General features: G+C 38.1%; 105 protein-coding genes, 3 rRNA genes, 1 other RNA gene and 1 riboswitch (1 of these 110 only partly in view). Of the genes, 43 read left to right on the forward strand and 66 right to left on the reverse strand.

Going from position 1 to position 115,343, the window contains the following annotated elements:
* Positions 1–80 precede the first annotated feature (80 nt).
* The 6 genes from AC6H0J_RS08035 to gmk form a co-directional block, all read right to left on the reverse strand.
* Positions 81–1,620 (reverse strand): 16S ribosomal RNA (locus tag AC6H0J_RS08035).
* A 328-nt stretch (positions 1,621–1,948) separates the two neighbouring features.
* Complete coding sequence (gene murI, locus AC6H0J_RS08040; protein ID WP_497513453.1) at positions 1,949–2,758, reverse strand: glutamate racemase; 810 nt, start codon at positions 2,756–2,758, stop codon at positions 1,949–1,951.
* A gap of 29 nt (positions 2,759–2,787) precedes the next feature.
* Positions 2,788–4,869, reverse strand: coding sequence for an ATP-dependent DNA helicase RecG (gene recG, locus AC6H0J_RS08045; protein ID WP_046953506.1), 2,082 nt, complete (start codon positions 4,867–4,869; stop codon positions 2,788–2,790).
* The gene (gene spoT / locus AC6H0J_RS08050) at positions 4,866–6,980 is read right to left on the reverse strand and encodes a bifunctional GTP diphosphokinase/guanosine-3',5'-bis pyrophosphate 3'-pyrophosphohydrolase (protein WP_497513455.1); all 2,115 of its coding nucleotides are present in this window, start codon (positions 6,978–6,980) and stop codon (positions 4,866–4,868) included. The genes recG and spoT overlap by 4 nt, the downstream gene beginning before the upstream one ends.
* 72 nt (positions 6,981–7,052) lie before the next feature.
* Positions 7,053–7,319 (reverse strand): DNA-directed RNA polymerase subunit omega, encoded by a 267-nt coding sequence (gene rpoZ / locus AC6H0J_RS08055; protein ID WP_046953508.1) that lies wholly within the window; start codon positions 7,317–7,319, stop codon positions 7,053–7,055.
* A 62-nt stretch (positions 7,320–7,381) separates the two neighbouring features.
* Positions 7,382–8,008, reverse strand: a complete 627-nt coding sequence (gene gmk, locus AC6H0J_RS08060; protein ID WP_118817441.1) for a guanylate kinase — start codon at positions 8,006–8,008, stop codon at positions 7,382–7,384.
* Between the two features lie 250 nt (positions 8,009–8,258).
* On the opposite strand from gmk, the gene gap reads away from it, so the two are divergent.
* Together gap and AC6H0J_RS08070 are read left to right on the forward strand one after the other, a co-directional pair.
* On the forward strand, positions 8,259–9,278 hold the full coding sequence (gap, locus tag AC6H0J_RS08065; RefSeq protein ID WP_005634934.1) for a type I glyceraldehyde-3-phosphate dehydrogenase: 1,020 nt from the start codon (positions 8,259–8,261) through the stop codon (positions 9,276–9,278).
* Between the two features lie 192 nt (positions 9,279–9,470).
* Positions 9,471–11,279, forward strand: a complete 1,809-nt coding sequence (locus AC6H0J_RS08070; protein ID WP_118817440.1) for an AMP-dependent synthetase/ligase — start codon at positions 9,471–9,473, stop codon at positions 11,277–11,279.
* 37 nt (positions 11,280–11,316) lie between these two features.
* Here AC6H0J_RS08070 and AC6H0J_RS08075 read toward each other — a convergent pair whose 3' ends face one another.
* Genes AC6H0J_RS08075 through AC6H0J_RS08085 form a run of 3 tightly spaced genes read right to left on the reverse strand, consistent with a single transcriptional unit; the run spans position 11,317 to position 13,669 of the window.
* Entirely contained in the window at positions 11,317–12,102 is a 786-nt protein-coding gene (locus tag AC6H0J_RS08075; protein WP_192885348.1) for a Cof-type HAD-IIB family hydrolase, read from the reverse strand.
* Between the two features lie 18 nt (positions 12,103–12,120).
* The gene (gene ybeY / locus AC6H0J_RS08080) at positions 12,121–12,585 is read right to left on the reverse strand and encodes an rRNA maturation RNase YbeY (protein ID WP_046953512.1); all 465 of its coding nucleotides are present in this window, start codon (positions 12,583–12,585) and stop codon (positions 12,121–12,123) included.
* A 1-nt stretch (position 12,586) separates the two neighbouring features.
* Positions 12,587–13,669 carry a PhoH family protein gene (locus AC6H0J_RS08085; RefSeq protein ID WP_118817438.1) on the reverse strand — a complete coding sequence of 361 codons (1,083 nt, stop codon included), beginning with the start codon at positions 13,667–13,669 and terminating at the stop codon, positions 12,587–12,589.
* A 362-nt stretch (positions 13,670–14,031) separates the two neighbouring features.
* Between AC6H0J_RS08085 and AC6H0J_RS08090 the strand changes: the two genes are divergently transcribed.
* The 3 genes from AC6H0J_RS08090 to fbpC all read left to right on the forward strand — a co-directional run bounded on the left by AC6H0J_RS08090 (position 14,032) and on the right by fbpC (position 17,678).
* A complete protein-coding gene (locus AC6H0J_RS08090) occupies positions 14,032–15,030 on the forward strand; it encodes an iron ABC transporter substrate-binding protein (protein ID WP_118817437.1) in 999 nt (332 codons plus the stop codon).
* A 70-nt stretch (positions 15,031–15,100) separates the two neighbouring features.
* Positions 15,101–16,621, forward strand: a complete 1,521-nt coding sequence (locus AC6H0J_RS08095) for an ABC transporter permease (protein WP_118817436.1) — start codon at positions 15,101–15,103, stop codon at positions 16,619–16,621.
* Entirely contained in the window at positions 16,608–17,678 is a 1,071-nt protein-coding gene (fbpC, locus tag AC6H0J_RS08100; protein ID WP_192885347.1) for a Fe(3+) ABC transporter ATP-binding protein FbpC, read from the forward strand. Before AC6H0J_RS08095 ends, fbpC begins: the two co-directional genes overlap by 14 nt.
* Positions 17,679–17,713: 35 nt before the next feature.
* On the opposite strand, the gene AC6H0J_RS08105 is transcribed toward fbpC, so the two are convergent.
* The 5 genes from AC6H0J_RS08105 to AC6H0J_RS08125 form a co-directional block, all read right to left on the reverse strand.
* The gene (locus tag AC6H0J_RS08105) at positions 17,714–18,394 is read right to left on the reverse strand and encodes a M15 family metallopeptidase (protein WP_118817435.1); all 681 of its coding nucleotides are present in this window, start codon (positions 18,392–18,394) and stop codon (positions 17,714–17,716) included.
* Between the two features lies 1 nt (position 18,395).
* Positions 18,396–19,529 carry a succinyl-diaminopimelate desuccinylase gene (dapE, locus tag AC6H0J_RS08110; RefSeq protein WP_118817434.1) on the reverse strand — a complete coding sequence of 378 codons (1,134 nt, stop codon included), beginning with the start codon at positions 19,527–19,529 and terminating at the stop codon, positions 18,396–18,398.
* 27 nt (positions 19,530–19,556) lie between these two features.
* Positions 19,557–19,901 carry an ArsC family reductase gene (locus AC6H0J_RS08115; protein WP_005625764.1) on the reverse strand — a complete coding sequence of 115 codons (345 nt, stop codon included), beginning with the start codon at positions 19,899–19,901 and terminating at the stop codon, positions 19,557–19,559.
* A gap of 78 nt (positions 19,902–19,979) precedes the next feature.
* The gene (gene htpG / locus AC6H0J_RS08120; protein WP_497513460.1) at positions 19,980–21,860 is read right to left on the reverse strand and encodes a molecular chaperone HtpG; all 1,881 of its coding nucleotides are present in this window, start codon (positions 21,858–21,860) and stop codon (positions 19,980–19,982) included.
* A gap of 121 nt (positions 21,861–21,981) precedes the next feature.
* On the reverse strand, positions 21,982–23,043 hold the full coding sequence (locus AC6H0J_RS08125) for an ABC transporter substrate-binding protein (protein WP_005625758.1): 1,062 nt from the start codon (positions 23,041–23,043) through the stop codon (positions 21,982–21,984).
* Between the two features lie 52 nt (positions 23,044–23,095).
* Positions 23,096–23,185, reverse strand: a riboswitch (TPP riboswitch).
* 120 nt (positions 23,186–23,305) lie between these two features.
* Here AC6H0J_RS08125 and uvrD point away from each other — a divergent pair.
* From uvrD to AC6H0J_RS08150, 5 genes are all read left to right on the forward strand, one after another.
* Positions 23,306–25,486, forward strand: a complete 2,181-nt coding sequence (gene uvrD / locus AC6H0J_RS08130; RefSeq protein WP_005625757.1) for a DNA helicase II — start codon at positions 23,306–23,308, stop codon at positions 25,484–25,486.
* 88 nt (positions 25,487–25,574) lie between these two features.
* Positions 25,575–26,576, forward strand: coding sequence for an ABC transporter permease subunit (locus AC6H0J_RS08135; RefSeq protein WP_005625756.1), 1,002 nt, complete (start codon positions 25,575–25,577; stop codon positions 26,574–26,576).
* Positions 26,577–26,590: 14 nt separating this feature from the next.
* Complete coding sequence (locus AC6H0J_RS08140) at positions 26,591–27,478, forward strand: ABC transporter permease subunit (protein WP_497513463.1); 888 nt, start codon at positions 26,591–26,593, stop codon at positions 27,476–27,478.
* Between the two features lie 9 nt (positions 27,479–27,487).
* Positions 27,488–28,480: a dipeptide ABC transporter ATP-binding protein gene (gene dppD, locus AC6H0J_RS08145; RefSeq protein WP_497513464.1), complete on the forward strand. Its 993-nt coding sequence runs from the start codon at positions 27,488–27,490 to the stop codon at positions 28,478–28,480.
* A 2-nt stretch (positions 28,481–28,482) separates the two neighbouring features.
* Complete coding sequence (locus AC6H0J_RS08150) at positions 28,483–29,466, forward strand: peptide ABC transporter ATP-binding protein (protein ID WP_497513466.1); 984 nt, start codon at positions 28,483–28,485, stop codon at positions 29,464–29,466.
* 28 nt (positions 29,467–29,494) lie between these two features.
* On the opposite strand, the gene AC6H0J_RS08155 is transcribed toward AC6H0J_RS08150, so the two are convergent.
* Positions 29,495–30,301 (reverse strand): DNA ligase, encoded by an 807-nt coding sequence (locus AC6H0J_RS08155; RefSeq protein WP_497513468.1) that lies wholly within the window; start codon positions 30,299–30,301, stop codon positions 29,495–29,497.
* Between the two features lie 207 nt (positions 30,302–30,508).
* Between AC6H0J_RS08155 and lpcA the strand changes: the two genes are divergently transcribed.
* The 5 genes from lpcA to artM all read left to right on the forward strand — a co-directional run bounded on the left by lpcA (position 30,509) and on the right by artM (position 34,039).
* Entirely contained in the window at positions 30,509–31,093 is a 585-nt protein-coding gene (lpcA, locus tag AC6H0J_RS08160) for a D-sedoheptulose 7-phosphate isomerase (RefSeq protein ID WP_497513470.1), read from the forward strand.
* A 125-nt stretch (positions 31,094–31,218) separates the two neighbouring features.
* Positions 31,219–31,950 carry an arginine ABC transporter ATP-binding protein ArtP gene (artP, locus tag AC6H0J_RS08165; protein WP_005625747.1) on the forward strand — a complete coding sequence of 244 codons (732 nt, stop codon included), beginning with the start codon at positions 31,219–31,221 and terminating at the stop codon, positions 31,948–31,950.
* Positions 31,951–31,967: 17 nt separating this feature from the next.
* On the forward strand, positions 31,968–32,687 hold the full coding sequence (locus tag AC6H0J_RS08170) for a lysine/arginine/ornithine ABC transporter substrate-binding protein (RefSeq protein ID WP_140581494.1): 720 nt from the start codon (positions 31,968–31,970) through the stop codon (positions 32,685–32,687).
* A gap of 3 nt (positions 32,688–32,690) precedes the next feature.
* Positions 32,691–33,356 (forward strand): arginine ABC transporter permease ArtQ, encoded by a 666-nt coding sequence (artQ, locus tag AC6H0J_RS08175; protein WP_497513472.1) that lies wholly within the window; start codon positions 32,691–32,693, stop codon positions 33,354–33,356.
* Complete coding sequence (artM, locus tag AC6H0J_RS08180; protein WP_497513474.1) at positions 33,356–34,039, forward strand: arginine ABC transporter permease ArtM; 684 nt, start codon at positions 33,356–33,358, stop codon at positions 34,037–34,039. The genes artQ and artM overlap by 1 nt, the downstream gene beginning before the upstream one ends.
* Positions 34,040–34,270: 231 nt before the next feature.
* On the opposite strand, the gene AC6H0J_RS08185 is transcribed toward artM, so the two are convergent.
* The 4 genes from AC6H0J_RS08185 to AC6H0J_RS08200 form a co-directional block, all read right to left on the reverse strand.
* Positions 34,271–34,783, reverse strand: coding sequence for an opacity family porin (locus AC6H0J_RS08185; RefSeq protein WP_223892996.1), 513 nt, complete (start codon positions 34,781–34,783; stop codon positions 34,271–34,273).
* Between the two features lie 50 nt (positions 34,784–34,833).
* The gene (locus AC6H0J_RS08190) at positions 34,834–35,349 is read right to left on the reverse strand and encodes a SprT family zinc-dependent metalloprotease (RefSeq protein ID WP_118843259.1); all 516 of its coding nucleotides are present in this window, start codon (positions 35,347–35,349) and stop codon (positions 34,834–34,836) included.
* 64 nt (positions 35,350–35,413) lie between these two features.
* Complete coding sequence (gene metK, locus AC6H0J_RS08195) at positions 35,414–36,568, reverse strand: methionine adenosyltransferase (protein ID WP_118843258.1); 1,155 nt, start codon at positions 36,566–36,568, stop codon at positions 35,414–35,416.
* Between the two features lie 83 nt (positions 36,569–36,651).
* A complete protein-coding gene (locus AC6H0J_RS08200) occupies positions 36,652–37,233 on the reverse strand; it encodes an anthranilate synthase component II (protein WP_032825562.1) in 582 nt (193 codons plus the stop codon).
* 41 nt (positions 37,234–37,274) lie between these two features.
* Here AC6H0J_RS08200 and AC6H0J_RS08205 point away from each other — a divergent pair, with 41 nt between their 5' ends.
* Entirely contained in the window at positions 37,275–38,261 is a 987-nt protein-coding gene (locus tag AC6H0J_RS08205; protein WP_497513477.1) for an aminodeoxychorismate synthase component I, read from the forward strand.
* Positions 38,261–38,827, forward strand: coding sequence for an aminotransferase class IV family protein (locus AC6H0J_RS08210; protein WP_497513479.1), 567 nt, complete (start codon positions 38,261–38,263; stop codon positions 38,825–38,827). Before AC6H0J_RS08205 ends, AC6H0J_RS08210 begins: the two co-directional genes overlap by 1 nt.
* A gap of 39 nt (positions 38,828–38,866) precedes the next feature.
* Here the strand turns inward: AC6H0J_RS08210 and AC6H0J_RS08215 are convergent, their stop codons facing one another.
* Positions 38,867–39,211, reverse strand: a complete 345-nt coding sequence (locus tag AC6H0J_RS08215; RefSeq protein WP_005630430.1) for a DUF496 family protein — start codon at positions 39,209–39,211, stop codon at positions 38,867–38,869.
* Between the two features lie 185 nt (positions 39,212–39,396).
* On the opposite strand from AC6H0J_RS08215, the gene serC reads away from it, so the two are divergent.
* Positions 39,397–40,485 carry a 3-phosphoserine/phosphohydroxythreonine transaminase gene (serC, locus tag AC6H0J_RS08220; RefSeq protein WP_497513482.1) on the forward strand — a complete coding sequence of 363 codons (1,089 nt, stop codon included), beginning with the start codon at positions 39,397–39,399 and terminating at the stop codon, positions 40,483–40,485.
* A gap of 89 nt (positions 40,486–40,574) precedes the next feature.
* Positions 40,575–41,675 carry a histidinol-phosphate transaminase gene (hisC, locus tag AC6H0J_RS08225; protein WP_497513483.1) on the forward strand — a complete coding sequence of 367 codons (1,101 nt, stop codon included), beginning with the start codon at positions 40,575–40,577 and terminating at the stop codon, positions 41,673–41,675.
* A gap of 75 nt (positions 41,676–41,750) precedes the next feature.
* On the opposite strand, the gene grxD is transcribed toward hisC, so the two are convergent.
* The gene (gene grxD / locus AC6H0J_RS08230; RefSeq protein ID WP_005627223.1) at positions 41,751–42,074 is read right to left on the reverse strand and encodes a Grx4 family monothiol glutaredoxin; all 324 of its coding nucleotides are present in this window, start codon (positions 42,072–42,074) and stop codon (positions 41,751–41,753) included.
* 150 nt (positions 42,075–42,224) lie between these two features.
* Positions 42,225–43,304, reverse strand: coding sequence for a porin OmpA (gene ompA / locus AC6H0J_RS08235; protein ID WP_497513485.1), 1,080 nt, complete (start codon positions 43,302–43,304; stop codon positions 42,225–42,227).
* Between the two features lie 376 nt (positions 43,305–43,680).
* Between ompA and ydiJ the strand changes: the two genes are divergently transcribed.
* The 7 genes from ydiJ to cydC all read left to right on the forward strand — a co-directional run bounded on the left by ydiJ (position 43,681) and on the right by cydC (position 53,717).
* Positions 43,681–46,764, forward strand: coding sequence for a D-2-hydroxyglutarate dehydrogenase YdiJ (ydiJ, locus tag AC6H0J_RS08240; RefSeq protein WP_497513487.1), 3,084 nt, complete (start codon positions 43,681–43,683; stop codon positions 46,762–46,764).
* Positions 46,765–46,777: 13 nt separating this feature from the next.
* On the forward strand, positions 46,778–47,194 hold the full coding sequence (locus tag AC6H0J_RS08245; protein WP_071163225.1) for a hotdog fold thioesterase: 417 nt from the start codon (positions 46,778–46,780) through the stop codon (positions 47,192–47,194).
* The gene (hemH, locus tag AC6H0J_RS08250; RefSeq protein ID WP_497513489.1) at positions 47,191–48,162 is read left to right on the forward strand and encodes a ferrochelatase; all 972 of its coding nucleotides are present in this window, start codon (positions 47,191–47,193) and stop codon (positions 48,160–48,162) included. Before AC6H0J_RS08245 ends, hemH begins: the two co-directional genes overlap by 4 nt.
* Positions 48,163–48,240: 78 nt before the next feature.
* Positions 48,241–49,098 carry a co-chaperone YbbN gene (locus AC6H0J_RS08255; RefSeq protein ID WP_046953528.1) on the forward strand — a complete coding sequence of 286 codons (858 nt, stop codon included), beginning with the start codon at positions 48,241–48,243 and terminating at the stop codon, positions 49,096–49,098.
* A gap of 109 nt (positions 49,099–49,207) precedes the next feature.
* A complete protein-coding gene (trxB, locus tag AC6H0J_RS08260) occupies positions 49,208–50,164 on the forward strand; it encodes a thioredoxin-disulfide reductase (protein ID WP_005646388.1) in 957 nt (318 codons plus the stop codon).
* A gap of 62 nt (positions 50,165–50,226) precedes the next feature.
* A complete protein-coding gene (gene cydD / locus AC6H0J_RS08265; protein WP_046953529.1) occupies positions 50,227–51,987 on the forward strand; it encodes a heme ABC transporter permease/ATP-binding protein CydD in 1,761 nt (586 codons plus the stop codon).
* A complete protein-coding gene (gene cydC, locus AC6H0J_RS08270; RefSeq protein WP_046953530.1) occupies positions 51,987–53,717 on the forward strand; it encodes a heme ABC transporter ATP-binding protein/permease CydC in 1,731 nt (576 codons plus the stop codon). Before cydD ends, cydC begins: the two co-directional genes overlap by 1 nt.
* A gap of 19 nt (positions 53,718–53,736) precedes the next feature.
* Here cydC and ffs read toward each other — a convergent pair.
* An RNA gene (gene ffs, locus AC6H0J_RS08275) (signal recognition particle sRNA small type) lies at positions 53,737–53,835 on the reverse strand.
* Positions 53,836–53,963: 128 nt separating this feature from the next.
* Here ffs and nrdG point away from each other — a divergent pair.
* Complete coding sequence (nrdG, locus tag AC6H0J_RS08280) at positions 53,964–54,431, forward strand: anaerobic ribonucleoside-triphosphate reductase-activating protein (protein WP_046953531.1); 468 nt, start codon at positions 53,964–53,966, stop codon at positions 54,429–54,431.
* 56 nt (positions 54,432–54,487) lie between these two features.
* Here nrdG and hpt read toward each other — a convergent pair whose 3' ends face one another.
* Together hpt and pmbA are read right to left on the reverse strand one after the other, a co-directional pair.
* Entirely contained in the window at positions 54,488–55,027 is a 540-nt protein-coding gene (hpt, locus tag AC6H0J_RS08285; RefSeq protein ID WP_050847226.1) for a hypoxanthine phosphoribosyltransferase, read from the reverse strand.
* 212 nt (positions 55,028–55,239) lie between these two features.
* Positions 55,240–56,595 (reverse strand): metalloprotease PmbA, encoded by a 1,356-nt coding sequence (gene pmbA / locus AC6H0J_RS08290; protein WP_497513493.1) that lies wholly within the window; start codon positions 56,593–56,595, stop codon positions 55,240–55,242.
* 88 nt (positions 56,596–56,683) lie between these two features.
* Between pmbA and yjgA the strand changes: the two genes are divergently transcribed.
* Genes yjgA through rapZ form a run of 6 tightly spaced genes read left to right on the forward strand, consistent with a single transcriptional unit; the run spans position 56,684 to position 60,475 of the window.
* The gene (yjgA, locus tag AC6H0J_RS08295; RefSeq protein ID WP_497513495.1) at positions 56,684–57,220 is read left to right on the forward strand and encodes a ribosome biogenesis factor YjgA; all 537 of its coding nucleotides are present in this window, start codon (positions 56,684–56,686) and stop codon (positions 57,218–57,220) included.
* Positions 57,221–57,268: 48 nt separating this feature from the next.
* Positions 57,269–57,877, forward strand: coding sequence for an LPS export ABC transporter periplasmic protein LptC (gene lptC / locus AC6H0J_RS08300; protein WP_497513497.1), 609 nt, complete (start codon positions 57,269–57,271; stop codon positions 57,875–57,877).
* Complete coding sequence (gene lptA / locus AC6H0J_RS08305) at positions 57,858–58,376, forward strand: lipopolysaccharide transport periplasmic protein LptA (protein WP_046940025.1); 519 nt, start codon at positions 57,858–57,860, stop codon at positions 58,374–58,376. Before lptC ends, lptA begins: the two co-directional genes overlap by 20 nt.
* Positions 58,377–58,379: 3 nt before the next feature.
* Complete coding sequence (lptB, locus tag AC6H0J_RS08310; protein WP_497513498.1) at positions 58,380–59,105, forward strand: LPS export ABC transporter ATP-binding protein; 726 nt, start codon at positions 58,380–58,382, stop codon at positions 59,103–59,105.
* Positions 59,106–59,107: 2 nt separating this feature from the next.
* A complete protein-coding gene (gene ptsN / locus AC6H0J_RS08315) occupies positions 59,108–59,602 on the forward strand; it encodes a PTS IIA-like nitrogen regulatory protein PtsN (RefSeq protein ID WP_046953537.1) in 495 nt (164 codons plus the stop codon).
* A gap of 15 nt (positions 59,603–59,617) precedes the next feature.
* On the forward strand, positions 59,618–60,475 hold the full coding sequence (rapZ, locus tag AC6H0J_RS08320; protein WP_005637682.1) for an RNase adapter RapZ: 858 nt from the start codon (positions 59,618–59,620) through the stop codon (positions 60,473–60,475).
* A 39-nt stretch (positions 60,476–60,514) separates the two neighbouring features.
* Here rapZ and AC6H0J_RS08325 read toward each other — a convergent pair whose 3' ends face one another.
* From AC6H0J_RS08325 to AC6H0J_RS08410, 18 genes are all read right to left on the reverse strand, one after another.
* The gene (locus AC6H0J_RS08325) at positions 60,515–61,672 is read right to left on the reverse strand and encodes a chorismate mutase (RefSeq protein ID WP_046953538.1); all 1,158 of its coding nucleotides are present in this window, start codon (positions 61,670–61,672) and stop codon (positions 60,515–60,517) included.
* Between the two features lie 124 nt (positions 61,673–61,796).
* Positions 61,797–62,714, reverse strand: a complete 918-nt coding sequence (gene lpxC / locus AC6H0J_RS08330; protein ID WP_005630366.1) for a UDP-3-O-acyl-N-acetylglucosamine deacetylase — start codon at positions 62,712–62,714, stop codon at positions 61,797–61,799.
* A 43-nt stretch (positions 62,715–62,757) separates the two neighbouring features.
* Positions 62,758–64,020 (reverse strand): cell division protein FtsZ, encoded by a 1,263-nt coding sequence (ftsZ, locus tag AC6H0J_RS08335; RefSeq protein ID WP_005637676.1) that lies wholly within the window; start codon positions 64,018–64,020, stop codon positions 62,758–62,760.
* An 81-nt stretch (positions 64,021–64,101) separates the two neighbouring features.
* The gene (gene ftsA, locus AC6H0J_RS08340) at positions 64,102–65,379 is read right to left on the reverse strand and encodes a cell division protein FtsA (protein WP_005646429.1); all 1,278 of its coding nucleotides are present in this window, start codon (positions 65,377–65,379) and stop codon (positions 64,102–64,104) included.
* Positions 65,380–65,394: 15 nt separating this feature from the next.
* Complete coding sequence (locus tag AC6H0J_RS08345) at positions 65,395–66,159, reverse strand: cell division protein FtsQ/DivIB (RefSeq protein ID WP_046953579.1); 765 nt, start codon at positions 66,157–66,159, stop codon at positions 65,395–65,397.
* The gene (locus AC6H0J_RS08350) at positions 66,159–67,079 is read right to left on the reverse strand and encodes a D-alanine--D-alanine ligase (RefSeq protein WP_118817418.1); all 921 of its coding nucleotides are present in this window, start codon (positions 67,077–67,079) and stop codon (positions 66,159–66,161) included. Before AC6H0J_RS08350 ends, AC6H0J_RS08345 begins: the two co-directional genes overlap by 1 nt.
* Positions 67,080–67,164: 85 nt before the next feature.
* The gene (gene murC, locus AC6H0J_RS08355) at positions 67,165–68,592 is read right to left on the reverse strand and encodes a UDP-N-acetylmuramate--L-alanine ligase (protein WP_046953577.1); all 1,428 of its coding nucleotides are present in this window, start codon (positions 68,590–68,592) and stop codon (positions 67,165–67,167) included.
* 97 nt (positions 68,593–68,689) lie between these two features.
* The gene (gene murG / locus AC6H0J_RS08360) at positions 68,690–69,745 is read right to left on the reverse strand and encodes an undecaprenyldiphospho-muramoylpentapeptide beta-N-acetylglucosaminyltransferase (protein ID WP_046953576.1); all 1,056 of its coding nucleotides are present in this window, start codon (positions 69,743–69,745) and stop codon (positions 68,690–68,692) included.
* Positions 69,746–69,756: 11 nt separating this feature from the next.
* Positions 69,757–70,941 carry a putative lipid II flippase FtsW gene (ftsW, locus tag AC6H0J_RS08365; RefSeq protein WP_046953575.1) on the reverse strand — a complete coding sequence of 395 codons (1,185 nt, stop codon included), beginning with the start codon at positions 70,939–70,941 and terminating at the stop codon, positions 69,757–69,759.
* Between the two features lie 22 nt (positions 70,942–70,963).
* Complete coding sequence (gene murD, locus AC6H0J_RS08370) at positions 70,964–72,277, reverse strand: UDP-N-acetylmuramoyl-L-alanine--D-glutamate ligase (RefSeq protein ID WP_497513503.1); 1,314 nt, start codon at positions 72,275–72,277, stop codon at positions 70,964–70,966.
* Positions 72,278–72,399: 122 nt separating this feature from the next.
* Positions 72,400–73,482: a phospho-N-acetylmuramoyl-pentapeptide-transferase gene (mraY, locus tag AC6H0J_RS08375; RefSeq protein ID WP_005628287.1), complete on the reverse strand. Its 1,083-nt coding sequence runs from the start codon at positions 73,480–73,482 to the stop codon at positions 72,400–72,402.
* Entirely contained in the window at positions 73,476–74,849 is a 1,374-nt protein-coding gene (gene murF / locus AC6H0J_RS08380) for a UDP-N-acetylmuramoyl-tripeptide--D-alanyl-D-alanine ligase (protein ID WP_046953573.1), read from the reverse strand. The genes mraY and murF overlap by 7 nt, the downstream gene beginning before the upstream one ends.
* Before the next feature lie 13 nt (positions 74,850–74,862).
* Positions 74,863–76,329 (reverse strand): UDP-N-acetylmuramoyl-L-alanyl-D-glutamate--2,6-diaminopimelate ligase, encoded by a 1,467-nt coding sequence (murE, locus tag AC6H0J_RS08385; RefSeq protein ID WP_046953572.1) that lies wholly within the window; start codon positions 76,327–76,329, stop codon positions 74,863–74,865.
* Between the two features lie 9 nt (positions 76,330–76,338).
* Positions 76,339–78,171, reverse strand: a complete 1,833-nt coding sequence (locus tag AC6H0J_RS08390; RefSeq protein ID WP_118817415.1) for a penicillin-binding transpeptidase domain-containing protein — start codon at positions 78,169–78,171, stop codon at positions 76,339–76,341.
* Between the two features lie 12 nt (positions 78,172–78,183).
* The gene (gene ftsL / locus AC6H0J_RS08395; RefSeq protein ID WP_046953570.1) at positions 78,184–78,507 is read right to left on the reverse strand and encodes a cell division protein FtsL; all 324 of its coding nucleotides are present in this window, start codon (positions 78,505–78,507) and stop codon (positions 78,184–78,186) included.
* A gap of 2 nt (positions 78,508–78,509) precedes the next feature.
* Entirely contained in the window at positions 78,510–79,475 is a 966-nt protein-coding gene (gene rsmH / locus AC6H0J_RS08400) for a 16S rRNA (cytosine(1402)-N(4))-methyltransferase RsmH (protein ID WP_046953569.1), read from the reverse strand.
* 37 nt (positions 79,476–79,512) lie between these two features.
* Entirely contained in the window at positions 79,513–79,968 is a 456-nt protein-coding gene (gene mraZ / locus AC6H0J_RS08405) for a division/cell wall cluster transcriptional repressor MraZ (RefSeq protein ID WP_005628276.1), read from the reverse strand.
* A 203-nt stretch (positions 79,969–80,171) separates the two neighbouring features.
* Entirely contained in the window at positions 80,172–81,758 is a 1,587-nt protein-coding gene (locus tag AC6H0J_RS08410; protein WP_118817414.1) for a carbon starvation CstA family protein, read from the reverse strand.
* 198 nt (positions 81,759–81,956) lie between these two features.
* Between AC6H0J_RS08410 and AC6H0J_RS08415 the strand changes: the two genes are divergently transcribed.
* Positions 81,957–82,190 carry a zinc ribbon domain-containing protein gene (locus AC6H0J_RS08415; RefSeq protein ID WP_118817413.1) on the forward strand — a complete coding sequence of 78 codons (234 nt, stop codon included), beginning with the start codon at positions 81,957–81,959 and terminating at the stop codon, positions 82,188–82,190.
* 37 nt (positions 82,191–82,227) lie between these two features.
* Here AC6H0J_RS08415 and fdhD read toward each other — a convergent pair whose 3' ends face one another.
* On the reverse strand, positions 82,228–83,040 hold the full coding sequence (fdhD, locus tag AC6H0J_RS08420) for a formate dehydrogenase accessory sulfurtransferase FdhD (RefSeq protein ID WP_118817412.1): 813 nt from the start codon (positions 83,038–83,040) through the stop codon (positions 82,228–82,230).
* Positions 83,041–83,315: 275 nt separating this feature from the next.
* Between fdhD and fdnG the strand changes: the two genes are divergently transcribed.
* The 4 genes from fdnG to fdhE all read left to right on the forward strand — a co-directional run bounded on the left by fdnG (position 83,316) and on the right by fdhE (position 89,024).
* Positions 83,316–86,399, forward strand: a complete 3,084-nt coding sequence (gene fdnG / locus AC6H0J_RS08425) for a formate dehydrogenase-N subunit alpha (RefSeq protein ID WP_151238350.1) — start codon at positions 83,316–83,318, stop codon at positions 86,397–86,399.
* A 1-nt stretch (position 86,400) separates the two neighbouring features.
* A complete protein-coding gene (gene fdxH / locus AC6H0J_RS08430) occupies positions 86,401–87,333 on the forward strand; it encodes a formate dehydrogenase subunit beta (protein WP_118817411.1) in 933 nt (310 codons plus the stop codon).
* Positions 87,326–88,042, forward strand: coding sequence for a formate dehydrogenase subunit gamma (locus tag AC6H0J_RS08435; RefSeq protein WP_005628717.1), 717 nt, complete (start codon positions 87,326–87,328; stop codon positions 88,040–88,042). Before fdxH ends, AC6H0J_RS08435 begins: the two co-directional genes overlap by 8 nt.
* A 73-nt stretch (positions 88,043–88,115) precedes the next feature.
* Positions 88,116–89,024: a formate dehydrogenase accessory protein FdhE gene (gene fdhE, locus AC6H0J_RS08440; protein WP_118817410.1), complete on the forward strand. Its 909-nt coding sequence runs from the start codon at positions 88,116–88,118 to the stop codon at positions 89,022–89,024.
* Between the two features lie 45 nt (positions 89,025–89,069).
* Here the strand turns inward: fdhE and rimI are convergent, their stop codons facing one another.
* The 3 genes from rimI to AC6H0J_RS08455 are packed head-to-tail and all read right to left on the reverse strand — an operon-like array spanning position 89,070 to position 90,506.
* Positions 89,070–89,510: a ribosomal protein S18-alanine N-acetyltransferase gene (gene rimI, locus AC6H0J_RS08445; protein ID WP_118817409.1), complete on the reverse strand. Its 441-nt coding sequence runs from the start codon at positions 89,508–89,510 to the stop codon at positions 89,070–89,072.
* Positions 89,511–89,512: 2 nt separating this feature from the next.
* Positions 89,513–89,917: a DNA polymerase III subunit psi gene (holD, locus tag AC6H0J_RS08450; protein ID WP_118817408.1), complete on the reverse strand. Its 405-nt coding sequence runs from the start codon at positions 89,915–89,917 to the stop codon at positions 89,513–89,515.
* A gap of 1 nt (position 89,918) precedes the next feature.
* On the reverse strand, positions 89,919–90,506 hold the full coding sequence (locus AC6H0J_RS08455; RefSeq protein WP_118817407.1) for a YdgH/BhsA/McbA family protein: 588 nt from the start codon (positions 90,504–90,506) through the stop codon (positions 89,919–89,921).
* A gap of 94 nt (positions 90,507–90,600) precedes the next feature.
* Here AC6H0J_RS08455 and rsmC point away from each other — a divergent pair, with 94 nt between their 5' ends.
* Positions 90,601–91,593: a 16S rRNA (guanine(1207)-N(2))-methyltransferase RsmC gene (gene rsmC, locus AC6H0J_RS08460; RefSeq protein ID WP_118817406.1), complete on the forward strand. Its 993-nt coding sequence runs from the start codon at positions 90,601–90,603 to the stop codon at positions 91,591–91,593.
* A 66-nt stretch (positions 91,594–91,659) separates the two neighbouring features.
* On the opposite strand, the gene era is transcribed toward rsmC, so the two are convergent.
* The 5 genes from era to grcA form a co-directional block, all read right to left on the reverse strand.
* Positions 91,660–92,568: a GTPase Era gene (era, locus tag AC6H0J_RS08465; protein WP_118817405.1), complete on the reverse strand. Its 909-nt coding sequence runs from the start codon at positions 92,566–92,568 to the stop codon at positions 91,660–91,662.
* Complete coding sequence (rnc, locus tag AC6H0J_RS08470) at positions 92,565–93,248, reverse strand: ribonuclease III (protein ID WP_497513511.1); 684 nt, start codon at positions 93,246–93,248, stop codon at positions 92,565–92,567. The genes era and rnc overlap by 4 nt, the downstream gene beginning before the upstream one ends.
* Position 93,249: 1 nt before the next feature.
* Entirely contained in the window at positions 93,250–94,299 is a 1,050-nt protein-coding gene (lepB, locus tag AC6H0J_RS08475; RefSeq protein ID WP_118817404.1) for a signal peptidase I, read from the reverse strand.
* Positions 94,300–94,307: 8 nt separating this feature from the next.
* Positions 94,308–96,104: a translation elongation factor 4 gene (gene lepA, locus AC6H0J_RS08480; protein ID WP_118817403.1), complete on the reverse strand. Its 1,797-nt coding sequence runs from the start codon at positions 96,102–96,104 to the stop codon at positions 94,308–94,310.
* A 168-nt stretch (positions 96,105–96,272) separates the two neighbouring features.
* On the reverse strand, positions 96,273–96,656 hold the full coding sequence (gene grcA, locus AC6H0J_RS08485; protein WP_005628746.1) for an autonomous glycyl radical cofactor GrcA: 384 nt from the start codon (positions 96,654–96,656) through the stop codon (positions 96,273–96,275).
* Positions 96,657–96,923: 267 nt separating this feature from the next.
* Here grcA and ung point away from each other — a divergent pair, with 267 nt between their 5' ends.
* A complete protein-coding gene (gene ung / locus AC6H0J_RS08490; RefSeq protein WP_005628749.1) occupies positions 96,924–97,583 on the forward strand; it encodes a uracil-DNA glycosylase in 660 nt (219 codons plus the stop codon).
* 71 nt (positions 97,584–97,654) lie between these two features.
* On the opposite strand, the gene miaB is transcribed toward ung, so the two are convergent.
* The 10 genes from miaB to rsfS all read right to left on the reverse strand — a co-directional run bounded on the left by miaB (position 97,655) and on the right by rsfS (position 107,307).
* A complete protein-coding gene (gene miaB / locus AC6H0J_RS08495; RefSeq protein WP_005628752.1) occupies positions 97,655–99,079 on the reverse strand; it encodes a tRNA (N6-isopentenyl adenosine(37)-C2)-methylthiotransferase MiaB in 1,425 nt (474 codons plus the stop codon).
* A gap of 170 nt (positions 99,080–99,249) precedes the next feature.
* Positions 99,250–100,212 (reverse strand): lipoyl synthase, encoded by a 963-nt coding sequence (gene lipA / locus AC6H0J_RS08500; RefSeq protein WP_005628755.1) that lies wholly within the window; start codon positions 100,210–100,212, stop codon positions 99,250–99,252.
* 51 nt (positions 100,213–100,263) lie between these two features.
* Positions 100,264–100,902, reverse strand: coding sequence for a lipoyl(octanoyl) transferase LipB (gene lipB / locus AC6H0J_RS08505; RefSeq protein ID WP_005628757.1), 639 nt, complete (start codon positions 100,900–100,902; stop codon positions 100,264–100,266).
* Between the two features lies 1 nt (position 100,903).
* Entirely contained in the window at positions 100,904–101,182 is a 279-nt protein-coding gene (gene ybeD / locus AC6H0J_RS08510) for a DUF493 family protein YbeD (protein ID WP_006995721.1), read from the reverse strand.
* Between the two features lie 103 nt (positions 101,183–101,285).
* Positions 101,286–102,467 (reverse strand): D-alanyl-D-alanine carboxypeptidase family protein, encoded by a 1,182-nt coding sequence (locus AC6H0J_RS08515; protein ID WP_005628763.1) that lies wholly within the window; start codon positions 102,465–102,467, stop codon positions 101,286–101,288.
* Positions 102,468–102,482: 15 nt separating this feature from the next.
* Positions 102,483–103,343 (reverse strand): septal ring lytic transglycosylase RlpA family protein, encoded by an 861-nt coding sequence (locus tag AC6H0J_RS08520; RefSeq protein WP_497513515.1) that lies wholly within the window; start codon positions 103,341–103,343, stop codon positions 102,483–102,485.
* A 52-nt stretch (positions 103,344–103,395) separates the two neighbouring features.
* Entirely contained in the window at positions 103,396–104,511 is a 1,116-nt protein-coding gene (gene rodA / locus AC6H0J_RS08525) for a rod shape-determining protein RodA (RefSeq protein WP_005628767.1), read from the reverse strand.
* Positions 104,501–106,456 carry a penicillin-binding protein 2 gene (mrdA, locus tag AC6H0J_RS08530; protein WP_005628768.1) on the reverse strand — a complete coding sequence of 652 codons (1,956 nt, stop codon included), beginning with the start codon at positions 106,454–106,456 and terminating at the stop codon, positions 104,501–104,503. The genes rodA and mrdA overlap by 11 nt, the downstream gene beginning before the upstream one ends.
* Before the next feature lie 21 nt (positions 106,457–106,477).
* Complete coding sequence (gene rlmH / locus AC6H0J_RS08535) at positions 106,478–106,945, reverse strand: 23S rRNA (pseudouridine(1915)-N(3))-methyltransferase RlmH (protein ID WP_005649848.1); 468 nt, start codon at positions 106,943–106,945, stop codon at positions 106,478–106,480.
* 53 nt (positions 106,946–106,998) lie between these two features.
* A complete protein-coding gene (rsfS, locus tag AC6H0J_RS08540) occupies positions 106,999–107,307 on the reverse strand; it encodes a ribosome silencing factor (RefSeq protein WP_005628770.1) in 309 nt (102 codons plus the stop codon).
* A gap of 283 nt (positions 107,308–107,590) precedes the next feature.
* Here rsfS and AC6H0J_RS08545 point away from each other — a divergent pair, with 283 nt between their 5' ends.
* The gene (locus AC6H0J_RS08545; protein ID WP_497513518.1) at positions 107,591–109,393 is read left to right on the forward strand and encodes an ATP-binding protein; all 1,803 of its coding nucleotides are present in this window, start codon (positions 107,591–107,593) and stop codon (positions 109,391–109,393) included.
* A 100-nt stretch (positions 109,394–109,493) separates the two neighbouring features.
* Here the strand turns inward: AC6H0J_RS08545 and prlC are convergent, their stop codons facing one another.
* Positions 109,494–111,536, reverse strand: coding sequence for an oligopeptidase A (prlC, locus tag AC6H0J_RS08550; protein WP_032825572.1), 2,043 nt, complete (start codon positions 111,534–111,536; stop codon positions 109,494–109,496).
* 122 nt (positions 111,537–111,658) lie between these two features.
* Between prlC and AC6H0J_RS08555 the strand changes: the two genes are divergently transcribed.
* Both AC6H0J_RS08555 and AC6H0J_RS08560 read left to right on the forward strand, forming a co-directional pair.
* Complete coding sequence (locus tag AC6H0J_RS08555; RefSeq protein ID WP_005627297.1) at positions 111,659–112,021, forward strand: YbaN family protein; 363 nt, start codon at positions 111,659–111,661, stop codon at positions 112,019–112,021.
* Positions 112,014–113,555, forward strand: coding sequence for a peptide ABC transporter substrate-binding protein (locus AC6H0J_RS08560; RefSeq protein WP_046953550.1), 1,542 nt, complete (start codon positions 112,014–112,016; stop codon positions 113,553–113,555). The genes AC6H0J_RS08555 and AC6H0J_RS08560 overlap by 8 nt, the downstream gene beginning before the upstream one ends.
* Before the next feature lie 447 nt (positions 113,556–114,002).
* Here the strand turns inward: AC6H0J_RS08560 and AC6H0J_RS08565 are convergent, their stop codons facing one another.
* From AC6H0J_RS08565 to AC6H0J_RS08575, 3 genes are all read right to left on the reverse strand, one after another.
* A complete protein-coding gene (locus AC6H0J_RS08565) occupies positions 114,003–114,593 on the reverse strand; it encodes a uracil-DNA glycosylase family protein (RefSeq protein WP_046953549.1) in 591 nt (196 codons plus the stop codon).
* Between the two features lie 264 nt (positions 114,594–114,857).
* Positions 114,858–114,973, reverse strand: a 5S ribosomal RNA gene (rrf, locus tag AC6H0J_RS08570).
* Positions 114,974–115,091: 118 nt separating this feature from the next.
* Positions 115,092–115,343 (reverse strand): 23S ribosomal RNA (locus AC6H0J_RS08575) (it continues 2,647 nt past the right edge of the window).

Below are 115,343 nucleotides of genomic sequence, written 5' to 3' on the forward strand. Positions count from 1 at the left end.
ACGTTGCTTTCGCTTCGTTTCAAATCTTGTCTACAACAATCAGCCAATCTGTGTGAGCACTCGCTGTCTCTCGTCTTTGGTAAGGAGGTGATCCAACCGCAGGTTCCCCTACGGTTACCTTGTTACGACTTCACCCCAGTCATGAATCATACCGTGGTAAACGCCCTCCAAAAGGTTAAGCTATCTACTTCTGGTACAACCCACTCCCATGGTGTGACGGGCGGTGTGTACAAGGCCCGGGAACGTATTCACCGCGACATTCTGATTCGCGATTACTAGCGATTCCGACTTCATGGAGTCGAGTTGCAGACTCCAATCCGGACTTAGACGTACTTTCTGAGATTCGCTCCACCTCGCAGTTTCGCCACCCTCTGTATACGCCATTGTAGCACGTGTGTAGCCCTACTCGTAAGGGCCATGATGACTTGACGTCATCCCCACCTTCCTCCAGTTTATCACTGGCAGTCTCCTTTGAGTTCCCGACCAAATCGCTGGCAACAAAGGATAAGGGTTGCGCTCGTTGCGGGACTTAACCCAACATTTCACAACACGAGCTGACGACAGCCATGCAGCACCTGTCTCATGGTTCCCGAAGGCACTCCCGTATCTCTACAGGATTCCATGGATGTCAAGAGTAGGTAAGGTTCTTCGCGTTGCATCGAATTAAACCACATGCTCCACCGCTTGTGCGGGCCCCCGTCAATTCATTTGAGTTTTAACCTTGCGGCCGTACTCCCCAGGCGGTCGATTTATCACGTTAGCTACGGGCACCAAGCTTTAAGCCCAATCCCCAAATCGACAGCGTTTACAGCGTGGACTACCAGGGTATCTAATCCTGTTTGCTCCCCACGCTTTCGCACATGAGCGTCAGTACATTCCCAAGGGGCTGCCTTCGCCTTCGGTATTCCTCCACATCTCTACGCATTTCACCGCTACACGTGGAATTCTACCCCTCCCTAAAGTACTCTAGTTACCCAGTCTGAAATGCAATTCCCAGGTTAAGCCCGGGGCTTTCACACCTCACTTAAATAACCGCCTGCGTGCCCTTTACGCCCAGTTATTCCGATTAACGCTCGCACCCTCCGTATTACCGCGGCTGCTGGCACGGAGTTAGCCGGTGCTTCTTCTGTATTTAACGTCAATGATGTCTACTATTAGCACACATCCCTTCCTCAATACCGAAAGAACTTTACAACCCGAAGGCCTTCTTCATTCACGCGGCATGGCTGCGTCAGGGTTCCCCCCATTGCGCAATATTCCCCACTGCTGCCTCCCGTAGGAGTCTGGACCGTGTCTCAGTTCCAGTGTGGCTGGTCATCCTCTCAGACCAGCTAGAGATCGTCGGCTTGGTAGGCCTTTACCCCACCAACTACCTAATCCCACTTGGGCTCATCTTATGGCATGTGGCCCGAAGGTCCCACACTTTAATCTTTCGATATTACGCGGTATTAGCTACAGTTTCCCGTAGTTATCCCCCTCCATAAGCCAGATTCCCAAGCATTACTCACCCGTCCGCCACTCGTCAGCAAGAAAGCAAGCTTTCTCCTGCTACCGTTCGACTTGCATGTGTTAAGCCTGCCGCCAGCGTTCAATCTGAGCCATGATCAAACTCTTCAATTCAAGTTCAATCGCTCAATACTGCTGACATAAAATGTCACTACTTAAAAAGTATAATGAATTTCTAGTTAGCACCTATTAAGACTTCAAAATTAAAAAATATTTTTAAAACAAGTCAATCAACAAGTGCCCACACAGATTGTCTGATATATTGTTAAAGAGCAAAAAACAACGACGCACGTGTAAACTTAAATACTTCACAACAGTGCGTCGTTGTGTGCGGTGCATTATAGAGATTTTCAAAACCCTTGCAAGTACTTTTTTGTAAAAATATTTAAAAAAATGCTCTTTTAAATAAAGTTAATACAAAAAGGGCTATTTAACATCAATTTTAGTCTGTTTTTATTACATCTAAAGATTCAAATCCCCATAGATGTAAAGCTTTTTTAAATTGAGATTCTTCTGGAAAATGCTCTGTACAAAACATTTGATTATGTTTTTCACCTTGATCTCGTACACATTTACCATCTAATAAATATTTTATCCGCTTAGCGATCGCCGCGCCAGGCTCCATAAAATATTTAATTTGTGGCAAGCACAACTGAATTTCCTCTTTGATGAGTGGAAAATGAGTACAACCTAAAACTAATGTATCTAAATCTGCCATATCTGCCCACGGAGATAACTCATCTTTTAAACTAATTAGATCAACGGAATGACCACGAATTTTTTGCTCCGCAATTTCTACTAATTTTGTGGTTCCCAATCTCTCAACAACACAATCTTGCGCAAATTTATCAATTAAATCATCTACATAATGACGTTTTACCGTACCCTTTGTAGCTAATAAACCAATATGTTTTGTCTTTGTCATTTCTGATGCAGGTTTAATAGCGGGTACAGTCCCAATGATAGGAATATCAAAAGCAGCTCGCAAAGGAGGAAGCACAACTGTACTCGCTGTATTGCAAGCTATCACGATTGCATCTAATGGATAACGTTGATTAATAAGTTGGCAAACCGCTAAAGTGCGGTGAATAATACTTTCTTCTTTGCGTTCTGAATAAGGGAAATAGGCATTATCAAAACAATAGAGATAATGCCAATTGGGTAATAATTTTTTAGCTTCACGATATACGCTAAACCCCCCCACTCCAGAATCAAAAAAGAGAACAGTTGGGCGTTTTTCTTTTTTATCCATTTAAAACTCTTTGAAAATTGACCGCACTTTTAAGCGTTCGAGTAAATCTCTTTATTATTTAACCAACGACGAATCAGACTTTCTGCTAGATCCGGGTATTTTTGGATAAGCGATTTCGCATAAAATTGCACCGTTGGTATCATTTTTCTATCTCGCATTAAATTTGCTATTCGCAATTCAGCAATGCCCGTTTGTTTAGTTCCAAGTACTTCACCAGGCCCGCGAATTTCTAAATCTTTTTCAGAAATAACAAATCCATCTTGGCTATCTCGTAGCACTTGTAAACGTTTTTGCGAAACTTTACCGAGCGGAGGTTTATACATTAGTACACAAAAAGAAGCCGTGCTGCCTCGACCGACACGCCCTCGTAACTGATGAAGTTGCGATAAACCTAAACGCTCTGCATTTTCGATAATCATCAAGCTAGCATTCGGAACATCAACACCTACTTCGATCACTGTCGTTGCCACCAATAAATCCAATTCTGCATTTTTAAAACACATCATGACATCTTGTTTTTCTTGTGGTTTCATCCGCCCGTGCACTAACCCAATATTTAACATAGGTAATGCTTTCGTTAAATCTTCCCAAATCGCTTCAGCAGCTTGAGCTTCTAAAACCTCTGATTCATCAATTAACGTACACACCCAATAAGCTTGGCGTTTTTCATTAACACAAGCGTTTTTTACACGTATCACAATTTCAGCCCGACGTTCTTCAGAAACCACTACGGTTGTTATCGGCGTACGTCCTGGAGGCAATTCATCAATAATTGATGTATCCAAATCGGCATAGACGGTCATTGCCAACGTTCTTGGTATCGGAGTGGCCGTCATAATTAACTGATGGGGATAAAATCCTGCTTTTTCGCCCTTCTCTCGCAACATTAATCGTTGATGCACCCCAAAACGGTGTTGTTCATCAATAATCACTAATGCTAAGTCGGAAAACTCCACTTCTTCTTGGAATAAAGCGTGCGTCCCCACCACCATTTGCACTGCTCCAGTTTTAATTTTTTCAAGCTCTGCTTGTCTTGATTTTCCTTTTACTTTACCGGCTAACCAACCAACTTCAATACCTAAAGGCTCAAACCAACGCCGAAAATTATTTGCGTGCTGTTCTGCAAGAATTTCTGTTGGTGCCATTAAGGCGACTTGTTTGCCATTATCAATTGCATTTAAAGCAGCCAGTGCGGCAACCAATGTTTTTCCCGAGCCCACATCCCCTTGCACTAAGCGCATCATCGGATAATCTTTGATAAGATCTTGTTCTATATCCGACACTACTCGCTTTTGCGCATTAGTGGGTTGAAATGGCAAGGTGGCTAAAAATCGCTGTTTCAAATCTGTTTGATAATGTAGCGGTAAGGCAGAAAATTGCTGCGTTCCTAACCGCACTTTTTGCATAGCTAAATTATGTGCCAACAGCTCTTCAAAGATTAATCGCTGTTGCGCAGGATGCTTACCTTGCTCTAACATTTCTAATGAAATATCTGGCGATGGACGATGCAATAATCTCAATGCCTCTTTTAAGCTATATTGATGTGGATTAAATTCATTAGGCAAAATTTCTGCAATCTGAACTTTGTCGAGCAATGCCAAAGCCTGATCCGTTAATTTTCGTAATGAATTTTGTTTGAGCCCTTCCGTCGTTGAATAAATCGGCGTTAGCGTTTCTTCCAATACAATACGCGCATTATCTCGCACAATTTGATATTCTGGATGATGAATTTCTGGCATGTGACGCCCACGTTTTACCTCTCCAAAGGCCTTTACTCGCACACCTGCTTGAAAACTATTACGCATTCCCGCATTAAAATTGAAAAAACGTAACATAATTTTCGATGTACCATCTGACAAACTCACAGACAGAATCGGGCGACGGCCAAAAGCGACCTCACAAGTTTGTACAATTCCTTCAATGGTAAAATATTGTTCGGGGCGGAGATTAGCGATTGGCGTAATTCGCGTCCGATCTTCATAGCGAATAGGTAAATGAAAGAGTAAATCTTGCAGGTTATGAATGCCGATTTTAGCCAGTTTATTAGAAATGGCCGCACCAACACCAGAGAGGCTGGTCAAAGGTACGGCATCGAGAAGTTCAAGGCTCATAGCTCATTAATATTGCGTTTGACATTAACGACGCCAGTGATGCCTTTAATACGATGAACAATATTGGCAAGGTGTTTGATATCTTTTACACAAACCTGCAAAATCACAAGCAATAAATTGTTCTCTAATTCTTCCGTCCAAATATTTTGAAGACTGCTTTCGCTCGCAGAAATTGCGGTCATTAAACTAAGCAAGGCATTCTGCTCATTCAATATTTCTATTTGTAATTCAGCCTCAAAATTCACCGCACTTTGAACATTATCCCATTTAGCCAACGATTGGCGACCAGCATTTTTCAAACTTGCACAATGTTGATGATGCACTACAACGGTGTTTTCTTGTGTACAACATCCCACAATGGGATCACCTGGGATTGGATGGCAACATTGAGCAAATTGTGTTTTACCCACTTGCATTGGTGCAATAGTGAGTATTTTTGATTCAAATTCAAAATTCTGAGTATTAGCAGATTCTAACGGCACGCCCACAAATTGATGCGCAATGATGAAGGCAGATTGATTGCCTAAACCAATTTCTCGTAATAATTCATCTAAAGAAGAAAGCGATAAAGCATCTAATACAGTTCTAATTTGTTGAATAGAAAAATCACCTAAATTATGAGGCTGTAATGCTGCATTAAGCTCAACTTCACCTAATTTCACTGCATCCTCTTCACAACGCTGTTTGAGATAATGGCGAATCCGTGTTTTCGCACGAGCAGTTACCACGAAATTTAACCATGCGGCTTCAGGATGGGCATTTGGATCGGTGATGATATTGACCGTTTGACCAGACTCAAGGGCTTGTGAAAGCGGATAAGGTTTACGCTCAACACTCACGCCAACACAAGTATTCCCCACATCTGAATGCACAGCATAAGCGAAATCCACGGCCGTTGCGCCCATTGGCAATTCAACAATTCGACCTTTTGGCGTAAAAACATAAATCTCTTTAGGAAAAAATTCTGATTTTACATTCTCAATAAACTCAAACGAATTACCTACACTTTGTTGAATTTCGACCAAACTTTGCAGCCAACGTTGCGCGCGAATTTGTGCGGTTGTACTGTCGTTTTTACCATTTTCTTTATAAACCCAATGAGCAGTAATGCCCATTTCGGCGACTTGTTCCATATCCTCTGTATGGATATGAACTTCTACGGGAACACCTTTCGGCCCAATCATTGAAGTTTGCAAAGATTGATAGCCATTTGCTTTAGGTACCGCGATATAATCCTTTACTCGGCCAGGGCGTGGCTTATAAAGATTATGCATTTGTCCCAAAACGCGATAACAATCATCAACATTTTTCACAATCACACGGAACGCATAAATATCCATAATAGAGTGGAATTCTTGATCCTTTATGCGCATTTTTTGATAGATCTTGTAAAGGTGTTTTTCACGCCCCCACACTCGGGCAAAAATTCCTGCGTTTTCTAACCGCACTTTAATCTCTTGTGAAATACGTTCGATTAAATCTTGTCGATTACTCCGCGCCACATCAATGAGTTTTTTCAACACCTCATAACGATGTGGATGCATTGCTTGAAAAGATAAGTCTTCTAATTCATTTTTGATATGCTCAATACCTAAACGATGAGCAAGCGGACAATAAATTTCAAGCGTTTCTTTCGCAATACGGCGGCGTTTATCTGGTCGTAACGAACCAAGCGTGCGCATATTATGCGTGCGGTCAGCAAGCTTGATTAACACAACACGAATATCACGCGTCATCGCCAAAATCATTTTGCGAAAATTCTCGACTTGTGCTTCTTGGCGAGTACGAAATTTCAACTTATCGAGTTTTGATACACCGTCCACGATTTCAGCCACACTGGCACCGAACTCTTCTTTCAGTTGTTCTTCCGTATAAGGTGTATCTTCAATAACATCGTGCAATAGCGCAGCCATTACCGCTTCGTGATCTAAGTGAAGTTGAGCAATAATGGAGGCTACCGCCACAGGATGGGTAATGTAAGGTTCGCCGCTGGAGCGAAATTGTCCTTCGTGCGCATCTCTTGCAATCACAAACGCACGCTTGATGAGTTCAATTTTATCTGCGGGCAAATACCCTTGAATAATTCGATCTAAATCCGCAAACAGTTCCAAAGGAGACCTACTTATCGTTGAAAGAGAAAGTGCGGTTAAAATATCGTGATTTTTTACCGCACTTTTAAAAGATTATTCTGTAATTAATGCAATAGCTGCTTCTTCCGTTTCTTGCACTTTCGCCATTTCTTGGAATTCTTGTGCATCCATAATATCTTGATTAATCAAACCTTTTTCGATTTCACGCAATGCGATTACTGTTGGTTTGTCATTATCTTCTGGCACTAACGGTGCACTTTGATTAAGTTGTAATTGTCTTGCACGACGAGCAGCCGTTAAAATTAAATCAAAACGGTTACCAATTTTTTCTACCGCATCTTGCACTGTAACACGAGCCATAATTTACTCCGATTTGTCAAAAATTACTCTATTGAAAGGGCGCTATAATACTCAATTTCGCCCTATTTTGCTAGTAGCTGTTGAATTAACATTGCATTTTGTTTTTGTTGATAATCTTTAGTTAAGCGTTCCGATTGCAAAATACTTTGCAAATCTTTTAATGCTTTCTCAAAATCATCATTCACAATGACATAATCATATTCGTCATAATGCGAAATTTCACTTATCGCTTTTGACATTCGTTCAGCGATAACCTCTTCACTATCTTGCCCACGACCAATTAAACGACGCTCTAATTCAGGCAATGAAGGCGGTAAAATAAAAATGCTTTTTACTGAAGGCACTTTTTTACGGATTTGTTGGGTGCCCTGCCAATCAATATCTAAAAATACATCAATGCCTTTTGCTAAATTTTCTTCAATCGCAGGTAAAGAGGTTCCATAATAATTGCCACCAAAAACTTTGGCATATTCTAGAAATAAATCTTGCTCAATGAGTGATTCAAACTCTTCTTTTGATACAAAATAATAGTGTACACCTTCAACTTCACCTGGACGTGGGGCACGTGTCGTATGTGATACAGACACCATTTTTTGAGTTGAGCTATCTAATGCCAATAACGCTGAAATTAATGAAGATTTTCCTGCACCACTTGGTGCAGATAAAATATAAAGATTACCTTGGGACATAGATCATTTAACCTTTTCTAACAATTTCAGTCTATTATGCAGATTTCTCTATAAAAAATCATCAAAAGTGCGGTAATTTTTTACGGTACTTTTTCATTCTAATGATGATTTGATATAGATCACAAAAAAGTGGTAGGGTTTATAGTTTTATAAAAATGCTCGTGCTATACTCTGTGTGCTGTCTTACTGAGTGAGCAGTATTACTCAAAGCAAACAGATTTGTTTAACTTAAATAAAAGGTGAAAATCTTATGGCAATTAAAATTGGTATCAATGGTTTTGGTCGTATCGGCCGTATCGTATTCCGTGCGGCACAACACCGTGATGACATCGAAGTTGTAGGTATTAACGACTTAATCGACGTTGAATACATGGCTTATATGTTGAAATATGATTCAACTCACGGTCGTTTCGACGGTACTGTTGAAGTGAAAGATGGTAACTTAGTGGTTAATGGTAAAACTATCCGTGTAACTGCAGAACGTGATCCAGCAAACTTAAACTGGGGTGCAATCGGTGTTGATATCGCTGTTGAAGCGACAGGTTTATTCTTAACTGATGAAACTGCTCGTAAACACATCACTGCAGGCGCGAAAAAAGTTGTATTAACTGGTCCATCTAAAGATGCAACCCCTATGTTCGTTCGTGGTGTAAACTTCAACGCATACGCAGGTCAAGATATCGTTTCTAACGCATCTTGTACAACAAACTGTTTAGCTCCTTTAGCACGTGTTGTTCATGAAACTTTCGGTATCAAAGATGGTTTAATGACCACTGTTCACGCAACGACTGCAACTCAAAAAACTGTGGATGGCCCATCAGCTAAAGACTGGCGCGGCGGCCGCGGTGCATCACAAAACATCATTCCATCTTCAACAGGTGCAGCGAAAGCAGTAGGTAAAGTATTACCTGCATTAAACGGTAAATTAACTGGTATGGCTTTCCGTGTTCCAACTCCAAACGTATCTGTTGTTGACTTAACTGTTAACCTTGAAAAACCAGCTTCTTACGATGCAATCAAACAAGCAATCAAAGACGCAGCTGAAGGTAAAACTTTCAATGGCGAATTAAAAGGCGTATTAGGTTACACTGAAGATGCGGTTGTTTCTACTGACTTCAACGGCTGTACTTTAACTTCTGTATTTGATGCAGATGCTGGTATCGCATTAACTGATTCTTTCGTTAAATTAGTATCTTGGTACGATAACGAAACTGGTTACTCAAACAAAGTATTAGACTTAGTAGCTCACATTTACAACTACAAAGGCTAATTAAAACTTTGAAAAAATTAACCGCTCTTCGGAGCGGTTTTTTATTATCTAGAATTTAGTTTACGATCTAAAAATGAACAAAGGATCACTAAGAATGATTTAAAACAATCAATATTCTTCTGGCTTTCATTCCTATTTAAGATTATATTAGCGCACAACCGTTCGCTCAATGAAATAAAAAATAGGGTTAATATGAATCTCGATCTCCATTTTGTCCATCGTATTCAACAACAAGCCAAAACTCGTGCAAATATGACCGCACTTCGCTATAAAGAACACAGCTTGTGGAGAGATATCTCTTGGAAAAACTTTCAAGAGCAACTCAATCAACTTTCTCGAGCATTGCTTGCTCACAATATTGACGTACAAGATAAAATCGCCATTTTTGCCCATAATATGGAACGTTGGACAATCGCTGACATTGCGACCTTACAAATTCGAGCAATCACAGTACCTATTTACGCAACCAATACAGCCCAGCAAGCAGAATTTATCCTAAATCACGCCGATGTAAAAATTCTATTTGTCGGCGATCAAGAGCAATACGATCAAGCATTGGAAATTGTTCATCATTGTCCACAATTACAAAAAATCGTGGCAATGAAATCCACCATTCAATTACAACAAGATCCTCTTTCTTGCACTTGGGAAAGTTTTATTGAAACAGGTTCAAACGCCCAACAAGATGAACTAACCCAACGCTTAAACCAAAAACAATTATCGGATTTATTTACGATTATTTATACATCAGGCACAACGGGAGAACCTAAAGGTGTCATGTTAGATTACGCTAATCTCGCTCACCAATTAGAAGCTCATGATCTTTCACTTAATGTGACAGATCAGGATATTTCACTTTCTTTCTTACCGTTCTCTCATATTTTTGAACGGGCATGGGCGGCTTATATTCTTCATAGAGGTGCAATACTTTGCTATTTAGAAGACACCAACCAAGTGCGGTCAGCTTTAACAGAAATTCGCCCAACTTTAATGTGTGCCGTCCCACGTTTTTACGAAAAAATTTATGCCGCCGTATTGGATAAAGTTCAAAAAGCACCAAAACTTCGCCAAATTATGTTCCATTGGGCAATTTCCGTAGGACAAAAACATTTTGATTTACGTGCGAATAACAAAACTATTCCATTCTTATTGAAAAAACAATTTGCTTTAGCGGATAAATTAGTGCTCTCAAAACTTCGCCAATTATTGGGTGGTCGTATAAAAATGATGCCTTGCGGAGGAGCTAAATTAGAACCTGCTATTGGGCTATTTTTCCATGCTATTGGTATCAACATAAAATTAGGCTATGGCATGACAGAAACAACTGCGACCGTTTCTTGCTGGCATGATTGCCAATTTAACCCAAATTCAATCGGCACACTGATGCCAAAAGCGGAAGTGAAAATTGGGGAAAACAATGAAATCCTCGTGCGTGGCGGAATGGTGATGAAAGGCTATTACAAGAAGCCAGAAGAAACGGCTCAAGCCTTCACAGAAGATGGTTTCTTAAAAACTGGCGATGCGGGAGAATTTGACGAAAAAGGTAATTTATTTATTACCGATCGCATTAAAGAATTAATGAAAACCTCAAACGGCAAATATATCGCGCCACAATATATCGAAAGCAAAATTGGTAAAGATAAATTTATCGAACAAATTGCGATTATCGCCGATGCAAAAAAATATGTATCTGCACTTATTGTACCTTGCTTTGATAGTTTGGAAGAATACGCTAAACAGATCAATATTAAATATCATGACCGTTTAGAATTATTAAAAAATTCTGAAATTCTAAAAATGTTTGAGCAACGTATTAATGCGGTGCAAAAAGAATTGGCTCATTTCGAGCAAGTAAAAAAATTCACACTACTTTCTCAAGCATTTAGCATTAAATTGGGTGAAATTACACCAACATTAAAATTACGTAGAAAAGTTATTTTAGAACGTTATCGTAAGCAAATTGAAGATATGTATAATTCAAAAGAATCAAAAAATTTATAACTAAAAGGCTCTCGTTTGAGAGCCTTTTTCTTGCTAATTATTCAGGAAATTTTTCTTCCAAAATTAATGCTAACCCATCTTCATTATTGGTCGCAGTGACTACATTTGCAGCTTGTTTAATTTCATCAGGTGCATTTCCCATTGCCACCCCAAGCCCAACATGTTCTAGCATATCCAGATCATTAAAGTTATCACCAAACGCAATCACCTCATTGGTTTTTACGCCAAAACAATCTTCCAAAAAACGCACCGCACTTCCTTTGGTTGCCCCCTTGTGCATCACCTCTAAAAAGTTAGCATGAGAACGACAAATACTCAGATGTGGAAATTTTTCCTTTAAAATAATTTCAATCTCAATGATTTCTTGTGCTTCCCCAATAATCTGAATTTTATGTGGCGAACGTGTTGCTACTTCATCAAAAGGATGAATCTCAATTTTGGTGACGCTGCGTTCATAAATCACCCATTTATTTTCTACGTCGCGAGCATGGCAATCATTATTTGTATAATAATTCACGCCAAGCAACGGATGATCCGCCAAAACGGCATTAATATCTAAAATATCTTTTGGTTCAATTTGTACGCTATAAATTGGTTCAAGATGTTGATTCAAAATAAGCGCGCCACTAAATGCAACAAGTACATTATTCGTTTCAAGCTGTTTCCAATAAGGCAAAATACCTAAAGGAGAACGCGCCGAAATTGGCACAAAAGGAATGCCATTCGCCGTTAAACGCTTAATTGCTGCAACAGTTCGAGGGGAAATGGTATGTTGAGAGGTTAATAAGGTGCCATCAAAATCACTAAATACCGCTTTATACATCATTACTCCGAATAAAGATTATTTCTCTGCTAGATAAGGATCATCAAAACCTAATCCTTGCATAATTTGGGTTTCTAAACTTTCCATTTCTTCAGCTTCATCGTCTTCAATATGATCATAACCGAGTAAATGTAAGCAACCATGCACGACCATATGCGCCCAATGCGCCATTAATGGTTTCTCTTGTTCTGCAGCTTCTCGCTCCACGACTTGATGGCAAATAACGAGATCCCCTAACAATGGCAACTCCACCTCATCGGGGCATTCAAATGGAAATGAAAGTACGTTAGTCGGGCGATCCTTGCCACGATAAGTTAAATTTAAGTCATGGCTTTCGGATTCATCCACAATACGAACCGTCATTTCAACTTCATCCCCTTCTGGTTGAACAGCAGCTGTTGCCCACTGCACAATCTGTTCTTCTGTTGGCAAACCCTCTATATTTTCTGTGGCAATTTGCAGATCAACGAATATACTTCCCATTTTACTCTCCTAAATTCTTTTCAATTTCTGACCGCTCTTTTTCACGTTCGGCTTTACGAAGCTCCGCTAATTCTTTGCGACGAATTTCATCTTGCACTTCCCATTCTTCGTATGCTTGCACGACTTTAGCCACCACCGGATGACGCACAATATCTTTGCTATCAAAATAGTTAAAACTTAATTCTGGTACTTTTTCCAACACTTCAATAGCATGGCGTAAACCAGATTTTGTGCTACGAGGTAAGTCAATTTGCGTAATATCGCCCGTAATCACAGCTTTAGAATTAAAACCAATACGGGTTAAAAACATTTTCATTTGCTCAACTGTCGTATTTTGGCTTTCATCTAAAATAATAAAACTATCATTAAGTGTACGCCCACGCATATAAGCCAAAGGCGCAATTTCAATAACATTACGTTCCATTAATTTTTGCACACGCTCAAAACCTAACATTTCAAACAAAGCATCATAAAGCGGGCGTAAATAAGGTTCGATTTTCTGACCTAAATCCCCTGGTAAAAAACCTAGCTTTTCGCCAGCTTCCACCGCAGGTCTCGTCAGTAAGACACGACGAATTTCTTGACGTTCTAAGGCTTCAACTGCAGCAGCAACAGCTAAGAATGTTTTCCCCGTTCCTGCTGGGCCAATACCAAAACTAATATCGTGAGTTAAAATATTATGCAAATATTGAACTTGATTTTCGCCTCGAGGTTTAATCACACCTCGTTTAGTTTTAATCGTTGTACTAAAAACATTATTTTCAGCACGGTTCGGTTCAGCTTGAGATAACATTCGGCTTTCTTGTAAAGCCATATGCACATCTTCCAAATCTAACTCTTTCACTTTACCTTTTACAGGCGCAGTTTCTACATATAAATCTTGGATTAATTTCACCGCACTTTTTATCAATTTTGCACGATGAGGTTTTGGCTCCTCTTCCACTGTATCAATATTAAAAGTGAAATTATGACGAGCAATGACAAGATTAAATTCTTTTTCGATAAGTTTTAGATGATCATCAAATGCACCACATAAAGATTGCAAACGTGCGTTATCTTGAGGTTCGAGAGTAAATGAAAGCATGAGGATACTAAGCTGGTGAAAATTGCGGTTATTCTAGCGTAATTACCACTTCATGGGAAATAATCATCACTTTGTTTTCTCCCCCATATCCTCTCTATAATATGCATGCTTAATTATATGACAAGTTGGATATATTATTATGACCTAACATAACCCTTACGACGAACTTAGATTACATCCAACCAGCCACACTATAAACAAAATTCAAAGCAATCAATCTATTGAAGGAGAGCTAACCGCTCTCCTGTTTCTTTGCCAAAAGAAAAATTGAGAATTATTTGCATTTGAATAAGTTTATAAATAGAATAAAGGCTATTCAAACTTAACTAAAACATTCATTCTCATAAAACAAGGAGTTTTCAATGACATTCAAATCTTTCAAAATTGCGACACTCGCTGCTGCACTTACATTCTCAGCAAGTAGCTTTGCCGACATTACCGTTTACAATGGCCAACATAAAGAAGCTGCAAAAGCCGTAGCTGATGCATTTACGCAAGAAACCGGCATCAAAGTCACTTTAAATAGTGCTAAAAGCGAACAGTTAGCTGGTCAACTTAAAGAAGAAGGCGATAAAAGCCCAGCCGATATATTCTATTCAGAACAAACATCTCCATTTGCCGCACTTTCTGAAGCAGGTTTATTAGAACCACTTTCAGCCAATACGATCAAACAAACCTCTCACCAAGGTGTACCAGTGGCGCCTAAAAAAGATTGGATTGCATTAAGTGGTCGTTCTCGTGTTGTGGTTTATGATCACACTAAATTATCTGAAAAAGATATGGAAAAATCAGTGCTTGATTACGCTACACCAAAATGGAAAGATAAAATCGGTTATGTACCAACCTCTGGTGCATTCTTAGAACAAGTTGTAGCTATTGTTAAACTAAAAGGCGAGAAAGTTGCGCTTAATTGGTTAAAAGGCTTAAAAGAAAATGGTAAACTTTACGCGAAAAACAGTGTTGCATTGCAAGCTGTTGAAAATGGCGAAGTACCTGCAGCCTTAATTAATAACTACTACTGGTATGCATTAGCAAAAGAAAAAGGCGCAGAAAACTTAAAAACTCGCTTGTACTTTATTCGTCATAAAGACCCTGGTGCATTAGTCACTTACTCTGGTGCTGCAATCTTAAAATCATCTAAAAATAAAGAAGAAGCGAAAAAATTCGTGGACTTCTTAGCAAGCAAAAAAGGTCAAGAAGCCTTAGTTGCTGTACGTGCAGAATATCCATTACGTACAGATGTGACTTCTCCATTCAATATGGAACCTTATGCTAAATTGCAAGCGCCGGTAGTTTCAGCAACTACTGCTCAAGATAAAGAACAAGCAAATAAATTAATTGAAGAAGCTGGTTTAAAATAAGCCCGCTAACGTCGCAACTGTATTTTCACTAAAAGTGGAGATACAGTTGCCACATATAAAGGACTATCTTTTGACCCGAACGCCCCCACTTTGGCTCACCATCATTATTTTACTTATTGGTTTACCGCTCTTATTACCATTTCTGTATATTCTTTTCCGTGCGATTGAAGTCGGATTAGATCGTAGCCTTGAGCTTCTTATTCGTCCGAGAATGGCGGAATTACTGAGCAATACAATGCTTCTTATGGTCTGTGTGACTATTGGTTCCATTTTTCTCGGTACGCTTTGTGCATTTTTAATTGAACGCTATCATTTTTTCGGCAAATCATTTTTTGAAGTGGCGATGAGTTTGCCACTTTGTATTCCAGCCTTTGTGAGCTGTTTTACTTGGATCAGTCTCACCTTTCGAGTAGAAGGTTTTTGGGGAACAATTGGTATCATGACATTAAGCTCTTTCCCACTCGCTTACTTGCCTATTTCAGCCACACTTAAACGACTTGACCGCTCTCTTGAAGAAGTAAGTCTTTCATTAGGAAAAAGCCAAACTTACACCTTTTGGCACGCTATTTTCCCGCAATTAAAACCAGCAATCGGTAGCAGTTTGTTACTGATAGCATTACATATGCTGGTAGATTTTGGTGCAGTTTCAATTTTAAATTACCAAACATTCACCACAGCTATTTTCCAAGAATATGAAATGTCTTTTAATAATAGCACCGCAGCACTACTTTCCGCTGTATTAATGGCAATTTGTAGCATTATTGTGCTGGGAGAAACATTCTTCCGTGGTAAACAAACGCTTTACAACAGCGGCAAAGGTGTCACTCGTCCTTATCCAGTAAAAACGCTTTCTTTTGGCAAACAATGTTTAACCTTCGGCTTTTTCTCTAGCATATTCATCTTAAGCATTGGCGTGCCTGTGATTATGTTAATTTACTGGCTTATCGTAGGTCATTCACTCGAAAGTGCGGGTGATTTTTCAGAATTTTTATCGGCATTCAGCAGTTCATTTATTATTTCAAGCCTAGGCGCATTGCTTACCGTAATTTGTGCTTTGCCATTGGTTTGGGCAGCTGTACGCTATCGTAGCAAATTAACAATTTGGATCGATCGATTACCTTACCTATTACACGCCGTACCTGGCTTAGTTATCGCATTATCGCTGATCTACTTTACGATCAACTATGCCAACAGCTTATATCAAACCTTTTTAGTTATTATCGTAGCTTACTTTATGCTCTATTTACCAATGGCACAAACCGCACTTAGAGCCTCACTTGAGCAACTATCTGATAATATTGAGAAAGTCGGACAAAGCCTAGGACGAAGTCCATTCTATATTTTCCGGACTTTAACATTACCCGCAATGCTACCAGGCATTGCGGCGGCATTCTCTCTAGTATTTTTGAATTTAATGAAAGAGCTTACTGCAACACTTTTGCTCACGCCAAACGACATCAAAACCCTTTCGATTGCCGTTTGGGAATATACCAGTGATGCGCAATACGCCGCGGCAACGCCTTATGCCTTAATGCTCGTTCTCTTTTCAGGGATTCCTGTGTTTTTATTGAAAAAATATGCATTTAAATAAAATGATAAATAATCCGTTATTATCCGTTAAAAATCTCAATAAATTTTTTAATGAACAACAAGTTCTACACGATATTTCCTTTACCTTGCAACGAGGTGAAATCCTCTTTTTGCTTGGTGCTTCTGGTTGTGGAAAAACAACGTTATTGCGAGCGATCGCAGGATTTGAACAACCCAATACGGGCGAAATTTGGCTAAAAGAGCGGTTAATTTTTGGTGAGAATACGAATGTGTCAACGCAACAGCGTCATCTAGGTTATGTGGTGCAAGAAGGTGTGCTTTTCCCTCACTTAAATGTCTATCGCAACATTGCTTACGGATTAGGGAATGGAAAAGAGAAAACGGATGAGGAGAAAATGCGGATTGAGCAGGCAATGCAACTCACTGGAATTAGTGAACTGGCAGAACGTTTTCCTCACCAACTGTCAGGCGGACAACAACAGCGTGTTGCCCTTGCACGAGCACTAGCGCCGAATCCCGAACTGATTTTATTAGACGAACCTTTTAGTGCCTTAGATGAACATCTTCGCCAGCAAATTCGTCATGATATGCTGAAAGCACTACGTCAAAGCGGTGCATCAGCGATTTTCGTCACCCATGATCGTGATGAAGCATTACGTTATGCAGATAAAATCGCGGTTATCCAACAAGGAAAAATTTTACAAATCGACACGCCTCGTACACTTTATTGGTCGCCTAATCATATTGAAACCGCAAGTTTTATTGGTGACAACATCGTGTTATCGGCGAATCTGATTGATGAAAACACAGTTCAATGCCAATTAGGTAATATTCCTGTAAAAAATAAATCAATCTCGCTGAAAAAAGGTAAGATTTTGCTTCGTCCAGAACAATTCAGCCTGTTTAAAACATCGGAAAATCCAATCGCACTTTTCAAAGGGCAAGTAAAACAAATCGAATTTAAAGGGAAAATTACCACTATTCAAATTGAAATTAATGGCTACGCAATATGGATTGAGAACATCATTTCCCCTGATTTATCTATTGGCGATGAGCTACCAATTTATTTGCATGGAAAAGGGCTTTTTTACGCCTAAGAATAAAGCCTTATCTTCACGATAAGGCTTTATTTTTAAACAATATATTCAGAAAAAATTTGTTCAAGATTTGATATTAAACAGTCTGCGCCTAAAATATTTTCCCCTTTCCATGCCTGTTGCAAAATGTCTGGAGAAAATTGCTGGCTTGCCAATTCAGCTAACGGCAAATAACTGATATGCCAAGGCTCCCTCCCCACTTTCTTATTGGACTGCATATTTATAAAAGGTAAAGCAAAATCAAAGTGCGGTAAATTTTCGGTAAGAAATTCACTCAATTCAAAGAAATAGCCGCCTTTTTCATATTCCCAAGGCTCCAGTTGTAAAGATTGACCTTGTGGCAAAAGATCAGGATCGAAAATATCCACTTCCGTTCCCCAATGATGACGGCTCGCCCCCGGTAATGCAGACCAACGTAAAATCGCCTGACATTTTTGCCAGTCATCTAATTGGTTCAAATCTAATGCCTTTCCTGTGTCATCATGGACTTTTCTCTCGCCCTTAAATTTGCTGTTCCAAATAAGCTGTTGCCGTTCAAAATCACGAAAACTGCTCGCTGGCTGTAAATTAAAGCCATTTTTTGCCGCACTTTTTTGCAGCCCTTGAAATGCGTTCACAGCTTGCGTTTGCAAAAAATGATTTGATGAATGAGTTGCGGGTAAATTGACTAAATGCTCACGGGACTTTCCTGTAAGCATTTCTGGGGTTAATTTCATTTTAGTTATCCAATAAATTCACTAACATTTTTTGATAAATTTCACCGCACTTGCCAAGATCTTCTACACAGACGCATTCATTTACTTTATGAATTGTTGCGTTAAGTGGACCAAATTCCACTACTTCTGCGCCCATCAATGCAATAAAACGACCGTCTGACGTGCCACCACCTGTTTCGGCCTTTGGCGTTATGCCTGTGATTTCCTCAATAGCGGAGGTTATCGAATCTAATAATTTACCCGGTTTTGTTAAAAACGGTTTACCTGATAAATTCCATTCAATACGATATTTCAAATTATGTTTTTCTAGCATTTCAACCACTTTTTGCTTGATGATTTCATCTGTTACTTCTGTGCAATAACGCAAATTGAACTGAATATATAACTCGCCTGGAATCACATTATTACTTCCTGTACCCGCATGAATATTAGCAATTTGTAGGCTTGTGGGAGGGAAAAACTCATTGCCTTCATCCCATTGGTAAGTTGTTAATTCTTGCAAAAATGGGGCTGCTTTATGGATTGGGTTTTCGGCTAAATGCGGATATGCCACATGCCCTTGAATCCCCTGAATATAAAGATTTCCTGTAATTGAACCGCGGCGACCATTTTTGACAACATCGCCTAAGTTTTTAGCACTCGATGGCTCGCCAACCATACAATAAGTAATTTTTTCACCACGTGCCATTAAAGCTTCAACCACACGCACTGTACCATCTTTTGCAGCAGCCTCTTCATCAGATGTAATCAATAATGCAATGGTGCCCTTATGATTAGGATTTGCTTTTACATATTCTTCTGCCGCAACAATCATTGCAGCAAGGGAGCCTTTCATATCCGCCGCACCGCGACCATAAAGCATGCCATCAATAATTTCAGCAGAAAACGGCGAATATGACCATTGATTTTCATCGCCTGTAGGCACAACATCCGTATGTCCCGCAAAAGCAATCACAGGCTCACCCGCTCCGTGCTTTGCCCACAAATTCAGCGTATCATTAAAAGGCATCCATTCAATTTGAAAACCTAACTTTTCTAAACGTTCGGCGATAATTTGCTGACAGCCTTCGTCATTAGGGCTAATAGACGGTCGACGAATTAAATCTCGCGCCAACGAAACCACTTTTTCTTTCATAAAAACTCCTAAGAAAATAACCGTACTTTAAGCAAAAACAGCCTGATATTCCTTTTCATTAAAACCAATTAATGCTTTCCCATCTTGTAAAATAATTGGGCGTTTAATCAAGGTTGGATTTTCCTCCAACACGGAAAGTGCGGTGGTTTTATCAAGGGAATTTTTAACTTGCTCATCCAAATTACGCCAAGTTGTACTACGTTTATTCACCAACATATCCCAGCCAAATTGAGCTTCCGCTTGGGTTAAGAAATTCAAATCTAACCCATCAACACGGTAGTCGTGAAGTTTGTATTCAATATTGTGATCCGCCAGCCATTTCAACGCTTTCTTCACTGTATCGCAATTTTTAATGCCGTAAACTGTAATCATATTTCACCTAAAAAAGAAAAATCCTCAATCTAATCAGATTGAGGATTTTAACCCTTATACTACTTCATCTCAAATGAATTAACCTAACAACTTATTGATACGTTTAATAAACGCAGCTGGATTTTCCAAAGATCCGCGCTCTGCCAACATGGCTTGTTCGAGCAACAATTCCACCCAATCAGCAAATTCAATTTCATCTGCAATATCAGCCACTTTTTTCACTAAATGATGTTCTGGATTAAGTTCAAAGGTGTATTTTACTTCTGGTACAGGTTGTCCTGCGGCTGCAAACAATTTCGCCATTTGGGTCGTCATTTGATCATTATCCGTAGAAACCACCGCTGGTGTATCCGTTAAATTGTGAGTTAAACGCACCGTTTTCACACGTTCACCAAGCAAGTTTTTCACACGCTCAATAAAACTACCAAAGGCTTCATCTTGTTGTTTTTGTGTTTCAGATTCTTTATCTGCTAAATCACCTAAATCCAAATCGGCTTTTGTAATACTTTGTAATTGTTTACCATCGAATTCAGTTAAATAGCTTAACATCCATTCATCAATGCGATCGGAAAGCAATAAAACCTCAATGCCTTTTTTATTGAATAATTCCAAGTGTGGGCTATTTTTCGCTGCAACATAACTATCCGCTGTAATGTAATAGATAGCTTTTTGTCCCTCTTTCATACGTGAGATGTAATCTTCTAAAGACACAGTTTGCTCACTGCTATCATTATGTGTTGAAGCAAAACGTAATAACCTCGCAACAGTTTCTTTGTTAGCAAAATCTTCTGCAGGTCCTTCTTTCAAGACTAAACCAAACTCTTTCCAGAATTGCAGATATTTTTCTGTATCATCTTTTGCTAATTTTTCTAGCATTTGTAATGAACGCTTAGTTAATGCTTTGCGTAATGCCGCAGTAATTTTGTTATCCTGTAAAATTTCACGAGATACATTTAATGGCAAATCATTGCTATCGATTAAACCACGCATAAAACGTAGATAATTCGGCATAAATTGCTCAGCATCATCCATAATAAATACGCGTTGAACATAAAGTTTTAAGCCGTGTTTATGTTCACGATTAAATAAATCCCAAGGTGCTTTAGCTGGCACATAAAGCAAACTAGTATATGCTTGATTTCCTTCCACTTTGTTATGCGCCCAAGTCACAGGATCAGCAAAATCGTGGCTTAAATGTTTGTAAAACTCTTTGTATTCTTCATCAGAAACATCATTTTTAGAACGCGTCCAAAGTGCATCGGATTTATTAATTTTCTCCCATTTTTCACCGCACTCTTTGCCTTCATCATCGTATTCTTTCGTCAGCATTTCCACTGGCAAACCAATATGGTCAGAATATTTACCGATAATTTCACGCAAACGCCATTCGTTTAAAAATTCTTTTTCATCTTCGCGTAAATGTAAAATCACATCTGTGCCACGGGATTTTTTCTCAATATCCGCCACAGAATATTCGCCTTCGCCCGCAGATTCCCAAAGTACCGCTTTATCCGCCTCTTCGCCAGCCGCTCTAGTTTTTACAGTCACTTTATCTGCCACAATAAAAGCAGAATAAAAACCCACACCAAACTGCCCAATAAGCTGGCTGTTTTTTGCTTGATCTTGACCAAGTGCGGTTAAAAATTCTTTTGTTCCTGATTTTGCAATCGTTCCCAAATGATCGATGACTTTCTCGCGAGTCATACCAATGCCGTTATCACTAATCGTGATCGTTCCTTTATCCGCATCAAAGCTAACACGCACACGCAAGTCACCATCACCTTCATATAAAGCAGGGTTGGAAAGTGCTTTAAAGCGTAATTTATCTGCTGCATCAGAAGCATTAGAAATTAATTCACGTAAGAAAATTTCTTTGTTGGAATACAAAGAATGAATCATTAATTGGAGAAGTTGTTTGACTTCAGATTGGAAGCCGCGAGTTTCTTGATTTTGTGACATAATTTTTTCCTTCATAAAGATAAAAATTGAACGTCACAGATATAAGAATAAAAAGAAAGATTTCAAGGGGAAAAGCAAAGTGCGGTGAATTTTCACCGCACTTTTATCAGGCTAATATCAATTACTCTTTTCTTTCCTTCACATTTTCAACCCAGCGTTCTATTAATCGTTTCGCTTCTTGCTCCGAACCAAATTTGATGAAATCAATATCAAGTAATTTAAGTTTTGCCGGCTCTGAAAGATGTGGATGCACTTTGGCATGAATATTTGTTGGCAGTTGGTAAGAATCCGCCTCACGCCAATGAATTTCTTGGGCTTCAGCAGAAAGCACAAAATCGACAAAGTGTTTAGCATTATCTAAATTTCGTCCATTTTTAATGATACTGACTGCCCCTAACGTATAGCCTGTGCCTTCGCAAGGTAAAGCACCAATAACTGGCGCACCTTTATCCTTTTCACGCACATAAGTATGCATAAAACCAATATCAACAGCGGCTGCGCCCGTAGAAATATTAGCCGTTGCTAATCCAGTTTTCGTGTATTGAGCAATGTTTTTGTCAAGTTCTTTCAAATAAGCAAAGGCTTTATCTTCGCCCATAATTTCAATTAAAGTTGTAAGAATAGTGTAGCCAGTACCCGATACTCGAGGATCTGGATATTGAATTAACCCTTTAAATTCTGGTTTTAATAAATCAGCATAACATTGAGGTTTCGCGATATTTTTTTCAGCTAGCAGTTTTTCATTCATCCCAATGCCAAGCTCCATAAGATAAATAATCGACGTAGTATCGCCACGTTGTTCCGTGAGCTTTTTGAATTGAGGCATAATTTCTTTTTGCAGAGGCGAACGATAAATTTCTAACAAACCTGCATCTCGTGCTTGAAAGTGCGGTTCCAATGTACCGCCATACCAAACGTCTGCTTGTGGGTTTTCTTTTTCAGCTTTGATTTTGCCTAATACAGTCCCTGTGCTATTACGCACAAACTGAGTGTCCACATTATATTTTTTGCTAAAAGCGTGAGCGACTTTTTCACAAGTCGTGTTTTGGACGCTGCAATAAAGCACTAATTTGCCTTCTGCTTGAGCAGGCGTTGATAAACTTAATCCTAATAAGCCGCAACCAAGCACGCTGGAAAGTGCGGTCAATTTAAAAGAATTTTTTAAAGAAAAAGAGAGTGTCATGATGCATCCTTACTTATATGAATACAGAAAAAAGTAAGTCAGCCCTTTAAGTAAGAAGGAGAGATTAGTTTCCTACGCCAGTGCTAACTGTTTCAGGTTCACGGGTATTTTCTCAGCGATGTCCGCACCCCGACTAACCTCGAATCAATATAAGTTGTAATACTATTTTTGTAAAGTCGGATAAGTTTATGATTTTCTTGATTGTGATATAAAAAAATTAGACTTATAATTCCTGTAAATTTGAACAGATAAAAATTTCATCATGGATATTTCTGAATTACTTGACGGACTTAACGATAAACAACGCGAAGCCGTAGCAGCCCCTCTTGGTAATCACTTAGTGCTAGCGGGTGCAGGCTCTGGCAAAACGCGTGTATTGACGCACCGTATCGCTTGGTTAATTGCGGTAGAAAATATTTCTGAAGGCAGCATTATGGCGGTGACATTTACTAATAAAGCAGCAGCAGAAATGCGTCATCGTATTCAATCTACCCTTGCCAAACACGCACAACATCAATTATTTGGTATGTGGATTGGCACCTTCCACAGCATTGCCCATCGTTTATTGCGAGCTCATCATTTAGATGTGGGATTGCCACAAGATTTCCAAATTTTGGATTCAGAAGATCAACTTCGTTTAATTAAACGGTTATTAAAATTACATAATTTTGATGAAAAAGCTTTTCCGCCTAAACAGGCTTGTTGGTACATCAATAACAAAAAAGATGAAGGCTTGCGACCAAATGACATTGAAGATTTTAATGATCGTCAAGAGCGTGAATGGATTAAAATTTATAAGATCTATCAAGACACCTGCGATCGCGCAGGATTGGTCGATTTTGCAGAATTATTAATTCGGGCCTATGAATTATTTGAGAAAAAACCATTAATTTTGCAACGTTATCAACAACGTTTTCAGCATATTTTGGTGGATGAGTTTCAAGATACCAATAAAATTCAATATAAATGGATCAAAATTCTCGCGGGAGAAACAGGCAAAGTCATGATCGTGGGCGATGACGATCAATCTATTTATGGTTGGCGTGGCGCACAAATCGAAAATATTCAAAAATTCTTGAAAGATTTTAAAGCCGAAACAATTCGCCTTGAACAAAACTATCGTTCTACCGCCAATATCCTAAACAGCGCAAATGAATTAATTGCAAACAATAGTGATCGTCTTGGTAAAAATTTATGGACAGAGGGTGAAAAAGGCGATCCCGTGGGCATCTATGCTGCGTTTAATGAATTAGACGAAGCAAAATTTGTCGCTTCACAAATTCAGGATTGGGTAGAACATGGCGGAAAACTTGATGATTGCGCTGTACTTTATCGTAGTAATAGCCAATCACGGGTTATTGAAGAAGCCTTAATTCGTTGTCAAATTCCATATCGTATTTATGGCGGTATGCGTTTCTTCGAACGCCAAGAAATTAAAGATGCGTTAGCCTATCTTCGTTTGATTAATAATCGTCAAGATGATGCGGCTTTTGAGCGTGTAATTAATACGCCAACCCGTGGCATTGGCGACCGCACTTTAGATATATTGCGTAACTTAACACGCGAACGCCAAATTACCTTGTGGCAAGCAGTACAAGTCGCGACACAAGAAAATATGTTGGCTGGACGAGCCTCAACAGCATTATTGCGTTTCCAGGAATTAATTAATTCACTACAACTTGATACCGCAGAAATGCCGCTTTTCGCACAAACTGATTTTGTGATTAAACATTCGGGTTTATATGAAATGTATAAACAAGAAAAAGGTGAAAAAGGCGAAGTGCGTATTGAAAACTTGGAAGAATTAGTTACCGCGACCCGTGAATTCATCAAACCTGATGATGCAGAAGATATGACGGAACTCACCGCCTTTTTAACTCACGCCTCTTTAGAAGCGGGTGAAGAACAAGCTTCTCCACATCAATCTTGTGTAGAAATGATGACATTACACTCCGCTAAAGGCCTAGAATTTCCTCGTGTATTTATGGTTGGCGTAGAAGAAGGTTTATTCCCAAGTTACCGTTCTTTTGAAGAACCTGGGCGTTTAGAAGAAGAACGTCGTTTAGCTTACGTCGGTATTACTCGCGCGAAGAAAAAACTGACCATCTCTTATGCGGAAAGCCGTCGATTATATGCCAAAGAAGAACGCCATTTACCATCACGTTTTATAGCCGAATTACCGAGAGAATGTATCCAAGAAATTCGTTTACGAGGAACTGTCACGCGCGCGATGAATCTAGCAAAAGTCGGTTCATTGTCGAATACCTGTGCGGTCGAAAATGAATGGAAAATGGGTCAAAAAGTCAAACATGAAAAATTCGGTTTTGGCACCGTCATTAATGTCGAAGGATCAGATAACAATACTCGCCTACAAATTGCCTTCCAAGCGCAAGGCATTAAATGGCTCATTGCACATTTGGCAAAACTGGAAAAAGTGCGGTAGAATCCAAGAGAGTTTTACTTCTACCGATTAATTTCTTTGAAAAGTGCGGTGAATTTTAACTGCACTTTTTTTGTATTTGAGTGATTGAATGTTTAAATTTTTCTTCAAACGTATCTTAATGGTAATTCCAACTTTTATTGCCATTACTTTTATCACGTTTGCCCTTGTGCATTTTATTCCTGGCGATCCAGTTGAAATAATGATGGGGGAACGTGGCTTAACACCTGAAATACATCAACAAATGATGCATCAATTAGGATTAGATCTTCCTTTGCATGAACAATATTTTCATTATATTGCTAAAGTGCTACAAGGTGATTTTGGGGCGTCATTCCGCACTCAACAACCTGTTCTTACTGAATTTTTTACACTTTTCCCTGCTACAGCTGAATTGGCATTTTTTGCGTTATTTTGGTCGTTATTAGGCGGGGTGATTTTAGGGACGATTGCAGCAGTAAAAAAAGATAGTTGGATTTCTCACACAGTTACTGCTGCATCGCTCACAGGTTATTCTATGCCAATTTTCTGGTGGGGATTGATTTTAATTTTATATGTTTCACCACAACTCGGTTTACCGCAAGGCGGACGTTTAGATAATGAATTTTGGATCGATACACCAACAGGATTTATGCTCATTGACAGCTGGCTTTCTGGTATGCCCGGAGCCTTCGAAAATGCGGTTAAATCCTTAATTCTTCCTGCAATAGTCCTAGGCACAGTTCCTCTCGCTATTATTACTCGTATGACACGCTCTGCGATGTTGGAAGTATTAGGCGAAGATTACATTCGCACGGCAAAGGCAAAAGGCCTAAGTTATACTCGAATCGTCATTGTTCATGCATTGCGTAATGCGTTAATTCCTGTTGTCACTGTGGTAGGATTAATCGTTGGTCAATTGCTTTCCGGTGCCGTACTCACAGAAACCATTTTTTCATGGCCGGGAATTGGAAAATGGATTATTGATGCGATTCAAGCGCGCGATTATCCAGTATTACAGGGTTCTGTACTGATTATTGCGACGATTATTATTGTGGTGAATTTAACCGTCGATTTACTTTACGGCGTGGTCAATCCGCGTATCCGTCATTAATTGTAGGAGAAATTATGTCTGACACGCCTTCAACTTTCGCGCCGAAAACGCCCTTACAAGAATTTTGGTTTTACTTCAAACAAAACCGAGGTGCGCTAATCGGTTTAACCTTTATTGTGATTGTTGCCTTAATCAGCATTTTCGCGCCTTATATTGCGCCTTTTGATCCAACAGAACAAAATCGTACCGCACTTTTACTGCCTCCCGCTTGGTATGAAGGAGGCAATTCTGCCTATCTACTCGGAACAGATGATATTGGGCGAGATATCCTTTCTCGCATCATTTACGGAACGCGAATTTCCGTCTTTGCGGGATTTGTTATCGTATTGCTATCCTGCGCCTTTGGTACTAGTCTTGGCTTGATTTCTGGTTATTATGGTGGCGTGCTAGATACAATTATTATTCGCCTAATTGATATTATGCTCGCGATTCCAAACTTGCTTTTAACGATTGTGGTTGTCTCTATTTTAGAGCCATCACTCGCCAATGCCACTTTAGCGATCGCCGTTGTATCGATTCCTAGCTATGTTCGTTTAACTCGAGCAGCAGTAATGAATGAAAAAAATCGTGATTATGTCACCTCCTCTAAAGTCGCTGGTGCAGGTGTTCTTCGCCTCATGTTTATTGTGATTTTACCAAACTGTTTAGCGCCCTTGATTGTGCAAATGACAATGGGAATTTCCAATGCAATCTTAGAACTCGCAACACTTGGTTTCTTAGGCATTGGTGCAAAACCACCAACACCTGAACTTGGCACAATGCTTTCAGAAGCACGTGGTTTTATGCAAGCAGCAAACTGGTTAGTCACAATTCCTGGCTTAGTTATTTTATCTTTAGTGCTCGCCTTTAACTTAATGGGTGATGGCTTGCGTGATGCACTTGATCCAAAACTTAAACAATAGGAAAACAGAATGGCATTATTAGACGTAAAAGAACTTTCTGTTCACTTTGGCGATAAAAATACGCCATTTAAAGCAGTGGATCGCATCAGCTATCAAGTCGCACAAGGTGAAGTGCTTGGCATTGTGGGAGAATCGGGGTCAGGAAAATCTGTGAGTTCTCTCGCAATTATGGGACTAATTGATCATCCTGGACGTGTATCGGCAGAATCCTTGCAATTTGAAAGCACTGATTTACTCACTTTAGAGAGCAAAGCTAAACGTCAGCTTATTGGTGCTGATGTCGCAATGATTTTCCAAGATCCGATGACAAGCTTGAATCCAGCTTATACTGTAGGTTTCCAAATTATGGAGGCGTTAAAAACTCATGAAGGCGGTACAAAAAAGGCGAGAAAAGACCGCACTTTAGAGCTTTTAAGATTGGTCGGTATCCCGGATCCTGAATCTCGGATTGATGTTTATCCCCATCAGCTGTCTGGCGGAATGAGTCAGCGAGTGATGATTGCGATGGCAATTGCTTGTAGACCTAAATTATTGATTGCTGACGAGCCAACTACTGCGTTAGACGTTACCATTCAAGCTCAAATTATGGAACTCTTACTCGAATTGCAAAAAAAAGAATGCATGTCGCTGATTTTGATTACCCATGATCTTGCGCTTGTTGCCGAAGCTGCAGATCGAATTATCGTAATGTATGCTGGACAAATCGTTGAAGAAGGCACCGCAAAAGATATTTTCCGCGAACCAAAACATCCTTACACGCAAGCCTTATTACGTTCATTGCCTGAATTTGCAGAAGGAAAATCTCGCTTGGAGTCATTGCAAGGTGTAGTACCTGGAAAATACGACCGCCCAACAGGCTGTTTATTAAATCCTCGCTGTCCTTATGCAACCGAATATTGTCGCCAAGTCGAACCTAAATTGCACCATATCGGTTCTCGTAAAGTAAAATGCCATACTCCGCTGAACGAGCAAGGCAATCCCGTTGAATATCAAGGAGCTTAATAATGACGAATGAAGTAAAAGAAAATACGCCATTATTAAATGCGATTGGCTTAAAAAAATATTACCCTGTAAAAAAAGGATTGTTTGCAAAACCACAGCAAGTAAAAGCGTTAGATGGAGTCTCTTTTCAGCTTGAACGAGGTAAAACTTTAGCTGTCGTGGGTGAATCAGGTTGTGGTAAATCAACGCTAGGGCGTTTGCTAACCATGATTGAACAACCAACCGAAGGCGAACTGTATTACAAAGGGCATAATTTTTTAGAAAATGATCCTGAAACAAAGGCGCTACGTCGTAAAAAAATTCAAATTGTTTTCCAAAATCCATATGCGTCATTAAATCCACGCAAAAAAATTGGTTCAATTTTGGAAGAACCATTAATCATCAACACAAAACTTTCTGCCAAAGAACGTCGAGAAAAAGTTTTATCAATGATGAAAAAAGTGGGATTACGCGCTGAATTTTATGACCGTTATCCTCACATGTTCTCAGGCGGACAACGCCAGCGTATTGCCATCGCTCGAGGTTTAATGTTAGATCCTGATGTTGTCGTTGCCGATGAACCTGTTTCTGCATTAGATGTTTCCGTGCGTGCGCAAGTACTGAATTTAATGATGGATTTACAAGATGAATTAGGCTTGTCTTACGTCTTCATTTCGCACGATCTTTCGGTAGTAGAGCATATCGCCGATGAAGTGATGGTGATGTATCTAGGTCGTTGTGTTGAAAAAGGAACAACAGAACAAATTTTCTCTAATCCTCAACATCCTTACACCAAAGCGTTACTTTCAGCGACGCCTCGTTTGTCACCAAACTTGCGCCGTGAACGTATAAAGTTGGCGGGTGAATTGCCAAGCCCGATTAATCCGCCAAAAGGCTGTGCATTTAATCCTCGTTGTTGGAAAGCAACAGAAAAATGCCGTGAAAATCAACCGCACTTGGAGCAACATACTGATGGAAAATTAATCGCTTGTTTCCATATTGATTAAATTCATTTTGTCAGACTGATAAATAGGCTCATTTTTTCTCTCTCCAATAAGTTGCAAATCGAGGTTTTCCATTATTCGTAAGGCCTCGATATTTATAAGTAATCACGGATCCTATCTGAGGCGGATTTTCTCGTTCCTTTAAATTAAAACCCGAACCGATTTTAAATTCTCCCCGATGATTTTTACAAGTTAAAGCGCCCATCACATTTTCAAATTGTCCTTTACCTTTATGGTGTGCAATAACCGTACATTCTTCATCTTGAGTCGTTTTTAATTTTAAAATCCGATGGCTACGTTTTCGTTCGTAAAGTGCATTAGGATCTCGTACAACGACGCCTTCCCCCTTCAAAGACTCGATTTGACTAAGAAACTCATATAAATGCGCTTTATCTCTCACTGGGATTTGTTCAATAATTTCAATGTAAGCTGTTGTATTTTCAAGTAAATACGCTTTCAATTTAGCCAAACGATCAAATAAATTGCCCCCTGCATCAGGCACATCAAAAACATACAATTTAAGTTTTTCCCAACCATCGCCTTTAAAAGACTTTGTGGTTGATGAAATTTCCTCAAAATGATTCCGCTCACTAAATAATTCACCGTCAATCGCAAAAGGCGGAAAATCCTTAATGAAATAGGCGGGCGGAGATAAACGTTGCCCTTGTCGGGTTAATAATTGCTTTCCATCCCAATAACCGCGTACACCATCCAACTTTTCTGACATGACCCAACTTTCTATTGGTTGATTATCGTAGGTATGAAGAAGCATTAAATCTGGGCTAGCCAAAGAGAAAGGACTCACGAAGAAAAGTAACAAAGAGCGGTAAAATTTCATGATATTTTTGTAAATCTGAGAACTGGTCATTTTTCTCAGAATACGTTTATCTGGAATAATCTAAAAACACGCAAATTCACTATTACGATCTAAATCGCAAAAAATCATTACTTCATCGGAAAAAGATGAATTTTTATTTAGGCTAGCGGAGAATGTTTATCTGCTATACAATGCCATCGCGATTTTATTCCCAACAAGGAGCAATCAATGTATTTAGATCAAATCAAAGCAGAACTTGTAGAAGCACAAGATGTGTTAAACAAATTTATTTCTGACGAAAATAATATTAAATTAATTCAAGAAGCAGCATTATTAATTTCCAACAGTTTCAAGCAAGGCGGCAAGGTGCTTTCTTGTGGCAATGGCGGTTCGCACTGTGATGCGATGCATTTTGCAGAAGAATTAACTGGTCGTTACCGTGAAAATCGTCCTGGCTACCCCGCTATTGCGATTTCAGATGTAAGTCATTTAAGCTGTGTAAGTAATGATTTTGGTTATGAATATGTCTTTTCACGCTATGTTGAAGCTGTGGGTCAAAAAGGCGATGTGTTATTCGGTTTATCGACCTCTGGCAATTCAAAAAACATTTTAAACGCCATTGAAGCTGCAAAAGCAAAAGGCATGAAAGTTATTGCGATGACAGGTAAAGACGGCGGAAAAATGGCTGGATTAGCGGATGTTGAAATCCGTGTACCACATTTCCGTTATGCAGATCGTATTCAAGAAATCCATATCAAAGTCATTCATATTTTAATGATGTTAATTGAATTCGAGATGGCTAGAGAAGCGTAAAGTGCGGTTGATTTCAATCAAATTTTTAAAATCCCAAATTTTTTTGGGATTTTTTATTTACGCCACTTGCATAATTATGCATAAAAATGTAATATTTTTTCATCTTAAACAACGAGAAAATTGAAATGACTATTCGTGTTAAAAATCTAAATTTCTTTTACGGTTCATCTCAAGCATTATTTGATATTAATCTTGAAGCTAATGAGGGTGATACCGTTGTATTGCTTGGCCCAAGTGGCGCAGGCAAAAGTACATTAATTCGCACATTAAATTTGTTAGAAGTGCCAAAATCTGGCGAATTAAGCATTGCAAACAATGATTTTAATTTATCCAATGCAATGGCAAATCCCAAAGCCATCCGACAATTACGTCAAGATGTAGGAATGGTATTTCAACAATATCACCTTTGGCCGCACTTAACTGTTATTGAAAACTTAATTGAAGCGCCAATGAAAGTGCGTGGCGTAAGCGAAAATGAAGCTAAAGCAGATGCAATGGAGTTGTTAAAACGTTTACGTTTAGAACAACTAGCAGATCGCTTTCCATTACATTTATCAGGTGGTCAGCAACAACGTGTTGCAATAGCCCGGGCACTGATGATGAAGCCACAAGTTCTACTATTTGATGAACCAACGGCAGCGCTAGATCCAGAAATTACTGCGCAAGTTGTAGATATAATTAAAGAATTACAAGAAACCGGCATTACTCAGGTGATTGTGACCCACGAAGTCAATGTTGCACAAAAAGTGGCAACAAAAGTGGTGTATATGGAACAGGGAAAAATTGTCGAAATAGGCTCGGCAGATTGTTTTGAAAACCCGAAAACCGAACAATTTAAACAATATCTTTCTCACTAGAGAATAAGGATTTTATTATGAAAAAAACATTATTAACTGCAATTTTATTAGGCGCATCTGTAGCAGCAAACGCACAAGAGCTTACTTTTGCAATGGAACCTAGCTATCCACCATTTGAAACTACAAATGAAAAAGGCGAAATTATTGGTTTTGATGTCGATGTGGCGAATGCAATTTGTAAAGAAATCCAAGCAACGTGTAAATTCAAAGGCGAAGCTTTTGATGCACTAATTCCAAATTTAAAAGCAAAACGCTTTGATGCATCTATTTCCGCTATTGATATTACCGATGCGAGAGCAAAACAGGTTTTATTCTCTGATGCATATTACGATAGCACAGCAAGCTATGTAACCCTTAAAGGAAAAGCAACGTTAGAAAGTGCAAAAAATGTTGGTGTTCAAAATGGAACCACATTCCAACAATACACAGTAGCTGAAACTAAGCAATATACAACTAAGGCTTATGCGAGCTTACAAAGCGCAATTTTAGACTTAAAGAGCGGTAGAATTGATATGATTTTTGGTGATACCGCAGTACTTGCAGATATGATTAGCAAAGAACCAGAAATGCAATTTGTTGGCGAAAAAGTAGCAAATAAAAAATATTTTGGTAATGGTTTAGGCATTGCGATGCATAAATCAAATAAAGAATTAGCTGAGCAATTAAACAAAGGTTTAGCTGCAATTAAAGCAAATGGTGAATACCAAAAAATCTATGATAAATGGATGACAAAATAATCTATGAGTTATGATTTTCTTTCTTTAATGCTTACCGCAGCCCTAATGACTTTAGGGCTTGCGGTCTGTTCATTAATCCTAGGGTTATTTTTAAGCCTAATTTTTTCCGTACTTGAGGCAAATCGTTTTGTTGGCAAACCAACTGCAGTATTCATTGCCTTATTGCGTGGCTTACCTGAAATTCTCGTTGTATTACTCGTGTATTTTGGTTCTACTGAATTAGTAGAAATGCTAACAGGAGAATACATTGAATTTGGGGCATTTGGCTGTGGTGTGTTTGCACTTTCTCTCATTTTTGCAGCTTATGCTTCACAAACATTACGAGGTGCAATTCAAGCTATTCCAAAAGGTCAATGGGAGTCTGGTGCAGCGCTAGGCTTAAGCAAAAGCTATACGTTCATTCACATTGTCATGCCACAGGTATGGCGTCATGCCTTACCAGGTTTAAGCAATCAATGGCTTGTATTACTAAAAGATACAGCACTGGTTTCATTAATTGGCGTGGACGATTTGATGCGCCAAGCGGATCTGATTAATACCAATACACATCAACCCTTTACTTGGTACGGTATTGCTGCGTTAATTTATTTAGCGGTGACATTAATTAGCCAAGTTGGTATTCGAAAATTAGAGCTGCGTTTTACTCGTTTTGAAAGGGGCGTGAAATAATGTTTCAAGAATATTTAAGCGTGATCGCACAAGGGATTCCAACGAGTTTATTGCTTACAGTCGTATCGTTGCTGATTGCCTTCTGTTTGGCATTATTTCTCACTTTTTTACTTTCAATGGAAAACAAATGGGTAAAAAGAGCGGTTAATTTATACCTTACTTTATTCACTGGCACGCCACTGTTAGTACAGTTCTTTTTAATTTATGCGGGGCCGGGCCAATTCCAGTGGATTATTGACAGCCCATTATGGTATCTCTTATCCAATGCCTGGTTCTGTGCTGCATTAGCTTTAGCGCTAAACAGTGCAGCCTACTCCACACAATTATTTCATGGTGCAGTGAAAGCCATTCCTAAAGGACAATGGGAAAGTTGTGCCGCATTAGGATTAAACTGCATACAAACTTTAAAAATTTTAATTCCTTATGCCTTAAAACGTGCGTTGCCGTCTTACAGTAACGAAATTATTTTGGTATTTAAAGGCACGGCATTAGCATCCACTATTACAATTATGGATATTATGGGCTATGCTCGCCAACTTTATGGTACAGAATATGATGCACTGACAATTTACGGCATTGCGGGCGGTATCTATTTAATTATTACGGGCATTGCGACTTTATTGCTACGCAAATTAGAGAAAAAAGTATTGGCATTTGAACGTTTTGAAGTAAGCAAAGCATAAAGTGCGGTAAAATCTTTAGTCATTTTTAAATCCCAACCTAGGTTGGGATTTTTTATATTTTAATGTGATAGTTCTCTCAAAAAACTATTGAGAAATAAGATTTCCGAGAATTTTTAACCGCACTTTTGATCAACTATTTTCTACTCCGCCCTAAAACGAATAACGGTGTTCGCCTTAGACGATCACCGTTAAATTAAAGTGTTTAATAAAAAATTTTACATATTCTAAAAATTAGAATCCGTAACCTACACCAACTTTCGCACCATAGTTATTAACTTTGGTATTATCAAAACTACCTAGACGGTTATACTCAACACCGCCATTAGCGTACCAGTTACCATCTAATTTATATTTAGCACCCGCTACAACACCATAGCCAATTTTAGTTTCAGAAGAACTTTTATATACTTGGTTCGCTCTATTATCATATTTGAATTGGTTAGCTGCAACACGAGCACCTACATAAGGTTCAACTTTAGAATTTGTATCAAAATCATATAATACTGATGCACCTAAACCGTGAATTTTCGCGCCATCAACTTTTCCATGATGAGTATAATCACCCGCAACACGCGTATTTCCTAATTTATAACCAACCGCTACACGAGGTTCAATTCGAGTATTATTACTACCGTTTGCTTTAGTTTGAGATAAACCGATATCGCCTTCAGCATAGATATTCGCATTTGCAATAGAAGCAAAGGCAAATGCACCAACAATAACTGCTAATAAAGATTTTTTCATTGGATAACTCCTTTATTTATTGAATGAACTGGAAAAATATATCACAAAAATTATTCTGTTTCATCGACAAAAACTAATTTTCCCTTACATTTTCTACATAAATATTCAATCTTTTCTCTCACTATTCTATTATGGCGGCGAATACTTAGAAAATGTGTTTGACATGCACAATGATATTCAAAGGTTTTCCCTTGCACACTTTTTACATCAAATTGATGACAAGTATCCGCAGGAAGATTAAAAATTTCATTCATTACAAGCTGCCACTCTTTCCCATGAGGTTTTACGCGACCAAACATTTGATACACAATCAAATGCGCAAGCTCATGCGGCACCACTTGTAGAATAAATTCATCTGCATTTTCTAATAACAAAGTGCGGTTAAATTTTATTTCATTTTTTTGTAGGTAGGCCACTCCTGCCTTTATTCCACGTAACTCATAATTTACCTCGGGTATTGTAAATTTTCGCTTAAAATAAGTCTCTGCAAGCTGCAAAGACTGATTCAATTTGCGTTGCACTTGCATTTTTAAATGACGAAATGGAATTTGCTCTATTGATGCCATGATTGAAAAGAAAAAACCGCTAGATAAGCGGCTTTTATATAATTTACTAAATTCAAAAATAAGATTATTTTAATCCTGCTGCAACACGTAATTCTGCTGCACGATCCACTTTTTCCCAAGGGAATTGCTCACGACCGAAATGACCATAAGCTGCCGTTTCACGATAGATTGGTTGAATTAAATCTAACATTTTAATTAAGCCATAAGGACGTAAATCAAAGAATTCACGAACTAATGACACTAATAATTCATTCGCAATTTTTCCAGTTCCAAAGGTTTCGACCATGATAGATGTTGGATCAGCCACACCAATCGCATAAGAAAGTTGGATTTCACAACGATCTGCTAAACCAGCTGCCACAATATTTTTTGCGACATAACGTGCAGCATAAGCTGCTGAACGGTCTACTTTAGAGGGATCTTTTCCTGAAAATGCACCACCACCGTGACGAGCAGCACCACCGTAAGTATCTACGATAATTTTACGACCTGTTAAACCACAATCGCCCATTGGCCCACCAATAACAAAACGACCAGTCGGGTTAATGAAGAATTTTGTTTCTTTAGAAAGCCATTCACTTGGTAATACAGGTTTGATAATTTCTTCCATCACACCTTCATGTAAGTCTTTTTGGCTAACTTCTTCAGAATGTTGAGTAGAAAGCACAACTGCATCCACACCAACAATTTTATTATCTTCATATTTTAACGTGACTTGGCTTTTCGCATCAGGGCGCAACCAAGCTAATTTACCTCTTTTACGCACTTCAGCTTGTTTTTCCATTAAACGATGAGCATAAGTAATGGCTGCTGGCATTAATACATCCGTTTCATTAGTAGCATAACCAAACATAATACCTTGGTCGCCTGCGCCTTGATCTAATGGATTTTCACGATCAACGCCTTGATTAATATCTGCAGATTGTTTACCAATCGCATTAAGCACCGCACAAGAATGACCATCAAAACCCATTTCAGAATGTTCATAACCAATATCACAAATCACTTTACGCGTTAAATTCTCAATATCGACCCATGCTGATGTGGTAATTTCACCACCAACCAATGCCATACCAGTTTTTACGTAGGTCTCACAAGCTACTCGTGCTTTTGGATCTTGTTTTAGGATTTCATCAAGTACCGCATCAGAAATTTGATCGGCAATTTTATCTGGATGCCCTTCAGAGACTGATTCGGATGTAAATAAATAGCTAGACATATTTTCTCTCTTTTTCTTTAAATTTAGATGTATTGACGTATAGACGTCTATAATACGTATTTTTGCTTAATAAGCAAGCGCTATTATTGATTAATCGCAGCAGGAATAGTCAACCAATTACGCAAAATTTGCTCACCGAAGTCTGACATATAAGACTCTGGATGAAACTGAACACCATAAATTGGTAAAGATTTATGCTCCATAGCCATGACCACGCCTTCATCACAAAGTGCGGTAATTTCTAGGCAACTAGGAAAATCTTTTTTCTGTACGCCCCAAGAATGATATAGCCCGATATTAAATTCGCTTGGAAGGCTAAAAAATAATGGAGAATTTGACCGTACTTTTAAAATTCGTTTCTGGCCATGACGGACTTTCTGTAAGTTATACAATGTACCACCAAAAAATTCACATAAGGTTTGATGCCCTAAACACACACCTAAAATAGATTTTTGCTGATAATATTTTTCCAACATAGAAAAAAGTTGTGGATAAACTCGTGGTACATCAGGCCCTGGCGAAATCAATATATGACTATATTTTTCCGCTGTACTTTCCTTTAAATCTTCCACGTTTAAAACATCATAAGGCACATTTAATTTTCGAATTAAATCCACCAAGTTAAAAGTAAAAGAATCGTGATTATTAATGATGAGTAATTTCATAACCGCTCGGCATTCGTTATAATCGAGCAATTTTACGCAAAATGACACAAAGCACAATGCAACATTTTATTGAACAGGCTAATCATTATGGCAAACAACGCACGCCATTTTTCTTTCTCATTGATTTTGAAAAAGAAAAACCATTGATTTGTCCTCTCGAAAATTCTGCACAACAAGGCATTTATTTTGATATTTTAGGGAAAAGAAATTGCACAATTTCTCCACAACCTCTCCCTCTTAATTTTACCAAACATCCAATACCCTTCTCGCATTATCAACAAGGTTTTGAACTTGTTCAAAGTGAATTGCAAAAAGGCAATTCTTATTTATTGAATCTCACCTATCCGACTGAAATTTCAGGAAATATTTCACTTGAACAAATTTTTCATCAAACAAATGCACCTTATAAATTGTGGTTACAAGATCAATTTGTTTGCTTCTCACCAGAATGTTTTGTCAATATTCATGACAACAGCATTTTTACTTATCCCATGAAAGGGACAATTAATGCATCTATGCCCGATGCAGAAAATCAGTTACTCACAAATGAAAAAGAACAACGCGAACATTACACGATTGTTGATTTGATGCGTAATGATTTATCCATGGTCGCAGAAAACATTCGTGTTAAAAAATTTCGTTATATCGATCGCATCAAAACACAAAAAGGCGAAATACTGCAAACCAGTTCTGAAATTTACGGAAAATTGAAAGAAAACTGGCAAAATCAAATTGGGGATATTTTAGCGACCCTCTTGCCTGCTGGGTCTATTAGTGGCGCACCAAAAGAAAAAACCATACAAATTATTCAGCAAGCAGAAAAACAAAAACGCGGTTATTACACAGGAATCTTTGGCATATTTGATGGCAAAACACTACAAAGTGCGGTAGCAATTCGCTTTATTTCTCAAGTAGATGAAAAATTTTATTTTCATAGCGGAGGCGGTATTACCATTCATAGCAATGTGCAAGATGAATATAAAGAATTGTTAGAAAAAGTCTATTTACCGATTGAAGGTGCTGATTAATGTATCCTCTATTTGAAACCCTTTGTATTGAAAACGGGAAAATTCAAAATATCGATTTACACCAAGCACGATATGAACGTAGTTTGCGTGAATATTATGGCAAAAGTGCGGTGAAAATTTTTAATCTTTTTTCACTCATTCAACTGCCAGAGCCCTTACAAAATCAATTAGTTCGCTGTCGCATTGATTACAATGCCGAAACCACACAAATTCAATATTTTGAATACCATCGAAAAATTTACCGCACTTTTCAACCTGTAATTTGTGACGATATCGAATATAGCTTGAAATATTCCGATCGCAGTTTAATTAATACATTGTTTGCTCAACGTGATTCTTGTGATGAAATTATTATTATCAAAAATGGAAAAGTGACAGATTGTTCCATTGGTAATTTAATTTTTCGCCAAGGAAAAAAATGGTACACGCCAGACACGCCATTGCTTTTAGGCACACAACGAGAAAAATTATTACAAGAGGGGAAAATTCAAGAACGCACAATATTCCAAGAAGATATTGTCAATTTTGATGAAATTAAAATCATTAATGCAATGAATAGCTTATAAAAAATAAGCCAACTGATTCAGCCGGCTATTTTATTACAATTATTTTTCAGAGTTTTTCAACAATTCCGCATGCGCTTTTTTCTGACTTTTCATTTTCGCACTGATCTCTCGACGTTGCGTAGAAAGCTCTGCATTGCGAATCGTATAATCATCAACACGACCTTCATAGTCATCACGCATACTTTCAATAATTCCACGCACCTCTTCGATGGTCATATCATCACGAATGTATTGATTTAAGTTATCTAACAATAATACGCGTTTTTGATTGTCACGGATTTTACGATTATTGTCTTCCATGTCGCGCTTAATTTTGTTTTTCGAACGATACATACGCACGTATTCCAACACTTCTTGGAAAGATTGCTTGTTTACAGTTTCCATAATGACTCTCTTTTAGTAAGAAAATTGATAGCGGTAATGTAGCCTCTTTTTGATAATTCGTCAAAAGCTGAAAGTAAATTTTGTGAGTCAGCTCAAAAAAATTTTTTATTTACCGAAAAACCGTTGATTCTCTGCTTTTCTAGTGATAAAACAGATTTAACTATCTACAAAAATAAGGAAACACAATGTCACAAGTCTTTAATTTTAGCGCTGGCCCAGCGATGATTTTTCCAGAAGTGCTACAAAAAGCACAAGGTGAATTGACAAACTGGCTCAATCAAGGAGTGTCCGTAATGGAGGTGAGCCATCGCGGTAAATATTTCATGGAACTTATTGCACAAGCAGAAAAAGATCTACGTGAGGTTTACAATATTCCTGATAACTATCGCGTACTTTTCTTACAAGGCGGTGCTCGCGGTCAATTTGCAGCGATTCCGATGAACTTAATCGGTAAAAAAGGCAAAGCCCTTTATTTAAATAGTGGGCATTGGTCAGCTACAGCGGCAAAAGAAGCAAGAAATTTTACAGAAATTGATGAAATCACTATTGTAGAAAATGGCGAGCAGACTCGAATTACCAATCTTGATTTTAGCCATATCGCTGATCAATATGACTACGTTCATTATTGCCCGAACGAAACCATCAGTGGTGTAGAGATTTTTGATGTACCAAATGTAGGCGATGCCGTATTGGTCGCTGATATGTCTTCAAATATTCTTTCACGCCAAATCGATATCAGTAAATTTGGTGTAATTTATGCCGGTGCGCAAAAAAATCTTGGTCCTGCGGGCATTACATTAGTCATTATTCGTGATGATTTAATCGGTAATGCATGTAAAGAAACCCCATCTATTTGGAATTATGCAACTCAACGTGATGCAGACTCAATGATCAATACACCACCAACATTTGCTTGGTATTTATGTTCCCTCGTATTTAAACATCTTAAAGAAATGGGGGGCTTAGCGGTGATCGCAAAACGTAATGCGCTAAAAGCACAAACCCTTTATGATTATATTGATTCGAGCAAACTTTACCGCAATGTGGTAGCAAAAGAAAACCGCTCAACAATGAATGTCACTTTCATCACTGGCAATCCTGAATTAGATGCAAAATTTGTCGCAGAATCTACTGCTGCGGGCTTACAAGCCTTGAAAGGTCACAAGGTTTTAGGTGGAATGCGAGCATCTATCTACAATGCTATACCACAAGAAGGCGTTGAGGCACTCATTTCATTTATGAAGAAATTTGAAGCTGAAAATCGTCCTCAATAGTTAAAGAATATTTTCAATGGGCGTATTCACTACGCCCAAATTTACTTGAAAATTAATCCTAATCCACACCAATATTTTCAAATAACACTATGCAGTACATAAATATTGCCAATCGTGGCGTAAAATCCTTATCACCTTACCAAGCAGGCAAACCCATTGAAGAATTAGAACGAGAACTTGGCATTTCCAATATCGTTAAACTGGCCTCAAACGAAAACCCATTTGGTTTTCCAGAAAGTGCAAAAAAAGCCATTTTCGAACAATTAGATAAGCTGACTCGTTATCCAGATGCGAATGGCTTTGAACTAAAACAAACTATCGCAAAAAAATTTGGCGTTCAACCAAATCAAATTACGCTCGGAAATGGCTCAAATGATTTATTAGAACTTTTTGCTCACACCTTTGCAACCGAAGGCGATGAAATCATTTATTCACAATATGCCTTTATTGTTTATCCTTTAGTAACTAAAGCGATTAATGCAGTTGCAAAAGAAATTCCAGCTAAAAATTGGGGGCACGATTTACAAGAATTTTTGACCGCACTTTCTGATAAAACAAAGCTAATTTACATTGCTAATCCCAATAATCCAACGGGTAATTTTTTAACGTCGCAAGAAATTGAAGATTTTTTAGCAGAAGTTCCCAAAAATGTAATCGTGGTATTAGATGAAGCCTACACTGAATTTACCAGATCTGAAGAACGAGTGGACTCCTTCCGTTTATTAAAAAAATATTCAAATTTAATTATTTCACGCTCTCTTTCTAAAGCCTATGGCTTAGCAGGTTTACGCATTGGTTATGCGGTATCTAATCCAGAAATCGCAGATTTATTAAATCGAGTTCGACAACCATTTAACTGTAATTCTTTGGCGTTAACCGCTGCTGTTGCCGTAATGAATGACGATGAATTTGTTGAGAAAGTAACTAAAAATAATCGAGTAGAAATGAGACGTTACGAAGAGTTCTGCCAACATCATCAATTAGAATATATTCCTTCCAAAGGAAATTTTATAACGATTGATTTCAAACAACCTGCCGCACCAATTTATGATGCATTATTACATGAAGGCGTAATTGTTCGCCCAATCGCTGGGTATGGCATGCCGAATCATTTGCGCGTAAGTATTGGTTTACCTGAAGAAAATGATCGATTTTTTACCGCACTTTCTAAGGTATTAAAGCTTGCCTAGACTATTTATTCAATAAAAAACAAATTTATTTGTATAAAAAAACCCGCTATAAGCGGGTTTCATTTTTCTCATATCTTAAGCGTGTTTTGCTGCAACTTCAGCTAATAAAGTTTGTAATTCACCAGATTGATACATCTCTAAAATGATATCACAACCACCAATTAATTCTCCCTCCACCCATAATTGCGGAAAAGTTGGCCAGTTTGCATATGCTGGTAATTCAGCACGAATATCTGGATGTTGCAAAATATCTACATAACCAAAAGGTACTTTACAATTCATCAATGCTTCAGATGCACGAGCAGAAAATCCACAAGATGGTAATTTTGGTGAACCTTTCATATAAATAAGAATTGGATTTTCACTAATTTGCTTTTTGATTTTGTCTAAGGTTTCCATAATGTTCCCTATAAATAAATGAGAACCGCATTCTATCATAAGTTAAAACTTGATTGAAATGCTTGGTTTTAGATTCATATAAAACAAAAGGCCTAAACCGAAGTTTAAGCCTTTTGCTGTATTTAATCTTTCGTTAAACGAATACTAAAATTATTTAGTACCGTTAACTGCGATTTCTACACGACGGTCTGGAGCAAGACATGCGATAAGCGCTTTACGACCTTTAACTTGGTCACAAGTTGCACCAGTCACTGGGTTTGCTTTACCATAACCAGTTGCAGAGATTGCATCTGCAGAAACACCTTTAGCTACGAAGTAGTTAGCTACAGTGTCAGCACGACGTTGAGAAAGTTTTAAGTTACCAGCGTCAGAACCGATACGGTCAGTGTAACCAGCAACAGCTACTTTAGCGTTGTTAACTTGTGCGATTTCACCGTAGATACCATCTAAAGCTGCTTGAGCTTGTGGTTTTAAGTTTGCTTTACCGAACGCGAAAGTTACATCAGAGTTTAAGTTGAAAGTTTTGCTTACAACTTCAGGTGCTGCTACAACTGGAGCTGCGCCTTGACCGAAACGGTAAGAAACACCAGCGTTGATAGAACCAATCCATGGAGAATAGTTTACACGATGACCGTCTTCATCATTAAAACGACCCACCTTATTCACCCATTGATATTCTAAACGAGCTGCTAATTCAGGCAAAATAGCATATTCTAAACCAGCTGCAAACACAGGGGAAACATGTAAATTATGTTGTTTACGTTTTCCATCAAAAGTTGCATTTTCTTGAGGATCTGCTGCATATGCTGCTTTAGTAATTTTAATATCAGATCGAACTAAAGCGACACCTGCACGTCCGTAAAAATCTAACCCATTTAAACCTACTAGGCTACCCACATCATAACTACCTTTTAAAGTTAGATGAGCACCATGAGCGGTATGCTTACCTAAAGGTTGAGCATCTGAACGGTATCTAACACGACCAAAATCGTCATAACCTAATTCAACCGCTAAACCTAAGTTATCTTGATTTAAAATTTGATAACCACCGAATACTCCATAAGTGAAAGAATTACGGTGATAACCTGGAGCTTGATCTCTGATACCATTATGGAAAGATGCCTGACCAGCTTTAACACCTGCATAGAAAGTGTTTTCTTGTGGAGCTGCTTGAGCTACTGAAGCTGCTGCTAAACCAGCAACTACTAATGCGATTGCAGTTTTTTTCATTTTGATGTCCTCTATTTAGTCATCGAATAGTAATAAAAAAATGTCCTTGTTTATACTGAACTTTTAATTAAAGTTACATTCTAAACAGTCGCTTAACTAGGGTTTTGAATTTGCCCTACGTTTTACCTTTTGACAAATTCAATTCCTTTGTTTACGCCAAAGGAATGTTCAAAAGTCCGCTTATTATCCTATAAAAATTGAAAAGATCAAATTCTTTTGAACTTTTTGTTTGTTTTTTATCCAAATAACATACTTTTCCTAATTTACTCCATAAAACACTTCTTAAAAACACTTAAAATCTAATTCGACATTGTTCGCACCTTAAGATATTATCGAGAGCATCCAGCTATTTATACCTTTAGATGAGTTAAATGCTATGTTGCCAAGTCTGAATCGCACTCCACAAATTGAACAAGATGTACTTAACTATCTCCACACACTTCAAAAGCAACACTTTGAAGGTGATATCGCTACAAACTATGCAGATAGATTAAGTCTTGCTACGGATAACAGCGTTTACCAACAACTTCCTCAAGCGATTCTTTTTCCAAAAACTGTTGCTGATATAGTACGTATAACAAAATTAGCAAATTTACCTGAATATCAATTAATCACCTTTACTCCTCGTGGTGGAGGCACAGGCACAAATGGACAATCTATCAATAACAATATAATAGTGGATCTTTCTCGTCATATGACTGCCATTTTAGAACTCAATATAAAAGAACATTGGGTTCGAGTACAAGCAGGCGTAGTAAAAGATCAACTTAATCAATTTTTAAAACCACATGGTTTATTCTTTGCGCCAGAGCTATCCACCAGCAATCGAGCGACTTTAGGTGGAATGATTAACACAGATGCCTCGGGGCAAGGCTCATTGCAATATGGTAAAACCTCTAATCACGTTTTGGCATTACGCGCAGTATTAATGAACGGTGAGATTTTAGATACAAGTGCGGTCAATTCTGTTGATGTTTTAGAAAACATCGATGGGCTTGAATTAAGTGATTGTAGCAAAAGACTCCATCAAACAATCGCACAACACTGCAAAGAAAAAAGAGGGGCAATCATTAAAGATTTGCCACAACTTAACCGTTTTTTAACGGGATACGATCTCAAAAATGTATTCAATGAAGATGAAAGTGAATTTAATCTTACGAGAATTCTCACTGGCTCTGAAGGTTCTCTCGCATTTATTTGTGACGCCAAACTCAATCTTCTGCCAATTCCGCAGTACCGCACGCTCATCAATATTAAATATCGTTCTTTTGATGCGGCATTACGCAATGCACCTTTTATGGTGAAAGCCAATGCGCTTTCTGTGGAAACCGTTGATTCCAAAGTCTTAAACCTCGCTAAACAAGATATTATTTGGCACTCTGTGAATGAACTTCTTACAGAAGATGAAAAAGATCCAATTCTTGGTTTAAATATTGTGGAATTTGCTGGTAATAATAAAGAAAAAATAGACCGCCAAGTCACCGCACTTTGTCGATCACTTGATGAAAAAATCGAACACAACCAAGATCACATTATTGGCTATCAAGTCTGTTCTGATTTACCTTCTATTGAACGTATTTATGCAATGCGCAAAAAAGCCGTGGGCTTACTTGGTAATGCAAAAGGTGTAGCCAAACCAATTCCTTTTGTAGAAGATACTTGCGTACCACCAGAAAATCTTGCGGATTACATCAGTGAATTTCGCGCTTTATTAGACAAGCACAATTTACAATATGGCATGTTTGGGCACGTCGATGCGGGCGTATTGCACGTTCGCCCTGCGCTTGATTTATGCGATAAAGAACAAGTGAAATTATTTAAACAAATTTCAGATGAAGTGGCAGAACTTACGATTAAATATGGTGGATTACTTTGGGGAGAACATGGAAAAGGCGTGCGTTCCCATTACGGCGAAAAATTCTTTACGCCAGAACTCTGGCACGAACTTCGTTATATCAAAACCTTATTCGATCCGAACAATCGCTTAAATCCAGGAAAAATCTGTACGCCTTTGGATTCCAAAGATGAACTTTATTCTATTCTTTCGCCGATGCGAGCTGATAACGATCGTCAAATTCCTATCCAAATACGCGATGAATTTAAGGGTGCGATGAACTGTAATGGAAACGGCTTATGTTTCAATTTTGATGAACACAGCATTATGTGCCCATCGATGAAAGTCAGTAAAAACCGTGTATTTTCACCGAAAGGTCGCGCAGCCATGGTTAGAGAATGGCTTCGATTGATGGCAAATGAAAATGTTTCTCCCGCACAATTAGACTTCCGTAAAACAGAAATAAAAGTAACCGCACTTGTGAAAAGACTAAGCAATACGGTTCAAAAATGGCGAGGCGATTATGATTTTTCTCACGAAGTGAAAGCTGCAATGGACACTTGCCTTGCTTGTAAAGCCTGCGCGAGTCAATGCCCGATTAAAATCGATGTACCAAGTTTCCGCGCGAAATTCTTTCATTTTTATCACAGCCGCTACTTACGGCCCGCAAAAGATCACATTGTGGCAAATTTAGAAATCGCTGCGCCTTATATGGCAAAACAAGCAAAATTCTTTAATTATTTTACCAAGCTAAAAGTCACGCAAGCCTTAGTGGAAAAAACGCTAGGCATGACCGATTTGCCCTTGCTTTCTGAACCCAATTTGCAACAACAGCTAGTAGAAATTCATTATCAAGGCAAATCCTTGGAAGAATTGGAGAGCCTAAGTGCGGTAGAAAAAAACGATATTTTATTTATTGTGCAAGATCCTTACACATCTTACTATGATGCGAAAGTGGTACGCGATTTTGTTATGCTTACGCAGAAATTAGGCTTCACCCCAATTTTGTTGCCATTTAAACCAAACGGCAAAGCAATGCACATTAAAGGTTTCTTAAAACGCTTTAGCAAAACAGCACAAAACCAAGCCGAGTTTTTAAATAGAATGGCAAAATTAGGCATTCCGCTTGTAGGCGTTGATCCAGCCATCGTACTGTCTTATCGAGATGAATACAAGGAAGTACTACAAGAAAAACGTGGTGATTTTCACGTTCTCACCGCACATGAATGGTTAAAACAAAGATTACAAAATACGGCATTACAAGATAAACTGAAAAACATCGCCAAAACTGACCGCACTTCCGATTGGTATTTATTCCCGCATTGTACGGAATCTACCTTTACGCCGAACAGTCCAAAAGAATGGCAAGAAATTTTTGGAAGATTTGGACAACAACTTAATGTGGAAAAAGTAGGATGTTGCGGTATGGCAGGTGTATTTGGACATGAAGTGCAAAATCAAAAAATGAGCCGAGAAATCTACGATGTATCGTGGCGTAAAAAACTGCATGGAAAAGATCCGCACTTTTGTTTAGCAACCGGCTATTCTTGTCGCAATCAGGTAAAACGTTATGAACATGTGATGCTAAAACACCCTGTGCAGGCATTATTAGAAATTTTAGCATAATGAAAGGAACATCATGATTTGGCAAAAAAACTTCACGCTCGAAAACTTAAATCAACTTTGCTCCAACAGTGCAGTTAGTCATCTTGGCATTGAAATTTCTGCTTTTGGCGAGGACTGGATTGAAGCGACAATGCCAGTGGATCATCGTACTATGCAGCCGTTCGGCTTATTGCATGGCGGGGTTTCGGTTGCGTTAGCTGAAACAATTGGTTCTCTTGCGGGTTCACTTTGTTTAGAAGAAGGCAAAACTGCGGTTGGATTGGATATTAACGCCAATCATCTTCGCCCTGTTCGTTCAGGTAAAGTGACCGCGAGAGCCACACCAATTAATTTGGGTAGAAATATCCAAGTTTGGCAAATTGACATCCGCACAGAAGAGAATAAACTTTGCTGTGTTTCCAGATTAACCCTTTCCGTAATTAATTTATGACAAAACCAGTGAAAATCGGCGTATTACTTGCCAATCTAGGTACGCCAGATAGCCCGACACCGAAGTCAATTAGCCGTTATTTATGGCAATTTTTAACGGATCCTCGCGTGGTAGATTTACCGCGTTGCAAATGGTATCCACTGCTAAAAGCCATTATTTTGCCATTGCGTTCAAAACGTATCGCTAAAAATTATCAATCGATTTGGACAGAACAAGGCTCGCCTTTACTTGCCATTTCACAACAACAAAAAGACGCATTACAAGCCTATTTAGATAAGCAAAATATCGATACTCAAGTAGAAATTGCCATGACGTACGGCAATCCCTCAATGCAAAGTGCGGTGAAAAACTTGCTTAAAAATCAAGTTGAGCGAATTATTGTTTTGCCTCTTTACCCACAATACTCTAGCTCAACCACGGGCGCAGTATTTGATGCATTCTCTAATGCTCTTAAAGAAGAACGAGGATTAGTGCCTTTTGATTTCATCCATTCTTATCATGTTGATGAAAATTACATTAACGCCTTAGCCGATTCCATAAAAGTGCGGTTAAAACCCGATGAGTTTTTACTATTTTCTTATCACGGTATTCCTCTGCGTTATGAAAAAATGGGCGATTATTATCGTGAACATTGTAAACAAACGACTATTGCAGTTGTTAATAAGCTGGGCTTAACAGAAAACCAATGGGGAATGACGTTTCAATCGCGCTTTGGGCGTGAAGAATGGCTACAGCCTTACACCGATAAATTTTTAGAATCAGCTGCAACACAGAACATTCAAAAAATTGCCGTTATTTGCCCAGGTTTCTCCGTAGATTGTTTAGAAACCATTGAAGAAATTGACAAAGAAAATCGAGAAAATTTCCTAAACAATGGCGGACACTCTTATCAATATATTCCCGCACTTAATGTAGAGCATGCACATATTGAAATGATGGGAAAATTGATCCTAGAAAAACTTGCTTAATAATAGAAATGGTAAAACGTTTCTAAAATCTTCCGCACTTTGCTAAAATCAGCCATTATTTTTTCACAAGGATAAAACATGGCTGATTTTCCTTTAATCGTTGACATCAACGAACAAAATCTTACTGAAATACTGCAACAATCCTTAGAAAAACCACTTGTCATCAATTTTTACGCGCCAACACATAAAGAATCGGCGGATTTTTTGGCACTACTTGAGCAAGTTGCAGAACAATATCAAGGACAATTTATTCTTGGGAAAGTAAATTGTGAAAAAGAGCAAATGATTGCCGCACAATTCCGCATCCAAGCATTGCCAACCACCTATTTGTTTAAAGAAGCACAGGCATTAGATGCATTCCCAGGTGCTCTTGATAAAGCGTCGTTAATCCAACGATTAAGCATTATTTTACCTAAAGAGGAAGATTTAAAATTCCAACAAGCATTAGATTTCTTGCAAGTAGAAAACTATGAGGCTGCATTGCCATTGTTGAAAGACGCATGGGAGCTTTCCGATAAGAAAAATAGTGATGTTGCCCTACTCTACGCTGAAACCTATATTGCAATGAAGAAAACGGAGCCAGCACAGGAAATTTTAAATCAAATTCCATTACAAGATCGCGATAGCCGTTGGCACGGATTACAGGCACAAATTGAGCTACAAATTCAAGCAGCCGATACACCTGAAATCCAGCAATTACAAGCCGATTATGCTAAAAACCCAACAGCTGAAATTGCAATAAAACTTGCTATACAACTTCATCAAGCTGGACGAAATGAAGAAGCGCTGACACTACTTTTCGGTATTTTAAAAACAGATTTAGGGGCACAGAATGGTGAAGTGAAACAACAATTTTTATCCATTTTAAGTGCAATGGGCAATGCTGATCCATTAACAAATAAGTTTCGCCGATTGCTTTATTCACTGCTCTATTAATCGAAAGGTTTATAATTGATAAGCTGTATGGAACAATTTCATGCATAGCAATCATTAGAATAAGCTTGAATTTAATTAATTCTCCTTTTACGAAAAACAAGGATTCTTTATGTCAGATATCAAACACGCAAAACTTTTAATTTTAGGCTCAGGCCCTGCTGGTTATACAGCAGCCATTTATGCGGCACGTGCAAACTTAAAACCTGTATTAGTGACTGGTTTGCAACAAGGTGGCCAACTTACCACCACAGATGAAATCGAAAACTGGCCAGGTGATTTTGAGATGACTACCGGTTCAGGTTTAATGCAACGCATGTTGCAACATGCAGAAAAATTTGAAACAGAAATCGTCTTCGATCATATCAATCGCGTAGATTTATCGTCTCGCCCATTCAAACTTTTTGGCGATGTACAAAATTTCACTTGTGATGCGTTAATTATCGCAACAGGCGCCTCTGCACGCTATATTGGCTTACCTTCAGAAGAAAACTACAAAGGTCGTGGCGTTTCTGCTTGTGCAACCTGTGATGGTTTCTTTTATCGTAATAAGCCAGTTGGTGTGATTGGTGGTGGAAATACTGCGGTAGAAGAAGCGCTTTACTTAGCCAATATCGCAAGTACAGTGCATTTAATCCACCGTCGCGATAGCTTCCGTGCGGAAAAAATCCTTATCGACCGTTTGTACAAAAAAGTGGAAGAAGGAAAAATCGTTCTGCATACTGACCGCACTTTAGATGAAGTGTTGGGTGACAACATGGGCGTAACCGGATTACGTTTAGCCAACACTAAAACTGGGGAGAAAGAAGAACTCAAATTAGATGGCTTATTCGTAGCGATTGGTCACTCGCCAAATACGGAAATTTTCCAAGGGCAACTAGAATTGAATAATGGCTATATCGTTGTAAAATCTGGTCTTGAAGGAAATGCAACTGCCACTTCTGTGGAAGGCGTGTTCGCAGCTGGCGATGTAATGGATCACAATTATCGCCAAGCCATTACCTCTGCCGGAACAGGTTGTATGGCAGCATTGGATGCAGAACGCTATTTAGATGCTCAAGAAGCATAAATTCTCTAACTAATTCCCCTCTTTTTAAAAGAGGGGAACTTTTTCTATATCACGATAAAACTATGAACAAACTTCGCCAAAAATATTTACAAAAATGGCTTCGCGCACAACAGGAACCTATCAAAAAATTAATGCGCGCAAACATTGTCCTAGCTACGCTTTCTGCACTCATTTTAGTCGCGCAAACTTATTTTCTTGCGACTTTGCTTGATAAACTGATTATGCAAAATGTGCCTCGTGATGAACTTATTCCTTATTTTCTCGGGCTAATTATCGGCTTCGGGATGCGTGCTATTATTTTATGGGCACGAGAAAAAATTGGTTTCCAAAGCGGACAATTATTACGCAATCATATTCGTCAAAAAATTCTGGATAAAATACATCTTGTGGGCCCTGCGACAATCAATCAAAAACCAGCTGGAAGTTGGGCAAGCATTATGTTGGAACAAGTAGAAAACTTACATAATTTCTATGCCCGTTTTCTGCCTCAACAAAGCCTTTCCGCTATTGTTCCAGTCGTTATTTTAATTGCTGTATTTCCGTTGAACTGGGCTGCAGGCTTAATCTTAATGATTACCGCACCGCTTGTTCCTCTGTTTATGATCATTGTCGGTATTGCTGCGGCTGACAACAGCCAAAAAAATATGGACACCCTTTCTCGCCTCAGTGCCCAATTTTTAGATCGCTTACGCGGCTTAGAAACCTTGCGTCTTTTTAACCGCACTTCTGAACAAACAGCGCATATTGAAAATGCCACTGAAGATTTCCGTGAAACCACAATGGATGTGCTAAAACTCGCTTTTCTCTCTTCTGCCGTATTGGAATTTTTTACCTCTATTTCCATTGCACTGATGGCGGTCTATTTTGGTTTTAGCTACTTAGGTCAAATTGAATTTGGCACCTATAATGCACCGCTTACACTTTTCACAGGTTTCTTTTGTTTAATTCTTGCACCTGAATTTTATCAACCCTTACGCGATCTTGGCGCTTATTACCACGACCGAGCAGCGGGTATTGGGGCAGCAGATGCCATTGTTGATTTCTTAGAATCCGATTATTTAACCGTTCATCAAAATGAAAAAACAATATCTTTAGAAAGTGCGGTTGAAATTTCTGCCGAAAATTTAGTGGTGCTTTCGACACAGGGTTCAGCGTTAACCAAGCCGTTAAATTTCCAAATCCCAGCAAATCACAATGTTGCACTTGTAGGACAAAGTGGCGCAGGGAAAACCTCGTTAATGAATGTAATTTTGGGCTTTTTACCTTATGAGGGCTCTCTCAAAATTAATGGTCAAGAACTTCGAGAAAGCAATCTAGCTGACTGGCGCATACATATTGCCTGGGTAGGACAAAATCCATTGTTATTACAAGGCACAATTAAAGAAAACTTACTACTTGGCGATATTCAAGCCAACGATGAAGAAATTAATCAAGCATTAATGCGTTCTCAAGCGAAAGAATTTACCGATAAACTTGGACTTCATCACGAAATAAAAGATGGTGGATTAGGCGTTTCTGTGGGTCAAGCGCAACGTCTTGCCATTGCTCGTGCTCTGTTACGCAAAGGCGATTTGCTTCTGCTCGATGAGCCAACCGCAAGCTTAGATGCGCAATCAGAAAATCTTGTTTTACAAGCATTGAATGAAGCAAGCCAGCATCAAACTACACTGATGATTACCCACCGAATTGAAGATTTGAAACAATGTGATCAAATTTTTGTGATGCAACGAGGAGAAATAGTACAGCAAGGTAAATTTGCCGAATTACAACATGAAGGTTTCTTTGCTGAACTACTCGCTCAACGACAACAGGATATCCAATAATGCGCACATTACTTCCGTTTATACGTTTATTTAAATTCGCCAAATTTCCTCTTATTTTAGGCTTGGTGCTGATGATTTTAGGCTTAGGCTCTAGCATGGGCTTGCTTACCGTTTCAGGCTGGTTTTTAGCTGCTACAGCCATTGCAGGACTAGGCACGCTATTTAACTTTTTCTACCCATCAGCCAGCGTGCGAGGTTTAGCTATCGGACGAACCGTCATGCGCTATTTTGAAAAAATAGTGACGCATGATGCAACATTCCGTATTTTGTCCAAATTACGCGTACAAGTATTTGAAAAAATCATTCCTTTAAGCCCAGCAGTATTAAATCGTTATCGCAACAGCGATTTGTTAAATCGTTTAGTGTCCGATGTGGATACACTTGATAGTCTCTATTTACGTTTACTTGCGCCATTTTTCACTGCTGCATTTGTAATCATTGCCATGACGATTGGACTTAGCTTTATCAATATTCCACTCGCTCTTGGTTTAGGCTTATTTTTGTTAATTTTATTAATAATTATCCCAACTGTTTTCTATCGACTAGGACAGCAATTTGGTGAACGCTTAATCCAAGCACGCGCGACCTATCGAACCCAGTTTTTAGAATTTATCCAAGCACAAGCCGAGCTTTTATTATTTAATGCGGAAGATAAATTAAAAGAGAAAATGTCAGCTACAGAAAAAACATGGCAGGAAGATCAAGCCAAAGAAGCAAAATTAAGCGGATTTTCTACCGCACTTGTTCTCTTTCTTAATGGTTTATTAATTTCTGGAATGCTATGGTTTGCAAGTAACGCCGATTTTGGCACAGATGAATATCGCACGGCTTATATTGCACTTTTCACTTTTGCTGCACTTGCAGCCTTTGAGATCATCATGCCATTGGGTGCAGCATTTTTGCATATAGGTCAAGTTATTGCTGCTGCAGATCGAGTAACCGAAATCATTGAGCAAAAACCGCTTGTTGAGTTTAATGGCAACGAGGAATTTGAAACAAAAGTGCGGTTGATTTCTGCGAAGGATTTAAGTTTTTCCTATCCAGGGCAAGAAACGCTTGTATTAAAAAATCTTACATTAGATTTAGAACAACGCCAAAAAATTGCTATTTTAGGCAAAACTGGAAGTGGGAAATCTTCACTCCTTCAACTTTTAGTGCGCAATTATGATGCGAATCAAGGTGAACTTTTATTAGCAGAAAAACCCATTTCAGCATATTCAGAAGAGACATTACGCCGCAAAATTTGTTTTTTAACTCAACGTGTTCACGTATTCAGCGATACACTTCGTCAAAATTTACAATTTGCAAGTACGGATGAAATTTCTGATGAGAAAATGATTGAAGTGCTACATCAAGTTGGCTTAAGCAAATTACTTGAGCAAGAAGGAAAAGGTTTAAATCTTTGGCTTGGTGATGGCGGTCGTCCACTCTCCGGTGGGGAACAACGCCGTTTAGGTTTAGCGCGTATTTTACTCAATAATGCGCCAATTTTATTATTGGATGAACCAACAGAAGGCTTAGATCGCGAAACTGAACGTCAAATTTTACGTTTGATTCTACAACATGCCGAAAATAAAACCCTAATTATGGTCACTCACCGTCTCAGTTCAATTGAACAATTCAATAAAATTTGTGTAATTGATAACGGAAGATTAATCGAAGAAGGCGATTACAATAGCTTAATCACAAAAGAAAATGGGTTCTTTAAAAGATTGATTGAGCGGGTATAAGAAAGGAAGTTGGGCGGAAACCTTCCCAGCTTCTTCTCGGCACACAGTAATTCCGACTTTGGCTGCTTCCTTCCGGACCTGACCGAGTAAACCAGACACCGTTGCGAGAGACCGAGAAGGTTTCCATTGATATCGCAATGCGATTGCGCGCTATTATGCAGAAATTACCGCCGTATTGCAAAGACTAATTCAAAAGTGCGGTGAATTTGGCGAGAATTTAAGCCACATTTTCAGGATTTTAATGAAATGAACTACCTCCAATACTACCCGACCGATGTGATCAATGGCGAAGGTACAAGATGTACACTTTTCGTCAGTGGATGTACGCATGCTTGCAAAGGTTGCTATAACCAAAAAAGTTGGTCATTTTCAGCGGGTGTATTATTTGATGAAGAGATGGAACAACAAATCATCAATGATTTAAAAGACACACGCATTAAACGCCAAGGGTTGACGCTTTCAGGTGGCGATCCACTTCATCCGCGCAACGTAGAAACATTATTGCCATTTGTGCAACGCGTAAAACGAGAATGCCCTGATAAAGACATCTGGGTTTGGACGGGTTATAAACTAGATGAATTAGATAAACAACAACGTGCTATGTTGCCTTATATTGATGTGTTAATTGATGGGAAATTTATTCAAGAACAGGCTGACCCAAGTTTAGTTTGGCGAGGATCAGCAAACCAAATTATTCATCGATTTAAGTTATAAAAAGTGCGGCTAAAAATTCATTTAAAATTTCAACCGCACTTTTCAATAAAATCAAATTATTCTTCTAAAACAACTTTACCGATGTAGCCTAAATTACGATGGCGTTGCGCGTAATCGATACCATACCCTACCACAAATTCATCAGGAATTTCAAAACCAACCCATTCAACAGGCACTTCCACTTCCCGACGAGAAGGTTTATCAAGTAACGTACAAATTGCAAGGCTCGCAGGATCACGCAAATTCAAAATATCACGAACTTTTTCCAACGTATAGCCCGTATCAATAATATCTTCCACAATTAAAACGTGTTTACCTTTTATATCACCATCTAAATCTTTGGTAATACGAACATCGTGATTCGTGGTCATGCCTGTGCCATAACTTGAAGTGGTCATAAATTCAATTTCCACAGGTAAATTTATCTGACGAACGATATCTGCCATAAACATAAAGGAACCACGTAAAAGCCCCACAACAACAAGGCTATCAATCTGTTTTTCTTGATAAAATTTTGTGATTTGAGCACCTAATTCAGCAATACGAGCATGAACATCGTTCTCTGAGATTAAAACGTCAACGTGGTGTTTTTTCATTGTGTTTCCTTATGAAATGACAGGGGATAAAATCGTTTGCTATTTTACAAAAAAAAGGCTGAAGTTTAAACCTTCAGCCTTTTTGAACCCTAACGAATTTACTTTCTACTCTACCTGTTGGAGCAACCTGCAATCGCTTAACAGATGTGTGTATAGTAACAGACATTTAGTTATTGTCAATAAGAATAATTCTCAATTTTAAAAATATTTTTTTAATTTCCTGAAATTTTCATCTTATCTAACAAAATAGAACCAGTTTGAATGTTAGAACGATGCTCTATATCATCCACTACGGCAACCATATTCTTCAACATATCTTGCAATTGCCCCGCAATAGTAATTTCGGCTACTGGATATTGAATTTCTCCATTTTCCACCCAAAAACCCGATGCACCACGCGAATAATCGCCTGTAACGATATTGACACCTTGTCCCATGACATCCGTTACTAATAATCCTGTTCCCATTTGACGTAAAAGTGCGGTCAATCCTCCAGTTAAGTTTGGCTTAACAAGCCAGTTGTGAATTCCACCAGCATGGCCAGTACTTGGCATACCGAGTTTTTTACCACTGTAACTTGTCACTAAATAAGTTTGTAATATCCCACCTTCAACAATTTCACGATCTTGCGTACGAACACCTTCACTATCAAAAGGCGTTGAAGCCAAACGGCGTAATAAATGTGGTCTCTCACTGATATTGAACCAATCTGGTAAGACCTGTTTACCCAAATGTTCGAGCAAGAAACTTGATTTTCTATATAAACTGCCACCACTTATTGCAGCGGCAAAGTGAGAAATAAGACCCGTTGCAACATCATTTAAGAAAATGACAGGCACTTCTCGTGTACTCAATTTTTGAGGATTTAAACGAGAAACGACTTTCTTTGCACAATTTTCTCCAACCCAAATTGGCGATTGGAGTTTGTCAAATTCACGAGAAATTGTATATTCGTAATCATTTTCTAAGGCATCTTCTATGCCACCAATAACCGAACAAGATAAGGAATAACGGCTTGATAAATAACTTTGCAACATGCCATGACTATTTCCATACACTTTCACGCCTGTATGTGAATTAAAACTTGCACCATTACTATTTATAATACGCTCATCCGCCTCTAAAGCCGCCTTTTCAGCCTGAAGTGCAAGCTCTGTTGCTTTATCAACATCCACATCAGCAGCATGATAAAGTTCTAAATCAGGCGCATCAAAAGCCATTAAATCCTTATCTGCAAGGCCTGTGCAATCATCGGGTGAAGTGTATTTTGCAATAGCAAGTGCGGCTTCCACTGCGTTTCGAATAGCGCCTTCACTTAAATCTGATGTTGATGCATTGCCTTTTTGTTGTCCTATATAAACGGAGATCCCCAATGCACCATCATTAGTAAATTCAACATTTTCAATTTCTTGCAAGCGTGTGGATACTGATAATCCGCTCACTTTAGTGACGGCGACTTCTGCAGTCGCGCCTGATTTTGTTGCTAATTCAACAGCAAAGCTAACTGCTTGACGTAATTCTTGTTCTTGAGCTTTCAAAAGTGCGGTTTGATTTTCGGCTATTTTCATTATTTTTTCCCGTTAAAAATTTGTCACATTTTATATTATTTTGAAACTTTGTGCTAAAATACGCGCCAAATTTTAGTTGAGAGAAATTATGGCAAAACGTAAGAAAAAAGAAGCTTTCGATTGGGAAGATGAAGAGCAAGAAGAAATTATTTGGGTAAGTAAAAGCGAAATCAAACGCGATGCTGAAGATTTAAAACAACTTGGTGAAAAGATTGTCAATTTAACCAAAGCTAATCTTGCCAAAATCCCACTTGATGAATCCTTACTTGATGCCATTGAACTTGCACAGCGTTTACAAAAAGAAGCTCGTCGCCGTCAATTACAGTATATCGGCAAATTATTTCGAGGAATTGATGTTGAGCCTATTCGTGAAGCATTAGATAAAATCGAAAATAAACATAACCAACAGCAGGCCATGCTGCACAAAATCGAAAAAGTGCGGGATGAATTAGTAGAAAAAGGTGATGAGGCCCTAACCGATTTATTCAATGATTATCCTGATGTAGATCGTCAACAACTACGTAATCTTATTCGTTCTGCACAAAAAGAACGTGAGCAAAATAAACCATCGAAAGCCTATCGAGAAATTTATCAAATGCTCAAAGTATTGATGTTAGAAGATTAAAAAATATTAAATTTTTATCCGCACTTTTCGAGTAACAAATTTAAAAATATGAATATTCGTTGGAATGTAATTTTGGGTCTTATCGCTCTCGGTTCGCTGGGATGGTTTTATTCTTTAAATAGCGATAAACCTGATTTGTCAAACTTAGTAAAAAAACCAGATAGTCCAGATTATATTGGAAATAAAATGGAAACTACGGTGTTTTCTCCTGAAGGTAAGAAACAATATCTCTCGACCGCAGACAAAGTGAAACATTATACAGTTGATGGCCATACTGAGTTTGAAATGCCTTTGGTGTACTTATTCGATGTCTCTAGATCTAATAATGCTGAAAAATCAAATAATCCAGCAAAATTATTAGAATCACAAAGTTGGAAACTTAGCGCAAAAAAAGCCAAATTAACGAAAGATGAAATGCTTTATTTAGAGGGTGATGTCATTGCTGAAAGTTTAGAATCAACTTCTCGGTTACAGCGAATCGAAACACAAGTTGCTGTGGTTAACTTAAAAAATCAAGATATTTCATCAGATACAATGGTAAAAATAAACGGACAAAATTTTAACTCAACTGGCTTAAAAATGGTTGGCAATCTACGCCAACAACTTGCAACATTAAAAGAACAGGTAAAAACATATTATGAAATTAACAAACAATAAAATTATTTTACTCGCTGCATTAATCATGACCTCTTTCTCTGCTTTCGCGTTGAAAGATGATACGAATCAACCAATAAACATTGTTTCTGATAATCAATCATTAGATATGGAAAAAAGCGTTGTCACTTTTACTGATAACGTTTCAATTACTCAGGGTTCAATTTTAATCAAGGCAAATAAAGTTGTCATTACGCGACCACCTGAAAATTCAGGCAAAAAAGAAACCGTAGAAGCATTTGGTACTCCAGTAACATTCCATCAAAAGCTAGATAATGGTAAGCCAGTGGATGGAAAAGCAAATAAAGTTCACTATGATCTTGGTACTGAATTTTTGACATTAACCGACAATGCTGAATTAAAGCAACTTGATAGTAAGATTAATGGACAACTAATTACCTACGATGTGAAAAAACAGCAACTTAAAGCTAATGGCAATGGAAAATCACGTGTAACCACAGTCCTTATTCCATCGCAATTACAACAAGCTAAAGGGAAGTAATTTATGTCAATTCTGACTGCTGAAAGTTTAGCTAAGAGCTATAAAAGCCGTAAAGTTGTTTCGGATGTAAGTTTAACTGTAAACTCTAATGAAATTGTTGGTTTGCTCGGACCAAACGGTGCTGGGAAAACAACAACCTTCTACATGGTTGTCGGATTAGTTCGCCAAGATCAAGGTAAAATTATTATTGACGGAGAAGACATTAGTTTGCTCCCAATGCATAATCGTGCTCAACGTGGAATCGGTTATTTGCCACAAGAAGCCTCTATTTTTCGCCGTTTGACTGTATACGAAAATCTAATGGCTGTATTAGAAATACGCAAAGATTTAACCTCTCAACAACGTCGAGAAAAAGCTGATGAGTTGATTGAGGAATTTAATATTGGCCATATTCGGGATAGTTTAGGTCAGTCATTATCTGGCGGTGAACGTCGTCGAGTGGAAATTGCACGAGCATTAGCTGCAAATCCTAAGTTTATTCTATTAGATGAGCCATTTGCTGGTGTAGATCCAATTTCTGTGAGCGATATTAAGAAAATTATCACCGACTTACGTAACCGAGGATTAGGTGTTTTGATTACCGATCATAATGTACGTGAAACACTTGATGTATGTGAACGCGCTTATATTGTTGGCGAAGGTAAAATTATCGCAACGGGTACACCAGAACAAGTTATGAACGATGAACACGTTAAACGAGTTTATTTAGGCGAACAATTCAAATTATAAAAATGAAAATAACTGAACTATTAAGCCCTGAGAATATTCGTCAAGGCGTTAGTTTTTCTAGCAAAAAACGATTATTTGAATCTATCGCACATTTTGTAGAAGAAAAACTTCACTGTGATAAAGGTGAACAAGCGTGCTTTGAATCCCTTTTTGAGCGAGAAAAGCTGGGTAACTCAGGGCTAGGCAATGGCATAGCAATGCCTAAGGCGAAAATGCCTCTTGAGGTATGTGACAAAGCAATTGCCATGTTTATGCAATTGGATACCCCAATTAATTATGATTCGCTTGATGGTAAACCTGTAGATTTAATTTTTGCTATACTCATTCCGGAGAATCAGTGCGAAACATACATCCCTATCTTGGCATCATTAATCGAAAAACTTACCGATAAAAATATGTTAAAACAATTACGCTCCGCCAAAAGTGCGGATGAAATTTGGCAAGTTTTTGAGATTTCAGATAGAGCAGAAAGTTCGCCGGAAGAAACGCAAGAATAATTTAAAGGGGGAATTATGGAAATTATCATTATTAGTGGACGTTCTGGCGCAGGAAAATCTGTAGCCTTACGAGCATTAGAAGATGCCGGATATTATTGTGTTGATAATATTCCTCTAGATTTACTTCCTCAATTGACGGATATTCTATCCCAATCCCAATCTTCGGTCGCAATCAGCCTTGATATTCGTAATATTCCTAATTCAGCCAATACTCTTGAACAAACTCTAAATACCTTACAAAAATATCATCAATTAAAGATTATTTTCCTTGAAGCAGATCGTGGCACATTGATTCGTCGTTATAGCGATTCACGCCGTCTGCACCCACTTTCCTTGAAAGATTTATCTCTTGAAGCAGCAATAGATGAAGAATATCGCTACCTTGAGCCATTAATTCAACACGCAAACTTTATTATTGATACCACTCATCTTTCTACTCATACCCTTGCGGAACGCCTACGCGAATTTTTACGAGGAAATAGTGATAAAGAACTAAAAATCGTTGTTGAATCTTTTGGCTTTAAATATGGAATTCCTTTAGATGCTGATTATGTTTTCGATGTACGTTTCTTACCTAACCCACATTGGGATCCAACATTACGCCCAATGACAGGATTAGATGCACCAGTAGCAGAATTTCTAAATAGTCACACGCAAGTGAATGAATTTATCTACCTCACTCGTAACTATATTGATACTTGGTTGCCAATGTTAGAAAAAAACAATCGTAGCTATTTAACCATTGCTATTGGATGTACTGGGGGAAAACACCGCTCCGTTTATATAGCACAGCAGTTAGGCGAATATTTTCAAGCTAAAGGGAAAATAGTCCAAATTCAGCACAAATCTTTAGAACGAAATAAAAAAGCATAAAAAAGTGCGGTCAAAAATAATTTTATTGACCGCACTTTCTTATAAATTAACTGGTTTTACAATCTCGCTAGGATAACAACCTAAAATCTTTAGATAGTTACTACAATTCTTTAACTCTTCCAAAGCTTGCTGAATATCAGGATGATGGATATTCGCTTCTATTTCGAGATAAAACATTTCTTCCCAAGGTTTCCCATAAATTGGACGAGACTCTAATTTCGTCATATTAATTTGATGTTTTTTGAAAACTAAAAGTGCATCAACTAATGAGCCAATTTGCTGTGAAGTTGTCATTAACAATAATGTTTTTGCCGGGATCTGTGGTGAAACCTCACGCTGTTCTTTAGCAACGACAATAAAACGCGTAATGTTGTTCTCTTGATTAGCAATATTAGTTTTTAATACGCTAAGTCCATATAATTTACCACCATCTTCATTCCCTAATGCCGCAATATTCGGCTTATTTAAACTTGCAATAAGTTGCATTGCATGGGAGCTACTTTCACAATACTCAATATGTACTCGATCAAGACTATGTATAAATTGACTACATTGTTGAATCACTTGAGGATGACTATATAAAGTATCGATTTGACTTAATTCAGTCGTGCCATTTACCAAAACACAATGCTGAATTGGGTAAGCTAGCTCGCCTACTAATGATAAGTCAGTATGCTGGAGCAAATCATAGACCTCATTAATAGCGCCTGATGTTGTATTTTCTAAAGGCAATACACCAAAATCTGCTTCACCATTTTGCACTTTTTCAAATACTTGCTCAAAAGACTGACATCCTAGCTCTACAAATTGTTTTTGATAACGAGCAGCATAATTACGTGCAGCTAAATTTGAATAAGACCCTCTCTTACCTAAAAAAGCAATATGTAAATTTTGATTACGTTGTTCATTAAGTTTATTCTGCAAATAGACTTGCTGGGTCAATACTGAATCTTCAATAATTTTTTGGAAAATTGAAGTGATATATTGTGGTTCAAGTTGATAATTCTCATTTTCTGAAAATTGAACTAATTCTTGTAAAAGTTGCTGTTCTCGCTCTACATCACGTAAAGCTTTTTGCGAGATCTCTTTACTTCTCACTACATCGAAAGCTAAACGATGACGCTCAGAAAGCAATTTTAATAAACTACGGTCTATTTGCGTAATTTGTTGACGAATTTCAGATAATTCTAGCTTCATAGCATCCTCTTATAAAAAACGAGAAAAACAAACAGCACTTTTAAGCATTAGCCATTTAAAGTGCGATGAAAATAAAAAAGCTATACTTCTTAGCAGAAATATAGCTTTTTCAAAAATAAAATGATTAGATAAATACTTGAACAGGAGCAACATATCCTTGCGGTACTTGTTCTTTATCTTCGAAAGTTACAAACTCCCACGCTTCTTGATTTGCTAATACAGCACGTAGTAACTTGTTATTTAAACCATGACCAGACTTATAAGCTTTAAAATCACCAATAATGTTATAACCAGCCATATAAAGATCGCCAATTGCATCTAACATTTTATGACGAACAAGTTCATCTTTAAAGCGTAAGCCATCTTCATTTAAAATTCTATAATCATCAAGAACAATAGCATTATCAAGGCTACCACCTAATGCTAAACCTTGAGATTGAAGATATTCTATATCTTTCATGAAACCAAATGTTCTTGCTCGACTAATTTGATGAACAAATGCTTGAGCAGAGAAATCCATGACATAATTACGAACATTTTTGCCAATAGCAGGATGATCAAAATCAATAGTGAAATCTAAACGGAAACCATTGTAAGGTTTAAATTCAGCCCATTTATCACCATCTTCAACTCGAACATATTCTTTAATACGAATAAATTTCTTAGGTGCATTTTGTTCTTCAATTCCAGCATCTAATAACAAATAGATAAATGGACTCGCGCTACCATCCATAATAGGAATCTCAGGCGCATCAACCTCAATAATGATATTATCAATACCAAGACCAGATAATGCTGCATTCAAATGTTCAACGGTAGAAATTCGTACACCTTGCTCATTAATTAATGCAGTACAAAGCATTGTATCACGTACTGAATTAGGATCAGCTGGGAATGCCACAGCTGGATTTAAATCTGTACGATAGTAAACAACACCAGTATTTGGCATAGCAGGACGTAATGTTAAAGTCACTTTCTTACCGCTATGCAAACCAACGCCTGTTACTTTAATACTTTGTTTTAATGTTCTTTGTTTAATCATTCTACTACCTTAATATTCCAGGTATTTCTTAAAACCAATTAAATTAATTCTCTTCACGTTGTGCAGGATTAAAGAAACTATTTTTCTTAAATGCTTCTAAACGATCTGTGATAGGTTTATCCAACGGACGATGATATTCTTCTGCTGGAGTTTTTTGAGTTTCTACAGGCTCACGAGTATGTATATCAGGCACAATATTTACGCGACCTGTACCTTCTGGCTCAACTGGACGAGAAGGACGCAATACTTGAACAGACTCAGTTGGAGCGATTTCGCCTAATCCTGTTGCCACAATAGTCACTCGAATTTCATCACTCATCTCAGGCACTAAACTCGTACCAATAACCACTGTTGCATCTTCTGAAGCAAAGCTACCGACAGTTTCACCAACAATATTAAATTCTTCAAAAGAAAGATCCATACCAGCTGTGATGTTTACCAAAATACCTTTAGCATTAGAAAGATCGATTTTTTCCAATAAATCATTACGCACTGCAATACGAGCGGCTTCTTCTGCTCTACCCTCACCTGCAGCACCAATAGCAGAACCGAAACCAATCATCGCTTGTCCCATTTCAGACATAACTGTTCTTACATCGGCAAAGTCCACATTGATTAGGCCAGGCGATGTAATCATATCCGAAATACCCATAACCGAATTACGTAACACATCGTTTGCTGCAGCAAAAGCATCAATTAATTTAGCATTTTTAGGGAGAACTTTTTGGATTTGTTGATTAGGAATAATTATCATCGAATCAACATACTGAGCTAAATCTTTAATACCAAGCTCTGCAAATTGCATACGCTTTTTGCCTTCAAAAGCAAATGGCTTGGTCACAACAGCAACAGTTAAAATGCCCAATTCTTTAGCAATTTTTGCGACAACAGGCGCTGCACCAGTACCAGTGCCCCCCCCCATACCAGCTGCAATAAAGACCATATCCGCACCTTCAAGCATTTTGCGAATTTCTTCCTGATCATCTTCCGCAGCTTTACGGCCAACATTTGGATTTGCCCCAGCGCCTAAACCTTTGGTAGTTTCTCCACCAATTTGTACGGTTTGTTGAACTTGGCTTTTACGTAATGCTTGAGCATCTGTATTTACAGCGTAAAAAATAATACGACCATGCTCTTCTGAAGTTAATGAGCTTTCACCTAAATAAGTACCACCCATTTCTTGCTTTACCATACTCATAACCATATGGTTTACAGCATTACCGCCACCGCCGCCAACGCCTACGACTTTGATCAGTGCGCCGGATTCATTAAAATTATCGTACTCAGGGTACTCTGGGTATAGCATTGATGTTCTCCGTTAAAGCCAGATAAGCTGGCTCAATATAAAACCTAAATTCTCTCTATTGTAGATGAAAAATCAAAATAATCAAAATTCTGACCGCACTTTATTCACAATTTTTTTAATTCCATTCCAAATTGGTTTTAGTACTCCGTCATCAGATTCATCATTTCCTGAAATCAAATCATCATCACTGTTACTATGGTTATACTGCAACAAACCCACCACCGTTGAATATTGAGGACGATTCACGTAATCTGTCAATCCAGTAATATTCAGCGGGCTACCAATACGTACTTGGCAATTAAATACGTCAGATGCACATTCTTTCAAATCTTCTATTTGGGCCCCACCGCCAGTAATCACTACGCCAGCAATAAGCTCAAACTTCACATGTTTTGTTTCCAACTCAGACTTTAATTTATCTAATTCATCTTTCACAACACCTAGAAGTTCCGTGTAGCGAGCAGATGTAATTAAGGATAAATCACTCTTTGTTAATGAACGAGGTGCTCGCCCACCAATACTTGCAACTTCAATTTTTTTATCACCGTGCAAACGAGCCGGGTAAAATGCACTTGCATAATTAACTTTAATTCGTTCAGCTTCTGCACGCGAAATAGTACAAGCGTGGGCAATATCGTTAGTCACAATATTTCCCGCATAAGGAATAACCTTACTGAAACGTAATGCTCCGTTTGTATAAACCATCACATTCATTGTGCCTGCACCGAAATCTATCAAGCAAACACCAAGATCTTTTTCATCTTCGGTTAATACTGAATGTGTTGCTGCAAAACCAGAAAAAACGACTTTATCCACTTGTAAACCACAGCGCTCAACCGCTTTTTTCAGGTTGTTTTGCCAATCTTGATGACAGGCGATTAAATGTACTTGTGCTTTTAAACGAACACCTTGCAAACCCAATGGATTTTTAATATTCAACTGGCGATCCACCGCATATTCTTGAGGAATCACATGCAATAAGGATAAGCCTTCAGGCAACTTGATGGAGCTCGCTGTATGCAGTGCGGAATCAATTTCATCTTGTGTTACTTCGCCATCTGAAATTGGCACAAAACCACTTTCATTTAAACTTTGAATATGTTCACCAGTAATTGCCAAAGTGACACTCATAATCTGACAATCAGCCATAGATTCAGCGGCTTCAATGGCTCTTTGAATAGAATTTACGACAGCTTCAAGATCGGTGATACTGCCACGATCAATCCCTTTAGATGGGCAACTACCAACACCTAACACATTCACTACACCATCAGGAAATACCTCGCCCACTACGGCAACAACTTTTGACGTACCGACTTCTAATCCTACAATTGTTTTAGCTTCCACACCTTTAACCATTTTCGCACCTAGTTTTTATTTATCAGCCATACCCACAGCAGCACCTGCCGCATATCGTAAATCTACATAATCTATTTTTTTATTTTCTGGAACATCAACTTGCGGATAAATCGTGACAAATCGTTCAAGCTTAGATTTCCATTCTCCACGACCTAACTTTAACACAATGTCATTATCAAGTGTTACTTGCCATGCACCGCGTTCATCAATATTCATGCCTTTTGCAATTAAATTTTTTGATTTAAAATCGGCATAAATCTGATTCCATGCTTCCAATACTTTTAAACTTTGATAATCTGGCCCACCTAAATAAGGCAAAGTATTCTCTTTTAAGCGTTCAATTGGAAGTTGGAATACAACACCATCCTGAGTAACAAATTGGTTCTGATTCCAAAATGCCACTGGTTGATATTCAGTAATCCAAATACTTAAACGATTTGGCCATATTTTTCGCACAATTGAGCTTTTAACCCAAGGTAAAGCTTCTATTTGCGCTTGAATTGGCTCGACATCTTGCCCCCAAAACCCTTTAAGAGAACCCATTTTTAATAAGCTTTCCTTAATATCGGCATCCGTGGTAAAAATCTTTTGTCCAGCCAATGCAAAACCACTAATAGGCTTATCATCCATTTTCTCTAGCAGAGTTTGCCAATTAAAATAGATGCTAAGAGCAAAAAGTATACCAAGCAAAGCCAAGAAAGCCCGAATATGAAAATAATATTTAGGCTTTTGTTCACTAAAACGAATATTCTGTGGAGTTTTCCTTTTCAGAATGTTCATTACACACTTAGCTCCAAGATTTTCACAACAAGCTGTTCAAAAGAAATACCCACGCTTGCGGCAGATTTTGGGAATAAACTATGGCTCGTCATTCCTGGATTCGTATTCACTTCAACTAAACGGAAATTACCTTTCGCATCGCACATAACATCAATACGGCTCCAACCACGACATCCTACTGCATCATAAGCGCGTTTCACTAATATAGCTAACTCTTGCTCGCGCTCAGGCGTTAAACCTGCAGGACAGAAATATTGAGTATTATCAGAAATATATTTCGCATTGTAATCATAGAACTCACCTTCAGGAACAATACGAATAGCTGGAAGTACCTGGCTATCCAATACGGGCACTGTTAATTCATCGCCAGCTAACCATTCTTCAATCAGAATCGTATTATCAAATTTAAGTGCATATTCCACCGCACTTTTTAGCTCATCCACGGCTTTAACTTTAGTTAATCCAACACTAGAGCCTTCCAAAGAAGGTTTCACCATTAATGGTAAGCCTAGTTTTTCCACTACAGCCTGAGCGTCTAATTCAGCAAAGGTTTCTCGGGTTACTACTTCCATATCTGCTACAGGTAATCCAAATGCCTTCCACAACATTTTTGTACGCATTTTATCCATAGTTAATGCTGAAGCCATCACTCCGCAACCAGTGTAAGGTAAACCAATTTGCTCTAATAAACCTTGTATTGTGCCATCTTCACCACCTCGGCCATGCAAAATATTAAACACTCGATGAAAACCATCCTTTTTAAGATTATCTACATTATATTCTTTAGGATCAATAGGATGAGCATCATAACCTTGGTTTAATAAAGCCTCTAATACCGCTTTACCTGAATTGAGAGAAACTTCACGCTCAGCGGATGTTCCGCCTAATAACACTGCAATTTTTTCTTGTTTTAAATTCATTTTATCCTACTTATATATCTTATTATGATGGTCTTTATTAATAAATAAGACCATCTCAAATTTCTAAAATCTATTTATAAAAGTCTTAATTTTTCCAAGATTGAGCTAAGCCACGAGAGATTTTACTTACGCTACCCGCACCTTGCGCCAAAATCAAATCGCCATCTTGAATAATTTGATCAAGAACGTCGCCTAATTGTGATGTGTCAGAAACCAAGATTGGATCGATTTTTCCTAAATTTCTAATGGAGCGACAAAGAGATTTACTATCAGCTCCAACAATCGGCATTTCTCCCGCTGCGTACACATCAAGCATAATTAATGCGTCCACTTGCGAAAGCACTTGTACAAAATCATCAAATAAATCACGAGTACGAGAATAACGATGCGGTTGGAAAATCATAACAATACGTTTATCTCCCCATCCTTCTCGTGCGGCTTTAATCGTTACGTCCACTTCTGTTGGGTGATGACCATAATCATCAACTAAACGAACCTTACCATTTGGACGAATAAACTCACCTAACTGATCAAAGCGACGACCTGCACCTTGGAAATCAGCAAGGGCTTCTAAAATAGCTTCATTGCCAATACCTTCTTCTTTTGCTACAGCAAGTGCAGCCGTTGCATTTAACGCATTATGTTTTCCTGGCACATTTAACAGTACATTAATACGTTCATTATTTGGGCAAATCACTGTGTAATGACCTTGAAAACCTGTTTGTTCATAATCTTCAATGCGATAATCTGCATGTTCACTAAAACCATATGTAATCACTTGGCGACCAACTTTTGGCACAAGTTCCATTAATACTGGATCATCTGCACACATCACGGCTAAACCATAGAAGGGTAAATTATGTAGAAACTTCACATAGGTCGCTTTCATTTTTTCGAAATCACCTTCGTAGGTATCCATATGATCTGGTTCCATATTAGTCACAACAGATACCATTGGCTGCAAATGCAAAAACGAGGCGTCACTTTCATCCGCTTCTACAATTAAATAACGACTTGCGCCTAGATGTGCATTTTTACCTGCTGATTTCACTAAACCACCATTAACGAACGTTGGATCGAGCTTTGCTTGAGTGTAAATCATGGAAATCATAGCGGTTGTTGTCGTCTTCCCATGGGTTCCTGCAACAGCAATACCATGGCGGAAACGCATGATTTCAGCCAACATTTGTGCTCGTTGAATCACTGGAATACGTTTTTGTTTTGCTGCAACTAATTCAGGGTTATCATCTTTTATCGCACTGGATACGACAACAACACTGGCACCTTCAATATGTTCTTCTGCATGGCCAATGTAAATTTTTGCTCCAGCCTGAGCTAAACGTTGAGTTACTAAGCTATCAGCAATATCTGAACCAGAGATTTGATAGCCTTCATTCAATAAAATCTCAGCAATACCACTCATTCCTGCGCCACCAATTCCAATAAAATGAATTTGTTGCACTCGACGCATTTCAGGGATAATTTTTCTAATTTCTTCGTGGGAATGTTTCATTTATTTTTCCTTTTTGACACATTTGGCAAAATATTGGTGCCTATTCTAAAAGTGCGGTTAAAAATCGCAATATTTTTCTTATTCTTTGGAATGTCAGTTAGTTTGAATTTTCTATAATAACCTCAGAAACTCGGTGTGCAGAGAGAGGTGTCGACATTGCTTTCGCTTTCTCAGCCATTTGTAATAAATTTTCACGAGTAAAGTTTTTTAAATAATTCACCAGAATTTCAGGCGTTAAATCTGCCTGTTCTACAATCTTTGCGGCACCCACGTCCGCCAAATATTTCGCATTCAAATATTGTTGACGATCTTTATGTTGGAAAGGTACAAAAATAGCTGCAGTGCCAACTGCCGCAATTTCACATACAGTTAATGCGCCAGAACGGCAAATTATCACATCTGCCCAGGCATAAGCCTCAGCCATATCATCAATAAATTCTGTTATTTTAACTTGTTCTGAATTCTCGCCATAAAGTTTGCTAACGTCTTCTACCGCACCTTTACCTACTTGATGACGAACGTCTAATTTATCTGCAAGCTGGGCGACTACTTTAGGTAAAGTATGGTTAAGCACTCTCGCGCCTTGGCTACCACCGACCACTAAGACACGTAATTTCTCCTCACGCTCCGCAAAACGAACTTCAGGATATGGCATCTTAAATAAATCTTCCCGAACTGGATTACCAACAACTTCAGCATGAGGAAAAGCACTTGGAAATGCTTGCAATACACGAGTTGCAATTTTTGCTAACCATTTATTCGTTAAACCCGCTATCGCATTTTGTTCATGCAAAATTATCGGTACACCACAAAGTTTTGCAGCAAGACCACCAGGACCTGAAACATACCCCCCCATTCCAAGTACAGCATCAGGCTTTTCTTCTTGAATAATTTTTTTTGCCTGCAATATAGCTCGGAAAATAGCAAAAGGAGCGCTTAATAAAGCTTTTATACCTTTACCACGCAAACCCGAAATTTGGATAAATCTAATCGGGATTCCATGTTTTGGTACAAGGTGAGCCTCCATTCGATCTTTCGTACCTAACCAGCAAATATCCCATCCTTGTTTTTGTAAAACTTGAGCAACAGCTATCGCTGGAAAAACATGGCCACCTGTTCCACCAGCCATCACTAATAATTTTTTATTTTTCATCTTCTTTATCTCTAATCATCGCGTAGGCGAGCTTGACCTGCGCGAAGTAAACGGTTTTCGTGATCAATACGTAATAAAATGCCAATAGTCGCTGACATAATAATAATACTCGAACCACCATAACTCACGAGTGGAAAGGTTAAACCTTTAGTCGGCAACATTCCAAGTGCCATACCTAAATTAACAAAGCCTTGGAAGAAAATCCAAAAGCCAATGCCTAAAGCTAAAAATCCTCTAAAACGTTGTTCTAACATTAAAGATTCCTTTCCGATCTTCAACGCACGAAATACAAGCAAGCCGAGCAAAATAACAACAATTAAAATGCCTATAAAGCCAAACTCTTCACCAATAATAGCCATGATAAAGTCAGTATGCGCTTCAGGTAAATAATCTAGTTTTTGAATTGAATTACCTAACCCTTCCCCCGTTATTTCTCCACGACCAAATGCCATAAGAGAGTTCGTTAATTGGAAGCCTGTACCATAAGGGTCTTTAAATGGATCTAAAAAACCGGTGAAACGTTTTAAACGATAAGAAGCAGAGATGATTAACCAAGCGCCAAGAATTACACCTGTTGCACCAAGCAAAATAAATTGGAAAAAGTGCGCGCCGACGATAAATAGCATACCGAAAGTAATAACAAACAGTACAACTGTACTTCCCATATCAGGCTGAACTAAGAGGAACATCCCCATCACGCCCATTACAATAAAGGGTTTTATCGCACTAAATTTTCTACCTCTTACCTCATCATAACGACGAGTAAAATAGCTTGCCAAAAAACAAGTCAGTGCAAGCTTCGCAAATTCAGCTGGCTGAAAATTCAAAATTCCCAATGAAATCCAACGTTTAGCACCATTCACTGATGTACCGATAAATAATACGGCTATCAATAAAGCCACAGCTGCCCAGAAAATATTTACATTCCATTTTTCCAACTTTTCAGTTGGAATATACAACATGGCATAACAAGTCGCTAAAGAAAGAAATACATAAAAAGCATCGCGTTTTGCAAAGTAAAAAGAATCATTAAATAAACGAGAGCTATAAGGAATAGATGCAGATGTTACTGAAACTAAACCAATTAAAAGCAAAATAACAAATAACCAAAATAGCGCACGATCATACAGCAAACCTTGCGGTGTGATGCGTGTCCATTCATCGTAATTTTTTTTGATGTTCTGTAAAAATTCCATCTTATTTTTATTAATGACTAAATTAGGCTAAATATTGAGCTAAACGAGTAAATTCTTCACCGCGCTTTTCAAAAGAGGCAAACTGATCGAGGCTTGCACAAGCTGGCGACAATAATACCATATCTCCGCTTTGCAATGTTGGGCGTAAAAATTCTATCGCTTGTTCCATTGTATCGAACAAATAGCTTTGCGATGAAAGCTTAGCGAGTTGCGCTCCATCTCGACCAAAACAATAACAAATAATATGTGGTTGATTAATTAATTCAGCTAATTCTGAAAAATCAGCTCCTTTTCCATCACCACCTAACAACAAATGTAATTTGCCTTCAACATAAAGGCCTGCTAATGCGGCAACTGTACTCCCCACATTTGTTGCTTTAGAGTCATTAATCCAACGAATGCCATTAGCTTGATGCGCTAATTGAAAACGATGATCTAACCCTTTGAAATGATGAAGTGCGGTACGAATTGAATCTAAATTAATACCGACAGCTTGTGCCAATGCCGTTGCCGACAAAATGTTCATATAATTATGGCGACCGACTAATGTGGCTTCTTCACAAGGCAAAATTACTTCATCTTTTGCCATTAAGTATTGCTTGCCGTTTTCCGTTTTTAGCCAATAATCTGCTGTATTTTCCGCAAAAGAAACGGTTTGTTTCGCTTGATTTTCACCTTCACCAAAAGTCAGCTTATCCTCATTATTCAAAACTCCGACCTCAGTATTGTGATAAATGCGTAATTTTGCTTGGCGATAATCTTCTAAATCCACATAGCGATCCATATGATCTTCTGTCACGTTCAAGACAGTTGCAGCGGCAGCTTTTAAGCTATAAGTCGTTTCAAGTTGAAAACTAGAAAGCTCTAGTACATAAAGTTCACAATCTTCATTCAACAATGACAAAGCTGGAATTCCAATATTGCCACCCATACCAACTTTCACGCCAGCAGCTTTCGCCATTTCATAAACTAAAGTAGTAACAGTACTTTTTCCATTTGAACCTGTAATCCCCACAATTGGCTTTGTCGCCGCGCAGCAGAATAATTCAATATCACCGATTACTTCTACGCCGGCTTTAAGTGCGGTTTGAATTTCAGGTGTTTTTACTGCAAGCCCTGGACTGATAACAATCATATCGCTTTCAAGTAACCATTCTTGATTTAAACTACCAGTATGAAGAGGGATATTTTTAGGAAGTTTATCAACACCAGTAGGATTTTTTCGGGTATCAATCACACGAATATTAGCCTGTTGGGATAAGAGATAATCCACGCAAGAAAGACCTGTTTTGCCAAGCCCGATGATAGTAATATTTTTGTTTTGATAGGCGTTCATTTTCTTTCTTCTTAATTGCTATAAATTTTAAAATTATATTATTGATGGAATATAAATTTCCTTTACTAACGTAAAAAAGGTCGCCCTTTCAAAAACTGAAAGAGCGAACCTAGCTATATTTATTAACGCAACTTCAAGGTGACCAATCCCATCAATACCAACATTAAGGAAATAATCCAAAACCGAATAATCACTCTTGGCTCTGGCCATCCCTTCAATTCAAAATGGTGGTGAATCGGTGCCATTCTAAAAATGCGTTGTTTACGTAACTTATAAGACCCTACTTGCAAAATAACAGAGAGCGCTTCAACAACAAATACCCCGCCCATTATCACAAGTAAAAATTCCTGACGAACTAGAATCGCCACGACACCAAGTGCGCCACCTAATGCAAGAGAACCTACATCACCCATAAAGACTTGCGCGGGATAAGTATTGAACCACAAGAATCCTAACCCTGCACCAACGATGGCGGTACAAAATACAACCACCTCAGAACTATATTTAATGTATGGGATGTGCAAGTATTCTGCGAAATTCACGTTACCCGTCGCCCATGCAATTAACGCAAACGCGCCTGCAACAAGCGCTGTTGGCATAATCGCTAATCCATCCAAACCATCTGTTAAATTCACCGCATTACCCGTTCCAACAATCACAAAGTAAGACAATACGATATAAAACAAACCTAATTGAGGCATAATGTCTTTAAAGAATGGAATCACTAAACGGGTGGCATCGGTGTTGTGGCCAAGCCAATAAAGCCAAAGGATTGCCACTAATGCCACAACAGACATCCAAAAATATTTCCAACGAGCAATTAAACCATCTGTATTTTTACGAGTAATTTTGCGGAAATCATCCACAAAACCAATTGCACCGTATCCAAATAATACAAATAAGCAAACCCAGATATAAGGATTCGCGAGATTTGCCCATAATAACGTACTTACGCCAATAGAGAATAAAATCATCACACCGCCCATAGTGGGGGTGCCTTTTTTGGCAAAGTGACTTTCAGGACCATCATTTCGCACTTCTTGGCCAAATTTTAAGATCTGTAAACGTTTGATCACTTTTGGGCCAATCCAAAGTGAGATAAAAAGTGCGGTTAATAATGCAAGAATTGCACGGACCGTAATATAAGAAATCGCATTAAACGCGGTTTCATAACGAACAAGATATTCAGCAAGCCAGACTAACATTTAATTTTATCCTTTAATGAATAGATTACATCTTCCATTTTCATTGAGCGCGAGCCTTTTCCTAGCACCACGACTTTGTTATTTTGTTGTAATTGAGTTTCAATCAATGGCACAAGAAAATCAACCATTTCCACCTTATCAGTAAAATGCTTACCCGAAACAGCCTCAGAAATAACCGCACTTTCATTGCCATAAGAACAAACTAAATCTAAATTTGCCGAGTTGGCATGTTGTCCTACTTCACGATGAATAGTGAGAGAGTTTTCGCCCAACTCTTTCATATCACCGACACACAAAATACGGAAAGCATCATAACCTTTTAAAACATCAATCGCAGCACATAGAGAATCTTTATTCGCATTATAAGTATCATCTAACAGCAATAAATTAGGCGTGACTTGAATGGGGAATAAACGCCCTTTCACTTGTGAACGTTGTTCTAATCCAGCTTTTACATCTGTAAGAGTGGCACCGACATTCATTGCAAGTGCGGTAGCAGCCAAGGCATTTTTTACATTATGTTCCCCCAGATAAGGCAAGTTAATCTCAATTTCACCTTGTGGGGAAATAAGTGTAAAAGTGGAACCTTGAGCAGTATGATGAATATTTTTTGCGGAATAATCTTTACCGTTGAAATATTGAATTTCATGTTCACCGATTTCTTTTTGCCAAACATTTAAATGATTATGTTCTGCGTTAATAATCGCTACACCATTCAATGTTAAACCGCGATAAATCTCACCTTTAGCTTGTGCTACGCCCTCTAAAGAACCAAAGCCCTCTAAATGCGCCGGCGCAATATTATTAATCAATGCAGCATCAGGTTGAGCTAATTTTGTGGTGTAATCAATTTCACCTTGATGATTTGCACCAAGTTCGATCACAGCGAAACGATGTTTTTCTGTTAAGCGAAGAAGGGTTAAGGGCACACCAATATCGTTATTAAAATTGCCATTGGTAAAAAGTACCGCTTCTGAATCACAAGCTGTATGTTGCAAAATACTCGCCGTCATTTCTTTTACCGTGGTTTTACCAGAAGACCCTGTCATCGCGACAGTACGCGGATTAATTTTCTCGCGTAACCATTTTGCAAGTTCGCCTAAAGCAATTCGAGTATCCTTAACCACAAGTTGTGGAACAGAAATGGATGAATTTTCTTGCTGAACAACCACGGCTACCGCACCTTGTGCTACCGCTTGTTCAAGATATTGGTGAGCATCAAACTTTTCACCTTTCAACGCAAAAAATAAACTATTTGATACTCTTTTTCGAGTATCTGTATTAATTTCTTCAACTTGCACATTTTTATCGCCAATTAATTTAGCTTGAAGAATCTGTGCTAATTGTTCAGTAGAGAGTTTAATCATAATTTAATTGTTATTATTTTAAAAAATCATGGGCAATTTCTTGGTCGGAAAAATGTACAATTTCAGTGCCAATAATCTGATAATTTTCATGACCTTTGCCAGCAATTAAAATCACATCACTTTCAACCGCACTTTCAATCGCAAATTGAATGGCCTGTTCTCGATCAGGAATAATGCCGACTTTATCCATATTTTTAAAGCCAGCGACAATATCTGATTCAATTTGGCTTTGTGATTCTGTTCTAGGATTATCTTTTGTCACGATAACCTTTTCAGCAAACTGCTCTGCAACTTGTGCCATTAATGGACGTTTACCTCTATCACGGTCTCCACCACAGCCAAAAATACACCATAACTCACCTTGGCAATGTTCACGCGCTGCCATCAAGGCTTTTTCTAGTGCGTCAGGTGTATGCGCATAATCTACAATAACTGTTGGTTTATTTGGATATTGAATCATTTCCATTCTTCCACATACTCCTTTCAAAGATTTCGCCGTAGCGAGTAAATTTTCTAATGGATAACCAAATGATAATAACGTGGTCATCACTAATAACAAATTGCTTACATTGAAAGCACCGATTAATGGACTATGCAATACACCATTACCCCAGCTAGATTCAAAAGTAATATCTGCGCCTTTAGCATGATAGTGGATATCTGTTGCCTTCATCCATTGATGTAAGTTTAATTGGAAATCAGCGCTCGTACTTACCGCAATAGCATTGGGCAATTCACTTAACCATTGGCATCCAATCTCATCATCAGCGTTAATCACTTTAATTTGCGTATCTAATTCTGTGAACAAGCGTTTTTTAGCGGAAGCATAATTTTCCATGGTCTGGTGATAATCTAAATGATCACGCGTTAAGTTCGTAAAAATCCCTGCTTTAAAACGCAGCGCCTCAACACGATGTTGTGCCAAACCATGCGATGAAACTTCAATAGAGGCAAAATCTGCGCCAGCTTGCTTAAAACTGAAAAGTGATGATTGAATTTCCACTGCTGAGCCCGTTGTATTTTTAGCTTCTACAACTTGACCTAAAAGGCCATTACCAATGGTTCCCATGACAGCCGCACGATGGCCTAATAATTCCGCCCATTGTGCTAATAATTGAGAAATAGTGGTTTTGCCATTTGTCCCCGTGACACCAACAAGCGTTAATTTTTTTGAAGGCGAATCATAGAAAATATCCGCCAAAGACGAAAGATGACGTGCAAGTTGATAAAACTTAACTACTGGCACATTCCCGATAAACGCTACAGTTAAATGCTCGCTAGATAATTCTGTCTCAGAAACCACCGCACTCGCACCAGAATGAATAGCCGAATCAATAAATTGATTTCCATCGACTTGATGCCCTTTTATCGCCACAAGAAGATCGCCAGCTTTAACTTTACGGCTATCCAACACCATATCATGGAGTTCTATATCATCCTTTAATTCAGGCAAATTAAAAAGTGCGGTGAGTTTTTTCATAATTTTTCCTTAATTCACTTTTTGATTCTTGTGATCACCAACATATACGATACGTTTTGCGCTTTTAGTTGCTGTTTTTTCAACAGGTTCAGCATCTTGTGGAATAGCATTTGCACGCAAAGCATAACCCATAATGCTAGAGAATACTGGCGCAGAAACTGCACCACCATAATATTCACCAGCTTTTGGATCATTAATCAAAATCACCAATGCATAACGAGGGTCACTAATCGGTGCAATACCCGCAGTAAATGCAACATATTTATTTACATAATGTCCATTTTCAATCTTACGTGCTGTACCTGTTTTCACGCCAACACGGTAGCCTTCCACCATTGCGCGTTTATTTTTAATTGCTACTTTCTCTAAAATCCCTACTATATCTTTAGTTATTTTTTCAGAGAAAACGCGTTTTCCAATGACTGGCGGATCGACTTTAGTGATCGACAGAGGGCGATAAACGCCAAAACTACCAAGGGTTGCATATGCTCTAGCGATTTGTAAAGGTGTCGCAGTAATACCATAACCATAAGCAACTGTTGCACGTTCAATATCTGCCCAGCGTTTACGGTTTGCGTTCAAAATCCCAACTTGTTCACCAATCAAGCCTAAATCTGTCGGTTTACTTAAACCTGCATTTTGATAAGTTTCCATCAATGCACTAGGCGGCATACGCAATGCAAGGCGACTCACACCACGGTTACTAGAATTAATTAAAATCTCATCTAAAGTTTGTTGTGCACGAGGTGCAACGTCCACAATTTCTTTACCACTCACTGTGAATGATCCCGTGTTGATGATTTCATCACGGCGCACTACTCCACGTTGAAGTGCTGTTAAAACTACGAAAGGTTTTACAGTAGAACCTGGCTCAAACGTATCGGTGATTGCACGGTTACGCATTAACTCAGATTTCACACCGACACGGTTGTTTGGATTGTAAGATGGTGCAGTAGCCATAGCCAACACTTCACCAGTTCTAACATCAACTAACACCGCAGTACCAGACTCGGCATTATTATCAGACACCGCCTTTTTAATCTCACGATATACCATGGATTGTAATTTTTCATCGATACTTAAGGTGACATCTTGCGCATCATATTTTTTCTCATCCGCAATATGTTCAACGATGTTTCCGCGTTTATCTTTACGGACAGTACGTGAACCATCTTTACCCACAAGCATGGAATTAAAGCTTTTCTCAATGCCCTCAATACCGTTTCCATCAATATCGGTATAACCCACCACATGCGCAGCTTCTTCTACGCGAGGATAAAAACGACGATGCTCAGTTTCTAAATTAATACCTTTAATCTTAAGTTTACGAATATAATCTGCCTTGTTAGATTCTACTTGACGGGCCAAATACAAATAACCAGATTTAGAATTCTTCTCGATTTTTTTCACCAAATCATTTTCGCTCATACCCAATTCTTGTGCCAACGCAGTAACCCTTTCTTTATCAGCAAGTGCATTTTCTTTTAACATGGTTTTCGGATCTGCAACCACAGCATTCATCGGTACACTTACAGATAAAAGCTGACCATTACGATCTAAAATTGAACCACGAACAGATAACACTTCATCCTTACGCAAAGAACGTTTATCAGCCTCTCCAGATAAGGTACTCGAATCAACAGACTGCACATAAGCCGCACGAGCGACTAAAGCACATAAACCGGCCAAAATAAAAAAAGCAGAAACCCAATAACGAACACGCATAAAACATTTTTCAAACACAATTTTCGGTTTGTTATGTTTTACGGCTTCAGGTGCGGCCAATTTTCTAATTGTTTTTTTTGCTTTACCTGATTTACGAGAAGAATTGAACTTAACCATCTTTTCTACCTATTATTCTCTAATTTCAACTTCTTGTTCTGGGGATATTGTTTTCATTTTTAAGGTTCCAACAGCAATAGATTCCACTCTAGTACTGTCTCCTTCTGTTGCTTCTTGCACTTGCAAATTTCGATATTCACTTTCAAGCGCTTGGCGCTGTAAAATCAATTGACCATTTTCAGAAATTAATCGACGTGCCTGATGAGTTACCCAAATCACGCTCATTGATGAAATCAAAATTGCAACCAATAACAACACAATTAATTTATTTGAAGAAAATAGATCTTCAACCAAAATCTGCTGTAACGGATAACGAGGTTTATTATTTTCAGACATCACTAAATTCTCTCCGCCACACGCAATACCGCACTTCTTGAACGAGGATTTGCTTGAATTTCTGCATCACTTGGTTGAATTGCTTTACCAATAGTTTTTAATTTTTGATTACGTTGAATTTGGTCTTCTCGCAATGGCAAACCTTTAGGGATATCCTCGCCTTTACTTTGTTTTTTCATAAAATGTTTCACCATTCTATCTTCTAAAGAATGGAAACTAATAATTGATAAACGCCCTTCTGGCGCTAGCATGTCTAAAGCAGAATTGAGTACACTTTCCAATTCATCTAATTCTGCATTGATGAAAATACGAATAGCTTGGAAACTACGAGTAGCTGGATGTTTATGTTTATCTTTGAAAGGTACCGCTTGTGAAATGAGCTCAGCTAATTGACTAGTTCGCGATAAAAATTCTGTGCCATTTTTAGCCGCACTTTTGTTGTAATCAACAATGGCAGTGGCAATACGTTTAGCAAAACGCTCTTCGCCAAAAGTTTTCAAAACCCAAGTTAAATCCTCAACCGATACTTGTTTTAACCATTCTTCTGCTGATAAACCTTGAGTCGTGTCCATACGCATATCAAGCGGGCCATCTTTCATAAAACTAAATCCACGTTCAGCTTCGTCAAGTTGAGGGGAAGACACACCAAGATCAAGCAAAATGCCGTCAATTTTGCCAACCAAATTTAATTTTTCACAAATTTCAGGAATATGGGAAAAGCTGTTGTGTTCAATCTGAAAACGTGAATCTTGAATTTTTTGAGCTTCAGCAATGGCTCTAGGATCGCGGTCAACGCTAATGAGACGACCATTTGGGGATAATTTAGAAAGGATTAAGCGAGAATGACCACCACGGCCAAAAGTACCGTCAATATAAATTCCATTTTCCTTCAATGCCAAGCCATTCACGGCTTCATGAAGTAAAACTGTGATATGTTCAGGTGAAGAAAAGGAATTTTTGGTATCCATAAATACAATATAAAAGTAAAAAACGGTGAATCATTTTCTATAATGAGAAATCTTTCAAAGCCTCAGACGCAAAGTCTGCACTTGAACCAATTTCCATATCTTCTTCAATTTGGGCATGCCATTCTACAGCACTCCAAATTTCAAATTTATTAAGTTGTCCCACCAACATTAAACCTTTTTCTAATTTTGCATGTTGACGTAATGGTCCACTAAGCAAAATACGGCCCTGAGCATCCATCTCACATTCAGTGGCGTGACCAAGCATTACTCGTTGCAAACGGCGTTGGGTAGGATCAAAGTTAGAAAGTGCGAGAAGTTTTTGTTCGATTTTTTCCCATTCATCAAGGGGATAAAGTAAAAGGCAAGGTTGGCGAATATCTACAGTACAAACCATTTGCCCTTGGTTCTTTTCAAGAATTTCAGAGCGATAGCGGGTTGGGATCGCTACACGTCCCTTAGAATCTAAATTAACCGCTGTTGCACCACGAAACATATTACGCCTTCAAATTAAACTTATTTTGAGAAATTTTTCTAAAAATCTCCACAAAACACCACTTTTCTCCACATCTACGTAAGTTTATAATTTGTTTGTTTAAGTTGCAAGCGATTATCCCTGAAATAACCCTATTTTTTATCAAAATAAAAAGCCGTTTGAGACAATATCTCAAACGGCTTTTTTCAACCAAATTATCTTGATTAATTATTCACATACGCTTCTTCATCACGCTCACCTAATGGCTTAAGCATAGCGAAGAATAACACGATACAAACAATTGTTGTTGCAAAACCAAGATAAACTGAAAGTTGATAATCTAAACCAAAACCGATTTTATTGTAGAACAAGTACGTTGCACATACTGTTGTAATAAACCAAGCCGGAATAGACGCAACCCAGTGGAATTTATGGTAGCGATATAAGTACGCAGCTGCAGTCCATAACATTACCATTGCTGTCATTTGGTTTGCCCAAGTGAAATAACGCCATAACACGCTAAAATCAATGGTTGACACAAAATAGCCCAATACGAATAGTGGTACAGCAATTAATAAACGTTTAGGTAATGAACGTTGGTCGATATGGAAAATTTCCGCTAATTGTAAACGAGCTGCACGGAATGCGGTATCGCCAGAAGTAATAGGTAAAACCACAACTCCTAACACTGCAAAAATACCACCGATAAAACCTAAGAAGTGTAATGAACTGTCATATACAACTTTAGATGGTGAACCTGCTGCAATTGCATCTTGTAATGCTTGTGGGTTTTCATAGAATGCAAGACCAACCATACACCAGATTAACGCGATTACACCTTCAGCAATCATTGCACCGTAAAAGATAAAACGACCTTCTTTTTCATTTTCAGCACAACGCGCCATTAAAGGAGTTTGAGTTGCATGGAAACCAGATAATGCACCACAAGAAATAGTTAAGAACAATAATGGCCAAATTGGAACATCACCCTTCACTTGGAAGTTTTGCGTGAATTTCTCTAAAGTTAAACCTTGACCATCTGCATTGATAGTACGGAAGAACTCAATAGGGTCCACAGCACTAAAGTGTGCAGAAACTAAGCCATACACCATACCCACAGACATAAATAGCAACAATGCGCCAAAGAGCGGATAGATTCGACCAATAATTTTATCGATTGGCAATAAAGTCGCAAGAATATAGTAAGCAAAAATAATAATCGTCCAAATTGCAACAACAGTTGCTTTATCCATTCCCCATACTTTGATACCACCCGCTTCAACTGCATGATGAACAGCCTCAGCATCACCTAATTGTAATGCACCTTGAGATGCGCCCAATAAGTCCATAGTAATCGTACCCATTAATTGAGCTGGGCTTGATACAAACACAACACCTACTAATAATAAAAGTATAAGTGCTAATGTGTTAATAAATACTTTTACAGGGCGACCTAAGAATTTACCAGCTAAATGAGGCATCGTTGCACCACCATGACGGATACTCAACATACCACAGAAATAGTCATGTACTGCACCGGCAAAAATACAACCGATTACAATCCAAAGCATTGCCACTGGTCCGTATAACGCACCAAGAATTGGACCAAAAATAGGACCAGTTCCAGCAATGTTTAATAATTGAATTAACCAAATTTTGGTTTTTGACATTGGCATATAATCCACGCCATCATTTACCCGGTAAGCAGGGGTCTGACGTTGTGGATTAATCACAAATATTTTTTCGATAATTTTTCCATAAACAAAGTAACCAAGAATCAAAATGGCTACACAAAAGAAAAACCATAACATAGAAAGGCTCCTCAAAAGATAAAAGAAAGTATTTAGTAGATGCCCTAAACAAGCTGCGGTATTCTATTTCAAATTATTTAAAATCAAAAATTGAATTTAAGAAATTTTATGGATTTGTGACTTGCATCACATTTGTAAAACCGAAGAATTCTATTAGAATACTAATAAATAAGTAATTTTATAATTATAGAGATAAAGATGGCCTTAACTCGATGCCCTGAATGCAGAAAAAAGATTAGTGAAAATGCAGAAAACTGCCCTAATTGTGGTTTTTCGTTCAAACAAGCAGATTTAGAAATTTATAAACAACAATTAGAAACACGTCGACAGCATAATGCTGAAATCAATCGGAAAAGTACAAAACTTCACATAATTTGGTTTTGCATCTTTGCTATTTTTATCGCGCTAGCTAGTTGGATTACAAATAAATAGAAAAATATCTCGTATGTATATAAAGTTACTTCAGATATCAACTATTAATTCGTTCATATCCACTATAGATATTCCCTTTACCTTCTCTTGCAAAACCAATCAAAGTCAAATTATGTGCTTCAGCCATTTTCACAGCAAGATCAGTTGCCCCAGAAATTGTCACTAACATTTCCACCCCACAAGAAATAGTTTTTTGAACCATTTCATAACTTGCACGACTCGAAGCAACAATAATTCCATTAGGCCTGCCTGATTTTGCATGCCAGCCAAGTAATTTATCAAGTGAAACATGACGCCCCACATCTTCAAAAATAGCAAGCATATTGCCTTCTAAATCAAAAAAACCACAAGCATGAGTCGAACCTGTTTGCTGACCTAATCGTTGATTTTTATGAAGTTCTGACAAACAACCATCTAGTAAATTCAAATCAAACTTAAAAGCGCGGCCTAATTTTGGAAAATTTTTATATACTTGATTAAGCTGCTCCGTGCCACAAATACCACACCCAGTACGCCCAGTTAGAGTACGACGATGCTCTTTTAATGCCACAAATTTTCGGCTAGACAGTTCAATTTGCACTTCAATACCATTGCAAACTTCCACAACATCAATACCGTAAATATCCGAAGGTTTTTCAATAATTCCTTCAGTGAGAGAAAACCCCAAAGCAAACACCTCTAAATCTTTCGGAGAACACATCATAACCGTATGAGAAATACCGTTATAAACTAATGAAACTGGCGTTTCGACAGCTAGAAAATCTTCTTTTGATTGTAAAAGTGCGGTTGAATTTTCTATACTTTTATTTCTTTTAAAAAAGTTAATCGTTTGTTTAATCAGCCAATCCATTCTTTACCTACCCATTACTAAAATGTAAAAAAAATGTTAATATTTTTATAAATTTATGATCTAGATCATAATATTTATACGTTATAATGCCATTTGATTATAGATTTATCGTTAAAAAATCGTTATTCTAGGCGCCCATAAATTGGCTTGTTTTTGAACCAATTTGCGATGTTGAGTAACGTTATTTTAACGAAATCAACCAAATTATCTAGTTACACTAGACGAATTTATTACTATCTAAACATCTCAACAACTTGTTGTTGAAAGGAGTGATTATGCAGATCTCAAGAAGAAAATTCTTTAAGGTCTGTGCAGGTGGTATGGCGGGAACATCGGCTGCGATGTTGGGTTTTGCTCCAGCAAGTGCGTTAGCTGCACCGCGTGAATACAAATTATTACGCGCATTTGAATCTCGTAACACTTGTACATATTGTTCCGTAAGCTGTGGTATGTTGCTTTATAGCACAGGCAAACCTTACGATACGTTAAGCGGCCACACTGGCACCAATACTCGTTCAAAATTATTCCATCTCGAGGGCGATCCTGATCATCCGGTTAGCCGTGGTGCACTCTGTCCTAAAGGTGCTGGCGCCCTTGATTACGTAAATAGCGAAAGCCGCTGTTTATATCCTGAATATCGCGCACCAGGCTCTAATAAATGGGAACGCATTTCTTGGCATGATGCTATTAAGCGTATTGCCCGTTTAATGAAAGATGACCGTGATGCCAACTTCGTTGAAAAAAATGCTGCAGGTAATACTGTAAACCGTTGGACCACCACAGGGATTATGACCGCATCCGCTATCAGTAATGAAGCCGCGTTACTCACCCATAAATGGATTCGAATGTTAGGGATGTTGCCAGTATGTAACCAAGCTAATACTTGACACGGACCAACGGTAGCAAGTCTTGCTCCATCATTTGGTCGCGGTGCCATGACAAATAACTGGGTTGATATCAAAAACGCAAACCTTATTCTTGTTCAAGGTGGTAACCCTGCTGAGGCTCACCCTGTCGGTTTCCGTTGGGCAATTGAAGCGAAGAAAAACGGTGCGAAAATCATCGTAGTTGATCCTCGCTTTAACCGTACTGCATCAGTTGCTGATCTTCACGCCCCAATTCGTTCTGGTTCTGATATTGCGTTCTTAATGGGCGTAATCCGTTACCTATTGGAAACTAATCAGATTCAACACGAATACGTTAAACACTATACCAATGCTTCCTTCTTAATTAATGAAGGCTATAAGTTTGAAGACGGTTTATTCTCTGGCTTTAACGAAGAAAAACGCAATTACGATAAATCAACTTGGAATTACCAATTTGATGAAAACGGCAATGCAAAACGTGATATGACATTACAACACCCTCGTTGTGTCATTAATATCTTAAAAGATCACGTTTCTCGTTATACTCCAGAAATGGTTGAACGCGTTACTGGCGTAAAACAAAAAGTGTTCTTACAAATTTGTGAAGAAATCGGTAAAACTTCTGCGCCAAATAAAACAATGACGCACTTATATGCATTAGGTTTTACAGAGCACACAATCGGTACACAAAATATTCGTTCTATGGCGATGATCCAATTACTTTTAGGTAATATTGGTATGCCTGGTGGCGGTATTAATGCACTTCGTGGACACTCGAACGTTCAAGGTACAACTGATATGGGTCTACTACCAACAATGTTGCCAGGCTATATGCGTTTACCAAACGAAAAAGAAACCTCTTACGAACAATATATGAATGCGATTACGCCGAAAGATATCGTGCCTAATCAAGTCAACTATTATCGTAATACCTCAAAATTCTTCGTAAGTATGATGAAAACCTTCTACGGAGATAAAGCTACAAAAGAAAATGGCTGGGGCTTTGACTTCATCCCTAAAGTTGACCGTGTTTATGACCCTATCACACATGTAAAAATGATGCATGATGGTGAATTAAACGGCTGGATTTTACAAGGTTTCAACGTATTAAACTCTTTACCGAACAAAAACAAAACTGTTGCGGGTATGAGTAAATTAAAATTCTTAGTTGTGCTTGATCCATTACAAACTGAAAGTTCTGAGTTCTGGAAAAACTTTGGTGAATCTAACAATGTAAATCCAGCAGAAATTCAAACCGAGGTATTCCGTTTACCAACAACCTGTTTCGCAGAAGAAGATGGTTCTATTGCCAACTCAGGTCGTTGGGCACAATGGCACTGGAAAGGTTGTGATCAACCTGGCGAAGCGATGCCTGATGTTGAAATTCTTTCCATGATTCGTGAAGAAATGCACGACCTTTATAAAAAAGAAGGTGGTCGAGGTATTGAATCCTTTGAAGCGATGACCTGGAATTATGCTCAACCACATTCACCAACCTCAGTTGAACTAGCCAAAGAGCTTAATGGTTATGCACTTGAGGATCTTTATGATGCGAATAACAATCTCATCTATAAGAAAGGTCAATTATTAAATGGATTTGCTCACTTAAGAGATGACGGTACTACCACATCTGGAAACTGGCTCTATGTTGGTCAATGGACAGAAAAAGGTAACCAAATGGCAAATCGTGATAATTCTGACCCTTCAGGATTAGGTTGTACTGTAGGTTGGGGCTTCTCATGGCCTGCGAACCGTCGTGTTCTTTACAATCGCGCATCATTAGATATCAACGGTAATCCATGGGACAAACACCGCCAATTAATTAAATGGAATGGTAAAAACTGGAACTGGTATGACATTGCTGACTACGGCGCGCAACCACCAGGTTCAGATGCAGGTCCATTTATTATGTCTGCGGAAGGTGTTGGTCGTCTATTTGCGGTTGATAAAATCAATAATGGTCCGGTACCAGAACACTTTGAACCGATTGAAAGCCCAATTGATACGAACCCACTTCATCCAAACGTAGTAACGGATCCAACTATCCGTATCTATAAGGAAGACCGTGAGTTTATTGGCTCAAATAAAGAGTATCCATTTGTGGCTACAACTTATCGTTTAACTGAACACTTCCACAGTTGGACAGCTCAATCTGCTCTAAACATCATCGCTCAACCACAACAGTTTGTGGAAATTGGCGAGAAATTAGCTGCAGAAAAAGGCATCCAAAAAGGTGATATGGTAAAAGTCACTTCAAGACGTGGTTACATCAAAGCGGTTGCCGTTGTGACTAAACGTTTGAAAGATTTAGAAATCGATGGACGCACAGTTCACCATATTGGTATTCCAATTCACTGGAATATGAAATCCTTAAATGGTAAAGGTAACCGTGGTTTCTCAGCAAATACCTTAACACCATCTTGGGGTGAATCAATTACACAAACACCAGAATATAAAACTTTCTTGGTGAACGTAGAAAAGGCGGAGGCATAATATGCGAGCAATGGATGTACAATCTCAAGATATTATTAAAATCTCCGCAACTTCAGGTTTAACGCCTGCACCACAAGCGCGTGATCATAAAGTTGAAGTGGCAAAATTAATCGATGTCAGTACATGTATCGGTTGTAAAGCTTGCCAAGTAGGCTGCTCAGAGTGGAATGACATCCGCTCTGATGTAAATGCGCAGTGTCATGGTATTTACGATAACCCTGTAGATCTAAATGCTAAAGCATGGACTGTGATGCGTTTTAACGAAGTAGAGGAAAACGATCGTTTAGAATGGCTAATCCGTAAAGATGGATGTATGCACTGTGCTGAACCAGGCTGTTTAAAAGCCTGTCCATCACCAGGTGCTATCATTCAATACAAAAACGGTATCGTCGACTTCCAATCTGATAAGTGTATCGGATGTGGTTATTGTATTGCTGGCTGTCCATTCAACATTCCACGTATGAACCCAGATGACAACCGTGTGTACAAATGTACCCTTTGTGTGGACCGTGTTTCTGTAGGTCAAGAGCCTGCATGTGTGAAAACTTGTCCAACTGGTGCGATTCGTTTTGGTTCTAAAGAAGAAATGAAACTCTACGCGGAAAAACGCATAGCTGATTTAAAATCTCGTGGTTATGAAAATGCAGGACTTTACGATCCTCCAGGCGTAGGCGGAACACACGTAATGTATGTGTTACATCACGCTGATAAACCAGAGCTTTACAATGGTCTTCCAAAAGATCCACAAATTGATTTAAGTGTGACCTTATGGAAAGATGTATTGAAACCAGTAGCGGCAGTTGCAATGGGTGGCTTGGCATTAGCTGAAATCGCTCACTACTTAACTGTAGGTCCTAATATTGAAGAAGATGTGGAAGATCATCACCACGAATTTGAAGAAGAAAAATCATCTAAGGGGGAAAACAATGAGTAAAATTGAGATCAACAACGATACTCGAATCGTCCGCCATAGAACACCAGCGCGTATCAGTCACTGGATGTTGGTAATTTGTTTCTTTATGACAATGTTCACTGGTGTTGCGTTTTTCTTCCCTGATTTCGCATGGTTAACAGAAATTTTAGGTACACCACAAATTGCGCGTGCAATTCACCCATTCACTGGGATTTTAATGTTCTTTGCCTTCATCTACTTGGCATTATTGTACTGGGATCACAATATTCCAGAGAAAAACGATATTCGCTGGGCAAAAGGTGTCGTTGAAGTTCTGAAAGGGAATGAACACGCGGTTGCTGATAATGGCAAATATAACCTTGGTCAAAAAATGCTCTTCTGGACATTAAATTTGGCGATGGTAACGTTATTAGTGACTGGCATCATTATGTGGCGTCAATATTTTTCGCACTACTTCTCAATCCCAGTATTGCGTTTCTCGATTCTGCTCCATTCTTTGAGTGCATTTATGTTATTCACTGGTATCTTAGTGCATATGTATATGGCATTCTGGATTAAAGGTTCAATTCGAGGAATCATAGAAGGTTGGGTAACCGTTCGTTGGGCGAAAAAACACCACCCGAAATGGTATCGCGAAGAAATTTTACCTGAGCTTGAAAAAGATTTACTCAACGAGCAATCAGGTAAAAAAGGCAAAACCAAAGTATTATTTAAAGGATTTGGCAAATAAGCTGAAATCTTGAAAAAGAAAAAAGTGCGGTTAAAATTGACCGCACTTTTTATTATGAAAGTGAGAAAAGAACATGAGTATCAAAATCTTATCAGAATCAGAAATCAAACAAGCAGCGAATTCTTTCCAAACACCTGCTGTATTATTTGCCAATCCTAAAAATCTTTACCAACGCAGAGCAAAACGTTTAAGAGACTTAGCACAAAATCACCCACTATCAGATTATTTATTATTTGCTGCAGACATAGTTGAAAGCCAACTTTCCACGTTAGAAAAAAATCCTTTACCGCCACAACAGTTTGAACAGCTAAATGATATCGAGCCACTAAATGCGAAAACCTTTAAAAGAAACAGCATCTGGCGTGAATACTTAACTGAAATTCTTTATGAGATTAAACCAAAGGCTAATGAGCAAGTCGCCTCAACAATTGAATTTCTTGAAAAAGCATCCTCTGCTGAATTAGAAGAAATGGCAAATAAACTATTAGCACAAGAATTTAATTTAGTCAGCAGTGATAAAGCCGTCTTTATTTGGGCCGCACTTTCCCTTTATTGGTTACAAGCAGCTCAACAAATTCCTCATAATAGCCGAGTTGAAAACGCCAAAAATTTACATCACTGCCCTGTTTGTGGTTCTTTACCTGTGGCAAGTATGGTACAAATTGGTACATCACAAGGTTTACGCTACTTACATTGTAATTTATGTGAAAGTGAATGGAATTTAGTACGTGCACAATGCACCAACTGTAATAGTCATGACAAACTTGAAATGTGGTCGTTAGATGAAGAACTTGCACTTGTTCGTGCTGAAACCTGTGGTAGCTGTGAAAGTTACTTGAAAATCATGTTCCAAGAAAAAGATCCTCATGTAGAGCCAGTAGCCGATGATTTGGCTTCTATTTTCTTAGACATTGAAATGGAAGAAAAAGGTTTCGCACGCAGCGGATTAAATCCATTTGTTTTTCCAGCAGAAGAAGCATAAAAAAATATAGCCTAGGATAAACATCCTAGGCTATATCATTCATGTCTATAAATAACAGGCCATTACTACGGCATTTTCTCGTCCACCACTGGGTTTCGGATAATAATTTTTTCGAATATCGACTTCATTAAAACCAATTTTTTCATACAAGAAACGAGCAGGATTAGACTCTCTAACTTCTAGCCATAAGGTCTGTACGCCTTTTTCTTTCAACCTAGCGATTAACTCATTCAACAATAATTTCCCAAATCCATTACCTTGATGAGTCGGTACAATAGCAATATTAAACAAAGTCGCTTCATCCAATACCGTTTGGCAAATAGCAAAACCAATAATCTGATTATTCTCTATTAATTTTAAATTGAGATAACGCTCACCTTGATTGTTTTTTAACGTACCAAATGACCAAGGCACAAGATGTGCTTGCTGCTCGATTTCATACAATCGGTCGAAATCACTGGCTTCAATTTGAGAAATAATAGACATAATTAAGGCTGCTGAATTTGTTGCCACAACTCGAGTTTGGCTTGGTGATTAAATTGAAATTGTTGCCAACTTGGCGAGCGATAAACACACTCAGCCTGCATACAAAATGATAAAGTGCGGTCAATTTTGTCGCTATTTTCTGATAATAACCAGTAACGAATAGGCTGCTTACATTCGATATGCTGGATTTGATCGTAATTCAAACATAAGCAATCTTCTTTTTTAAGATCAAGGCTAAGTAACACATCAGCTAACAAAGGCGAGCCACTTATATTTTCATCAGAAACAGTGATAAAGCGAATATTCTCAGCAACACTAATTCCTACCGAACCTTGTAGCACCTCTGGGCGATATAACGTCCACTGAGAAATACCCATTTCTTGTAAAAGAAGATCGCGTCTATTCATATTAACGAGCAATACTATCAAATGGATAATCGACTAATGCCTTAATAATCGCACGTTCTTCAGCCTGTGTGGGTTCCACTTGATATGAGGTATAACTACGATAAGCAATTATATTTTTATCTTTATGCACTAAAGCAACGTAACGTTTAAATTTATCACTGGCACAAGCATAATAATCATGAATATCTGATTTCACAGCTTGTAACTGACAGGTCTCTTTATTTTTTGCAAAATAACGTTCCGTAATAGCTTTCTCATGAGAAACATCAGTTAAATAGAATGTATCACTTAACACAGCTTTACGTGCCTCACTATTTTTACTTAATGCCAAACTCACAAAACGAGGATCATCACCTTTTACCGCTTGTGTTTGTTTCACATATTTCTCACCATTGAATTCAATTTCGATACCTTTAGCTGAAATACGCTGAAACTGTGCATCTAATTTTTGTAATACTTCAGTTTGAGCAGGCGTTAATACCGGCTTTGATACTTTAGATACCTTTTGAGGCGTACCTTGAACAAGGTCAAGAACTTGACATCCAGATAGTAACGTTGCCATTAAGGTTGCAGAGAGAATTTTTTTCATAAAGGATTTTCCTAAAATAGTTTTAATCAATTTTTATTAATAATTTTGCTAAAATAGCGCGTAATTTTAACTAATAACCCACAGGATTCAAAGCGTGATTTCTCTAGAAAGCCAAGTTTTAGAACGACATCTTTCATTTTTTGATGGAAAATCAGTATTATTTGCTGGCGGTATTTCTGATAATTTTCCTCAAACATTAGCCTCTAAATGCCAATCAATCCAAATTTGGAGTTGCTATTTTGACTATGCAAGAACACAAAATGCGGTCAATTTTTCCGTTGAATTTCAAGGTCAAACTGATTTAATCGTTTATTATTGGAGTAAAAACAAACAAGAAGTCAATTTCCAACTACTTCAACTATTAGCTCAGGCGCCTATTGGCCAAGAAATATTAATTATTGGAGAAAACCGTTGTGGCGTGCGTTCAGTCGAAAAAACATTAGAACCCTATGGTGAAATAGCAAAAATTGACTCTGCTCGTCGTTGTGGGTTATATCATTTTTCACTACAAAACAAACCGCACTTTGAACTTAAAAATTTCTGGAAAACCTACCAACATCCTACGATACAAGACTTAACTATATATAGTTTACCTGGTGTATTTAGTGCAGCGGAATTAGATACGGGCACAGAACTGTTACTTTCAACTATTGATAATAAAATAAAAGGAAAAGTGCTCGATCTTGGCTGTGGGGCGGGAGTAATTGGATCTATGATCAAAAAACGCTCTCCTAACACACAAATTACCATGACTGATATTCATGCGATGGCGTTAGAATCAGCGCGTAAAACACTTTCTGAAAATAAATTACAAGGCGAAGTTTACGCCAGTGATGTCTTTTCTGATATAGAAGGAAAATTTGATTTAATTATTTCGAATCCACCATTCCATGATGGTATTGATACTGCCTATCGAGCTGTGACAGAACTCATCACTCAAGCAAAATGGCACCTCAATCAAGGTGGAGAATTACGCATTGTCGCCAATTCATTTTTGCCTTATCCCGAATTACTTAGACAACATTTCGGTGATTACGAAATTCTTGCTCAAACAGGAAAATTTAAAGTGTATTCAGTGAAAAATTAGAAACAAAAAATCCCCACTACAATAATGGGGATTTTTCTATTTATTGCTTATGGATTTCACCGCACTTTATTCATCCATATATCCTAAACTACGCAGTGCACGTTCATCATCGGCCCAACCAGATTTGACCTTAACCCAAAGTTCGAGGTGAACTTTGTTATCAAATAAACGTTCCATATCAGCACGCGCTTCCATACCAATAGTTTTAATTTTTTGACCGCCCGCACCAATTACCATTTTTTTCTGACCTTCACGTTCAACGAGAATTAAGCCATTTATTTCATAAGTGCCACGTTCATTCACTTTGAACTGTTCAATTTCAACAGTAACAGAATAAGGTAATTCTTCACCCGTAAAACGCATTAATTTTTCACGGATTATTTCCGAGGCCATGAAACGTTGCGAACGGTCTGTGACATAATCTTCTGGAAAATGATGCACACCTTCACGTAAAGATTGGCGTACAATTTTCTCTAACTCATGAACATTATTACCACGCTGTGCAGAAATTGGTACAATGTGAGCAAAATTAAATTTACTGCTAAGTTCTGTAATAAACGGCAATAAATCATCTTTATTTTTAATGTTATCTACTTTGTTAATAGCTAACACAACGGGTGCTTTTACATTGCGTAATTTGTTTAGCACCATCTCATCATCTGCATTCCAGTATGTACCATCTACGACAAAAATAATTAAATCAACATCGCCGATAGCACTACTTGCTGCACGATTCATTAAACGGTTAATCGCACGCTTCTCTTCAATATGAAGTCCCGGAGTATCCACATAGATTTCTTGATATGCCTCTTCAGTTTTAATCCCAACAATACGGTGACGCGTGGTTTGTGCTTTACGCGATGTAATTGAAATTTTTTGTCCTAAAATTTTATTTAAGAGTGTTGATTTACCCACATTTGGGCGACCTACGATAGCAATAAAGCCGCAATAGGTTTTGTCGAATTGTTCGGTCATTTGATGTCCAGTTCTTTTAAAATTTGTTCTGCTGCCGCTTGTTCAGCTTTACGACGGCTAGATCCTTTTGCCACAAAAGTGCGGTCAATTTTATCCGCACTTTTCACTTTGCATTCAACAGTGAAAATTTGGCAATGGGCTTCCCCTTGAATATTGACCACTTCATAAGTTGGCAATGGCAGATGTTTACCTTGTAAATATTCTTGCAAACGAGTTTTCGCATCTTTTTGGTTATCACCTGGTTTGATTTCAGCCAATAATTGTTGATACCAATTTCGAATCACTTGAGTCGTCACGGCTAATCCTTGATCCAAAGACATTGCGCCAATAATCGCTTCTACACAATCGGCAAGAATAGATTCGCGGCGAAAACCACCGCTCTTTAGCTCACCAGAACCAAGAGACATATAATCGCCCAATTCAAATTGACGCGCTAAAATCGCTAAAGTGGGTTCTCTCACCAAAGTAGCACGCATACGGCTCAATTCACCTTCATTACAACGTGGAAACTGATGATAAAGCGCCTCAGCGATAGTGAAATTAAGAATAGAATCTCCTAGAAACTCTAGGCGTTCATTATGTTGAGTCGCCGCACTTCGATGCGTAAGTGCCTGCTTTAAGAGCGCAATATCATTAAAACGATAGCCGATTTTACACTCAAGTCGATCTAAATGATTCATCTTATTTTATTGCTGTAAAGAAACGATCAAAACGGAAACCTGTCGGCCACTCATTCGCTTCTTTTTCTAAGCTCATCCAAATATAAGTGGCTTTACCCACAATATTTTTTTCAGGAACAAAGCCCCAGAAACGGCTATCATCACTGTGATCGCGGTGATCTCCCATCACAAAATACTGTCCTTCTGGCACAAGCCATTCTGCAGTTTGCATACCTTCTTGTGGGAAAAATTCAGGACCTGAATAACGACGATATTCACTAATTAGCACGTTATGTGTTACATCGCCTTTTTCAGTCAATTCTAATTCATTCGGAAAAGCAGGATTTGTTGGATTTTGTGTATATTCAAACGCCTTGGTTTCGCAATCAACCTCACAAGCTTTACCTTCTTTGCCATATACCACTTTTAGCGTTTTTTGTTCCGCATCAAAAATTATGCGATCTCCGCCCTTTCCAATAATACGCTTAATATAATCGACACCAGACATATTATCTTTTGAACTTAACGCTAGATTTTCTGCAAAAGCCGCTCGCGTTGCCCCAAGACCAGTACGAATTAAAGCTTGTTGTGGTGCTTTAAACACAATCACATCGCCACGTTGTGGTTTTTCGCCCTCAATAATGGTGTTTTGGAAAATCGGATCTTTCACACCATAAGCATATTTGTTCACGACCAAAAAGTCACCAACTCGTAAGGTCGATTCCATTGAACCAGATGGAATTTGAAATGGTTCAAATAAAAAAGAGCGTACTAAGAATACGACAGAAAGCACCGGAAAAAGAGATGATAAAAACTCAGAGGCTTCGGAAATCGGTTCAATTTTTGCTTTTTCTTCGTTAGTTAATACTTGACCTGAACGCTGTTCAGCACGTGCAATTTTACGATTACGCTTTGGCGTTACCACAAAATAATGGTAGCACCATAATACGCCTGAAAGTGCGGTCAAAATTAGCAATACAATACTAAATGTGTTTGGTAATTGAAAATAATCTAAAACTTTCCAAACACCAAAACCAACAGCCAGTAAAATCACAAAAAATAAATTTGACATAATTTCCCTTATTTATCTTTTCCTACATGTAAAATTGCTAAAAACGCTTCTTGTGGTACTTCTACGTTACCTAAAGACTTCATACGTTTTTTACCTTCTTTCTGTTTCTGTAAGAGTTTTTTCTTACGGCTCACGTCACCACCATAACATTTTGCCAATACATTCTTACGTAATTGTTTCACCGTAGAACGAGCAATAATATGGTTTCCAATCGCGGCTTGAATAGCAATATCAAATTGCTGACGAGGAATTAACTCACGCATTTTTTCAACCAATTCACGACCACGATATTGTGAATTATCTTTATGAACGATTAAAGCCAAAGCATCTACTCGTTCGCTGTTAATCATAATATCCACGCGAACCATATCTGCAGCTTGGAAACGTTTGAAACCGTAATCTAACGAAGCATAACCACGCGATGTCGATTTTAAACGGTCAAAGAAGTCTAGAACAACTTCGCCCATTGGAATCTCATAAGTCAGCGCAATTTGATTACCGTGATATACCATATTGGTTTGTACGCCACGTTTTTCCACACAAAGTGTAATGACGTTACCTAAATATTCTTGCGGCACTAACATATTGCATTCAGCAATCGGTTCACGGATTTCAGCAATATTATTAAGCGGAGGCAATTTCGATGGGCTATCGACGTAAACAACATCACCATTCGTTAATTGCACTTCGTAAATAACCGTTGGCGCAGTAGTAATGAGATCTAAATCATACTCACGCTCTAGACGCTCTTGAATGATTTCCATGTGTAAAAGACCAAGGAAACCACAGCGGAAACCAAAGCCAAGTGCGGTTGAAGTTTCCGGCTCATAGAAAAGTGAAGCATCATTTAAGCTCAACTTACCCAGTGCATCACGAAATGCTTCATAATCATCTGAACTAACTGGGAAAAGACCTGCATACACTTGCGGTTTTACTTTTTTAAAGCCTGGTAAAACTTCACTTGCTGGATTATGTTGAAGCGTTAAAGTATCCCCAACTGGCGCACCTAAAATATCTTTAATCGCACAAACTACCCAACCAACTTCACCGCATTCTAAAACGGTAGTATCTTCTTGTTTTGGCGTGAAAATCCCTAAACGATCTACATTGTAAGCTTGTCCGGTAGACATCACTTTAATTTTATCGCCTTTACGTAATACCCCATTTTTAATACGCACTAAAGACACCACGCCCAAATAATTATCGAACCAAGAATCAATAATCAATGCTTGTAACGGTGCATCAGGATCACCTTCTGGAGCGGGAATTTTCGCAACAATTTCTTCTAATACATCTTCGATACCCACACCGGTTTTAGCTGAACAACGTACCGCTTCCATCGCATCAATACCCACGATGTCTTCAATTTCTTCTGCAACACGTTCAGGATCCGCGGCTGGTAAGTCAATTTTGTTTAAAATCGGTACTACTTCTAAATCCATTTCAATTGCGGTATAACAGTTTGCCAAGGTTTGAGCTTCTACCCCTTGACCAGCATCAACCACCAACAAAGCCCCTTCACAAGCAGCAAGAGAGCGAGACACCTCATAGGAAAAGTCCACATGTCCTGGTGTATCGATAAAATTTAATTGATAAGTTTCGCCATCTTTGGCTTTATAATTTAAAGTAACACTTTGTGCTTTGATGGTAATTCCGCGCTCACGCTCAAGATCCATTGAATCTAGCACTTGCGCTTCCATTTCACGATCCGAAAGGCCACCACAAGTTTGAATCAAACGGTCAGAAAGCGTCGATTTACCGTGGTCAATATGGGCAATAATAGAAAAGTTGCGAATATTCTTCATAAAAGATAGTTTTTCTCAAAAAATCAATAAATTTAACTGGCGGATTGTACCTGAAAAGTGCGGAAATCGCTAGGGATGAAAGGGAAAAGTGCGGTCAAATTTTTTAACCTTTTAGATAAAACAAAACCCCGAATTACTTCGGGGTTTCTTTTTTCACTCAAACTGAAATTATAGGCTTTCAGTGAAAGTACGAGTAATAACGTCGCGTTGTTGTTCTGGTGTTAAAGAGTTGAAACGTACTGCGTAACCAGAAACACGGATAGTTAATTGTGGATATTTATCTGGATTGTTTACCGCATCTTCTAAAGTTTCACGACGTAATACGTTTACGTTTAAGTGTTGACCACCTTCAACTTTAACAGTTGGCGCTACGTTTACCGGTAATTCACGGTATTCGATTTGACCTAATTCGCTAACTGCAACAACTTGGTCTTCAGCGAATTCGCCTTTTGCACATAAGCAACGCGCTTCATTTTTTTCGCTGTCTAATAACCAGAATGAATTAAGCAAATTGTCATTTGCCGCTTGAGTAATTTGAATACCTTTAATCATAATAGCCTCCTAATTAGCATTGGAATAATCATAAAAACTGTACAAATTTTATCAAATAATTTGAAGATTTCAAATTATTTTGGATTTTTTTTGATAAAGAACAGGTTATCTTTTTAAGACAATTTTACAAACTTGATCTAAATTAAACTTTACTTATTTAAATCACGATCCCCCCAAATAATTTAACATTAATTTAACCTTTAAACTTTTTATTGCCTTAATCTTTTTGTTTATAATAAGAGCAAACTTATTAATAGGATCAAAATAATGAAAACCTGGACAGATGTTATCGGAAAAGAAAAAGAACAACCTTACTTTCAACACGCACTACAACAGGTTCATCTTGCAAGAGCAAGCGGGAAAACGATTTATCCACCACAAGAAGATGTATTTAATGCATTCAAATATACCGCTTTTGAAGATGTAAAGGTGGTGATTTTAGGACAGGATCCTTATCATGGACCAAACCAAGCTCATGGATTGGCTTTTTCAGTAAAACCTAAAGTCGCCATTCCCCCTTCCCTAGTAAATATGTATAAAGAGCTTACACAAGATATTTCGGGATTCCAAATGCCATCACATGGTTATTTAGTCAAATGGGCAGAACAAGGGGTATTGCTGCTCAACACTGTGCTTACCGTAGAACGTGGCATAGCACATTCACATGCTAATTTCGGCTGGGAAACGTTTACGGATCGTGTTATTACAGCGCTTAATGAACATCGTGAAAAACTCGTGTTTTTACTTTGGGGCAGTCTCGCACAAAAAAAAGGGCAAATTATTGACCGCACTCGTCATCTTGTTTTAACGGCTCCACATCCTTCCCCACTTTCAGCTCATCGAGGTTTCTTTGGCTGTCATCATTTTTCCAAAACAAATTCATATTTGGAAAGCCACGGAATAAAACCGATAGATTGGCAAATCTAAAACCATATATCCCTAAAAAAATAACCGCACTTTAATTTCTCAAAGTGCGGTTAAATATTTCAAGATTTCAATTAGCCGTGATAACGCCCTACACCTAATTCATCTTCTTTACGTGTGCGATTCATCACTTCTTGTGGAGATTGCGCAATACGTAATCCCATTTCATCTTCTGTACGCACCACTTCACCGCGTAGAGAATTGGTATAAACATCAGTGATTTTCACATCCACAAATTTACCAATCATCTCCGGAGAACCTTGGAAATTGACAATACGATTCGTTTCAGTACGTCCCGTCAATTCCATAATGTCTTTCTTCGACGGCCCTTCAACTAGCACGCGTTGTTCTGTGCCAAGCATGCGACGGCTAAACTGTGCAGCTTGTTGATTAATACGCTCTTGTAACACATAAAGACGTTGTTTCTTTTCATCTTCCGTTACATCATCTGGCATATCTGCAGCAGGCGTACCTGGTCGGGCTGAGTACACAAAACTGAAGCTCATATCAAAGTTCACTTGTGCAATCAAATTCATAGTTTGCTCAAAATCTTCCGCAGTTTCCCCCGGGAAACCAACAATAAAGTCTGAGCTGATTTGAATATCAGGACGCACAGCACGAAGTTTACGAATAATAGATTTATATTCTAATGCTGTATGACCTCGTTTCATCATCGTTAATACACGGTCAGAACCCGCTTGGACTGGAAGATGCAAGAAACTCACCAATTCAGGCGTATCACGATATACGTCAATAATATCATCCGTAAATTCTATTGGATGACTGGTTGTAAAACGTAAACGGTCAATACCATCGATAGACGCCACGAGACGAAGCAACTCAGCAAAGCTACAAATTTGACCATCATGTGTCGGACCACGATAAGCATTTACATTTTGACCAAGTAGGTTGACCTCACGCACACCTTGATCCGCAAGCTGCGCAATTTCAAATAGCACGTCATCCACAGGACGGCTAACTTCTTCACCACGTGTATAAGGTACAACACAGAAAGTACAGTATTTATTACAGCCTTCCATAATCGAAACAAATGCTGTTGGACCTTCTGCACGAGGTTCAGGTAAGCGGTCAAATTTCTCAATTTCAGGGAAACTTACATCTACAACAGAACTCTTACCACCACGAATTTGGTTAATCATTTCAGGCAGGCGGTGCAAAGTTTGTGGACCAAAAATAATATCTACATAAGGTGCACGATGGCGAATATGTTCCCCTTCTTGAGAGGCCACACAGCCGCCCACACCAATCACTAAATTTGGCTTATTTTTCTTTAACTCTTTCCAACGACCAAGTTGGTGGAACACTTTTTCTTGTGCTTTTTCACGAATAGAACAGGTATTCAATAATAATACGTCTGCTTCTTCAGGAATTTCGGTAAGTTCTAATCCATGAGTACTTAATAAAAGATCTGCCATTTTAGATGAATCGTATTCGTTCATCTGGCAGCCCCAAGTTTTAATATGTAATTTTTGAGTCATTTTCTACAATATCGTCAGGTGTTATAAATAATTAGTCGAATAAAGCGGTCGGCTATTTTACAGGCTTGCAATAATTCTGGCTAGTAAATATTCGGTGAAACAAAACATCAAAAATAAACCGCACTTTTGTGACATGCTAAAAGTGCGGTTTAATTCAGCGCAATTTTTAATTATTTCACTAATCCGCCACTGGCTTGTAAATCAGCGTGATAAGAAGAGCGAACAAATGGTCCACAAGCCGCATGTTCAAAGCCCATTTCATTGGCTTTCTCACGGAATTCATCAAATTCAGCTGGCGGAACATAACGCGCAACTGGCAAATGATGGCGGCTAGGTTGAAGATATTGCCCCAACGTGAGCATTGTCACACCGTTATCACGTAAATCTTGCATGACTTGTAAAATCTCTTCATTAGTTTCACCTAATCCCACCATTAAACCAGATTTAGTTGGGATATTCGGGAACATTTCTTTAAATTCACGCAATAATTTAAGTGACCATTCGTAATCTGCCCCTGGGCGAATCTCTTTGTATAGGCGCGGCACGTTTTCTAAATTATGGTTAAAGACATCTGGCGGATTATCTTTTAATTTTTCCAATGCCTGTGTAATGCGACCACGGAAATCAGGCACTAAAATCTCAATCTTAATGTTAGGATTAAGTTCACGCACAGCTTTTACACATTCTGCAAAATGACCTGCGCCACGATCAGGCAAATCATCACGATCCACCGATGTAATCACCACATATTTAAGTTTCATATCTTGGATAGTTTCAGCTAATTTTTGTGGTTCTTCAGGATCGGGCGGTAATGGTTTCCCATGTGCAACATCACAGAACGGGCAACGGCGCGTGCAAATTGCGCCTAAAATCATAAAAGTTGCTGTTCCATGATTAAAACATTCGTGTAAATTTGGACAAGATGCTTCTTCACAAACGGAATGTAAACCATGACGACGCATTCCATTTTTGATGCTTTCAATTTTAAGTGAATTTGCCGGAAGTTTAATTTTCATCCATTCTGGCTTTTTCAATAGCTCTTGGTTTGGATCAATATTTTTTACTGGAATAATCGACGTTTTTGCCGCATCGCGATATTTTACACCACGTTCCATTTTGAAAGGCGTTGACATAAGCGTTCCTAAATAAAAATGCCCAAATAGGGCATTTTTGATCATTAAATATTACAAATTTGTTACATTATAGCCTAAAAGCTCGGCAAAGTGTTTAATTAATTTTGGTGAAACCTTATCGCAATTAGCTTCATCTTGATTAACAAAATCCGCTACTTGACACATTTCAAGACCAGCATAGCCGCATGGGTTAATATAATGAAATGGATTCAGATCCATATTGATATTCAATGCTAACCCGTGAAAAGAGCACCCACGACGAATACGCAGTCCAAGAGAACAAATCTTTTTTCCATCCACATACACGCCTGGTGCATCAGGTTTTGGATAACTTTCAATACCATATTCAGCTAAGGTTTTTACCACCGTTTGCTCAAGTGCGGTAACTAATTGACGCACATTTAAATTCTCATGACGCTTAATATCAATGAGCACATACATCACTTGCTGACCGGGTGCATGATAGGTTATTTGCCCACCACGATCCGACTGCACCACAGGTATTTCACTACGCTGTAAAAGATGCTCAGGTTTACCTGCTTGCCCTTGGGTAAATACAGGAGGATGTTGCACCAACCAAATTTCGTCTTGCGTTTCCGCGGTGCGACTATCTGTGAAATTCTGCATTTTATGCCAAATTTCTTGATAATCTTGCAACCCTAACTGGCGAACGATAAGGGAATTATTCATACTAGATAACCATTTTTACGCCTTCAACTTTAGCAAGTTCTTTATAAAGTGTTTCTACCTGCTCAAAGTTTTCAGCAATAATGTCGATTGAAACCGAATTGTAGGTACCTTTACTACTCCGTTTTTCCTTAGGAATATAATCACCTTTAATATATTTTTGAACGACTTGAATTAGATCTTGCGCTAACCCCTCGCGATTAATTCCAGCAACTTTAAATGTCATTTTTGCTGGAAATTCCATTAATTCTTTAAGTTTTGCGTAATCGTTTTCTGTTGTCATATTATTTCCCAATAATAAAAATGATGTGTGGATGGTACACCACCCACACATTACGAATGCCTCAGTTAAAAATGAAAAAAGTGCGGTAAGTTGCTGGCATATTTTATGCAAATAAGCCTTTTACAGTGAGCACGAGCCAATCCCAAGCTTTTCCGAAAATACCAGCTTCGCCCACTTCATCCATCACTTGTAAGTTTACCGCTGCAATATCTTTACCTTCTAATTGATAAATGACTTTACCTACGACTTGGCCTTTTGCTAAAGGCGCTTGTAAGTTTTTACTTTCTAACTCATAGCGAGCTTTCAGCTCATTTTGTTTGCCTTTCGGAACTGTGATAAAGCTATCTTGTAATGTGCCTAATTTCACACTATCTTTATTACCGTAATAAACAGGTTGCTCTGAAATTTCTTTGCCAGCCTCTAAAGTTTTAAATGTTTCGAAATTAGCAAAACCCCATTGTAAAAGTTTTTTACTTTCTACTTCACGACCTTTGTAAGTTGGGACACCCATTACTACAGAAATTAAACGCATATTATTTGGTGTAGTCGCTGAAGCAACTAAGTTATATCCAGCTTGGCTAGTATGACCTGTTTTCATTCCATCAACATTAATCGTTTTATCCCATAATAGTCCATTACGGTTAGGTTGTTTGATTTTGTTAAATGTAAAATCTTTTTCTGAGTAAATTTTATATTCTTCAGGTAAATCACGAATAATATGCGCACCAATAAGCGCCATATCACGCGCGGAAGAATATTGATTAGGATCGTCTAAACCATGCGGCGTGGTGAAATTTGTATTTTTCAAACCAAATTGTTGAACATATTTATTCATTGTTTCTACAAAGTTCGGTACATTGCCAGAGATATGTTCAGCCAATGCCACTGTTGCGTCATTACCGGATACAACAATCACACCACGATTCAAATCTGCTACAGATACTTGTGTATTTAAATCTAAAAACATTTTTGATGAGTCTGGGAAATTACGCCCCCATGCACTCTCACCAATGGTTACCATATCGGTATTGTGAATTTTACCCTGTTTTAAAGCACTCCCTACCACATAACTTGTCATCATTTTAGTTAAAGATGCGGGATATTGACGCTCGTCAGGATTAAGTGCGGCCAAAATTGCGCCAGAATTGTAATCCATCAATACATACGTTTGAGCAGTAATTTGTGGCGGAGTTACGCCAAACTGCATATCCTCTGCAGATACCGAAAAAGCACTAAGTGCCACAAAACTTGATAAAAATGCGATTTTTGTTGTTCTTTTCAACATAGTGTATTCCTACAATTAATTTTTATATGTGTAAACAATTAATGGCTTATTGACTGCCATTTTTTGTAATTTGGTTCTCACTTGTGACATTTGTGTTTCGTTATCAAAAGGCCCAATGTGAATTTCGTATTTATTGCCTGAACGATTTACTTCGGCTTGAATATTATCTAATGCGAGTTGTGTAATTAACTTATCAGCTTGGCTACGAGAGGTAACTTCAAGCATTTTCAAACGATAAACGTCATTTCCTTTTTTTTCATTTACCATCTTAAACGACTTATTAGAAGATGCAGTAAATTTTACTAAACGATCAGCTGCTTCTTTAGTTTTCGCATGCTTAGCCAACGTTCTTGTCGCAGCGCCCGATAAACTCCCATTTTTGGCAACATGCAACGCCTCAATTCTAACATGCCCCATACCGCGAGAAATTAATCCTATTTCTTTCGCCGCCGCATGAGAAAGATCAATTAAACGTTTATCACTAAAAGGCCCACGATCATTAATACGTACTATAACTTTACGGTTGTTATGTAAATTAGTCACCAAAGCATAAGAATTTATTGGCAATGTTTTATGTGCCGCAGTAAATTGTGTTGAATTATAAACATCACCACTTGCAGTTCTACGCCCATTAAATTTGAGATGATAGTAACTAGCCATCCCTTCTTTCGCATAGGATTTAGCATCATCTTCAGTTTTTGTCGTATAAGTTTGCCCTTTAACGGAATAAGTACTAGGGGCAGGTACTTTGGTTATAATCGAAAGTTTATCCCCTTGGATACCATACATTTTGTGAGTGTCTGCATGTACTGAAAAGCTAGTAATTATAGCAAACAAAGCAAATGCGGTCAGATTTAATAATGTTTTTAATTTCATAAGCGTTGACTATTTTCATTTATTTACCCTTTTAAGAAAAGTAAAAATGAAATTAGTTCCCTTTCATAAATTTTACTTGATGTGTATGAACTGACATCACCAAGCCAAAAGCAGCCATAATAGCAACGTAAGATGTACCGCCATAGCTGAATAAAGGTAATGGCACACCCACTACAGGCAAAATACCACTTACCATGCCTATGTTAACAAACACATAGACAAAGAAAATTAACGTCGTTGCACCAGCAAGAATTCGCCCAAAAGAAGTTTGCGCGTTCACAGCAATAATCAAACCACGTACAATAATGAACATATAAATGGAGATCAAAATAAGAAAACCAATCATTCCATGTTCTTCACTCATTACAGCAAAAATAAAATCTGTATGAGGTTCAGGTAAGAATTCAAGCTGAGATTGCGTACCCTGCATCCAGCCTTTTCCCCAAAGCCCCCCAGAACCAATCGCAATCTTTGATTGTAAAATATGATAGCCGGCACCGAGAGGATCTTTTTCTGGATCCAATAATGTGAGAACGCGAGTGCGTTGATAATCGTGCATTAGATATAGCCACATGATCGGAATAAATCCAGCTAAGCCAATCACTGCTGCTAAAATTAGCCACCAACTCATTCCCGCTAAAAATACTACAAATAAACCTGACGCACTTACCAAAATTGATGTGCCTAAATCTGGTTGTATAGCCACAAGTAAAGTCGGAATCATAATCATTGCAATCGCAATAAATGTTTCACTTAATTTAGGTGGAAGTGGTCGATTACCTAAATACACAGCAACCATTAATGGAACCGCAAGCTTTACAATTTCAGAGGGTTGAAAACGAATAAATCCAAGATCAAGCCAACGCTGTGCCCCTTTACTGGTTGTTCCAATAGCATCGACTAAAATCAACATGATAAAGCCTATCAGATAAAGATAAGGCGCAATGCGTTGATAAAATTTAGGTGGAAATTGTGCCATGACGAGCATAACAGTAAATCCAAGAAAAACCTGAATAATCCGGTTGTTAAACATAGTTTCACTCGCACCAGTGGCACTATAAAGCACAAGCATGCCATAGGCTGTTATTGCAACTAAGCCAATAAAAAGCCAAAAATCAATATGCAAACGTTGCCATGCGCGCAACCAGAAAGGGATTTTATCTTCCATTTATTTGCTCTCTCTCTTGTGGTAAATCTTCTTTTTGCTGAATGGTTGCATTATATTTTTCAACTTGTGGTAAACGCTGATTTAAATAGTAATCCATCACTTTACGCGCTAAGGGTGCGGCATTACTTGATCCACCACCCGCATTCTCTAAAATAACTGTCACAACCAATCTAGGGTTTTCATAAGGCGCATATGCGGTAAACCATGCGTGATCATGTAGTTCTTTTTTCAATCCCGCCGCATTGTATTTTTCATTTTCTTTTAAACTAAACACTTGAGCAGTACCTGATTTTCCTGCTACACGATAGTTTGCTCCAGCAAAAGCCTTTCTCCCCGTCCCTAAAGCTGAATTGACAACATTATACATTCCACGTTTTGCAGCATCCCAATAGCTTTGTTTAGCCTCTGTAATATCAGGATAAAGCAAAGGATCTTCATAAGGTTTTAGAGTAGATACTTCAATTGCTTTCATCAAATGTGGGGTATTCACCTTTCCATTGTTCACCAATACAGCTGTTGCTTTTGCTACTTGTAATGGTGTCGCAGTCCAATACCCTTGACCAATCCCCACAGAAATAGTATCACCTAGTACCCAAGGACGTTTATAACGTTTTTGTTTCCATTCGCGCGTTGGCATATTGGCTGCCGTTTCCTCTTGAATTTCAATCCCAGTTGGCATACCAAAGCCAAATCGTTTCATCCAATCAGAAAGACTATCAATTCCCATACTATGAGCCACTTGATAAAAATAAGTATCGGATGATTCTGTAATTGCTTTATTTAAATCTGTATAACCATGACCGCTCTTTTTCCAATCTCGGAATCGCTTAGTCGTATTTGGCAATACCCAATAGCCAGGGTCAAAAATCGTCGTATTTTGACTAATCACATTTTCAGTTTGTGCAGCTACTGCAATAAAAGGTTTCACCGTAGAAGCAGGAGGGTACACACCTTGGGTCGCTCGACTATAAAGCGGACGAGCTGGATCATTTAATAGGCGCTTATAATCTTCTGAGGAAATACCATCAACAAACAAATTATTGTCATAACTTGGCGTGGATACCATAGCCAGCACACCACTATCTTTAGGATCCAATACAACAATCGCGCCTTTTTGCCCTGCCAAAAGATCTGTGATGTAACGCTGCAACTCTAAATCGATAGTAAGATAAATGCTTTTTCCTGCTACTGAAGGTTGTTCACGTAACTTGCGAATAACTTTACCACGATTATTAATTTCTACTTCTTCAAAACCTGTTGTGCCATGTAACGCATCTTCGTAATAGCGTTCAATCCCCAATTTGCCCATATCATTGCTACCAGAATAATTGGCAAATTTTTCATCTTTTTTCAAACGTTCAACGTCTTTATCATTGATTTTGCCCACATAGCCTAAAATATGCGTCATAATCTCGCCATATAAGTAATAGCGTTTGAAATAAGGACGTACATCTAAACTCGGGTATTGATAGCCACTCACTGCAAAACGTGCGATTTGTTCTTCTGTTAAATTCGGTTTCAATAAAATAGGCGTGTAACGTGTTCCGCGGCGACGTTCCTTTTTAAAATTTTCAATATCGTTATCCGTCAATCCCACAATGTAGCGTAATTCATCTAAAGTGCGGTCTAAATTTTCGGTTTTTTCTGGCACAATGTATAAACCAAAAAAAGTAAGATTTTCGGCTAATAATTTACCGTAACGATCATAGATTAAGCCACGTGTTGGAGGTAAAGGTAATAATTTAATTCGGTTACCATTAGAACGAGTTTGGTAAGTATCGAAATTAACAATCTGTAGCTGATAAATATTGGTAAATAACACGCCTGTTAGCAACAAAATCCCCGAAAAAGCCACAAAAGTTCGGCGTGCAAAAAGGTTACGCTCCGCTTTTTTATCGCGGAACGGTTCATGAGTTGACGTATTGAAGAATCGTTTTAAATTCATCTGACTAAAAATGAGGATTTACTATTCTCGGTGATAAGGATGATTAGTCGTGAGCGACCACGCTCGATATAAACTTTCAGCCACCACAACACGAACAAGCGGATGAGGTAATGTCAAAGGTGAAAGCGACCAACTTTGTTCTGCAGCTGCTTTACATTCAGGTGAAAGTCCCTCAGGTCCCCCGATCAACAAACATACATCACGGCCATCGTTTTTCCACGCTTCTAGTTGCTCGGCTAACTGTGGTGTGGTCCAAGGTTTACCTGGAATGTCTAACGTCACGACTTTACCTTTCCCACAGGCAGCTAACATCGCTTTACCTTCTTGTTCTAAAATACGTTTAATATCAGCATTTTTTCCACGCTTGCCTGCTGGGATTTCAATCAGTTCAAAAGGCATATCTTTAGGAAAACGGCGTTGATATTCCTCAAAACCCGTTGTAACCCAAGAAGGCATTTTTGTTCCGACAGCAATTAACGTGATTTTCACAAGTCATCCTTATCTAAAAAGTGCGGTTATTTTTCACCGCACTTTACTAAAATTTACGCCCAAAGTTTCTCTAATTGATACATTTCACGCGCGTCACGTTGCATGATATGTACGATTGCTTGACCAAGATCCACCACAATCCAATCTGCAGTATTTTTACCTTCTTCACCAAAAGTTTCAAAACCTGCTTTTTTACATTCTGTAATTAAATTATCTGCCATTGCAGAAACTTGGCGGCTCGACGTCCCCGTGCAAATAATCATATTATCGGTAATCGATGATTTTCCACGTACATCAAAATGTACAATATCTGTTCCCTTTAACCCATCTAAGGTTTTCATCAAAAATTCAACTAATGCCATTTTGTTCTCGCTTCGCAATAAAAGTGCGAGATTCTATCATTTAATACCCTCTCGCGCAAAATCCACGCAAAACAAGTATGTTTTAATATTTTAATAAATCCCCCCACCATAAAAACTTAAAACTAATCTATTCATTATTACAATTATGGCTATATTCAAGGTAAACTAAAGAGTCAAGTCCTATAAATTACAAAATTCACTTTCTGAGTGAGGGAAATATAATCCTTCGAAATCAGATTAGCCATGGACTTTCGATAACAGTAATAATGTTTTAGGAGATTCGATGAAAAGTTTCAAATATTTTGCTCAGAGTTATGTGGATTGGGTTATTCGTCTTGGGCGCCTTCGTTTTTCTCTTTTAGGCGTGATGATTCTTGCGGTTTTAGCACTTTGTACTCAGATTTTATTTAGTTTATTTATTGTTCATCAGATTTCTTGGGTAGATATTTTTCGTTCGGTAACTTTTGGCTTACTCACTGCGCCTTTTGTTATTTATTTTTTCACTTTATTGGTCGAAAAGCTTGAACATTCTCGTCTTGATCTTTCTAGCTCGGTGAATCGGTTGGAAAATGAGGTCGCAGAGCGAATTGCCGCTCAGAAAAAATTATCCCAAGCATTGGAAAAGTTAGAAAAAAATAGCCGTGATAAAAGCACCTTACTTGCCACAATAAGCCATGAATTGCGCACGCCATTGAATGGGATTGTGGGGCTTAGCCAGATTTTACTTGATGATGAATTGGATGATCGCCAGCGTAATTATTTAAAAACTATCAACATAAGTGCGGTCAGTTTAGGCTATATTTTTAGCGATATTATTGATTTGGAAAAAATTGATGCCAGTCGAATTGAATTAAATCGCCAGCCAACAGATTTCCCCGCCTTATTAAACGATATTTATAATTTTGCTAGTTTCCTTGCTAAACAAAAAAATCTTATTTTTTCTTTAGAGCTTGAACCTAATTTGCCTAATTGGTTGAATCTTGATCGTGTTCGCTTGAGCCAAATTTTGTGGAACTTAATTAGTAATGCGGTGAAGTTTACCGATCAGGGAAATATTATTCTTAAAATTATGAGAAATCAGGATTGTTACCATTTTATTGTGAAAGATACAGGAATGGGGATTTCACCTGAAGAACAAAAACATATTTTTGAAATGTATTATCAAGTGAAAGAAAGTCGTCAGCAAAGTGCGGGTAGCGGTATTGGGTTGGCTATTTCTAAAAATCTCGCTCAGTTAATGGAAGGAGATTTAACAGTTGAAAGTGAGCGAGGAAAAGGCGCTACTTTCCATCTTACTCTCCATGCTCAGGAAAGTTCTGAAAAAGAATCCGTTAAGAAAAATATTCCATCCTTGAACATTCTTTTAGTGGAGGATGTTGACCTCAATATTATGGTTGCGAAAACTATTTTAGAAAAACTTGGGCATCATGTTGATGTTGCGACAAATGGCAAGCAGGCGATCACTTTATTTGAGAAAAATGTTTACGACATTTTATTGCTAGATATTAAATTACCAGATATGAGTGGTTTTGAAATCGCCCAATATTTGCGAGAGAATTATGAGAACGGTATTTATGATTTTTTACCGCCAATGATTGCTTTTACTGCCAATGTTATGCAAAGCGAGCAAGAATATTTAGAAATGGGCATGGATGGCGTATTACGCAAACCCATTTCAATTAAGGATTTACACCATTGTTTGCAGCAATTTTTTGCGGATGAAAGCGAATCTATTATAGACATGAATGATGATAATGAGCTTTCAGAACAGTTTGATTTAGAGCTGATAGAAACACTTGGAAAAAAACAAATTTTAGAAAATTTATCTTTATTCAAACAAACTATGCCAAATTATCTGACTCAATTATCAAAAGATAATATGAAAGACACAGAAGATACTGCCCATAAAATTAAAGGGGCTGCGGCATCAGTAGGGTTAAATCATTTACGTCAATTAGCGGATGCTTTAGAAAGTGCGGCTAAAAATTCTGATATTTTTAATTGTGGAGAATTGATTGATGAAATGGGGAATCATTGGTTAGAAAATGTAGAAGATTTAGCTAAATTTTGTAAAGTTGAGGAATAATCCTTTTAGGAATTTATTTAGATATCAAAGGTGGTTTATAGTCTGATCTTATAAGATAAAAATAACCCGGCTTTGGCCGGGTATTCTGTTTTTATTTTAATTATCTATTTAATATTCCTTTATGTCTTAACAACGCATCTAATTGCGGTTCACGGCCACGGAAGCGTTTGAAGAGTTCCATTGGTTCTTCAGAGCCACCACGAGTGAGAATTTCATCTAAGAATGATTTGCCAGTGATTGGGTTGAAAATACCTTCTTCTTCAAAGCGAGAATAAGCATCTGCTGATAAGACTTCAGCCCATAAATAGCTGTAATAACCTGCGGCGTAGCCCCCTGCAAAAATATGGCTGAAGCTGTGCGGAGTTCTTGCCCAATCTACACCTTTTATGACGGCAACTTGTGATTTCACCGCTTTAAGTGTCTCTAAAATTTGATTGGTTTTTTCCGCATCAAAGGTGTGATGCAAACGGAAATCAAAAATCCCAAATTCAAGTTGGCGCAAGATAAACATCGCAGCTTGAAAATTTTTCGCTTTTAATAATTGCATAAGTTTTTCTTTTGGCAACGGCTCGCCTGTTTCGTAATGTCCTGAAATAAACGCTAAAGCCTCTTCTTCCCAGCACCAGTTTTCCATAAATTGACTTGGTAATTCCACAGCATCCCAAGGCACGCCGTTAATACCCGCTACATCGGAGACATCAATTTGCGTGAGCATATGATGAATGCCGTGACCAAATTCATGGAATAGCGTGGTGACTTCATCGTGCGTAAATAAGGCTGGTTTATTCCCTATAGGTGCATTGAAGTTGCAAGTTAAATAAGCCACAGGAGTTTGAATGCTGCCATCCAGTTTACGCTTACGTCCGATACAATCATCCATCCAAGCCCCGCCACGTTTGTGTTCACGCGCATATAAATCAAGATAGAAACTGCCACGGAGTTGATCGTTTTCATCAATTAAATCAAAGAAGCGCACATCTTTATGCCAAGTATCCACGCCTTTGCGTTCAACTGCACGAATATTGAAAATACGTTTAATCAATTCAAACAATCCCGAAATTACGCGATTTTCAGGAAAATATGGGCGAAGTTCTTCATCATTAATGGCATATAAATGTTGTTTTTGTTTTTCGCTGTAAAAACCAATATCCCAAGGCGCAAGTTCAGTGACACCAAATTCTTTTTCGCAGTAATCTCTCAATTCTTGCAGTTCTTTTTCGCCTTGTGGTTTGGCACGTTCGGCAAGATGATCTAAGAAATTGAGCACTTGTTGTGGGTTTTCTGCCATTTTGGTGGCAAGTGAAAGTTCGGTGTAAGTATTAAAACCGAGTAATTTTGCTAGCTCTACGCGTAATGTAAGAATTTCTTCCATAACTTTACTGTTGTCCCATTTGCCAGCATTAGGGCCTTGTTCTGAGGCGCGTGTTGCATAAGCATGGTACATTTCTTCACGCAATGCACGATTTTCACAGTAAGTCATCACAGGCAAATAACTTGGAATTTCTAACGTAAAACGATAGCCTTTTAATCCTTTACTTTCGGCAGATTGTTGTGCAGCTTGTAGTGCAGATTCAGGTAACCCAGCAAGTTCTGCTTCGTTTTCAATGAGTTTTTCCCAACCCATGGTGGCATCTAATACGTTATTGCTAAATTGTGAATTTAATTCCGATAAGCGCGTCACAATTTCGCCATAACGTTGTTGTTTGTCTTCTGAAAGCCCGATACCTGAAAGTTCAAAATCACGCAGTGAATTTTCAATGGCTTTCTTTTGCGCAATAGAATAGTCAGTAAATTCAGCACTATTTTTTAACGCCAAATAGGCATTATAAAGCCCTTTATGCTGACCAACCCAAGTGCTGTATTCAGAAAGTAACGGCAAGCACACTTGATAGGCTTCACGTAATTCAGCACTGTTTTTTACTGAATTGAGATGAGAAACGGGTGACCAAGCTCGGTTTAAGCGATCATTGGTTTCCGTTAAAGGCAAAATGAAATTTTCCCAAGTAAAGTGCGGTTGTTTTAACACTTGTTCTATCGTATTGCGACAATCTTGAATTAATTTTTCAACAGCCGGTTGAATATGTTCTGGTTTTATTTGTGAAAATGGCGGTAGGCCTTGAATGTTAAGTAATGGATTTGACATAGACATAAATGTTCCTTTTTTGAAAATTACTCTTTATGTGACGGCAAATTCTATAATATCAAGGTTGAAAAATCTAAAAAATCAGTAATAATGGTTCGCATTTTCTTTTTATTAGGAACATTATGAAGTTTATTTACATTGTTTTAGGTTTTCTTTCTCTTGCACTTGGCATCATTGGAATTTTCCTTCCTATTTTACCGACCACGCCTTTTTTATTGCTTACCTTATTTTTCTTTACAAAAGGTTCAAAACGCTTAGAACAATGGTTTTTAGGCACAAGTATTTATCAAAAACATCTTAAGTCTTTTAATGAAAATCGATCATTAAAGAAAAATACCAAAATTTATATTTTGAGTTTTTCGACCACAATGTTGCTTATTGGTTTTTATTTCACGCCAAGCGTAATAGGGCGTAGCGTTATTGCAGCGTTGATTTGTATTAAGTATTGGTTCTTCTTGTTTTGGATTAAAACTGAAAATGAATAATTTTCTCGCTTTGTGCCAGCGAAGTACAGTTATTCTTTCTATCATTTTTACGGTGGTGGCTTGTGATAAATTGGATAATCCAAAATCTGCTTCACCACAAGTTGAGACACCTAAAAATACTCAATTGGAATCTAACCGAGTTGAATTAAAACGTGGTGTTTATAGCGATTTTACTTTGCAACCTTGGCAAGCACAAAACGAAGAACAAACGCAATTATTACGGGATCTTTTTGAGGGCTTAACAGCTTATGATGCCCAAGGTAATCTTGTTCCTGCCGTGGCAGAAAGCTGGCAAACTAAAGATAATAAAACGTGGATTTTCATTTTGCGTGAAAATGCCAAATGGTCAAATGGTGAAGCGGTGACTGCCTCTGATTTTGTACAATCTTGGCAAGCACTTTCTCAATCTGAAAGTCCACTTAAAAATTATTTGGCTTTCATGAATCTGAAAAATGCGAAGGCAGTATTGGAAAAAACACTAACTGTGGAATCGCTTGGATTGTTCGCTGAAAATGACCGCACTTTACGCATTGAATTAGATAAAGCATCGCCATATATACCTTCTATGCTGGCGCACGTCAGCCTTTTGCCTCGCTATACAAAATCGCCTGAAATGCTTATCAGCAATGGCGCCTATCAATTACAAAGCCAGGCTGAAAATCAGCATATTTTAACTGCCAATCCTTATTATTGGGCAAAGGAAAAAGTGATATTTCAGCAAGTGAAGTATCAAAAAATTGCAGCAGATAGAGATTTGTCTGATTTTGATGTTGTAATAAATCCGCAAAAAACAGTTCAAAATATCCAAGATTATCCGCAACTTTGTACTTACTTCTATGAGTTTAATCTTGCCGATCCTATGTTGCAAAAAAGTGCGATAAGAAAAGCGATTGCTTCGATGATTTCTACGAAAAATTTGGTTGCAGATATTTCTCATCTTCATCCAAGTAATACTTTTTTACCTAAATCTATGCTAGGTGAGCAAGAATCTGTTTGGGAGCCAGTTGTTGCAGAACAGCTTCTTCCCCATAATCAAATTAGTGAAACTAACCCGTTGAAATTACGCATTCGTTATGATGATTCGTCTCTGAATCAAACCATTGCAACGCGATTAAATCGTCAGTTATCGCAATCAGATTTATTACGAGTTGAACATCAAGGGATGAGTTGGCAAGAATTGCAAACGGCTCGCACAAAAGGCGATTTTCAATTAATTCGATCAGGTTGGTGCGCAGATTTTAATGATCCTGTCGCTTTCTTAAATTTGTTCTATTCCAAAAGCCCTGATAACAAAAATGGCTATAAAAATGCAGAATTTGATCGTTTATTTGAAAGTGCAATGACGACAACATCCGAAAAAGTGCGGTTAGAAAATTACGCGAAATTAAAAGGGATAGTTCAACAAGAATATTTAGTGTTACCCATTTTTCAATATAATACGCCAGTTTATCTTACGCCAAGTATAATGGGCGCACAAGCGAATTCTGTTGGAACCATTTATAGTAAAAATTTGTGGCGAAAGGTTAAAAATTAGTAATTTTAGATTAACTATGATTAAAAATAAAAACCATACTATTTTACCTGGATCATAATTAGAGATCTTTACTTTATAAGTATTAATTCTGCCATATATACTATTGAAACTACTTTCAATATTGGCATGTGGGAAAGAATAGCTTGTAAGAATTAAATTTTATAATCCTTACCAGCTTTTTTATTTGAAAAATCCTGCATAAATAAGATCTTATGCTTTCTCGTTAAACTAACGTGAGTAGCGTAATTTATTCTCAAGCACCTTAAACCGTCCTTTTATCCTATTTGTAGTTTTTTCAATATTTAATTCTATATATTTCTCATAAGTAAAAATATATTCATAATATAGGGAGTTAAGCACATTTTTAGCAACTATTTGATCCTATAGGCCTCCATATTTCATAACTGTAATAATAAATAAGCTATGTATGTATTCATATAAAAATACTTAATCTTTATCATTAATGATATATCTTACTAACATTTGTAATTCAGGAATAACTTGCTCTAGAAACCAAGGATTCTTTCTTACCCAAAGCTGATTACGTGGGGAAGGATGCACGAGAGGCATAAAGTGCGGTAAGCATTGACGATAATTTTTTACAGTCCCAGTTACATTATCTTTGTTTTCAGGTAGATAATATTTCTGTGCATATTGCCCAATAAGAATAGTGAGCTGAATATTAGGCAGGTGCTCTAAAATTATCGGATGCCATTTTTCTGCAAAACCTTGACGAGGTGGTAAGTCACCAGATTTACCTTTTCCAGGATAATAAAAATCCATAGGAAGAACCGCAAACATCCCAGAATTATAAAAATAATCGTAATCCACACCTAGCCAATCACGCAGACGATCACCGCTTTTATCATTCCAATATAAACGAGTCTGCTCAGCTTTTAACCCTGGAGCTTGACCAACGATATTAATTCGAGCTATTTTAGGAGCCGAAAATAAAGGGAAAATTCCACGTTCTGTAAAATTTTTATTTTGAGGATCAGCGATAATACTTGAAGTTATTTCGTCTAAAGTTTTAAACATAATGGCTGTCATTAGAAATGAGTGTATAAAGTCTATTTAAAAAATATGAAAAATCCAAACTCTAAATGATATAAATAGGTATATTTATTAAAACTATATTGTAGGCAATACAAGACTAAAAACTTAGTGCTGAAATAAAATCTCTATTTCCTGCTTTAATTCTTTTCATGAAATAATAAGTAGATTGTAAAAAACAAAAACCCCATATCTTTCGACACGGGGTTCTTCTTTTTTATTTAATTTAACTTAGATAAGTATTTGGTAACCTGGCGGTGCCCTACTCTCACATGGGGAAGCCCCACACTACCATCGGCATTACAGCGTTTCACTTCTGAGTTCGGTATGGTGTCAGGTGGTTCCACCGCACTATCGCCGCCAGGATAATTCTTTGATAACGTTTATTTTAAATTCTATCTATGTTCTTCATTGGCCACAAGCTGAACGTTTAGTTAATTTCTTTTTCTTTCACTCTGTTTTCCAAAAACACTTGAGCGTTGTATAGTTAAGCCTCTCGGGCAATTAGTATGCGTTAGCTCAATGTATCACTACACTTACACACCGCACCTATCTACGTCTTAGTCTTAAACAACCCTTACAGATTTATAATCTGGGAGAACTCATCTCTTGGCAAGTTTCGTGCTTAGATGCTTTCAGCACTTATCTCTTCCGCACTTAGCTACCCGGCAATGCGTCTGGCGACACAACCGGAACACCAGTGGTGCGTCCACTCCGGTCCTCTCGTACTAGGAG

Source organism: Haemophilus sp. THUN1691 (assembly GCF_059704425.1).

Bases quoted from the DNA above. Each gene is read 5' to 3' on its own strand.
- AC6H0J_RS08565 (WP_046953549.1), bottom strand. From the start codon at position 114,593: ATGTTTAAAACTTTAGACGAAATAACTTCAAGTATTATCGCTGATCCT.
- grcA (WP_005628746.1), bottom strand. From the start codon at position 96,656: ATGATTAAAGGTATTCAAATTACTCAAGCGGCAAATGACAATTTGCTT.
- lipB (WP_005628757.1), bottom strand. From the start codon at position 100,902: ATGAATAATTCCCTTATCGTTCGCCAGTTAGGGTTGCAAGATTATCAA.
- rsmH (WP_046953569.1), bottom strand. From the start codon at position 79,475: ATGGATACCAAAAATTCCTTTTCTTCACCTGAACATATCACAGTTTTA.
- murD (WP_497513503.1), bottom strand. From the start codon at position 72,277: ATGAACGCCTATCAAAACAAAAATATTACTATCATCGGGCTTGGCAAA.
- pmbA (WP_497513493.1), bottom strand. From the start codon at position 56,595: ATGAAAATAGCCGAAAATCAAACCGCACTTTTGAAAGCTCAAGAACAA.
- uvrD (WP_005625757.1), top strand. From the start codon at position 23,306: ATGGATATTTCTGAATTACTTGACGGACTTAACGATAAACAACGCGAA.
- AC6H0J_RS08075 (WP_192885348.1), bottom strand. From the start codon at position 12,102: ATGTATAAAGCGGTATTTAGTGATTTTGATGGCACCTTATTAACCTCT.
- ptsN (WP_046953537.1), top strand. From the start codon at position 59,108: ATGAAAATAACTGAACTATTAAGCCCTGAGAATATTCGTCAAGGCGTT.
- gmk (WP_118817441.1), bottom strand. From the start codon at position 8,008: ATGTCCCAAGGTAATCTTTATATTTTATCTGCACCAAGTGGTGCAGGA.
- mrdA (WP_005628768.1), bottom strand. From the start codon at position 106,456: ATGAATTTAAAACGATTCTTCAATACGTCAACTCATGAACCGTTCCGC.
- AC6H0J_RS08350 (WP_118817418.1), bottom strand. From the start codon at position 67,079: ATGAATTTAAAACAAGAAAAAATTGCAGTGTTATTAGGCGGAACATCC.
- grxD (WP_005627223.1), bottom strand. From the start codon at position 42,074: ATGGAAACCTTAGACAAAATCAAAAAGCAAATTAGTGAAAATCCAATT.
- AC6H0J_RS08520 (WP_497513515.1), bottom strand. From the start codon at position 103,343: ATGAAATTAAAAACATTATTAAATCTGACCGCATTTGCTTTGTTTGCT.
- AC6H0J_RS08135 (WP_005625756.1), top strand. From the start codon at position 25,575: ATGTTTAAATTTTTCTTCAAACGTATCTTAATGGTAATTCCAACTTTT.
- rnc (WP_497513511.1), bottom strand. From the start codon at position 93,248: ATGAATCATTTAGATCGACTTGAGTGTAAAATCGGCTATCGTTTTAAT.
- ftsA (WP_005646429.1), bottom strand. From the start codon at position 65,379: ATGGTTAAAGGTGTGGAAGCTAAAACAATTGTAGGATTAGAAGTCGGT.
- lepB (WP_118817404.1), bottom strand. From the start codon at position 94,299: ATGTCAAATTTATTTTTTGTGATTTTACTGGCTGTTGGTTTTGGTGTT.
- ftsZ (WP_005637676.1), bottom strand. From the start codon at position 64,020: ATGCTATACCCAGAGTACCCTGAGTACGATAATTTTAATGAATCCGGC.
- AC6H0J_RS08325 (WP_046953538.1), bottom strand. From the start codon at position 61,672: ATGAAGCTAGAATTATCTGAAATTCGTCAACAAATTACGCAAATAGAC.
- lipA (WP_005628755.1), bottom strand. From the start codon at position 100,212: ATGTCAACGCCTTTCAAAATGGAACGTGGTGTAAAATATCGCGATGCG.
- rimI (WP_118817409.1), bottom strand. From the start codon at position 89,510: ATGTCTATTATTTCTCAAATTGAAGCCAGTGATTTCGACCGATTGTAT.
- metK (WP_118843258.1), bottom strand. From the start codon at position 36,568: ATGTCTAGCTATTTATTTACATCCGAATCAGTCTCTGAAGGGCATCCA.
- AC6H0J_RS08455 (WP_118817407.1), bottom strand. From the start codon at position 90,506: ATGAAAAAAATTCTCTCTGCAACCTTAATGGCAACGTTACTATCTGGA.
- rsfS (WP_005628770.1), bottom strand. From the start codon at position 107,307: ATGGCATTAGTTGAATTTTTGATGAAAACCTTAGATGGGTTAAAGGGA.
- mraZ (WP_005628276.1), bottom strand. From the start codon at position 79,968: ATGTTTCGTGGTGCAACAGCGGTTAATTTAGATTCTAAGGGACGTGTA.
- AC6H0J_RS08255 (WP_046953528.1), top strand. From the start codon at position 48,241: ATGGCTGATTTTCCTTTAATCGTTGACATCAACGAACAAAATCTTACT.
- ftsL (WP_046953570.1), bottom strand. From the start codon at position 78,507: ATGTCTGAAAATAATAAACCTCGTTATCCGTTACAGCAGATTTTGGTT.
- artM (WP_497513474.1), top strand. From the start codon at position 33,356: ATGTTTCAAGAATATTTAAGCGTGATCGCACAAGGGATTCCAACGAGT.
- murG (WP_046953576.1), bottom strand. From the start codon at position 69,745: ATGAAAAATAAAAAATTATTAGTGATGGCTGGTGGAACAGGTGGCCAT.
- ompA (WP_497513485.1), bottom strand. From the start codon at position 43,304: ATGAAAAAAACTGCAATCGCATTAGTAGTTGCTGGTTTAGCAGCAGCT.
- serC (WP_497513482.1), top strand. From the start codon at position 39,397: ATGTCACAAGTCTTTAATTTTAGCGCTGGCCCAGCGATGATTTTTCCA.
- hisC (WP_497513483.1), top strand. From the start codon at position 40,575: ATGCAGTACATAAATATTGCCAATCGTGGCGTAAAATCCTTATCACCT.
- AC6H0J_RS08415 (WP_118817413.1), top strand. From the start codon at position 81,957: ATGGCCTTAACTCGATGCCCTGAATGCAGAAAAAAGATTAGTGAAAAT.
- hemH (WP_497513489.1), top strand. From the start codon at position 47,191: ATGACAAAACCAGTGAAAATCGGCGTATTACTTGCCAATCTAGGTACG.
- AC6H0J_RS08105 (WP_118817435.1), bottom strand. From the start codon at position 18,394: ATGAAATTAACCCCAGAAATGCTTACAGGAAAGTCCCGTGAGCATTTA.
- holD (WP_118817408.1), bottom strand. From the start codon at position 89,917: ATGAATAGACGCGATCTTCTTTTACAAGAAATGGGTATTTCTCAGTGG.
- miaB (WP_005628752.1), bottom strand. From the start codon at position 99,079: ATGACTCAAAAATTACATATTAAAACTTGGGGCTGCCAGATGAACGAA.
- lptC (WP_497513497.1), top strand. From the start codon at position 57,269: ATGAATATTCGTTGGAATGTAATTTTGGGTCTTATCGCTCTCGGTTCG.
- ybeD (WP_006995721.1), bottom strand. From the start codon at position 101,182: ATGACAACAGAAAACGATTACGCAAAACTTAAAGAATTAATGGAATTT.
- ybeY (WP_046953512.1), bottom strand. From the start codon at position 12,585: ATGGGAAGTATATTCGTTGATCTGCAAATTGCCACAGAAAATATAGAG.
- ftsW (WP_046953575.1), bottom strand. From the start codon at position 70,941: ATGGAATTTTTACAGAACATCAAAAAAAATTACGATGAATGGACACGC.
- lepA (WP_118817403.1), bottom strand. From the start codon at position 96,104: ATGAAGAATATTCGCAACTTTTCTATTATTGCCCATATTGACCACGGT.
- murC (WP_046953577.1), bottom strand. From the start codon at position 68,592: ATGAAACATTCCCACGAAGAAATTAGAAAAATTATCCCTGAAATGCGT.
- prlC (WP_032825572.1), bottom strand. From the start codon at position 111,536: ATGTCAAATCCATTACTTAACATTCAAGGCCTACCGCCATTTTCACAA.
- AC6H0J_RS08090 (WP_118817437.1), top strand. From the start codon at position 14,032: ATGACATTCAAATCTTTCAAAATTGCGACACTCGCTGCTGCACTTACA.
- dppD (WP_497513464.1), top strand. From the start codon at position 27,488: ATGGCATTATTAGACGTAAAAGAACTTTCTGTTCACTTTGGCGATAAA.
- cydD (WP_046953529.1), top strand. From the start codon at position 50,227: ATGAACAAACTTCGCCAAAAATATTTACAAAAATGGCTTCGCGCACAA.
- AC6H0J_RS08210 (WP_497513479.1), top strand. From the start codon at position 38,261: ATGTATCCTCTATTTGAAACCCTTTGTATTGAAAACGGGAAAATTCAA.
- lpcA (WP_497513470.1), top strand. From the start codon at position 30,509: ATGTATTTAGATCAAATCAAAGCAGAACTTGTAGAAGCACAAGATGTG.
- AC6H0J_RS08155 (WP_497513468.1), bottom strand. From the start codon at position 30,301: ATGAAATTTTACCGCTCTTTGTTACTTTTCTTCGTGAGTCCTTTCTCT.
- lptB (WP_497513498.1), top strand. From the start codon at position 58,380: ATGTCAATTCTGACTGCTGAAAGTTTAGCTAAGAGCTATAAAAGCCGT.
- AC6H0J_RS08070 (WP_118817440.1), top strand. From the start codon at position 9,471: ATGAATCTCGATCTCCATTTTGTCCATCGTATTCAACAACAAGCCAAA.
- fbpC (WP_192885347.1), top strand. From the start codon at position 16,608: ATGCATTTAAATAAAATGATAAATAATCCGTTATTATCCGTTAAAAAT.
- lpxC (WP_005630366.1), bottom strand. From the start codon at position 62,714: ATGATTAAACAAAGAACATTAAAACAAAGTATTAAAGTAACAGGCGTT.
- AC6H0J_RS08345 (WP_046953579.1), bottom strand. From the start codon at position 66,159: ATGAACATTCTGAAAAGGAAAACTCCACAGAATATTCGTTTTAGTGAA.
- AC6H0J_RS08115 (WP_005625764.1), bottom strand. From the start codon at position 19,901: ATGATTACAGTTTACGGCATTAAAAATTGCGATACAGTGAAGAAAGCG.
- AC6H0J_RS08125 (WP_005625758.1), bottom strand. From the start codon at position 23,043: ATGACACTCTCTTTTTCTTTAAAAAATTCTTTTAAATTGACCGCACTT.
- AC6H0J_RS08515 (WP_005628763.1), bottom strand. From the start codon at position 102,467: ATGTTGAAAAGAACAACAAAAATCGCATTTTTATCAAGTTTTGTGGCA.
- rapZ (WP_005637682.1), top strand. From the start codon at position 59,618: ATGGAAATTATCATTATTAGTGGACGTTCTGGCGCAGGAAAATCTGTA.
- rpoZ (WP_046953508.1), bottom strand. From the start codon at position 7,319: ATGGCTCGTGTTACAGTGCAAGATGCGGTAGAAAAAATTGGTAACCGT.
- rodA (WP_005628767.1), bottom strand. From the start codon at position 104,511: ATGGAAGATAAAATCCCTTTCTGGTTGCGCGCATGGCAACGTTTGCAT.
- lptA (WP_046940025.1), top strand. From the start codon at position 57,858: ATGAAATTAACAAACAATAAAATTATTTTACTCGCTGCATTAATCATG.
- AC6H0J_RS08215 (WP_005630430.1), bottom strand. From the start codon at position 39,211: ATGGAAACTGTAAACAAGCAATCTTTCCAAGAAGTGTTGGAATACGTG.
- murE (WP_046953572.1), bottom strand. From the start codon at position 76,329: ATGAAAAAACTCACCGCACTTTTTAATTTGCCTGAATTAAAGGATGAT.
- yjgA (WP_497513495.1), top strand. From the start codon at position 56,684: ATGGCAAAACGTAAGAAAAAAGAAGCTTTCGATTGGGAAGATGAAGAG.
- murI (WP_497513453.1), bottom strand. From the start codon at position 2,758: ATGGATAAAAAAGAAAAACGCCCAACTGTTCTCTTTTTTGATTCTGGA.
- AC6H0J_RS08205 (WP_497513477.1), top strand. From the start codon at position 37,275: ATGACACAAAGCACAATGCAACATTTTATTGAACAGGCTAATCATTAT.
- AC6H0J_RS08150 (WP_497513466.1), top strand. From the start codon at position 28,483: ATGACGAATGAAGTAAAAGAAAATACGCCATTATTAAATGCGATTGGC.
- ung (WP_005628749.1), top strand. From the start codon at position 96,924: ATGAAAACCTGGACAGATGTTATCGGAAAAGAAAAAGAACAACCTTAC.
- dapE (WP_118817434.1), bottom strand. From the start codon at position 19,529: ATGAAAGAAAAAGTGGTTTCGTTGGCGCGAGATTTAATTCGTCGACCG.
- AC6H0J_RS08545 (WP_497513518.1), top strand. From the start codon at position 107,591: ATGAAAAGTTTCAAATATTTTGCTCAGAGTTATGTGGATTGGGTTATT.
- trxB (WP_005646388.1), top strand. From the start codon at position 49,208: ATGTCAGATATCAAACACGCAAAACTTTTAATTTTAGGCTCAGGCCCT.
- era (WP_118817405.1), bottom strand. From the start codon at position 92,568: ATGACCGAACAATTCGACAAAACCTATTGCGGCTTTATTGCTATCGTA.
- AC6H0J_RS08200 (WP_032825562.1), bottom strand. From the start codon at position 37,233: ATGAAATTACTCATCATTAATAATCACGATTCTTTTACTTTTAACTTG.
- AC6H0J_RS08085 (WP_118817438.1), bottom strand. From the start codon at position 13,669: ATGCTTTCATTTACTCTCGAACCTCAAGATAACGCACGTTTGCAATCT.
- artP (WP_005625747.1), top strand. From the start codon at position 31,219: ATGACTATTCGTGTTAAAAATCTAAATTTCTTTTACGGTTCATCTCAA.
- recG (WP_046953506.1), bottom strand. From the start codon at position 4,869: ATGAGCCTTGAACTTCTCGATGCCGTACCTTTGACCAGCCTCTCTGGT.
- AC6H0J_RS08190 (WP_118843259.1), bottom strand. From the start codon at position 35,349: ATGGCATCAATAGAGCAAATTCCATTTCGTCATTTAAAAATGCAAGTG.
- artQ (WP_497513472.1), top strand. From the start codon at position 32,691: ATGAGTTATGATTTTCTTTCTTTAATGCTTACCGCAGCCCTAATGACT.
- AC6H0J_RS08245 (WP_071163225.1), top strand. From the start codon at position 46,778: ATGATTTGGCAAAAAAACTTCACGCTCGAAAACTTAAATCAACTTTGC.
- murF (WP_046953573.1), bottom strand. From the start codon at position 74,849: ATGATTAAACTCTCTACTGAACAATTAGCACAGATTCTTCAAGCTAAA.
- fdhE (WP_118817410.1), top strand. From the start codon at position 88,116: ATGAGTATCAAAATCTTATCAGAATCAGAAATCAAACAAGCAGCGAAT.
- hpt (WP_050847226.1), bottom strand. From the start codon at position 55,027: ATGAAAAAACACCACGTTGACGTTTTAATCTCAGAGAACGATGTTCAT.
- mraY (WP_005628287.1), bottom strand. From the start codon at position 73,482: ATGTTAGTCTGGCTTGCTGAATATCTTGTTCGTTATGAAACCGCGTTT.
- AC6H0J_RS08555 (WP_005627297.1), top strand. From the start codon at position 111,659: ATGAAGTTTATTTACATTGTTTTAGGTTTTCTTTCTCTTGCACTTGGC.
- fdxH (WP_118817411.1), top strand. From the start codon at position 86,401: ATGCGAGCAATGGATGTACAATCTCAAGATATTATTAAAATCTCCGCA.
- htpG (WP_497513460.1), bottom strand. From the start codon at position 21,860: ATGTCACAAAATCAAGAAACTCGCGGCTTCCAATCTGAAGTCAAACAA.
- AC6H0J_RS08170 (WP_140581494.1), top strand. From the start codon at position 31,968: ATGAAAAAAACATTATTAACTGCAATTTTATTAGGCGCATCTGTAGCA.
- ydiJ (WP_497513487.1), top strand. From the start codon at position 43,681: ATGTTGCCAAGTCTGAATCGCACTCCACAAATTGAACAAGATGTACTT.
- nrdG (WP_046953531.1), top strand. From the start codon at position 53,964: ATGAACTACCTCCAATACTACCCGACCGATGTGATCAATGGCGAAGGT.
- AC6H0J_RS08435 (WP_005628717.1), top strand. From the start codon at position 87,326: ATGAGTAAAATTGAGATCAACAACGATACTCGAATCGTCCGCCATAGA.
- AC6H0J_RS08140 (WP_497513463.1), top strand. From the start codon at position 26,591: ATGTCTGACACGCCTTCAACTTTCGCGCCGAAAACGCCCTTACAAGAA.
- AC6H0J_RS08410 (WP_118817414.1), bottom strand. From the start codon at position 81,758: ATGTTATGGTTTTTCTTTTGTGTAGCCATTTTGATTCTTGGTTACTTT.
- AC6H0J_RS08560 (WP_046953550.1), top strand. From the start codon at position 112,014: ATGAATAATTTTCTCGCTTTGTGCCAGCGAAGTACAGTTATTCTTTCT.
- fdhD (WP_118817412.1), bottom strand. From the start codon at position 83,040: ATGGATTGGCTGATTAAACAAACGATTAACTTTTTTAAAAGAAATAAA.
- cydC (WP_046953530.1), top strand. From the start codon at position 51,987: ATGCGCACATTACTTCCGTTTATACGTTTATTTAAATTCGCCAAATTT.
- AC6H0J_RS08390 (WP_118817415.1), bottom strand. From the start codon at position 78,171: ATGGTTAAGTTCAATTCTTCTCGTAAATCAGGTAAAGCAAAAAAAACA.
- gap (WP_005634934.1), top strand. From the start codon at position 8,259: ATGGCAATTAAAATTGGTATCAATGGTTTTGGTCGTATCGGCCGTATC.
- AC6H0J_RS08185 (WP_223892996.1), bottom strand. From the start codon at position 34,783: ATGAAAAAATCTTTATTAGCAGTTATTGTTGGTGCATTTGCCTTTGCT.